The organism is Pantoea sp. nfd-35, assembly GCF_056892255.1.
In genome coordinates, this window is sequence record NZ_CP122403.1 from 3,854,851 (window position 1) to 3,970,193 (window position 115,343).

At 52.5% G+C, this 115,343-nt stretch carries 89 protein-coding genes, 1 tRNA gene and 4 pseudogenes (2 of these 94 only partly in view); 44 read left to right on the forward strand and 50 right to left on the reverse strand.

The genetic code is table 11. The features are described from left to right. Positions 1 to 1,090 carry the 5' portion of an aminotransferase-like domain-containing protein gene (locus P9J57_RS17905; RefSeq protein WP_031283447.1) on the reverse strand. Its footprint begins 347 nt before the window's first position, so only the first 1,090 of its 1,437 coding nucleotides appear in the window; the start codon lies at positions 1,088 to 1,090; the stop codon falls past the left edge of the window. 186 nt (positions 1,091 to 1,276) lie between these two features. Here P9J57_RS17905 and P9J57_RS17910 point away from each other — a divergent pair, with 186 nt between their 5' ends. From P9J57_RS17910 to P9J57_RS17945, 8 genes are all read left to right on the forward strand, one after another. Next, entirely contained in the window at positions 1,277 to 2,281 is a 1,005-nt protein-coding gene (locus tag P9J57_RS17910; RefSeq protein ID WP_210476160.1) for an SGNH/GDSL hydrolase family protein, read from the forward strand. 125 nt (positions 2,282 to 2,406) lie between these two features. Beyond that, a complete protein-coding gene (locus P9J57_RS17915) occupies positions 2,407 to 4,545 on the forward strand; it encodes an iron-containing redox enzyme family protein (protein WP_105078973.1) in 2,139 nt (712 codons plus the stop codon). A 19-nt stretch (positions 4,546 to 4,564) separates the two neighbouring features. Next, positions 4,565 to 6,397 (forward strand): carbamoyltransferase family protein, encoded by a 1,833-nt coding sequence (locus P9J57_RS17920; protein WP_105078972.1) that lies wholly within the window; start codon positions 4,565 to 4,567, stop codon positions 6,395 to 6,397. Between the two features lie 12 nt (positions 6,398 to 6,409). Beyond that, a complete protein-coding gene (locus P9J57_RS17925; RefSeq protein WP_186004771.1) occupies positions 6,410 to 6,562 on the forward strand; it encodes a hypothetical protein in 153 nt (50 codons plus the stop codon). Between the two features lie 4 nt (positions 6,563 to 6,566). After that, a complete protein-coding gene (locus tag P9J57_RS17930; RefSeq protein ID WP_022622313.1) occupies positions 6,567 to 7,889 on the forward strand; it encodes an aspartate aminotransferase family protein in 1,323 nt (440 codons plus the stop codon). 32 nt (positions 7,890 to 7,921) lie between these two features. Next, positions 7,922 to 8,524 carry a formyltransferase family protein gene (locus P9J57_RS17935; RefSeq protein ID WP_022622314.1) on the forward strand — a complete coding sequence of 201 codons (603 nt, stop codon included), beginning with the start codon at positions 7,922 to 7,924 and terminating at the stop codon, positions 8,522 to 8,524. A gap of 38 nt (positions 8,525 to 8,562) precedes the next feature. Further along, a complete protein-coding gene (locus tag P9J57_RS17940; protein WP_022622315.1) occupies positions 8,563 to 9,189 on the forward strand; it encodes a LysE family translocator in 627 nt (208 codons plus the stop codon). Between the two features lie 632 nt (positions 9,190 to 9,821). Next, the gene (locus P9J57_RS17945; protein WP_105078971.1) at positions 9,822 to 10,613 is read left to right on the forward strand and encodes a hypothetical protein; all 792 of its coding nucleotides are present in this window, start codon (positions 9,822 to 9,824) and stop codon (positions 10,611 to 10,613) included. Between the two features lie 156 nt (positions 10,614 to 10,769). On the opposite strand, the gene P9J57_RS17950 is transcribed toward P9J57_RS17945, so the two are convergent. Then, positions 10,770 to 11,636, reverse strand: coding sequence for a LysR family transcriptional regulator (locus P9J57_RS17950; protein ID WP_105078970.1), 867 nt, complete (start codon positions 11,634 to 11,636; stop codon positions 10,770 to 10,772). A 337-nt stretch (positions 11,637 to 11,973) separates the two neighbouring features. Between P9J57_RS17950 and P9J57_RS17955 the strand changes: the two genes are divergently transcribed. Further along, the gene (locus tag P9J57_RS17955) at positions 11,974 to 13,230 is read left to right on the forward strand and encodes an MFS transporter (protein ID WP_105078969.1); all 1,257 of its coding nucleotides are present in this window, start codon (positions 11,974 to 11,976) and stop codon (positions 13,228 to 13,230) included. Between the two features lie 68 nt (positions 13,231 to 13,298). On the opposite strand, the gene P9J57_RS17960 is transcribed toward P9J57_RS17955, so the two are convergent. Next, positions 13,299 to 13,682: a hypothetical protein gene (locus P9J57_RS17960; protein WP_022622319.1), complete on the reverse strand. Its 384-nt coding sequence runs from the start codon at positions 13,680 to 13,682 to the stop codon at positions 13,299 to 13,301. 22 nt (positions 13,683 to 13,704) lie between these two features. After that, entirely contained in the window at positions 13,705 to 14,157 is a 453-nt protein-coding gene (locus P9J57_RS17965; RefSeq protein WP_105078968.1) for a hypothetical protein, read from the reverse strand. Between the two features lie 352 nt (positions 14,158 to 14,509). Here P9J57_RS17965 and P9J57_RS17970 point away from each other — a divergent pair. After that, positions 14,510 to 14,641 (forward strand): annotated as a pseudogene (locus P9J57_RS17970) (transposase); the annotation flags it as partial. A gap of 555 nt (positions 14,642 to 15,196) precedes the next feature. On the opposite strand, the gene pntB reads toward P9J57_RS17970, so the two are convergent. The 19 genes from pntB to P9J57_RS18065 all read right to left on the reverse strand — a co-directional run bounded on the left by pntB (position 15,197) and on the right by P9J57_RS18065 (position 33,847). Further along, complete coding sequence (gene pntB, locus P9J57_RS17975; RefSeq protein ID WP_089517633.1) at positions 15,197 to 16,585, reverse strand: Re/Si-specific NAD(P)(+) transhydrogenase subunit beta; 1,389 nt, start codon at positions 16,583 to 16,585, stop codon at positions 15,197 to 15,199. 9 nt (positions 16,586 to 16,594) lie between these two features. After that, positions 16,595 to 18,121: a Re/Si-specific NAD(P)(+) transhydrogenase subunit alpha gene (gene pntA / locus P9J57_RS17980; RefSeq protein WP_105078967.1), complete on the reverse strand. Its 1,527-nt coding sequence runs from the start codon at positions 18,119 to 18,121 to the stop codon at positions 16,595 to 16,597. Positions 18,122 to 18,206: 85 nt separating this feature from the next. After that, positions 18,207 to 19,067: a beta-keto acid cleavage family enzyme gene (locus P9J57_RS17985; RefSeq protein ID WP_174261189.1), complete on the reverse strand. Its 861-nt coding sequence runs from the start codon at positions 19,065 to 19,067 to the stop codon at positions 18,207 to 18,209. A 17-nt stretch (positions 19,068 to 19,084) separates the two neighbouring features. Then, positions 19,085 to 20,269: an acetyl-CoA C-acetyltransferase gene (locus tag P9J57_RS17990; RefSeq protein WP_024472343.1), complete on the reverse strand. Its 1,185-nt coding sequence runs from the start codon at positions 20,267 to 20,269 to the stop codon at positions 19,085 to 19,087. A gap of 193 nt (positions 20,270 to 20,462) precedes the next feature. Continuing rightward, positions 20,463 to 21,401, reverse strand: coding sequence for a cyclase family protein (locus P9J57_RS17995; protein ID WP_024472344.1), 939 nt, complete (start codon positions 21,399 to 21,401; stop codon positions 20,463 to 20,465). A gap of 4 nt (positions 21,402 to 21,405) precedes the next feature. Next, positions 21,406 to 22,332 (reverse strand): 3-hydroxyacyl-CoA dehydrogenase family protein, encoded by a 927-nt coding sequence (locus P9J57_RS18000; protein WP_105078966.1) that lies wholly within the window; start codon positions 22,330 to 22,332, stop codon positions 21,406 to 21,408. A gap of 10 nt (positions 22,333 to 22,342) precedes the next feature. After that, positions 22,343 to 23,131 carry an SDR family NAD(P)-dependent oxidoreductase gene (locus tag P9J57_RS18005; protein ID WP_024472346.1) on the reverse strand — a complete coding sequence of 263 codons (789 nt, stop codon included), beginning with the start codon at positions 23,129 to 23,131 and terminating at the stop codon, positions 22,343 to 22,345. Between the two features lie 16 nt (positions 23,132 to 23,147). Next, positions 23,148 to 23,489: a cupin domain-containing protein gene (locus P9J57_RS18010; protein WP_064373138.1), complete on the reverse strand. Its 342-nt coding sequence runs from the start codon at positions 23,487 to 23,489 to the stop codon at positions 23,148 to 23,150. A 13-nt stretch (positions 23,490 to 23,502) separates the two neighbouring features. Continuing rightward, complete coding sequence (locus P9J57_RS18015; RefSeq protein WP_210476156.1) at positions 23,503 to 24,159, reverse strand: 3-oxoacid CoA-transferase subunit B; 657 nt, start codon at positions 24,157 to 24,159, stop codon at positions 23,503 to 23,505. Continuing rightward, positions 24,152 to 24,820, reverse strand: a complete 669-nt coding sequence (locus tag P9J57_RS18020; protein WP_064373136.1) for a 3-oxoacid CoA-transferase subunit A — start codon at positions 24,818 to 24,820, stop codon at positions 24,152 to 24,154. The genes P9J57_RS18015 and P9J57_RS18020 overlap by 8 nt, the downstream gene beginning before the upstream one ends. An 87-nt stretch (positions 24,821 to 24,907) precedes the next feature. Next, positions 24,908 to 26,218 (reverse strand): MFS transporter, encoded by a 1,311-nt coding sequence (locus P9J57_RS18025; protein WP_483279322.1) that lies wholly within the window; start codon positions 26,216 to 26,218, stop codon positions 24,908 to 24,910. Positions 26,219 to 26,426: 208 nt separating this feature from the next. Beyond that, on the reverse strand, positions 26,427 to 27,425 hold the full coding sequence (locus P9J57_RS18030) for a LysR family transcriptional regulator (RefSeq protein WP_105080460.1): 999 nt from the start codon (positions 27,423 to 27,425) through the stop codon (positions 26,427 to 26,429). A gap of 100 nt (positions 27,426 to 27,525) precedes the next feature. Beyond that, the gene (locus P9J57_RS18035) at positions 27,526 to 28,209 is read right to left on the reverse strand and encodes a Crp/Fnr family transcriptional regulator (protein ID WP_483279323.1); all 684 of its coding nucleotides are present in this window, start codon (positions 28,207 to 28,209) and stop codon (positions 27,526 to 27,528) included. A gap of 183 nt (positions 28,210 to 28,392) precedes the next feature. Beyond that, on the reverse strand, positions 28,393 to 29,349 hold the full coding sequence (locus P9J57_RS18040; RefSeq protein ID WP_024472353.1) for a SphA family protein: 957 nt from the start codon (positions 29,347 to 29,349) through the stop codon (positions 28,393 to 28,395). A 48-nt stretch (positions 29,350 to 29,397) separates the two neighbouring features. Further along, entirely contained in the window at positions 29,398 to 29,655 is a 258-nt protein-coding gene (locus P9J57_RS18045; RefSeq protein ID WP_483279324.1) for a hypothetical protein, read from the reverse strand. A gap of 11 nt (positions 29,656 to 29,666) precedes the next feature. Next, positions 29,667 to 30,470, reverse strand: coding sequence for a 2-keto-3-deoxy-L-rhamnonate aldolase (gene yfaU, locus P9J57_RS18050; protein ID WP_483279325.1), 804 nt, complete (start codon positions 30,468 to 30,470; stop codon positions 29,667 to 29,669). Positions 30,471 to 30,495: 25 nt separating this feature from the next. Beyond that, positions 30,496 to 31,785 (reverse strand): MFS transporter, encoded by a 1,290-nt coding sequence (locus P9J57_RS18055; protein WP_483279326.1) that lies wholly within the window; start codon positions 31,783 to 31,785, stop codon positions 30,496 to 30,498. A 55-nt stretch (positions 31,786 to 31,840) separates the two neighbouring features. Continuing rightward, positions 31,841 to 33,046 (reverse strand): L-rhamnonate dehydratase, encoded by a 1,206-nt coding sequence (gene rhmD, locus P9J57_RS18060; protein ID WP_483279327.1) that lies wholly within the window; start codon positions 33,044 to 33,046, stop codon positions 31,841 to 31,843. Positions 33,047 to 33,064: 18 nt separating this feature from the next. After that, positions 33,065 to 33,847: an IclR family transcriptional regulator gene (locus P9J57_RS18065; protein WP_024472358.1), complete on the reverse strand. Its 783-nt coding sequence runs from the start codon at positions 33,845 to 33,847 to the stop codon at positions 33,065 to 33,067. Between the two features lie 661 nt (positions 33,848 to 34,508). On the opposite strand from P9J57_RS18065, the gene P9J57_RS18070 reads away from it, so the two are divergent. The 3 genes from P9J57_RS18070 (at position 34,509) to P9J57_RS18080 (ending at position 36,471) form a co-directional block, all read left to right on the forward strand. Next, positions 34,509 to 34,835 carry a SymE family type I addiction module toxin gene (locus P9J57_RS18070; RefSeq protein WP_064373129.1) on the forward strand — a complete coding sequence of 109 codons (327 nt, stop codon included), beginning with the start codon at positions 34,509 to 34,511 and terminating at the stop codon, positions 34,833 to 34,835. 75 nt (positions 34,836 to 34,910) lie between these two features. Continuing rightward, positions 34,911 to 35,702, forward strand: coding sequence for a phosphotransferase family protein (locus P9J57_RS18075; RefSeq protein WP_483279328.1), 792 nt, complete (start codon positions 34,911 to 34,913; stop codon positions 35,700 to 35,702). Positions 35,703 to 36,075: 373 nt separating this feature from the next. Beyond that, positions 36,076 to 36,471 carry an Imm63 family immunity protein gene (locus tag P9J57_RS18080; protein ID WP_483279329.1) on the forward strand — a complete coding sequence of 132 codons (396 nt, stop codon included), beginning with the start codon at positions 36,076 to 36,078 and terminating at the stop codon, positions 36,469 to 36,471. A 1,010-nt stretch (positions 36,472 to 37,481) separates the two neighbouring features. Here P9J57_RS18080 and P9J57_RS18085 read toward each other — a convergent pair. Together P9J57_RS18085 and P9J57_RS18090 are read right to left on the reverse strand one after the other, a co-directional pair. After that, positions 37,482 to 38,456, reverse strand: coding sequence for a RipA family octameric membrane protein (locus P9J57_RS18085; RefSeq protein WP_483279330.1), 975 nt, complete (start codon positions 38,454 to 38,456; stop codon positions 37,482 to 37,484). Between the two features lie 17 nt (positions 38,457 to 38,473). After that, entirely contained in the window at positions 38,474 to 42,001 is a 3,528-nt protein-coding gene (locus P9J57_RS18090) for an AAA domain-containing protein (RefSeq protein WP_483279331.1), read from the reverse strand. Between the two features lie 347 nt (positions 42,002 to 42,348). On the opposite strand from P9J57_RS18090, the gene P9J57_RS18095 reads away from it, so the two are divergent. From P9J57_RS18095 to P9J57_RS18110, 4 genes and pseudogenes are all read left to right on the forward strand, one after another. After that, the gene (locus P9J57_RS18095) at positions 42,349 to 44,148 is read left to right on the forward strand and encodes a GmrSD restriction endonuclease domain-containing protein (protein ID WP_483279332.1); all 1,800 of its coding nucleotides are present in this window, start codon (positions 42,349 to 42,351) and stop codon (positions 44,146 to 44,148) included. A gap of 194 nt (positions 44,149 to 44,342) precedes the next feature. Next, positions 44,343 to 44,561: pseudogene (locus tag P9J57_RS18100) on the forward strand (transposase); the annotation flags it as partial. 80 nt (positions 44,562 to 44,641) lie between these two features. Continuing rightward, positions 44,642 to 45,753 (forward strand): IS3 family transposase gene (locus P9J57_RS18105; protein WP_483279333.1). Its coding sequence is split into 2 segments (ribosomal slippage): positions 44,642 to 44,903 and positions 44,903 to 45,753, totalling 1,113 coding nucleotides; the frame shifts between segments, so codons are not numbered across the junction. 78 nt (positions 45,754 to 45,831) lie between these two features. Further along, on the forward strand, positions 45,832 to 46,143 hold the full coding sequence (locus P9J57_RS18110; RefSeq protein WP_483279334.1) for a conjugal transfer protein TraD: 312 nt from the start codon (positions 45,832 to 45,834) through the stop codon (positions 46,141 to 46,143). Between the two features lie 617 nt (positions 46,144 to 46,760). On the opposite strand, the gene P9J57_RS18115 is transcribed toward P9J57_RS18110, so the two are convergent. The 6 genes and pseudogenes from P9J57_RS18115 to P9J57_RS18140 form a co-directional block, all read right to left on the reverse strand. After that, positions 46,761 to 49,670, reverse strand: a complete 2,910-nt coding sequence (locus P9J57_RS18115) for a type III restriction-modification system endonuclease (protein WP_483279335.1) — start codon at positions 49,668 to 49,670, stop codon at positions 46,761 to 46,763. Between the two features lie 2 nt (positions 49,671 to 49,672). Continuing rightward, the gene (locus P9J57_RS18120) at positions 49,673 to 51,607 is read right to left on the reverse strand and encodes a DNA methyltransferase (RefSeq protein WP_483279336.1); all 1,935 of its coding nucleotides are present in this window, start codon (positions 51,605 to 51,607) and stop codon (positions 49,673 to 49,675) included. Between the two features lie 17 nt (positions 51,608 to 51,624). Continuing rightward, positions 51,625 to 51,909: a hypothetical protein gene (locus P9J57_RS18125; RefSeq protein ID WP_483279337.1), complete on the reverse strand. Its 285-nt coding sequence runs from the start codon at positions 51,907 to 51,909 to the stop codon at positions 51,625 to 51,627. Positions 51,910 to 52,067: 158 nt separating this feature from the next. Continuing rightward, positions 52,068 to 53,251 (reverse strand): annotated as a pseudogene (locus tag P9J57_RS18130) (tyrosine-type recombinase/integrase); the annotation flags it as partial. Positions 53,252 to 53,268: 17 nt separating this feature from the next. After that, positions 53,269 to 54,389: pseudogene (locus tag P9J57_RS18135) on the reverse strand (IS3 family transposase). A gap of 316 nt (positions 54,390 to 54,705) precedes the next feature. Then, positions 54,706 to 54,790: transfer RNA gene (locus tag P9J57_RS18140), tRNA-Leu, on the reverse strand. A gap of 231 nt (positions 54,791 to 55,021) precedes the next feature. On the opposite strand from P9J57_RS18140, the gene P9J57_RS18145 reads away from it, so the two are divergent. The 5 genes from P9J57_RS18145 (at position 55,022) to P9J57_RS18165 (ending at position 60,319) form a co-directional block, all read left to right on the forward strand. After that, complete coding sequence (locus tag P9J57_RS18145; protein ID WP_019106731.1) at positions 55,022 to 55,513, forward strand: YjjA family protein; 492 nt, start codon at positions 55,022 to 55,024, stop codon at positions 55,511 to 55,513. A 182-nt stretch (positions 55,514 to 55,695) separates the two neighbouring features. After that, positions 55,696 to 56,331, forward strand: a complete 636-nt coding sequence (locus P9J57_RS18150) for a hypothetical protein (protein WP_006121820.1) — start codon at positions 55,696 to 55,698, stop codon at positions 56,329 to 56,331. Positions 56,332 to 56,343: 12 nt separating this feature from the next. Next, positions 56,344 to 57,012 carry a MarC family NAAT transporter gene (locus P9J57_RS18155; RefSeq protein ID WP_014595200.1) on the forward strand — a complete coding sequence of 223 codons (669 nt, stop codon included), beginning with the start codon at positions 56,344 to 56,346 and terminating at the stop codon, positions 57,010 to 57,012. A gap of 144 nt (positions 57,013 to 57,156) precedes the next feature. Further along, positions 57,157 to 58,725 (forward strand): ABC transporter substrate-binding protein, encoded by a 1,569-nt coding sequence (locus tag P9J57_RS18160; protein ID WP_064373059.1) that lies wholly within the window; start codon positions 57,157 to 57,159, stop codon positions 58,723 to 58,725. Positions 58,726 to 58,816: 91 nt separating this feature from the next. After that, positions 58,817 to 60,319, forward strand: coding sequence for a helicase HerA-like C-terminal domain-containing protein (locus tag P9J57_RS18165; protein WP_013024409.1), 1,503 nt, complete (start codon positions 58,817 to 58,819; stop codon positions 60,317 to 60,319). Positions 60,320 to 60,351: 32 nt separating this feature from the next. Here the strand turns inward: P9J57_RS18165 and P9J57_RS18170 are convergent, their stop codons facing one another. Further along, the gene (locus P9J57_RS18170) at positions 60,352 to 60,846 is read right to left on the reverse strand and encodes a hypothetical protein (protein WP_014606710.1); all 495 of its coding nucleotides are present in this window, start codon (positions 60,844 to 60,846) and stop codon (positions 60,352 to 60,354) included. Between the two features lie 604 nt (positions 60,847 to 61,450). On the opposite strand from P9J57_RS18170, the gene P9J57_RS18175 reads away from it, so the two are divergent. The 3 genes from P9J57_RS18175 (at position 61,451) to P9J57_RS18185 (ending at position 64,662) form a co-directional block, all read left to right on the forward strand. Beyond that, the gene (locus tag P9J57_RS18175) at positions 61,451 to 61,756 is read left to right on the forward strand and encodes a helix-turn-helix domain-containing protein (protein WP_014606711.1); all 306 of its coding nucleotides are present in this window, start codon (positions 61,451 to 61,453) and stop codon (positions 61,754 to 61,756) included. Then, positions 61,753 to 63,003, forward strand: a complete 1,251-nt coding sequence (locus P9J57_RS18180) for a type II toxin-antitoxin system HipA family toxin (protein WP_028715988.1) — start codon at positions 61,753 to 61,755, stop codon at positions 63,001 to 63,003. The genes P9J57_RS18175 and P9J57_RS18180 overlap by 4 nt, the downstream gene beginning before the upstream one ends. A gap of 369 nt (positions 63,004 to 63,372) precedes the next feature. Further along, on the forward strand, positions 63,373 to 64,662 hold the full coding sequence (locus P9J57_RS18185; RefSeq protein ID WP_013024407.1) for a DUF445 domain-containing protein: 1,290 nt from the start codon (positions 63,373 to 63,375) through the stop codon (positions 64,660 to 64,662). Positions 64,663 to 65,007: 345 nt separating this feature from the next. On the opposite strand, the gene P9J57_RS18190 is transcribed toward P9J57_RS18185, so the two are convergent. Beyond that, a complete protein-coding gene (locus P9J57_RS18190; protein WP_028715987.1) occupies positions 65,008 to 65,853 on the reverse strand; it encodes a BtpA/SgcQ family protein in 846 nt (281 codons plus the stop codon). A 29-nt stretch (positions 65,854 to 65,882) separates the two neighbouring features. Here P9J57_RS18190 and P9J57_RS18195 point away from each other — a divergent pair, with 29 nt between their 5' ends. Then, a complete protein-coding gene (locus tag P9J57_RS18195) occupies positions 65,883 to 66,764 on the forward strand; it encodes a ribokinase (RefSeq protein ID WP_028715986.1) in 882 nt (293 codons plus the stop codon). Here the strand turns inward: P9J57_RS18195 and P9J57_RS18200 are convergent. Beyond that, the gene (locus P9J57_RS18200; protein WP_014606714.1) at positions 66,757 to 67,707 is read right to left on the reverse strand and encodes an ABC transporter substrate-binding protein; all 951 of its coding nucleotides are present in this window, start codon (positions 67,705 to 67,707) and stop codon (positions 66,757 to 66,759) included. The genes P9J57_RS18195 and P9J57_RS18200 overlap by 8 nt on opposite strands. Positions 67,708 to 68,032: 325 nt before the next feature. On the opposite strand from P9J57_RS18200, the gene P9J57_RS18205 reads away from it, so the two are divergent. The 7 genes from P9J57_RS18205 to P9J57_RS18235 all read left to right on the forward strand — a co-directional run bounded on the left by P9J57_RS18205 (position 68,033) and on the right by P9J57_RS18235 (position 74,693). Continuing rightward, positions 68,033 to 69,055, forward strand: a complete 1,023-nt coding sequence (locus P9J57_RS18205) for a LacI family DNA-binding transcriptional regulator (RefSeq protein ID WP_028715984.1) — start codon at positions 68,033 to 68,035, stop codon at positions 69,053 to 69,055. A 376-nt stretch (positions 69,056 to 69,431) separates the two neighbouring features. Continuing rightward, the gene (locus tag P9J57_RS18210; protein WP_028715983.1) at positions 69,432 to 70,178 is read left to right on the forward strand and encodes an ATP-binding cassette domain-containing protein; all 747 of its coding nucleotides are present in this window, start codon (positions 69,432 to 69,434) and stop codon (positions 70,176 to 70,178) included. Positions 70,179 to 70,200: 22 nt separating this feature from the next. Then, a complete protein-coding gene (locus P9J57_RS18215; RefSeq protein ID WP_026021094.1) occupies positions 70,201 to 71,202 on the forward strand; it encodes an ABC transporter permease in 1,002 nt (333 codons plus the stop codon). Positions 71,203 to 71,205: 3 nt separating this feature from the next. Then, a complete protein-coding gene (locus tag P9J57_RS18220) occupies positions 71,206 to 72,285 on the forward strand; it encodes a phosphotriesterase family protein (RefSeq protein ID WP_013024400.1) in 1,080 nt (359 codons plus the stop codon). 12 nt (positions 72,286 to 72,297) lie between these two features. Then, positions 72,298 to 73,053, forward strand: coding sequence for a glutamine amidotransferase (locus P9J57_RS18225; RefSeq protein ID WP_158150548.1), 756 nt, complete (start codon positions 72,298 to 72,300; stop codon positions 73,051 to 73,053). Beyond that, a complete protein-coding gene (locus tag P9J57_RS18230; protein WP_483279338.1) occupies positions 73,053 to 74,168 on the forward strand; it encodes a M20 family metallopeptidase in 1,116 nt (371 codons plus the stop codon). The genes P9J57_RS18225 and P9J57_RS18230 overlap by 1 nt, the downstream gene beginning before the upstream one ends. A gap of 174 nt (positions 74,169 to 74,342) precedes the next feature. Next, on the forward strand, positions 74,343 to 74,693 hold the full coding sequence (locus P9J57_RS18235; RefSeq protein ID WP_275233919.1) for an SH3 domain-containing protein: 351 nt from the start codon (positions 74,343 to 74,345) through the stop codon (positions 74,691 to 74,693). 153 nt (positions 74,694 to 74,846) lie between these two features. Here the strand turns inward: P9J57_RS18235 and lptG are convergent, their stop codons facing one another. Together lptG and lptF are read right to left on the reverse strand one after the other, a co-directional pair. After that, positions 74,847 to 75,923: an LPS export ABC transporter permease LptG gene (lptG, locus tag P9J57_RS18240; RefSeq protein WP_014595186.1), complete on the reverse strand. Its 1,077-nt coding sequence runs from the start codon at positions 75,921 to 75,923 to the stop codon at positions 74,847 to 74,849. Next, the gene (gene lptF, locus P9J57_RS18245; protein ID WP_013024393.1) at positions 75,923 to 77,023 is read right to left on the reverse strand and encodes an LPS export ABC transporter permease LptF; all 1,101 of its coding nucleotides are present in this window, start codon (positions 77,021 to 77,023) and stop codon (positions 75,923 to 75,925) included. Before lptF ends, lptG begins: the two co-directional genes overlap by 1 nt. 267 nt (positions 77,024 to 77,290) lie before the next feature. On the opposite strand from lptF, the gene pepA reads away from it, so the two are divergent. The 3 genes from pepA (at position 77,291) to P9J57_RS18260 (ending at position 82,191) form a co-directional block, all read left to right on the forward strand. Continuing rightward, the gene (gene pepA / locus P9J57_RS18250; RefSeq protein WP_483279339.1) at positions 77,291 to 78,802 is read left to right on the forward strand and encodes a leucyl aminopeptidase; all 1,512 of its coding nucleotides are present in this window, start codon (positions 77,291 to 77,293) and stop codon (positions 78,800 to 78,802) included. A gap of 69 nt (positions 78,803 to 78,871) precedes the next feature. Then, positions 78,872 to 79,330, forward strand: coding sequence for a DNA polymerase III subunit chi (locus P9J57_RS18255; protein ID WP_013024391.1), 459 nt, complete (start codon positions 78,872 to 78,874; stop codon positions 79,328 to 79,330). A gap of 5 nt (positions 79,331 to 79,335) precedes the next feature. Then, complete coding sequence (locus tag P9J57_RS18260) at positions 79,336 to 82,191, forward strand: valine--tRNA ligase (protein WP_483279340.1); 2,856 nt, start codon at positions 79,336 to 79,338, stop codon at positions 82,189 to 82,191. A gap of 48 nt (positions 82,192 to 82,239) precedes the next feature. Here P9J57_RS18260 and P9J57_RS18265 read toward each other — a convergent pair whose 3' ends face one another. Next, positions 82,240 to 83,460: a hypothetical protein gene (locus P9J57_RS18265; protein WP_483279341.1), complete on the reverse strand. Its 1,221-nt coding sequence runs from the start codon at positions 83,458 to 83,460 to the stop codon at positions 82,240 to 82,242. A 50-nt stretch (positions 83,461 to 83,510) separates the two neighbouring features. On the opposite strand from P9J57_RS18265, the gene P9J57_RS18270 reads away from it, so the two are divergent. Continuing rightward, positions 83,511 to 84,047 carry a GNAT family N-acetyltransferase gene (locus P9J57_RS18270; RefSeq protein WP_105079617.1) on the forward strand — a complete coding sequence of 179 codons (537 nt, stop codon included), beginning with the start codon at positions 83,511 to 83,513 and terminating at the stop codon, positions 84,045 to 84,047. Between the two features lie 5 nt (positions 84,048 to 84,052). Here P9J57_RS18270 and miaE read toward each other — a convergent pair whose 3' ends face one another. Further along, positions 84,053 to 84,814: a tRNA isopentenyl-2-thiomethyl-A-37 hydroxylase MiaE gene (miaE, locus tag P9J57_RS18275; protein ID WP_014606725.1), complete on the reverse strand. Its 762-nt coding sequence runs from the start codon at positions 84,812 to 84,814 to the stop codon at positions 84,053 to 84,055. A gap of 56 nt (positions 84,815 to 84,870) precedes the next feature. Continuing rightward, positions 84,871 to 85,293, reverse strand: a complete 423-nt coding sequence (gene rraB / locus P9J57_RS18280; RefSeq protein ID WP_013024385.1) for a ribonuclease E inhibitor RraB — start codon at positions 85,291 to 85,293, stop codon at positions 84,871 to 84,873. Positions 85,294 to 85,456: 163 nt separating this feature from the next. Between rraB and argF the strand changes: the two genes are divergently transcribed. The 4 genes from argF (at position 85,457) to ridA (ending at position 88,590) form a co-directional block, all read left to right on the forward strand. Next, positions 85,457 to 86,464 carry an ornithine carbamoyltransferase gene (gene argF, locus P9J57_RS18285; RefSeq protein ID WP_013024384.1) on the forward strand — a complete coding sequence of 336 codons (1,008 nt, stop codon included), beginning with the start codon at positions 85,457 to 85,459 and terminating at the stop codon, positions 86,462 to 86,464. A 245-nt stretch (positions 86,465 to 86,709) separates the two neighbouring features. Then, positions 86,710 to 87,645 (forward strand): aspartate carbamoyltransferase, encoded by a 936-nt coding sequence (gene pyrB, locus P9J57_RS18290; RefSeq protein WP_013024383.1) that lies wholly within the window; start codon positions 86,710 to 86,712, stop codon positions 87,643 to 87,645. An 11-nt stretch (positions 87,646 to 87,656) separates the two neighbouring features. After that, a complete protein-coding gene (gene pyrI / locus P9J57_RS18295) occupies positions 87,657 to 88,121 on the forward strand; it encodes an aspartate carbamoyltransferase regulatory subunit (protein ID WP_013024382.1) in 465 nt (154 codons plus the stop codon). 82 nt (positions 88,122 to 88,203) lie between these two features. Continuing rightward, positions 88,204 to 88,590 carry a 2-iminobutanoate/2-iminopropanoate deaminase gene (gene ridA, locus P9J57_RS18300; RefSeq protein WP_014606727.1) on the forward strand — a complete coding sequence of 129 codons (387 nt, stop codon included), beginning with the start codon at positions 88,204 to 88,206 and terminating at the stop codon, positions 88,588 to 88,590. A gap of 88 nt (positions 88,591 to 88,678) precedes the next feature. On the opposite strand, the gene P9J57_RS18305 is transcribed toward ridA, so the two are convergent. The 9 genes from P9J57_RS18305 to P9J57_RS18345 all read right to left on the reverse strand — a co-directional run bounded on the left by P9J57_RS18305 (position 88,679) and on the right by P9J57_RS18345 (position 107,681). Then, positions 88,679 to 90,328: a methyl-accepting chemotaxis protein gene (locus P9J57_RS18305; RefSeq protein WP_457196410.1), complete on the reverse strand. Its 1,650-nt coding sequence runs from the start codon at positions 90,326 to 90,328 to the stop codon at positions 88,679 to 88,681. A 310-nt stretch (positions 90,329 to 90,638) separates the two neighbouring features. Next, complete coding sequence (gene lplT, locus P9J57_RS18310) at positions 90,639 to 91,832, reverse strand: lysophospholipid transporter LplT (protein WP_024472192.1); 1,194 nt, start codon at positions 91,830 to 91,832, stop codon at positions 90,639 to 90,641. After that, positions 91,829 to 93,979 (reverse strand): bifunctional acyl-ACP--phospholipid O-acyltransferase/long-chain-fatty-acid--ACP ligase, encoded by a 2,151-nt coding sequence (gene aas, locus P9J57_RS18315; RefSeq protein WP_029569510.1) that lies wholly within the window; start codon positions 93,977 to 93,979, stop codon positions 91,829 to 91,831. The genes lplT and aas overlap by 4 nt, the downstream gene beginning before the upstream one ends. A 96-nt stretch (positions 93,980 to 94,075) precedes the next feature. Next, complete coding sequence (locus P9J57_RS18320; RefSeq protein WP_072136348.1) at positions 94,076 to 95,461, reverse strand: efflux transporter outer membrane subunit; 1,386 nt, start codon at positions 95,459 to 95,461, stop codon at positions 94,076 to 94,078. 3 nt (positions 95,462 to 95,464) lie between these two features. Next, positions 95,465 to 98,566, reverse strand: coding sequence for an efflux RND transporter permease subunit (locus P9J57_RS18325; protein WP_483279342.1), 3,102 nt, complete (start codon positions 98,564 to 98,566; stop codon positions 95,465 to 95,467). Further along, on the reverse strand, positions 98,563 to 101,766 hold the full coding sequence (locus tag P9J57_RS18330; protein WP_483279343.1) for an efflux RND transporter permease subunit: 3,204 nt from the start codon (positions 101,764 to 101,766) through the stop codon (positions 98,563 to 98,565). The genes P9J57_RS18325 and P9J57_RS18330 overlap by 4 nt, the downstream gene beginning before the upstream one ends. Then, positions 101,763 to 102,986: an MdtA/MuxA family multidrug efflux RND transporter periplasmic adaptor subunit gene (locus tag P9J57_RS18335; RefSeq protein WP_483279344.1), complete on the reverse strand. Its 1,224-nt coding sequence runs from the start codon at positions 102,984 to 102,986 to the stop codon at positions 101,763 to 101,765. Before P9J57_RS18335 ends, P9J57_RS18330 begins: the two co-directional genes overlap by 4 nt. A 405-nt stretch (positions 102,987 to 103,391) precedes the next feature. After that, positions 103,392 to 105,131 carry a penicillin-binding transpeptidase domain-containing protein gene (locus P9J57_RS18340; protein WP_014595174.1) on the reverse strand — a complete coding sequence of 580 codons (1,740 nt, stop codon included), beginning with the start codon at positions 105,129 to 105,131 and terminating at the stop codon, positions 103,392 to 103,394. Positions 105,132 to 105,407: 276 nt separating this feature from the next. Beyond that, the gene (locus tag P9J57_RS18345; RefSeq protein WP_072136351.1) at positions 105,408 to 107,681 is read right to left on the reverse strand and encodes a molybdopterin guanine dinucleotide-containing S/N-oxide reductase; all 2,274 of its coding nucleotides are present in this window, start codon (positions 107,679 to 107,681) and stop codon (positions 105,408 to 105,410) included. 187 nt (positions 107,682 to 107,868) lie between these two features. Here P9J57_RS18345 and galR point away from each other — a divergent pair, with 187 nt between their 5' ends. Then, positions 107,869 to 108,879 carry an HTH-type transcriptional regulator GalR gene (gene galR / locus P9J57_RS18350; protein ID WP_013024371.1) on the forward strand — a complete coding sequence of 337 codons (1,011 nt, stop codon included), beginning with the start codon at positions 107,869 to 107,871 and terminating at the stop codon, positions 108,877 to 108,879. 933 nt (positions 108,880 to 109,812) lie between these two features. Here galR and P9J57_RS18355 read toward each other — a convergent pair. Beyond that, the gene (locus P9J57_RS18355; protein ID WP_483279345.1) at positions 109,813 to 112,188 is read right to left on the reverse strand and encodes a beta-N-acetylhexosaminidase; all 2,376 of its coding nucleotides are present in this window, start codon (positions 112,186 to 112,188) and stop codon (positions 109,813 to 109,815) included. 246 nt (positions 112,189 to 112,434) lie between these two features. Here P9J57_RS18355 and nrdD point away from each other — a divergent pair, with 246 nt between their 5' ends. Together nrdD and nrdG are read left to right on the forward strand one after the other, a co-directional pair. Continuing rightward, the gene (nrdD, locus tag P9J57_RS18360) at positions 112,435 to 114,573 is read left to right on the forward strand and encodes an anaerobic ribonucleoside-triphosphate reductase (protein ID WP_072136343.1); all 2,139 of its coding nucleotides are present in this window, start codon (positions 112,435 to 112,437) and stop codon (positions 114,571 to 114,573) included. Then, complete coding sequence (gene nrdG / locus P9J57_RS18365; protein ID WP_022622355.1) at positions 114,570 to 115,037, forward strand: anaerobic ribonucleoside-triphosphate reductase-activating protein; 468 nt, start codon at positions 114,570 to 114,572, stop codon at positions 115,035 to 115,037. Before nrdD ends, nrdG begins: the two co-directional genes overlap by 4 nt. Here nrdG and P9J57_RS18370 read toward each other — a convergent pair. Continuing rightward, positions 115,029 to 115,343, reverse strand: the final stretch of a protein-coding gene (locus P9J57_RS18370) for an NAD(P)H-binding protein (protein ID WP_015701089.1). The gene runs 321 nt beyond the window's last position; 315 of the gene's 636 nt are visible here — the last part of the coding sequence; its start codon lies beyond the right edge, outside the window — the gene reads right to left on this strand; it ends in the stop codon at positions 115,029 to 115,031. The genes nrdG and P9J57_RS18370 overlap by 9 nt on opposite strands.

A 115,343-nucleotide genomic window follows, 5' to 3' on the forward strand; every position in this document is an offset into this window, starting at 1 on the left:
TATGCTTAACGTAATTACCCTGCTCGATAAAATCCACAATTGCCATTTGGGGCGTGATAGCCGTCCCACCCGATGTCATCAATTTTAAATTGAGTAATTTATTTTTATGACGAGTGGCAAATACCCATCCAGTTTTCATATCCGGCGTTAGCGTTTTTGAGAAAGAACTACATAATATAACTCGGTCTTCGCTATCCCATGACTTAATAGGTTTTGGCCGGGGTAATAAATAGCTAAGCTCACTATAAATATCGTCCTCAATTAACGTTATATCATGTTTATTTGCTATATTAAGCAATTGACGTTTACGCACATCCGACATGGTGTATCCCTGCGGATTATTGCAATTTGGAGAAAGATAAACCGCCTTAATTGGCAATGTTTCCAGCGCAACAGCAAGTGCCTCAAGGCTTAACCCATGAACGGGATCTGCTGGAATTTCAACCGGCGTAACACCAGCAATTTTAAGCAACTCAAGAATACCAAAGTAGCATGGCGACTCAACTGCAACGAGGTCTCCTGGTTCACAACTGGTCTTTAGAGCAATAAACAGAGCCTCTTTGCATCCATTAGTTACTATCACATCCTCTGCTGTCGCCTTACAGCCAGCATCAAGCATCAAACGTGAAATATGTTCGCGTAAGGACAGTAAGCCCGCAGGATCACGTCGGCTCAACGAAGAATGAGCATAATTTTTTGCCTGCCGATGCATAGCGGTAAAAAGCGGAGCCATTGAAGGAGCATTCATACAGGGGTAACCCGTTCCCAGCAATAAGCCGGGATGCTCCATATAATACTCAAATGCCACGCTCTCTTGCGATTCTTCATCTCTGGTTGATAAGCAATCAATATCGCTGGCCGACAGAGACAAGGGCAGTTTAGGTATCGACTTAACGTAATAGCCAGACTGGGGTTTAGATTCGATTAGACCATCGTTTTCAAGCTGTCGATAAGCTTGCTGGGCCGTGGTTAGGCTTACGCCATGGTCGCTACTCAAAGCTCGTACCGAAGGCAAGCGCATACCGCTCGAAAAAACGCCTTTTTCGATCCGTTCACGTAGATGCTCTGCCACGATCATATAAAGTTTCATGATGAATCAGTTGAACCTGAATGTCGGTGTCTTTGACGTCACTGTACTTAAAAAAAGTACAGTTTAACACCTGTTCTACGATTTAAAATGTTAATTTTCGCAACAATGCCATGAAAAAAATTTATATTTGTATCTTATGTCTTTCAGGCTGCCATGGTTAACTAATTCACGGTCATCAAACAGTGAGTGAGTGAAACAACAATCATGGATCGTCAAAGCCTTATTCCCTACATGAGAGAATATGAAGAGAAATTTACTGATAGTGGGTTGGTAAGATGGCTGCCTTACTTGATGTATTTTCATCCAACCTCACATGTTTCTCCCGTAGTAAACACCGACAGTTTTGGCTTCAGATACACAGAAAAAGATAAAAGAAATTTTTCTGTTGCAGAACACAATAGCGCGCCGGGATATAAACTTTTGGCTGGAAGCTCGACAGTATTTGGTATAGGTGCCAGTCAGGATCGTTGGACACTCTCATCCTGTATGAGTGAACGTGACCCAGATGGCGCGCGCTGGATCAACTTTGGAGGTCGCAGCTTCAATTCCACTCAGGAACTACAGTTGCTGACGCTCTATCACCAGCATTTGCCGAAGATTGATGAAATAGTTCTGTTTTCAGGTTTTAACAATCTGGGGCTTGCCCGTCAACCTGCTGCTATGCGTGGTGACAATGGGGCATTTTTTAACTGCCATACATTTTTTGAAGCACTCGAGAGTAAGAATAGTCGGGGATTACGCTGGCCTTTTCAGAATAAACCGCAAACAGTGAGTGAATCCGTGCCAGGCATGGAACAACAAATTGCTTTTGCCAGCGAGCTTACGCTGAACCACCTTACCGTCTGGCAGGCTATGGCTAATATGCTAGGTGCAAAAATAACATACATTCTTCAGCCACTTTCCGGCTGGGTCAGAGATAAAGGCTCAGTGGAGGAGGAAATCATTTTTGCTGAACTAGATGAAATAGGCGGCTTCTCTCAGCAATATGGTGACATTCTTAAATATGAAGTTTGCGAGGAATATGCACGCCAATTACAAAAAGGCGCGGATAAATTGGACATTCCTTTTATTAATAGCTCACCATTAATTCGTAACGCGATCAAAGAAGATGAATGGATGTTTGTAGATCGTATTCATTTTACAGATTATGGTCACGATAAAGTGTCACAAATTATCCTTGATTCAATTTAAAAAGGAAAAAAGATGCGTTTTTTTAAAAGAATACTTTCTGTTTTTACGTTTAAAAAGAAGAAAAAAAAGAAAAAGAACGACTCATCGATTTATCCCATGTTTTAATAGTTTTAAGGAAAAACGACGTGTGGCGTAAAACCTTCAAAGACGCACAAGATCCAGAAATTTGGATTAGTGACGATGTATTGACTGATGCTATCAGGATAAGTAGCCATTTAGAGACTCCTGGCATTGAGTCACTAAGAGGCCAAATTGACCTCTGGTGTCGAGAAGCTAAAGATGTTTGGCAAAACTTCTTTTCACAAGCAGAAGCACGTTCACATCTCTTCCTATTTCAGGAAAAGATTGCCGCCCAGTTGCTCCCCATGATATCCGTTCAGGGAGCGTGCTTTCAAGGACTCTCCGCTCCGGGTGTCTTTGAAGACAGTCATCAACTCGCGTTAATGGCAATCCTTTCTGAGGATATCGGTGGTGGCGCAATTCATGCTACACGATTCGATGCGTTTCGAGCCTGGCTGGTAAGAAAAGAGCACCATAATCTAACCATTAGCTATGATGATATTGCAGAAACAGAATTAACTTCAGATAACACTTTTCAGTTGCCAGCTTTATTACTGTCAATGAGTCGTCGAAGTGATCGCTTTAGTGACGAACTTATTGGGGTTGACTGGGTTTTCCGTCAGGTTGATATTCTTCCTCCTCTCTTCGGATTAGGCCTTGAGCAGGACGTACTTAAAAGGCTTGCACTTAATCCCATATTTGTCTTGGGCGAGAAGAACGTTGAGCCTCTTACACTAACAAACGCCATCTTATTGGATTTTGAAAAGCATGCTCCAGAACGCTTATTACGTGTACAGCGTGGAGCAATTTGGGCGCTCGAAAACCTGCGTATTTGGGATCAATTCTTACGTAAAGAAGCTGAAAACTGCCTTGACCCTGCCCTTGCGGCAGCTGGCGTCATAAAGCGCCTGGCTCGTGCAGGCGCTGTTTATCACCAGCACTTCAGGTTGAAAGGGAAATCGCTCTCAGAGTGGCTTAAGGATGCCAGAATCGATCCTTACCCTCTTATGATAGCAATCGGAGAGAGCAAACTTGTGACGCCGGGCAAACCCGATAGCAGCCCGTTAGTAACCAGTCTAATTTCATTAAAAGGGCGAATGTTCCGCATTTTTAGTGATGACGATGTCGCCGTACTTAAGCGTTGGATCGCCGATTTGCCGTCATCATACACAGCACCTTGCCACTCGGCACTGGCTGTTTCACAAGTAGAAAGCACCCCACTTAATCAACCAAAGCCCCAGAAAACACACTATCCCTTCTCGTTACGTCATGCCTATTTTTTGTTACAAGGGCGAGCACTAAATGGAGAAACGCGACAGTTTGCTGATGATTACATCCAGTTTTGGCTAAAAAATTCAGAGCGTTCGCTGCGTACTAGCCAACGCCGTTTACCAACAAAATGGCACAACGGAGACCTGAAAAAATGGCTCATGGCAGAACACGATGCGCATGGAGAAGCATTCAGCAAAAGTGACCCAAAAGCGTTGCCAGAACGCGAGGAAGTGATTCATTCGACATTACAACTGGCTCCATTAACACTGATTGATGGCAGTTGGTTACAGGGTTTTACAGATATTCGTCTTGCAAGCTCAACCGTAGGATATTCTCTTTTTAGAACTTACTGGGATGAGTTGGGAAATGGTATCTGGGAATTAAATCATCCCAAAATTTATCGTGATGTATTAAAGCAAATGGATATTTACCTTCCACCAACCGGTAGCTGGTCATTTGCGTTTGATGACAGGCTGGAAGAATCCTCTTTCGAATTGCCGGTCTACTGGTTGTCAATTGGCAAATTCCCAGTGCGCTATCAGGCGGAAATTCTAGGCATGAATCTGGCTATGGAGCTCTCTGGTGTAGGTGGGGGCTATCTTTCTGCGCGGCGTTTTTTGAAGCACTACGGCTTTAGCACTGCTTTTGTCGATTTACACAATACGATTGATAACGTACAGACGGGTCATTCCGCATGGGCGGCAGAAGCGATTGAAGCCATGCTGCGCCGTACGCCAGAACATCAGCAAGAGGCTGTATGGCAGCGTGTGTGCATTGGATACGAGTCGCTTGCACCTCGCAGCACTCCGCTAAAACGCCTATTGAAACATGATCGCTTTTCATTCCCACGTAATAAAAGCATTAATCAGGATGCCCGTCATCACGCATATATTAGTCAGCCTGTTGCTGACCATTCTCTCTTGACAGTCTAATTTAAACAGGAAGGTATCAATGGCAAGTTATGTGCTCGGTCTGTCAGCCTATTATCATGACAGTGCTGCAACATTAATTAAAGACGGAGTAGTGGTTGCGGCAGCTCAAGAAGAACGTTTTAGTCGAATTCGTCATGATCCTGCCTTTCCTGAAAAAGCTATTCGTTATTGCCTTGATCAACAAGGTATTCAACTAAACGACCTTGAAGCAGTTGTTTATTATGAAGATCCAAAAATAAAGTTTTCACGTGTAATGTCCTCTTTTTCCAGTGGCGGATTAAAAAGTAGTCGAGTATTTCTGCGTACTCTGCCTGAGTGGCTGGACTGGAAAATGAACATTTTACTGCATATTGATGAAGCCTTACAGTCGTTAGGCTTAGGTATTGCACCAAAATCAACGCATTCGCAGCATCACCGTGCCCATGCTGCATCAGCATTTTTCCCTTCTCCTTTTGAAAGTGCAGCCGTAATTTGTATTGATGGTATAGGTGAATGGCAATCCACTACCATCTGGCATGGTAAAGGCAATAAACTTAAATTAGTCAACTCGATATCCTATCCCCATTCGCTTGGATTATTATATTCTGCCTTTACATATTACTGTGGTTTCAAAGTTGATTCGGGTGAATATAAATTAATGGGACTAGCACCCTACGGCAATCCCATTTATGCCGACCTCATTCGTCAACATCTTGTCAATATTAGACAGGACGGTTCCTATACTCTAAATATGGATTATTTCGAGTATTTATATGGCGAAAAAATGGTAGGAAAAGCATTTGAAAATTTGTTTAAGGGTAAAATACGCCAACCTGAAAGTCCGCTAACTCAGCGAGAGTGTGATTTAGCAGCATCCGTACAACAGGTCACCGAAGAAATCGTTTTAGGCCTCGCACGCTATGCAGCATCAGTGACTGGTGAGAGAAACCTCTGTATGGCTGGAGGAGTAGCACTTAATTGCGTCGCGAATGGCGTGTTAAGTCAATCGAAAATCTTTGACCGTTTATGGATTCAACCGGCAGCGGGTGATGCCGGATGTTCGCTTGGCGCGGCGTTGGATCATGCCGTAAAAAAATATGGCAGACCGCATTTGCACACAAATGCTGCAGACGCCATGCAGGGTAGCCTGCTCGGGCCAGAATGGAGTAATGATTACATTGCTAAATTCCTGGATAAAAATGGTTATAAGGCATATTACGAAGCTGATGATTGTCTCTATAATCGTGTCGCTCAGCACTTAAATAATGGTGCTGTAGTGGGCTGGTTCCAGGGACGTATGGAGTTCGGGCCAAGAGCTCTAGGTGCACGTTCAATTATTGGCGATCCGCGCAATATTGAAATGCAGCGAACCATGAATCTCAAAATAAAATATCGTGAATCTTTCCGTCCTTTTGCACCTGCAGTGCTTGAAGAAGATGCCACGCATTATTTCAATCTACGTGAATATAATCCTTACATGCTGATTGTATCAGATGTGAAAGAGAATATTAAAAATCCGCTATTAAATGGAAAAAAGCAAAATCTGGGCAGTATTAATGAAGTTCGATCTCAGCTTCCTGCTATCACCCATGTTGATTATTCAGCTCGTGTCCAGACTGTCTCAGAAAAAAGTAATGTACCGTTCACACGTTTATTACGTAGTTTCAAAAAGCTGACGGGCTGCTCAGTGCTTGTAAATACCTCTTTCAATGTACGCGGAGAGCCCATTGTTTGTAAACCAGAAGAAGCTTATGCCTGCTTTATGAGAACAGAAATGGATGTTCTGGTCCTTGGCAATTACGTGTTGTTACGAAATGAGCAACCTGTATTTAGTGAAGAAACTGACTGGCGCGAAGCTATTCCGCTCGATTAATGGATAGGATTAATGATGAAAAAAACTCTTGCTGTAGTGCTCTTTATTTTTGCGCTGTTCCCACTTTATCTGATTCGTCGTTTTTTGAATATTTCGCGTTTCAGTAAGCGCTTCCATCAAGGTGCTTCTGGCTGGGATCACACAACTACCTTCACTGGAGAGTAATGTCGTGTCATCCGTGATTTATAAAAATTTAAATCAGCATCCCATTAGCGTCGTTGGTGGGCAAGGCGTTTGGCTGCGTGACAAACAAGGCAAGCGCTGGCTGGATACCTGCGGTGGTGTTGCGGTGTCATCACTGGGTCACTGTCATCCACGTATCGTTGCAGCAATGCAACGTGAAGCCACAGCCTTAAGTTGGGCCCATGCCGGAAGTTTCACCACTGAGGCAGCAGAAACGCTAGCCGACTGGTTAGTGACGCGCTCTGGCGGTATGGCGAAAGCACAGTTCTTGTCTGGTGGTTCAGAAGCTATGGAACTTGCAATTAAAGTGGCATGGCAATACCAACACGAACGCGGCAAACCCAAGAAAAAACATATTATCGCCCGGCGGCAAAACTATCACGGGAGCACCTTTAATACTCTTGCCATCTCCGGAAATCGGCAACGCAGGGGTATTTATGAACCTCTACTTCCTGAAGTCTCATTTGTCTCTCCATGCTATGCCTTTCGTGACCAGCGGGGTGAGGAAACTGACGAAGCTTATACTGACCGACTGGCACAGGAGTTGGAACAGCAAATCTTATCTATTGGGAGCGACAACGTATGCGCCTTCATCGCTGAAACTGTGGTCGGCTCTACAGCGGGAGCGGTACCACCTGTCGAAGGTTATTTCCGAAAGATACAGCAGGTTTGTCTGAGACATGATGTGCTGCTGATTTTGGATGAAGTGATGGCAGGAATGGGACGAACTGGTGCTTACTTCGCCTATCAGGATGATGGCATCGTGCCAGATATGGTAGCAGTAGGAAAAGGACTGGCTGCCGGTTATCAACCCATATCAGCATTGCTGATTAAAGCGCATATTCATCAAGCTATCGCCAGCGGCACCGGGGTTTTAGCAAACGGTCAGACGCATGTTAACCATCCTTTTGCCTGTGCAATTGCGCTGGAAGTACAGCGAACAATTGAAGAGGAACAGCTACTTAAGCGCGTTAGTCGGTCTGGAGAATTTTTCCGTGCAATGTTGAAAGAATGCCTCCAGGGACTTGATTACATCGGTGATATTCGTGGACGAGGTTTGTTTTGCGGCATTGAATTTGTCACTGACCGCTACAGCATGAATCCTTTAACACCACCTCAACAATTCGCGTCACGTTTAAAAACGTCAGGATTAGAACAAGGTCTTCTGCTTTATCCTGGCACCGGAACAGTTGACGGAATTAATGGGCAGCACATGTTATTCGCACCACCTTTTATTGCCAGTGATGACGAACTAGCACTAATGGTAGAACGGTTTACCACCGTGCTTTCAAAATTATATCTGAAGTAAAAAGACGAAATTTAACAGGAAGAGGATTAATAATGTCTGAAGATTTACGTTGTAAAGATAAAGTATTACTTTCAGTCTGTACTATGGACTGGTGCGACCTTGGCGTTGAGTTTGCGAAAACAATTTTTTCAGACGTTGAAGTATTCTGCTGGGATCCGGGTGATGCGTGGCCAGAGCATTTAGAAAACTGGGAAGGTGATTGGATTATTTCTTACCGTGGCGATTTTATTTTCCCAGAGCGTATTTATAAGAAAGCACGTAAAGGGGCAATTAATCTTCATCCGGCTCCTCCTCGCTACAGGGGCTTGGGTAGCCAGCATTATGCAATCTATTATGGCGATGAGACATATGGTTCAACCTGCCACCACATGGCTCCTTCTGTGGACAGTGGCCAAATTATTGATGTTGCCAATTTTACTGTTGCACCGGGAGCAACTGCCTCTTCTCTTCGCATGCATGTCGGAATTTCTTGTCTTCAACAATTCGCGCGTTTGATGAGCGATTATATTGTGCAGGGTAAACCTCTACCGATTTCAGAATATCGGTGGGGAGACCGACTTTACAAGCAGTCGGAACTTAAAGACTGGATGTTAAACGTGCGGGAAAACGAACCGGATCACCGCTGTTTCAAGTGATATGTTTATAACATCGTGCCATATAGTCAGGTGAACGTATGTGGGATATGACTTCATTCTTCGCAGCACTGCTGGTTTACAGCATCGGTACAGCTTCCCCTGGACCGGGAAATTTGTCTATCGCTAATGCGGCGATGAACTATGGCCGCAAAGCTGGTTTAGTGCTGGCGACAGGTGTAATTTCAGGGTCCATTTGTTGGGGCATGCTAACAGCTCTGGGTGTATCAGCTATTTTGATCTCATCACAGAGTTTTATGATTTGGCTGAAGTTGCTGGGAGCTGCTTACTTGCTTTGGCTGGCTTTTAAAGCCGTGCGAAGCGCGCTGCGTCCTGGCAATATTTCTGCACGCGCAGCGCATCAGCATAAGCATTTGCGTGGCTATTATCTGCAGGGATTGGGGCTGCATTTAAGTAATCCTAAAGCCGCACTAACCTGGTTTACCGTCACCAGCGTAGGACTGTCAGGAAGCGCTACGCAATGGGAGAGCTGCTTCTTGGTAGCAACTTGTGCTCTGTTGGGGGTAATAATATTTTGTCTTTATGCACTAATCTTCGCCTCACGCACAGCAGAGAAGTATCTTAATCGCGCAAAGCGCAGTTTCGATCTTGTCTGTGCGGGGTTCTATGCATTAGTGGCAATTGGTTTTTTAGTTTCACTGACGTAAAAGAAGCCCCCTGCCAGGGGGCTTCAAATTTTTACCAGTATAATAAAAGCGCAATATAAATCATTCTTATATTAGGGCAAAAAAATCTCAATTAAATTAATATGGCAAGGGAAGCTTCAAGAGCATTTAAATCCCCTTCACTAAACCACATAGGTTACATCAACATCATTCAGTACATTCGTGTTTATTATCTTATCCATTTGCCTTCCTAATCTCTTTGTTTGATGATTTTAACTTACCACATCACGTAATTCTAATAAAATCTCATCCTAACTTTTACGATTGCGCAATCTATGTCTTTTTCGGTTAGCTTCTCAATTAATATTTATAGTTAACTATTTGAATCTTTGGGCATTATAAAAATCTTTTTCAAAAAACCGGATTCCAGCACATGACAAGCTCTTTAAAAGTATTAACTCGGTAACCACTTCTTTGCTAACTGTAACTGGTTGGATATCTTTCTACCAACAGGTTTTTAATAAACTGAGCCTCTCCTTTACGGCGCAGATGATATTTCCACTTATACTATCAGTTAAGTATTTTTGTTTTTAAAATTATGAGATATGATTATCACCCTTAACTATCGAAAGGTTATAGCAAGCCTGAACCCTGTTACTTACATCGAGAAACGAATGAAAAATACAGAAGCCTTGGAGATCTATAAGTATATAGCTTGCTTTGTTGCTTTAATTTTGTCAACGATTAGAGTAGGTGGAATACATTTTATCTTCCTATTTTTTATTAAAATGCTGCGCCTTGATTTTATTGAAAGAAAAATAAGAACAGTAAGTAATGAGTTCTATGACATCAAGCTATTTAAATTTTTGACAGGAATCAGAGCAAGAAGTATTAAAGATGTTATATTTATACAAGAATGCATTAACTCCGGAAAGATACTTGCAATCAACTTTTTATTTTCAGGCTTTTTTGGCTATGCTGGAAGCAAACGCTCAAATAAATTTGAACTTATTTTTCTGCTACTCATTTCAATATCAAGCTTGTTGCTGGCCATAGTTACAACTCAACAAGCCAACGTTTACATGAAGGACTATGCCATTTACATTTTTGATGACGGAACAAAATATTACATTAATAGCGAGAGAATATTAAAATCAAAGAACGGCAGCGAGTTAAATTGCCGAAAAACAACCAATCTTAATCCAGTTGAGAAAAAACATGCAGACGATCTTTGCCCATACTTAGATAATAAAAAACCAATAATGAGAAGAGCAGTATTAGATGGCATCGAAAAAAACAATAGCGGCAGGGCTACTTTCATTACTCTTTCCTTGGTGTTTTTTGCAATATCCTTGATAATCCCAATAGGATTTGTCAACTTTAACTTTTCATCAGCACAACTCCGAAAACTTAAACTTGCTCACATTATAAAGTCGCGCCAATGCCGTAAAAAACCGTCTACGTAAATCGTAAAATATAGCATTGAATACTTATTCTAAAATTATTTACGGGGAGATTTAATATCTTCCCCATTATCTATTTCGAATAAATATTGCCTAATATTGCCAATGGAGTGGATTATTTTTTACTTACCACATCAAATACAGCTATGAATCTTAACCTCAGTTCATTGCAAAGCTTTGCTCCAGCGCCATGATGACCGCCCTGATGCGCGCGACCTTTTGCAAATCCGGATGGAGCACCAGCCAGATATCAACCGGGTCGCGTTTGTCGGGAAAGAGCGGGATTAATTGCGGATCGCGCTCAGCCAAAAACGTCGAAAGCAAACCAATACCAATCCCGCGTTTAATGGCGGCTTCCATCAGCAGTTGCGTATTGCATTCCAGCACTACCTGTTGGCTGTTTACGGCAAATCCACACAGGTTTTGTCGATGACGCGGCACAAGCTCTGCTGGAAACATCACCAGTTGATGGCCGGTTAATCCGCTATCCTCTTTCGGTTCACCGAGCCTGTCGAAATAACGCTGGCTGGCGTAAAGCCCCATTTCAATGGTCGCCAGGCGTTTGACGATCAACTCCTCAGAATCTGGCCGAGCCCCACGAATGGCGATATCTGCGCTGCGGTAGGAGATATCGGCGAATTCCAGTCCGGTCAGCAAGGTTACGGTAATATCCGGATAGTGTTCACGCAGGCGTTCAATGGCAGGCATGACAAACGCCGAGGCGAGCGTGTCGGTGGTGGCAATGCGCACGTTACCTGCAGGGAGGTTATCGCCGCAGGCCGCTTTGCGACGCATTACCTGCATGGCGCTTTCCATGGCACTGGCTTCTGCCATCACCTGTTCGCCACACTCACTTAGCGTAAAGGCACGGGGCGTGCGGATAAACAACCGGGAACCGAGCGCGCTTTCAAACGCAGCGATACGACGTCCTACCGTCGCCTGATCAACATTTAACGATTTCGAAGCCCCGCGCAACGTTTTATGCCTTGCCAGTGCAAGGAAAAAACGGACATCATCCCAGTTCATCTCATCCTCTTTTCCTTCACACGAACGCTTTCTTACTGCGGCAAGTGTCAACGTTACCAAATTGAATATCAATCATTCAACGGCACAATGGCCTGCCTGCGCAGTGAGGATGGCTGACCAGTCGCCGCCGTCAGGCAGCACATGCGTAACAGGCGGATTTGCTCTGCAACTTATGCATACTTCGTCCAGCGCAACAAGCTGCATTAGTGAAGCCCTGTGATGCAGTAATGTCGATGTACCTGTACTCTGCCAGACCCTATGATGCCCGCATCTCATTACGATTAAACAGCCTTATGGCGCAGGCCTGCTCGTGAAGCACGTGCTCAGGATAATAACCATGTCAGAAATTAACCTTACGGCAGAAAGCGTAAATCAGGCTACGGCAAAGACGCGCGTCTTATGCTTTATTGCACTGGCGCTGGTCGCCGCCTTATTAAACAGCAGTGCGCCAACGCCGCTTTATCCTCTCTATCAACAGCAGTTGGGCTTAACCGCCGTCAGCCTGACGGTTATCTATGGCGCCTATGCGGCAGGCGTTTTGATTGCGTTATTTAGCGTGGGAAATCTTGCCGGGAAGGTCGCCGATCTGCGCAGCCTGATGATGCCTGCACTGCTGGCTGTCTTTGCCGGTGCCCTGCTGTTTTCACTCGCCGATTCATTTGCCTGTCTGTTTATGGCACGCCTGCTGGCGGGTGTGGGAACGGGGGCATTAACCGGCGCAGCGAATATCGCCCTGGTGCGGTTTGGTCCCAAAGATGGCGGTAAAGTGGCGGCCCTGCTCGCTACGCTCTCTTTCACCACCGGTCTGGCGCTGGGCCCGGTTTTCAGTGGCGTGGCGATTCAGACAGGTTTCCACAGTCAGACGTTACCGTTTCTGCTGATCATGCTGACGGCCGCAATCGCCCTTATCGGGTTACGTTTCAGTTGGCCAGTTGGTCGTCACGACCAACCCTCGGTCGCCACCTCTTCACCTGCCAGCTCAGTGGAGGCGACACTGAAAGCCGGACTGAAAGCGACAGGCGTGCGGTTTTTCCTCTTTGCCGGCGCGCTGTTTATGAGCTGGGCGTTTGCCGCCAGTATCTTGTCGATTGGTCCGGCGGTGTCGGAGCATCTGCTTGGCATTCATAGCCAGGGCATTTATGGCTATGTGATTGCGGTTTATTTAGTGGTGGCTGGTATCAGTCAGATTCTGAGCCGCCGGATTCGCGCCCGCACTTCTCTTGCTGCTGGCTGCCTTACGCAGGCTATTTCCATCGTGCTTTTTACCTGGGCAATTGGCCACCACTCTCTGGTCTGGGCATGTACAGGATTGATCGTCGCCGGCTATTCCTATGGCGCGATCTTTGTAGGAAGTGCAACCCTGGTGAATATGATCTCCCCTGCCGCCAGTCACGCAAAACTGATTTCATTGTTTTATGTGATTGCCTATATCGCTAACTGGGTGCCCGTGCTGTTAGGCGCGGTGGTGGATCATGCCAGCCTGAACCTGGCCGTTAATTTGCTGTTCGGCGTTGGTGCGGTTGTCTGTTTGCTACTGAGTATCGCGGTGTTTGGGATAAAGATGGAAAAAGCACGACGAAACGACGTGACGTGATGAGGTTTACTGACTGGTTCTGACCGCGCTTAGGAAACACTTATCCATGCCCAGTGTGACACATGGCTTCAGATGTCACGATTGTCATCTCGCGAATTTTTGCTGCGTAGCTTCACCAGAACCTGGTGAAGCTGTCCAACAGACAGATCTTTAACAACAGAATGCGGTTTCCCCCGCAGCCATTCAAAAAAGTAGCCAATGCCCAATAAATCGAGTCCTTCACTGCTGAACAGATATTCGTTCTCTTTCAAATCAAACAGTGTACGAAAATCGTCATCTTCGGTATCGAAGCTGACGGCAAAAAACGTTTCGGCTGCCGCTAAAAAATCGACGCCATCCATACCGGCAAGATGAAGGTCTCGTTCCAACAATGTCTTTTCATTGACGACTTTAGACTTCCATCCCGCATAGTCACGAACAAATGCGATAACTTCCCCCAGTTCAGGACTCATTTCAGCACCGGCCTCCAAAGGTTTATATACGCCAGATTGTCATTTTTTTTACCTCTGCCTCGGGATTAGCTGCCCGAACGGCTGAAAGAAAACCGGCAAAATCCTGATTAAATAGCGAGTAGTTATTCAGAATACTGACTGTTTTTTCTGTCCGCGAGGCCCCCATGAGGTAACGAACCTGCCAGACGCAGCGATTGCCGATCTTCGTTCCGGTCGATCTGACCTGAATGATTTGGCCCAGCGCGATTTTATTAAGCATGTCTTCCTTACGCTTTTGGTAGAGAAAATCTGCGTCGTAGTAGTAATCCTCCGTGTTCATCCCAAGACGGTTAAGCAGCGGTGTATCAATAGAAATTTTCTTCAACTCGCCCTTAGCAGCAAAGAAATCGTCTCGTTTGAACATCGGCAGAAAAAAATACTTTATCAGCAAAATGATAGGCGCCAGCGGTAAGACAAGTGATAGAAAAGTATGCATCTGGTTTTCTGTGCCTTAGCAGTTTGAATAGTGGCTCACGCTGCACGTTAGGGTGATGATTAGGGTTTCTGAGCCACTTAAAGCCTGATTATTTCGCTAAATGGAAAATCGACGAAATTGCCCGGCCCTTCGCGAAATCCATGAAAAGGTATAACGGCCTCACACGTTCACGCCCTTACTTCATGGCAGTGCTATTTCACGCGCCAGCGCCGTTTTTTTGACTTGAACGTAGCTTTTTGTTCGCGGGCACGTGCTTTGAGGATAGCGCTCAAATGACCTCCCCCCTGAAAAAAGTACCAGAATAAACTGAAGTCTCCGGTCTTTCTTCCATCTCAAAAAGGGGCACATCGCCATGAAAAAGACCCGTTATACCGAAGAACAGATTGCCTTTGCCCTAAAGCAGGCCGAACCGGCTAAGTCCGTGCCGGATGTCTGCCGCAGGCTGGGTATTTTCGATTCTACCTTTTACGCCTGGCGTAAGAAATTACGGTTGAGTCCTTCGACGGCAGTTTGCGGCAGGAATGACTGAACGAGTACGGGTTCATGTCTCTGAAGGATGCGCGGAGCAAAATCAAGGCCTGGCGCGTACACGATCATCCGCGTCCCCCATTCTGCACTGAGCTGGATGACGCCTTCCGAATTTGCTGAAAAATCTGCCGGTTGTCAGAATATGCAGCCAGAACGAAGCCGGTTATTCCTGATCATGAATAGATCACATACCGAGAGCAGGTCACTAAAACAATTCACGCGCTATTTTTTATTAGGCTTAATTTAATCTCGGCGCTCTCAGCTCATAATCTGAAAAGCAGAAGCCCACCCTATCCGTTATTATATTGAACGGCTGCCACATTGACGTTTATTACTGCGCGATGAGATTCTTATTTTTACGATTTTTTACGAGGCGTCAGATCACTGTCTGCGCCGGACGTACAGTGTTGAGACTCAATGTCATCCCCTGATTCTGATTCGAACAAAATTCAGGAGGCGATGGACTTTTCCATCACCCTCTGCAATGCATCCAGTACGGCTAATCAATTAATTAGAGCTGAGCAAGTATCGCCTCTACGCTCGCTTTTGCATCACCAAACAGCATGGCGGTGTTTTCTTTGAAGAACAGCGGGTTCTGTACCCCTGCGTAACCCGTATTCATCGAACGTTTGAACACCACCACCTGCTGTGCTTTCCATACCTCCAGTACCGGCATACCCGCGATGGGGCTGCCGGGATCTTCCTGCGCCGCCGGGTTGACGGTGTCGTTGGCGCCGATGACAAGCACCACGTCGGTATCACTGAAGTCGTCATTAATCTCTTCCATCTCCAGCACGATATCGTAGGAGACTTTTGCTTCCGCCAGCAGCACGTTCATATGTCCCGGTAAACGCCCGGCTACTGGATGGATACCGAATCGTACCTGTACGCCTAGCGCAATCAGCCGGCTGGTCAATTCCTGTACCGGATACTGCGCCTGGGCTACCGCCAGGCCGTAGCCGGGAGTAATAATGACTGAACGGGCGTATTTCAGCGCTTCCGCTACCTCCGCAGCGCTGCATTCGCGATGTTCGCCCTGCGGGGCGCTGGCGTCAGATGCCGTACCCTCGCTGCCAAAGCCGCCGGCGATGACGCTGATAAACGCGCGATTCATGGCCTTACACATAATATAAGAAAGGATGGCCCCGGAAGAGCCAACCAGCGCGCCGGTCACGATTAGCAGGTCGTTACTGAGCATAAAACCTGCCGCCGCCGCTGCCCAGCCGGAATAGGAGTTGAGCATTGAGACCACCACCGGCATATCTGCACCGCCGATTGAAGCAACAAGATGCCAGCCAAACGCCAGCGCAATTAGCGTCATCACACTTAATGCCAGACTCTGCCACAACAGGCTATCGCTGCGCACGAATACCATCATTAAGGCCAATGAAGCCAGCAGAGCCGCAAGGTTCATAACGTGGCGGCCAGGCAACATCAGCGGTTTTGATGCGAAAATTCCGCGTAGCTTACCGAACGCCACCACTGAACCGGTAAAGGTGATGGCTCCGATGAAGATCCCCAGAAAGACCTCTACAAGGTGGATAGCCGTCATGGCCGTATCGTCGAGCGGCGCGTGGCCAAGGTAGCTATTGATCCCAACCAGTACCGCAGCCAGGCCGACAAAGCTGTGCAGAATCGCCACCAGCTCCGGCATTTCGGTCATTTCAACCCGCTGCGCGAGAAAGATACCGATGCCGCCGCCAGCCATCATCGCGACCAGTATCCATGCAAGATTGGCCGCCTGGGGGCCGAGGATGGTCGCCGCCAGCGCAATCGTCATCCCGGCGATGCCGAAAACGATCCCTGCTCGCGACGTTTCGTGCTTCGATAAGCCAGCCAGGCTAAAAATAAACAACAGCGCGGCAATAATGTAAGCCGCAGTAACAAGACCTTCAGACATAACGACTCCTTAGTTTCTGCGGAACATTTTCAGCATGCGGCGGGTGACGTAAAAACCGCCGAAAATATTAATACTGGCGATAAAAACGGCGACGATCGCCAGGGCAAAGATCCAGCCTCCCTGGCTGATTTGCAGGACCGCACCGACAATGATGATCCCTGAAACCGCATTGGTGACCGACATCAACGGCGTGTGCAGGGCGTGATTGACGTTCCACACCACGTAATAGCCCACCACGCAGGAGAGAGCGAAGACGGTAAAATGGGCAAGAAAGTCCGCCGGTGCGCAATGCGCAAGCCAGCCAAAGAGCACAATAACCAGCGCCAGAAAAAGGTATGGACGCCACGGTGAAGCGGGCGCGCTTTTCACCTGCTCGGTTGGTACGGGCTTAGGCTGCTGCGGCTGGGCCGAAACCTGAATCGGCGGCGCGGGCCAGGTGATTTCACCCTCGCGAACCACGGTAACGCCACGGATAACGACATCATCAAAATCGATGACGATATTGCCGTCTTTTTCTTTACACAAAAGCTTCAGCAGATTGACCAGATTGGTGCCGTAAAGCTGGGATGACTGGGCCGCCAGCCGGGCTGGCAGGTCGGTATAGCCGATGATCTTTACGCCATCATCGCTGGTGATGCATTTGCCCTGTACCGTCAGCTCACAGTTGCCGCCGGTCTGGGCCGCCAGGTCGACGATAACGCTGCCGGGTTTCATGCTGGCGACCATCTCGCGGGTAATGAGCCGCGGCGCAGGCTTCCCGGGAATGAGCGCGGTAGTGATAATAATATCGACTTCTCTGGCCTGAGCGGCGAACAGCGCCATTTCCGCCTCAATAAACTCGGCAGACATCTGGCGGGCATAGCCATCTCCGCTGCCGCTCTGTTCATCAACATTGAGTTCCAGAAACTCCGCGCCCATGCTTTGGATCTGCTCTTTGACTTCCGGGCGGGTGTCGAAGGCGCGCACGATGGCGCCGAGGCTGCTGGCAGCGCCAATTGCCGCCAGCCCGGCAACACCTGCGCCAATCACCAGCACTTTCGCCGGGGGAACTTTACCGGCCGCGGTGATCTGTCCGGTAAAGAAACGACCAAAATGGTGGGCGGCTTCCACCACCGCCCTGTATCCGGCGATATTAGCCATTGAGCTTAAGGCGTCCAGCGACTGGGCGCGAGAAATGCGCGGCACAGCATCCATTGCCATGACCGTCACGCCGCGGGCGGCGAGTTTCGTCATTAGCTCGGGGTTCTGTGCAGGCCAGATGAAGCTGATTAACGTGCTGCCCGGCTGCAAAAGAGGAATTTCATCCTCAAGAGGCGCATTCACTTTCAGGATAACATCGCTCTGCCAGACCTCATCCTGCGAACAAAGCGTTGCACCTGCGGTCTGCCATGCATCATCAGTAATATTTGCCGCTGCACCCGCGCCGTGGGCGATGGAGACCGTAAAGCCCAGCTTCAGCAGCTGTTCAACGGTAGCGGGCGTGGCGGCGACCCGCGTCTCACCCGCCAGCTGTTCCTGGGGAATCGAAATGTTCATATAAGGGTTCTCGTTTAGATAGAGATCGAAAGCGATCGCCTGCACGTCAAGAGAGGCGATCGGCCTTTGGTAAGCAGGATCGCAATCAGGCGCTAACCGGCTGCTGGCGTATCAGGCCAAGCATGGCGCGGGTTTCATCCGGCGTGGCGATGGTTTTATCCACTTCTGCAGCCAGCCGCTTAACGCGCTCAACGAACCAGGTATTGGACTGCGCCAGTTCACCTTTGCGATAGAGAATGTTGTCTTCCATGCCAACCCGAACGTTGCCCCCCAGCGCCAGCGCGGCGAGAACAACCGGCAGATGACCGCGACCAATGCCCAGAGCCGACCAGGTGAAATTATCGCCCAGATGCTGTTTGCAGGTATCGAGCAAGAACATCAGGTTACGCACTTCCGCCGTCATTCCACCCGGCGCACCGAGGACAAACTGAAAGTGTGGATTCCCCTCGATCAGTCCTTTCTTCATGTAGTACAGGACGTTGTAAATCATCCCGGCGTCGAAGATTTCAAACTCCGGCTTCACCTGGCACTCGTTCATGCTGACGGCGAGTTTCTCCAGAAAGCGCGGGCTATTTTCGAATATGGTTGAGTGGGCCCAGTTCATGGTTCCGGCATCGAAAGAGGCCATTTCGGGCCGCAATAACTGGAATGGCTTCATGCGAATGTCGTCACTTAGTCCAAGTCCGCCGGAGGTCGTCAGATTAATGACGATATCGCAGCGCGCCCTTACCAGGCGCACGGTCTCGGCGAATTGATCGAAATCCATCGACGCCTGACTTTCCTCATCACGCACATGAATGTGGGCAATGGAGGCTCCAGCCTCGCAGCAGCGGACAATTTCATCAGCCTGGTCCTTCGGGGTAAGCGGAATATACGGGGTATCGCTTTTCTGCGGCCAGGCCCCGGTACAGGCGACGGTCAGGATAACGCGGTTTTCTACGGACATAATTAACTCCTTGATCCTTATTCTTTTTCAACCACCATGGCTAATCCCATGCCGCCGCCAATGCACAGCGTAGCGAGACCGTAACGAGCGTGGCGACGCTGCATTTCATGAACCAGCGAGACCAGAATGCGTGCGCCGGAAGCGCCGATCGGGTGACCGAGGGCAATTGCGCCGCCGTTGACGTTGGTTTTTTGTGGGTCCAACCCCAGCCCTTTCATGACGCTCAGGCACTGGGAGGCGAAAGCCTCGTTGGCCTCGATGACGTCGAGGTCACTCACCTGTAAACCCGCGCGGGATAGGGCCCTGCGCGTTGCGGGTACTGGACCGTAGCCCATAATGTTGGGATCGACGCCGCCGCTGCCCCAGGCGCGGATCGTTGCCAGCGGCTGAAGCTGGAGGGCGGCGGCTTTTTCACGGCTCATCAGTACTAGCGCGGCGGCGCCGTCATTAATGCCAGAAGCGTTCCCTGCTGTGACCACACCGTCAGGCCGGAAAGCGGGACGTAGCCGGGCGAGGGTTTCACGCGTGGTGCCGTGGCGGGGGAATTCATCGGCTTTGACGTAACGCTCTTCTTTACGCGTGACGATTTTTATCGGCACAATTTCATTGTCGAAACGACCGTTTTTCTGCGCCCATTCAGTGCGCTGCTGGCTTTCCGCCGCATAGGCGTCCAGCGCTTCCCGGGTGAGCTGATATTTTTGTGCCAGGTTTTCAGCGGTGATCCCCATATGCTCGCCGGAGAAAGCGTCGGTCAGACCGTCGCTAATCAGGCTGTCAATCAGCGCGCTGTCGCCCATGCGCTTTCCCCAGCGGGCCGCGGCGGATAAGTACATGGCGTTGCTCATGCTTTCCGTCCCGCCGGCCACCACGATGTCCGCATCGCCCAGCGCGATGGCCTGCGCACCGAGAATGGTCGCCTTGAGCCCGGAACCGCATACTTTGCTGACGTTAAAGGCGCTTTTTTCTACCGGGATCCCGGCGGCGATAGCGACCTGACGAGCGACGTTCTGACCCAGCCCGGCCCCCAGTACGTTGCCCATGATGACTTCGTCAACATCGTCCGGTTTGATAGCGGCACGGGCGATAGCGGCGGTGATTGCATATTCACCAAGCTGGATAGCTGAGAGATCCTTGAGCGCGCCGCCAAAGCAGCCGATGGGCGTACGGGCGGCGCTGACAATGACAACATCTTTTGTACTCATGTGGTTGCTCCTCCGATGCAGAGCGGCATTGATATTTAATAATGTAAAAATATCGCTATAAGATTATTATGGCGTAAAAGTGTTATGCGCCCGGAATGAATTAAACTATTATTTCGGGCACAGATTACCTTTCGCTAAATAGCAAATGAGTCAGCTACGTTACTTATTAAAAATTAATTAAGGAGGAATTTTATTAAATGCAACCTCCGTAGCTATAGGTTCTTTCCGGCACATTATTCATATCATCTTCATCAATTTCCGCCACGCAGCGCACCATCGAGCCATCGCCTAAATACCAGCGCAGCGGGAAACAGAAGAAACGAAAACGCTTGCCGGAAACTTTATCCAGATTGCCGCCGAGGTTTTCAACGCCGACAATACCGTGGCCGAGCATCTGCTTATGGCAGGGTTCCCAGGTGCCCCAGCAGCCAATAGCCTCCAGATCGCCGAACTTTTCATCATAGGCGGCCTGGCCGTGAAGTTTGATATACAGCTCTTTATCAAATTCGGCATAGGCTTCTTCACCGAACTGTTGAATATATTCTTCGGTCAGTGGGCGTCCGGATGCGCCGAGTAAATTCATACGTGTGGCACCGTTATTCCCCATCGCAGTATGTAGCGGGTGATCTAATGCCTGCATATCCATGGCGACGCATTTAACTTTATTTTTGACAAACCATTTTCCGGCTTCCACGCCAGTCCCGCAGGAGTAGTGATAATACTCTTTTGAGTCATCAAATTTACGGTGCATCCCGGTATTCAAGCATACCACCATTCCGGCTAACGCTTCCGGTTTGATATTCGCACGGAGACAGGCATCTTCCAGATGATGTGGCTGAATTAATTCCCAGCGTCCGACGTTAATTTCCAGGCATATCGCCTCGCCGGTATAAGCATCGACCGGCATTTCATGCGTATAGCGCGCTCTTTTACCGTCGAACTCTGTTTCCATCACATGACGCGGGGCATCGCAGTGGGTGCCGGTGTGCATGGTGCAGGAAATACGCTGGGTTAACACGCCGCCTTTTGCCATGGTATGCGCGCTGTCGATCAGCGGCTTATCGAAGTAGGGCCAGCGCGGAGTGTCGGCGCTAAATGGATGCGTTAAATCGACAAAAACTTTCTTACCCATAGTGTTACTCCTCAGATTGCTGAGTGACGCGCTGCAGATAGTTCAGGAGGCGCTCACGGCTTTCGTTAATTGATGCGTCGTTCCAGGTCTGAAATCCGCTACCGGATTTGAAGCCCAGCTTGCCTTCGCTCACCAGCTGGCGCAGCAGCGGCGAGGGAGTTGTCGCGTTATTCAGATGCGGGAAAATATATTCATGAATCGCCAGGGTCAGGTCCGTCCCCACCATATCGGCGTTTTCCAGCGGGCCGAGGGTCGGCAGCCGGATACCAAAGCCGTAGCGGATGCCTTCGTCCACGGTGCGCGCGTCAGCGATGCCCTGCTCCACAAGGTAAATCGCTTCGCGCCACAGGGCGTGCTGGAGGCGGTTTACCAGGAAACCTGGCACATCTTTGTTGACCCGTACCGGGCGTTTCCCAACCCAGGCGAGGATGTCGAACGTGCGTTCGAATAGCACATCGTCGGTCCAGCGCGTGCGAATAACCTCCACCAGCGGGATCAGAAAGGCCGGATTCCAGAAATGGGTGCCCAGTACGCGCTGTTTGTGGGTCACATCGCGGGCGATCTCGCTGATGCTGATGACCGACGTATTGGAGGCGAGAATAGTTTCTGGTGGACAAAGCGCGTCCAGCTCGCAAAACAGCCGCTGCTTAAGGGCCAGCTGTTCAGGTACGCATTCAAAGACGATTTGCGCCCCCTTAACGCTCTCCGCCAGCCGGTCGCAAAAAACGACGCGGCTGACAACTTCTTCGATGGTGGCCTCGTCCGCCTGCATACGCTGCAGATTGCTGCGAATGGTGTCCGGTGCGGTCCAGGCACCCGCGTCGATATCATAAATCGTGACTTCCACACCGCGGGCGGCAAAGATCTGCGCGATACCGCTGCCCATCAGGCCGCCGCCGAGAACCGTGATGCGTGTGACCGGATTGTTCATCACCCTCTCCTTAGCCCGCCGTACAGCCGCCGTCGATGTAAATGACCTGGCCGGTGATAAAATTTGCGGCAGGTGAGCAGAGGTATACGACAGTGCCGACCATATCTTCCACAACGGCAGCCCGGCCCATCGGGATGCGATCGAGGAAGATCTTTTTCAGCTTTTCGTCTTCCAGTACTTCCTGGGTCAGCGGCGTCCAGAAAATGGTCGGTGCGACGGCGTTAACGTTGATGCTGTATTTCGCCCATTCGGTAGCCAGCTGTTTGGTTAACAGATTGATTGCCCCTTTTGATGTGCCGTAAGCCGCGTAGCCGCCGGGGTGTCCGGCAAAGGCGCGCACCGATGAGGTATTGACGATTTTCCCGAATCCCTGCTGGATAAACAGTTGGCCAAATACTTTGCAGGGAATAAAGGTACCAGTGATGTTGACGTCCATTACTTTGCGGAAATCATTAACGTCAAAGGCCTCCGCTGGATGCCGGATAGCAATGCCGGCAATATTGATCAGAAAGTCGACTTTTCCCCAGACTGCGACCACTTGATCGGCCAGGGCTTTAACCGCCACTTCGTCGGTCATGTCGCCAGCGATAGCGAGGGCCTCGCCGCCCGCTTCCTGCACCTGCTGAACGGTTTTTTCCAGGGTGGCGATGGTACGGCCGGTTACCGCGACTTTAACGCCGTAGTTCGCCAGGCCGCGGGCGACACCTTCACCGAGCGCGCCTGCACCGCCGGTGATAACCGCAACTTTGCCTTCAAGGTTGAACAGCGCTTTGACTTTGTTATCCCATGTTGTGTCCATAATGATCCCTTACAGGTTACGTATTGCTGGCGATGACCAGCATACTGGTCGGATAATTGGTGTGGTTAACCACTTCACGCCCCTCAAACGGCGCGAGGAAAACGGCTTCCCCTTTGCTGACAACACGCGTTTCTTCTTTGGTTCGGATGGTGATGGCTCCCTCCAGCACGACGTAGAGCTTCTCCGTGGGCGAGTCGTCATAGGCCCACTCGGCACCGCCGCCGGGTAAGAAGTGTGAAAGTCCACACCAGAATTGTTTTGCCTCACAGAGCGCAGCGTCGCACAACTTCAGCGCCACCATGGCGTGATGCAGTGGTGGGTTGTAAGGGCTGGCTTCACTAATCGGTATCACTTTCATTGATGGTGTCCTTTTAGGAAAACTGGGTTAATGTTTCAGAGATGCGTAGCGGTGCGGCGGTTTGCGCAACCACTTCCTCCACGCTGGTATCGGCAGCGATTTCGCGCAAAACCAGGCCGTTATTGACTTCAATGACCGCTTTTTCCGTCACGATCATATTGACCTGGCCGACGGCGGTCAGCGGAAGCTGGCAGCGAGGCAAAATTTTTGACTGGCCTCTTTTATCGCAATGTTCCATGGCGATGATGACGCGGCGGGCACCGTTCACCAGGTCCATAGCGCCCCCCATTCCGGGAACCATTTTGCCGGGGATGATCCAGTTGGCGAGATTGCCCTCCTGATCGACCTCCAGCGCCCCCAGAACGGTCACATCGACGTGACCACCGCGTATAATGGCGAACGACAGGGCGCTGTCGAAGAACGCAGCACCGGGTACGGCGGTGACCGGTTGACCGCCAGCGTTAGTTAAATCGGCGTCAATACTGTCGCTATCCGGCATGGGGCCGAGCCCCACCAGGCCATTTTCAGACTGGAAGATGACGCCAAGATCGTCGGCGACGTAGTTGGCGACCTGCGTCGGCAGGCCAATCCCCAGATTCACCAGGTCCCCTTTGTGAAGCTCTTTTGCGACCCGGCGCGCAATGCGTTCTCTCATGGCGTTTTTATCCATGGTGATCTTCCCCCTTAACCAGGTAGTCGATAAAAATGCCGGGCGTGTTGTAACGGTCGGCGGCGGTACAGTTCATCGGCACAATGGATTCGCACTCGGCGATCACCAGACGTGCGGCGGTGGCCATCACCGGGTTAAAGTTTTTGGTGGTTTTATTGAACATTGCGTTACCGGCCGTATCGGCAACGGAGCAGTGGATCAGGGCGATGTCAGCCTGCAGCGGCCGTTCCAGCAGCCAGGGCAGGCCGTCAATGATGACCTGCTGCTTGCCATCCTCCACCACCGTGCCCAGCCCGGTGCGGGTCAGTACGCCGCCCAATCCGGCTCCGCCTGCGCGAATACGCTCAACCAGCGTGCCCTGGGGGACCAGCTCCGCTTCCAGCTCGCCGCTGGACATCTGGCGTCCGGTTTCCGGGTTCAGGCCAATATGGGAAGCGATGATCTTGCGAACCTGCTTATTGACGATCAGCTTGCCGATCCCCCGATCGATAAACCCGGTGTCATTCGCGATAATCGTTAAATTACCCACGCCTTTTTCCACCAGCGCATCAATAATTTTTTCTGGCGTCCCAACCGCCATAAATCCGCCAATCATGATAGTCATGCCCTCTTCCACCATGTCGGCTGCGCGTTGCGGCGAAATATTTTCTTTTTTTAGCATGGTATGACTTCCTGAATAAGTGACGTTACTGTTTGCAAACCGATAGTTAACGAAAACAGTTTTCCCTGGTGAGGAACTGTAAAATTGTTATCCGGCTACGACGGAATCTGTTTTGCCTTTGCATTTGTCGTTAATCATGAAAATTAATACGGCGGCAATAATATCCAGCACGATAAATGAAATATAAGCTGCGTCGTAATCGCCGGTATATTTCAGGCTAATAGCCGCCACCGCAAAACAACTGACCCGGAATAAACACGCAATGGTTGAAACCAGACGGTTAGCGGCGGAGAAGTCATAGCGGCCATAAACGGTGCCGACCATCGATGTGCAGAGCTCTTTGATACCGGCGATACTGGCCCCCACCATTAATAGCGTGAAATAGGTAAAGTAATCGCTACCGCGAACCAGCAGGCAGGCGTGAGTGACAGCAAAGAAAAAGGCGTAAGCGATGCTGGCTTTTCGGGTACCGACTTTGACATCCACCCATCCCCAAAAGTAGCTGAACACGGCGCAAATCAACGCGGCGGAGGTAAACATCCAGACGGCGGTTTCTTTCGCATAACCCACTGAAATCAGCCGGGGGATCAGCTGACTGACAACGCCGATATCCACCAACCACAGCAGGCCGAAACCGACGGAAATCAACCACATTTCCCGGTCGCGGAACAGCACGCGGTAGGTAAAGGGGCTTTGGTAATCGGTCTGCACCGCCAGATTAGCCGCCTGCTGCTCGCGAGAAATCGGCTCGTTATCGGGGTACAAACCCAGCTCTTCCGGCGTATTGCGGATCCAGAATATCGAGATGATACCGAGGGTAATTAACGTTCCTCCGACGACGGCATAAGCACCGGGGACGCCGAAACGATCAAAGAGGAAGAACATGATAGGAATAAGCGTTGCGGTACAGAATGACATCCCCATGGTTGCCCAACCCAGCGCCAGGCCTTTTTTCTTTGGAAACCAGCTATTCAGCAGGGTGGCGGGAACGTTGAAACAGCAGCCGGTGGCCAACAAATTCATCAGCGCCAGACCAATAGCATATTGGGTGTAAGAGGTGACACGGCCAAACCAGATCATCGTTAATCCCAACGCCAGCAGGCCAAAAATGGCGACGATTTTTGCCCCTCTGCGCTTGATCATTTCGGCGATGACCAGCGCACCGATAACGCCAATCCAGCCCGCGGGCGTTGAGAAAGAGAGAAGCGTGGCGAAATCCCAGCCGTGAAGATCGACAAAGCTCTGGACGATAACGTTCAGGCCGTCTGCGGTCCAGGCGGCGAAGTTGTAATACATCAGCATACTGAAGCCGACCATGCTCCAGCCCCAGCCGCCGAAGTTACTTCGGGTGCTGGAATGGTTTGCCGTTTTGTCGGCAATGTTATTTGTATTTTTCATAATTCTCACCCAGTTAATAAATTTAACCCTCCCCTTAACAACTGGCTCTGAATAATAAGGGGCGATGCGGCGCAAAACATTTTCGAGGGGCAATGTTATTATCGAGAAAACCAACTTACTAAGATCAGATTAACAACAGGTTTTTTGGGTTTGAAGACTATAAATAAAAAGTGCATTTGCAAATATGAAAAGAGGCACCGGCGATTTTTCAGGATTTTTTCTCGCGCATTTTCTGAAAGGTATCGGTGTGTTGTTCAATCAAAAAATGTTTAAAAGAAGATACGCATTCGGTTATTTGGCTGCGGGCCGGATAATAGAGGTTTAATAACCACTTCGATGTTTGCATCTCTTTAAAAAGGCAGGTGAGTTTTTCACTGCGAATATCACGCTGGACAACATACTCCGGCAGGTAGGCAATGCCAGCTCCTGAAAGCACCGATTTTCGTAACAGCGTGCTGTCACAGACCTCAAGCGATTTGGGAATTTTGAAAAAGTGACGTTCGTTATTGATCTCGTAAGCCCAGTCGTTGCTGCCGGTCAGCGAGCTGGCGAACAGACAGCGATGATGCACCAGCTCCGACGGATGCTGCGGCGTGCCGTTCATCAGTAAGTATTGCGGTGAGGCGACGGTCACGAACGGCTCGGCGATCAGATTACGCTTCACCAGCGGAAGCTCCTGATCCTGGGGATGGCTATAGGCGTTGACGGCGCCGATGATGATATCGTGATCTTTCCAGTTCTGAATACCGAAGGCTGAGACATGAACGGCGATATTCACCTGACGGTTACCGGCCAGATAGTTAGCGACGATGGGCATCAGATATTGTTCGGCATAGACCGGCGTACAGCAGATACGAATCGTTCCCCGACGCTGGGTGGAAAAATGCGTCAGCTCATTTTTGAGCTGACTGACTTTCTCACCGATTAAACAGAAATTGCGATACAGATAATCACCTGCATCGGTCAGCGGCATGGCTTTGTTGTTGCGCCGATAAAGCGGGCAGCCAATTTCTTTTTCCAGATCGGACAGCCAGCGCGATCCAGAGGAAATGGAGATTCCCATTCGCTCTGCCGCCGATGAAATGGAACCGGTAGTAACCAGATTCACGAAGAACATCATTCTGGTCATGATATGCGGATCTGAAAGGGTGACATCCTGCGGCAGGACGGGGGCGGACGCCTCGCTACGATAGTCTTCACTGTACATAGTCGGTTTCTCGCTTCAGATTGGCCTGGATTTATCCTGGCAGCTAACCTGATGAGCAAATGGAAAGCATTCACATTTGCCGCGCGCCACGGTTCACAATTTACACAATCTCTCGGTTGGCAACCTTCCTAAGCCCATCCAGACCCAGCACTTCGATATTGCCGTAGTGAAGCGCCACCATCTGGCGCTGCGCGAAATGTCTGAGTGTTTTGGCAACAAAAGGACGTGACAGGCGCAGGCATTCGGCCATGAACTGCATCGTGAAAGGAATGTGGCGTTCGCGACAGGGGCCGCTTTGTCCCTCTTCACAATCCACCAGAAAAGCCGCTACACAGGCTTCCCTGGAGGCCACTTTATGTGTGTAAAGCACCCGATCCAGATCGTGAAGTCGCTCGGTAAGTGAATCAACCACCTGCATTTTGAATTCATCAAACTGGGCCAGCAGCTGCGTGGCGCAGGCGCGCGGAAGAAGCAGTAATTCAACATCGGTCATGGCGATGAAGTTACGATCTAACGGCGTGTGCTTCCAGACGAAGTCAAACAGGATCATGCGGCCGACCGGAACGTGGGTGAGCAGCGTCTGGTTGCCGTTAGCGTGGTGAACATTCGCGAACAGATGGCCTTTTAACGTCCAGGCTATCGCCTCAACGTCGGCGCCCTGATGAAACACGATGCTGCCGGCTTTTTCGCTACGAATACGCGACTGGCGCAGTAAAGCCTGCTGAAGCGCCGGAGGAAAGGCGTTCCAGCCGGGGATCATCATGATGGCTTCTTCGGCGAGCATAAACGCTCCTGTCTGAGGGGGAGAGGAACTATTGTCAGCAAACGGAACGGGGTTTTTAAGCCGGGAATAGACAAGATGTGATAGCTATCAAAGAGAGCCGTCAGGAGCAGGAAGCACTTTATCTTTCTGCTCCTGACGCGCTGAGGTATCACGCCGGGTGATGACGTGAGGGAGTAACCCCGGCTAAAGCGGCATCGACATCCCGATATGGAAAAAGGTCATTCCGGCATCGTTTTCGCTATGCAAATTAAACAACAGTCGGCTGGTAACAGTTACGCCGCTGAAGTCATAACTTATCATTGGACCGGCTTTGATGTGCTCGACGCGCTTACCGGTGGAGTAGATCCCCTCCACGGCCTGTACCGTTCTGCCGTTTACCTTGTCGTCAGTCACCTGCTTCGTCCAGTTGCCGATAAGCCCCGCCGTGAGGTTGTTGCTGATGCGATGGGTGGCGGTAACGTCCATGTACCAGGTACTGCCGGAGCGGTAGTCGGTTTCGCTGTTTCTCGTGTTGAAGTCAAAAATATTATTGAGCGTAATGCCCCAGTCATCGGTCAGATAGCTGATGGCGATATTGGGTTCAAACGACCAGTAATCCCAGGCGACATTATCGCCGGAGGTCTCTTTTTGACCGGTTACCGCATTGCGGGTATAGGCCGTTTTGCCATCCGGTAAATAGATGGCTAACCCGGCGCCGATGTGGAAATTGTTATGGAGATCCCAGGAAAGCGCGAGGGGCGTAATGCTGGTTCCCATCAGGCCATTGGTGTGGTCAGTAGTGTGCTGGCCTGTATTTTTCACCTGAATAAATTTATAGGGCTGTACCACCATCGCCGCATAGCGCGCGCCGAAAAGTTCCCAGCCAGGAACCCATGTGGCAGACATTACCAGCCCGACGTTGGAGAGCTTATTTTTCCCTCCGGCGATTTTCGCCGTATCACCGCTGCCGTTTCGCACAACGCCGGTTTCATAGGTGGATGTCATTGACAGATACAGCCCGTCGGGCGGAAGCGCGCCTGTATGGGTACCGGTGGTGGCGCCGGGCTGTAACGGCGTTAATCCTTCGGCAGCAAAGAGTGGGCAAGGAACAACCAGAGAAGCGGTAAGGGCCAGGGTAAGAGGTAGCGTTCTGATTTTCATTTTAATCGTCCATTTTATGACCAGTGCCGGAACGATTAAAAGCAAAAATCACGCGACCTGGAATAGCATAAATAAGAACGTCTTTTCGGAATTTGCAAAAGCAGTTGGAAATGTTAATCCGTGCTGCTTTTCAGCCTTGATGCCGGCAACGCTGCTGCAAAACCTGTAGGGGCCACGACTGTTTTCACCGCAGGATGTGAGAGGATTTTGGGGGCGAGGTTTGGTGACGCTGAGCTCATCGGACCATGTCATACGGCTTAATCGCACACAAAGCCGCAGCACGCAGGTCAGATAAGCCAGCGCCATTCGTCATCGCCTTAATAACTGCTTTTAACAACTTTTTCGGTCACGTTTGCTTTAAACATCGCCAACCGGCGATCCAGCGCTTCGGTGTAAAGCATGGTGTCGACACCAACAGCAACGAAATTTGCCCCCCAGTGCAGGCATTTCTTCGCCATCTCCGGGTCAACGGCCAGGAACCCCGCCGCTTTCCCGGCCGCACGAATGCGCTGGATGCTCTCCTGAATGATCTGCTGTACCGCAGGATGTCCGGCATTGTCAGGATAGCCCAGCGACGCTGACAGATCCGCGGGTCCGATAAAGACGCCGTCAATCCCCTCCACGTTCAGAATGGCATCGAGGTTTTCCAGTGCCGTTTTGCTTTCCACCTGCACCAGCAGGCAAAGGGAGGCATTGGCCTGAGCCATGTAGTTTTCGATACGTCCCCAGCGCGCAGCGCGCGCAACGCTTGCCCCAACGCCACGCTCGCCCAGTGGCGGATAACGCGTGGCGGCGACCACCTGGCGCGCCTGTTCAGCAGTATCAACCATTGGGATGAGTAGCGTCTTCGCCCCGATATCCAGTACCTGCTTAATCAGCGCCTTGGTGCCCTCTACAGGACGGATCACTGGCTGGCTGGCATAGGGGGCGATGGCCTGCAGTTGATGATAGAGATCCTGCACCGTATTGGGTGCATGTTCACCATCAATAAGCAGCCAGTCGTAACCCGAGGTCGCGGCAATTTCCGCCATGTAAGACGTGGTTGAACTCAGCCACAATCCGATTTGCACTTCTTCTTTCTTCAATCCTTCCTTAAAAGGATTGGCTAGCAATGCGTTCATAATGATCCTTACTACGTGGATAAACTTATTGATGCGCGGCATCCGGCTGTGACCGGATGCGGTTCACGCTCAGGGTAAAAATAATGAATGAGCCGATGATGGCAATGCCGGCCAGCGTCAGCAGACCGGCTGCATCGCTGGCAAACAGGGTTTCGGCTTTCACGCGCAGAATGGGCGCAATAAATCCGCCCACCGCGCCGAACAGGTTTACGAAACCGATGCCCGCCGCCAGCGCCGTGCCGGAAAGTAACTGCGTTGGCATGGTCCAGAACACAGGCTGTACGGCAATAAAACCAACTGCCGCGACGCAAAGCGCCAGAATCGCCAGCACCGGAGAGGCAAGGCCAGAAAGACCGATGCCAATTCCTGCCGCCAGCAACGTCAGGGCTGCTACGTTACGGCGATCGCCAGTGCGGTCGGAATAACGTGGGATTAGCCAGGTGCCAAAGAGCGCAGCGACCCATGGAATGGCGGTGACAACCGACGCAGTGAACCCCACTTTGGTGCCCAGCAGCGCGGCAACCTGAGTCGGCAGAAAGAAAAGAAGGCCATAAACCGCGACCTGAATCGTCATATAAATGATCGCCAGTTGCCAGACGCGCCCGTTGCGCAGGGCATCGGTGAGTTTCGACGTCGACTTTTTCTCTTCTTCGTTCGCCAGCTGGCTTATGAGCGCGGCCTTCTCTTCTGCATTCAGGAACCGCGCCTGCTGTGGCGAGTCATCCAGCCAGAAGAAGGTAAATACACCTGCCCCAACCGCCAGTAAGCCTTCGATAACGAACATCCAGAACCATCCCGGATGCCCCATAAAGCCGTGCATCTCCAGCAGCGCCCCGGACAGCGGCGAGCCCAGTGTCAGCGCCAGGGGAGCGCCCATGTAAAATAACCCCATGATGCTGGCGCGGGTGCGCTGCGGGAACCACTGAGAGGTGAGGTAGATCATACCGGGAAAGAAACCGGCTTCTGCCGCCCCCAGCAGCGTGCGAACAATCAGGAATTTCGCCTCTGTATCTGCCCACGCCATCGCGGCGGAGAGAAATCCCCATAACAGCGTCGTGGTGCCGATCCAGGTTCTCGCCCCCAGTTTGCGCATCAGCAGGTTGGCAGGCACGCCAAGAAAGGCGTAAACCACAAAGAATATCCCGGCACCCAGCGCATAGGCTTCATTGCTCAGTCCGGTATCGATCTGATAGGTCTCTTTGGCGAAGCCGATATTAGAACGGTCAAGAAACGCCAGCACGTACAGTGTCAGCATGAACGGGATTAAGCGGGCACGGTTTTTCTTCACCACGCCGTCAAGTAAAGTGGTACTCATAGCAGACTCCTCAATAAAATGAGGGCGTTGCACGCAAAGCGCAACGCACGGGTGATTAGTGGCTATAAGGGCGTTGGAGGTTACAGTCGCGGTTAAGCTCGACGCCAAATCCCGGTTTATCCAGTACGGATTTATGAATGCGCCCTTTCACCGGCACGGGCTCATCCAACAGGATCGGGTCAAACTGTGGGCGCATTGATGAACAGTCAGGACTGGTCATCAGGAACTCACTAAACGGCGTGTTGGTGAAGGTAATAACGGCATGATGCGAATAAACAGAGGATCCATGCGGCACCACCAGCTGCCCGCGCGATTTCGCGATGGCCGCAATTTCTGTCAGCGTGGTTAGCCCACCGCACCAGCCCACATCCGGTTGCATAATATCGATGCCTGTTTCCGACAGGGTGCGGAAAGACTGCAGCGTACCGTGATGCTCACCGCTGGTGACCATCATTCCCGCCGGGGCATGACGTTTCAGTTCGCGATAGCCTTCGTACTGTTGTGGCGGCAGGCACTCTTCGATCCATTTGAGATTGTAAGGCGCACAGGCATGGGCCAGTTTAGTCGCGTAGTTCACGTCCTGACTCATCCAGCAGTCGAGCATCAGCCAGAAATCCGGGCCGCATTTCTCCCGCATGTCTGCGACCATGGCAGCATCTATGCGGATCCCGGCATCTCCGTCGTGCGGGCCCCAGTGAGTCGGCATCTTGCCGCCGATAAAGCCCATCTCTTTCGCCAGATCGGGACGCGCACCGGTAGCATAAAACTGGATCTCATCTCGTACCGCGCCACCCAGTAATTTGTAAACCGGCAAACCGACCACCTTACCGAACAGATCCCACAGAGCCAGATCCACACAGGAAATGGTGTTCATAACCAGCCCACCCGAACCGGAGTAGTACAGGGTTGCACCCAGCATTTGATCGTGAATGAGCTTAATATCGCTGACGCATTTTCCTTCGATAAAGCGGTTGAGATGCTTTTCAACAATAAAGCAGCCCATTTCTCCCGCCGTGGAGACGGCAAAACCGATCTGGCCGTTATCTGCCTCGACTTCTACTATCAGCGTTCCCAGCACGTTAATACCGAAAGACTGGCGGGACTGCTCATACTCGCGATATTTGCTCATCGGTGTGGCAATGTGATCGTCGATCCAGTGGTTTTTACCCTGATCGTGGTAGTCACCGCCGCCAGCGCCCTTTTCCGCTGTAGCTCCACCGATAAACCAGGCAAGAACATGTTTAATTTTAGGTAGGGTCATAACACTCTCCATTTATGATTAAGATGCGATTGAATCGAATGGACTTTTCCAACCCAGAAGACGTGATATCTCCTTCGCACAGGCAATGGCTTTCCCGGCCAGGTAGTCACGGTTCTCATCGTTGATTTGCAGGCGGGTACCCACCACAGAGATAGCGGCGGCGGGTTCCTTGCTGGCATTGAAAACAGGTGCAGCGATGCAGCGTACATCCGGGTAATCTTCCCCGTTGTCAAAGCTCCATCCACGCTGGCGGATGCGTTCCAGCTCATCGCTTAACTGCAGAGGATCGGTAATGGTCGTTGGCGTCGCTTTTTCCCATACCAGTTGCGCAATAATGGCTTTTCTTACCGGTGCAGGTTGCCAGGCCAGCAGGCATTTGCCGATGCCAGAACGATAAAGCGAGAGTCTTTTGCCTTCGTGTGAGCGGACACTGATCGTGGACGAGGACTCCACTTTGAGGATGTAGTAAGCGCTTTCGTGATCGATAATGCCCAGATGACACAGTAACCCGGTCTCATCCATCAACTGCGTCAGACGCGGGCGCGCCAGTTCGCGTAAATCCATTTTGCTGAGCGCGTGTTCAGAAAGCTCGACCAGTTTCGTCCACAGGCAAAAATTATCCTGATGATCGACGCTAATAAAGCGCTGCCGCTTTAACTCATTCAACAGCAGATACGCGGTGCTTTTTGGGATCCCCAGCGTTTCGATGATCGTCGCCGCGCTGCATGGCCCTTTTCGCGCAATCAAATTAAGAATATCAATCGCCCTAGTGAGCGCCGGGACTTTGCTTGATTCCAACATAATGGACTCCAGTCTGAGCTAGTGGAATCAGTGTGAATGCCAGGCTGGGCGAAATGTTTGAAGTGCGTCATAGCTCGCCTCTCTTCCAACTGAGTGGAAAATTAATGCGAAAAAACGTGAATTTGCGCACAGACTTTTTCCGAGGCGGTGCAACAGGTTGGACGAGAGTGAGAGATATTTGCCAGGAGACCAGTATTTAGAAGCCACCCAAGGCAATGGGAAGCCTGAAAAGAGCACCAGCGATTTCCGTGGAATAAGAAAAGGCGCCGGCGTCTTTACTCTGTGTTGAAGCTGATTTTTCGTCGTCAGGACAAACAACGGCTGTCGATGTCGCCTGTTGGCACTGGGTACGTCGGAAGGATGGCACTGGAGGCGGTTTAGGCAAGATCAACAGAATAGCGGGTAATGAATAAGAGGGCGTAGATGGTCGGGTATTAACCCTTCATTTCGCCATTATCAGAATTTAGATCTGCGACGAAAACTGATGGATTTCGTTGAGATTTGCGTGGAATTTCTGCGTACGCTTTCGCAGTTTGCTTTTTTCACTCTCGCTGCGTTTTTGCCTGGCTGATTAAATGTTCCGGTCATTTAGCGCGATACGAATGTGTTGCCCCACATCCGCATCGCTGATCACAATCACTATTTACGAGGAATAGTCATCATGACTGCTTTCGATTGTATTTCAGGCCACAACGAAGCTAAAGAGCCAAACTACACCCAGCGCTATGCGACCGTGGGTTATGTGACCCGCACTCCAGATTACCGCCGCATTCCGGCTATTACCCTGAAAGGCTGTTGGTTGAGAGAAGCCGGTTTTCCCATTGGGGTGCAACTGGATGTGAAAGTGACCTGGGGGCGGATCATCATCAGCTTTAAGCCCAGGGATGTGATCAACGGGACGCGGGTGAGAACGATAGAGGAACTGGCGTCACTGCCTGTGCATATGAGAAAACGGGTGATGAAGGCGATTGGGTTGACTGAGTGGTAAGGGTTGATGGGGCTTGCCCCTACGGAGGTGGGGGCGAGCTGGGTCTTTAACGTTAAGAGTAAATGCAGAGTTACTATGACCGACGCCGATATAGCGAAAATGGGTAGTGCCCGCGTAAAACGACTTGCGGATGAAGATGGTAAGCACTGTGCCATTGAGAAAGAGCCGGTAAGTGAGGTGGAATATGCTTTCTATCACAATGCCGCTCCCCTTCTGGCTCAGCTTGGCATTCTGACGCCCGTGGTGAAATCAGCCTGCTACGAACAACGAAAGCTCGTACTCGAATACATTCCTGAACCCATCCAACAAGACGCTGTTACAGGCGATGCATTCCTTTCCGTTATTGCACGATTACATTCTGTACCGCCTGATCCCTCATGGACGTTCAGCACACATCAGTGGGATGAGGCAGAACTTGAAGGCTGCCTCGCTCTGCTTCGCCTGCCTGCTCAGGCGGAACGGCAGTTTCGGGCAATGCGGAAGCACAGCAATGTTCTTTTTGAACCGCATTGCGTGATCTCCGGTGATACCAATGCAGGTAATTGGGGAAAGAGAGAGAATGGCGAACTGGTGCTGTTCGACTGGGAACGCTTTGGCCTGGGTAACCCAGCGATAGATTTAGCGCCTTTGGTCAAAGGGATGGGCGGAGAAGAAGACTTTCGAGTGTTAGCAAGACGCTATTGTCAGTTGAATAGCAGGTTTAATGCGGATGTGCTGGCGAAAGAGATCATCATTGCTAAAGCGTGGATTGTGAATGAGGTGGTGCTGATATTGAGTGAGCGGGGAAAGCCGGAACTGGCGCAATATTTGGGATGGTATAGAGAGGCGCTGCCTGAGTGGTTGGCATCATCGAGATTAGACAGTTAGCCATATCTTAAGCAAGCTGAAGAACGCAGGGTTGGCACTGTACGTGTTAGCTGATGTCACAAAGGACTTTGCATTAATTCTGTTTCACCCGTAAGAGATTCAACGTATAACATATTGAATCAGCGATATTGAGATGAAAATAAAATGGCTATCGTATTCATTCCGGCATTAGTAATGCTTACTCGTATCGAAAGAGAAAGAAAAAGGGCTGGCATTGACGAGAAATGAACTTGAAGCCATTCGTGATAACGCCACTGCCATCGCATTGCCTGAAGATATCGCGTTCAGTATGGCGGAAAGTCGGGGGGTACCCTGACATCAAGCCAGAAGATGTCTGGAATGCCTGGCAAGCGTTTAAAAGTAATATGGAACAATGAAAACTATCGAGGAGCTGAGGGCAAGCCTTCTTAAGATTGGTGAGCAACTTGGCGGCGGCATCAGGCCAAATTATTACTTCACTATCCCAGACCAACCCGATGGTGTAGGCATGCCCTATCTGGAGATTAGCGGGGAAGCATACCATTTTGTGGCTTGTGAAAGAGGCATCGAGCTTATCCGTAAATCGACTCTCGATTATGAAGACGTTCTTTACTGGTTCACTGATGATGGCGTTAGGGCTTTTGCTTCTGAGTATGCTGCTTCAAACGAAAGCTCGCACGAAGAATTCAGAAACTTATATTTTCGAAAGCAATTTTATCTGATGCTTTCAGTCAAGACAGAGTGGGCAACAAGAAAAAAGAATGAAATAAAGCAGATTCTCATTAGTTAATCACCCCTGCTCAACCCTGCATACGGTTCCACAAAAACACTTAACAGACGATAAGAAAAAATTTTCTTTAAGATCAATCTGTTAAATTATCGATTAAGATCAGTACACCGCCAAAAGAAATCAGGAACAAGACACACCCAAAACTCAATACAAAAACATTAAAGAAAGGAATCATCCACCGCATCAATTCGACATTATTCGACATTATTCGACATTATTCGACATTATTCGAATCAACAAACTGATATGCCTCGCTGTTTTTACCCAGGAAAAATATACTTTTATTTCTTTTAAGTCTGATAAAGAAATAAGCCATCGTGGCAGCACCAAAGAAGCCGATCATACTGCTGTAAAGATACGGTGCAGGAAGCATATGCTTTTTCTGAAAAAGCTCAATAAGCTCATAATATTTCCTTCTGTTTAATGCGTACAGGAGGACTGTCAGGATTAAGCCCATATTAGCAAGCAGTATAATAACAAAAATAAATATTTTCATTTCAATATAAAGTTAAATATTCAAACAAGGCATCCGTCTCCTATTCAAACAGCATACTGAAAAACCAGCGATGCCATAAAGATAACATCAGTTAGTTGCCCGAAAATTAAGTTACGGCCAGAGCCTTTGCCCTTATTATTCATAAGAAATTGATTTACCGAACGAGTAAACGCGACCAATCTGATGGATTCGTTCTCAATGCTTACTTTATAACCACTAGCAGCAGCAACAAGAAACTAAACCTGTTTCGCCATTTTAGCACTAATGTTACTCTGTATTTTACCATTTAAGTAATCTCGATAGCTGTAAGAGACGATTTCCCTATCGCACTTATAACCCGAGATAAAAAATTATGTATGCGCTTCAAGCTGTCGCGAACAGATAACCGGATTGTTTGAATCATCACTCTCACTCGAATTGAATAAAAGATCAACAGCAATCATAAGTAGCCCCACTGTCAGCGCCCGATGAAGCAATTGAATAATCGTTTTTAATGGTATGCTTAACTCCCTCTCTAAACACTCAAGATACCTGAATCAAAAAAATAACCTAGCAGTGAAAACTTACCGAATAAGAAATACTCAATAGCACAGATAGATAAAATATAAACAACAACTCCAACAAATATTATTCTCAATATATTAGCCAGCCTTAAAAAAAAGAGCCTCGATAGTTTTAGCTTATCCACTGCACTTGCTTTATAACCAGTGATATAAACTTCAACATTTCTATTTTTAGAAGAGGTTATACAAGTTAAAAAAACAATCACTACAGTAACACCCAAAAAAAGCACAACCAGTACTCTCATTAACTTTTCTGAATCACCCTTGAAAATAGTCAATAATGAAAAAGACAAGACTAAAATCCAAAAAAAATATATCAAATAAAATAACGCCGTAATTACTTTAACAATCGACGATCTGTGAGATGAGTTGACCAAGTGAGTGGAATACAACCTTCCACTAAACAAAGGCTCAAGCATAACCACATGCATCTCCCAGTTTCTTTTCCAGTATTCCCCCCCTATTACCACCAGATTAGATAAGTATGTAAAAAAACCACCAAATAAAGATATTGTCACTATAGTCCACAATGTAGTCAAATCACCACTTTCAGAAGGGTTTCTGAAATAAGAAGTTGATACCACGCCTGCCAACGTTATAAAACCTGCAATTAGAGTAAGGCAAAATACAGCCCTCTTCCAAAATAGATCGAGTTCGATCTCTCTAATCCGGTGAGCTTTATCATATGCTTCCTTTAGAACTTGAAGATACTCATTATTTAACTTAAAACTTTCCCCTATCATGTCGCCTAGTAGCTCAGAAAAATATTTTCGATTGGATAAAATATAATCATTTAAAAAACTCATTCTAACAACCTCACTGTCTACTTTGTTTTTATTTCGTAGTTCAAAAATCCTTTCCTTAAAGCCCATAAATACCTCACGACATTTAGTTCTTTTAAAAACAACCCCATGAAAAATGCTCATCAGGAATCATCCATAAATCAGGAACTATACAATACTTGGCGTTGCTGCAAGTTTTTATAAATGGAATCAATTTCATTTTTTAGGTTATTTCCGTGATATACCATGGATGTATCATAACGTTGATATTTCTCATCACGAGATGCACTGAACCAGTTGAATGAACCGACACACAAGAGCTCTTCATCACCAATGACCACTTTACTGTGTATGCGGTCAACAAGTCTGGTTGATATACCGAACTCTTCTAGCTTTCCAAGAGCTTCATCAAGGCGCTGCCGTTTTTCTATCCGCTGTTCATAACTGGAAGCCTGGGTATTGAAACTCTTGTCCGTCACGACTGTGATATCAATTCCGCGAGAAAGAGCACGTTTCATTGATGCCAGAAATCCGGTTTCTTCCAGCTTATGCCAGATTAACCAAGGAGAGACAATCGTGATGCTCTTCCCGATTGAGTCAAACGTCTGGTTGAGAAAGGCATCATGCTCTTCTGCCCCGTGTAGGGTAGATATCTGTGTTTGAGCAGTGCTCAAATCTGGGCGTTTATTGAACTCAAACTGCAGCGCATTATTTGCGGACGCAAACAGGTATTTCGCCAGTAATCCTCTGGGCGAAGAGCCCGGCTGGATCTCGAAGAGGTCCATATCCCCAAAGACCAGAAAACTGTCCTTAGCCCGAGAAACGGCAACGTTCAGCATGCTGCTGTCACTATCAATAAATCCGCCATCTTCGTGCTTAGAATATACGGGTGAGAAAAGTACGATGGAGCGTTCTGCCCCTTGCAAAGCGTGCACAGTTCCAACCGTCAGGGAATTTTCATCACCACTACAATTAATATCCTGGTCACGTAATGATGACTTTATGGCATAAACCTGTGCAGAAAATGGTGTAACTACGCCCACCACTTTATGTAACGGTTCTCCATAATGCGCCTCGATATCCTCTTTGTGAGCAGCAAGCCAGGCCGCTATAGTTTCAGCCTCAAAGGCGTTATAGCGGCTTCCGCCGTTTGCTTTAACACCCTTGCCATCAATGTGGAGATAGCCCATCGCAGGAAAAATTGTCTCTTTTTCCTCGCCTCGTTTTGGCTGCAACTTACCGTGATAACAAAGAGCGTTACAGTAACCAATAATATTGTCGAAGCAACGGCGATGCTCATACAGGTACATTCCGCGGGCAAAGTCAGGATCGTACTTATAGCGTGAGTTAAACTGAGCCACTTTCATAACACTGCCTGATGCAGCACTTTTTCCTGACTCACTCATCAAGATATAGGCTTCAGTAAGCTCCTCTTGCGTACTGCCGTGAAGGATATTCTCCTCCATCATATTGCCTATATCGATACCTGGCAGGCTGTTCCAGATAGGGGCTATTTGTTCTGTATCACCAATTACCAAGGCTTTCTTCGCCAGAGCAAAAGACGCTGCGGCAACCTCAGGAAGTACCTGCCCGGCTTCATCAACAATGAGCAAATCGGCAAAATTGTATAAATAACTATACTCAAATTGGTCTCCACCGATAGGTTCTTTGACGCGCATATGTAAAGGAAGCATAAAGCAGGTCATAACTATGCAAGGGGTGAGCTTCATTCTGCGCTGCCAGCAAGCTTTAATTACCTTCGCCTCTCGAAGATCTTTCTCATTTTGGAGATTATCTATCTTGGCCATATCAATCAGCCAGCGGCCTTCCCAGTAATGGGTTGACAGCAAGAACGCAGGGAAACGGATCCCAGTATCCGCAAGCTCATCCGCTCTGGACAAGGTCACTTCATCTGAATCTGTGTGCCCCAATGAATATGTCAGCTCGCTCCAGCGCTGAGATGCTTCGTTTTCGCGTCTGAAGACGTCCAGAGCTAATTCGATTTCTTTTTGGAAACCCGCTTGTTCTTTTGATGATTGTGATATTAAACCCTCTATAAATGCGTCAATATCTACTGGCAGCGATCCCTTAAATGCCGTCATTTTTGCGCCAAACGCCTCATCTAAAAAGAGGTTCATTTGATAGTGACGTTTAGTACGAACGACAGGCAGCCAAGAGAAAAGCGCATATATGACAGACTCATTCGCACGATATTGCTGCCACCGCTTTTTACCTTGGTTCAAAAGCGCGACTTCATTCGTGCTGTTAAGCAGTAAGGCATTTTTATCTTGAATGTACTGGCCGAGATCTTCGCTGATGGCATCCCGCTCACGGCGAACCGCATTCAGCCTGTTCCATGCGAGTTCGATTTGCTTAAGCTGAGCAGTCATCTCAGTTAAATGCTTGTGCAAAATATCCACAACCAGCTCTGGCGAGCTACAGTCTTCGTTTGGAAACGCCGCTTTTGCCTTCTCCAGATAGAAAACTCGTGCGTCTTCAACATATTCGAGGGATTCGATACGATTAAAAAAATCTTCCGTCTGGTATTTTTTTTCTGCGTCGGCTCTTTGAGTTGAAGACGGATAAAACGCGCCAAAGCTGATCACATCGGGCAACCAACGCCCCTCCATTGCCCCGGTACCAGAACCAAAATCTTTACCGAACGCTTCAATGATGTTGGTCACAGCCTGGTTATTGGTTGACGTAGCAATGACTACAGGCGGTTCACTCTTATTAAGCGCAGCCCTGGCCCATTCGGTAGCAATAATGGAAAGCATCAGCGTAGTCTTACCGGTTCCGGGAGGGCCGTTCACAGCGAGCATATCACCTGGTTGCTGAGTCAGATAATGGCTAAGAGCATCACGTTGTGCCACCGCCAGCGGAAATGTATCTCCGGAATGCCCAAGTCGTTCACAGAACATGGCGTTGTCAGGCAGAAGTGATTCTAAGGGAGGCATGTCATGAGACGCAAAGCGCGATAGCAACGGTACTTCTTTTTTGCTCACCAGCAGATGATCGTACATAGGCAGTATATGTATGCTTGCCCCACCAACTCGTTTGGCTTTGATTACATAACCATATTCTGCAAGTTCATATTGCTCGTGGGATTCAATCCATTCTTTAGCGACGTTTTTAAGAAGATCTTCTGACTCTTTAAGATATGTTTCCCAGCGTTTTTTGTATCTTTCATATCGTTTTTCACGCTGCTCATCCGTTTCCACGTGGCGCTCATGCTCATCATCCACACCAAATGAAGTTGAGTCATGTGTCGTTCTGTATTTGTCATAATGAGTTATCTCACCAATCGAAAAAATGCCTTTGGGAAGTGGCTCAAGCAAGTCTCGCGGTATAGTCGTAGGCGCGTTGGGAAACAAAAAACCTTCGCGGTTCATAAGAGCGGATGTTACCAATGGCGTGACGAACACTGGTGCGCCTGCAGTCCGCTTTTTGCCATGCTTCAAAAGACGGATGTAGACACGAGGCCGTAAAAGCACCTCTACAATTTTAATATTTTCACCTTCACTTTTAAAAAATGAGCGGACTATCTCGTCTTTAAGCCTCCCTGAGGCTATGTCCGTCCATTTTGTGAATGAACCTACATCTTTACTGGAAAACGCCCCTTTACCCGACTCTGCATCAGCCAGTGAGTTACGCCAGTATGAAGTGAATCCCTTAGTGTTACTGTCCATCCCGCATCCCGCAACTTAAGTCAAATTATTGATTTGGAAGATATAAACCCAGCTTATGATTAAGTATTGTCCACGATACGGGAGAGAGTGCAATGGTTTGCTTGCCTTAAAGAGCTACTGAATGTAATAAGCGTAATTATTGCATCCTAAATGCAAAAACTTATTTAAAGTTCTGGTGGTTTCAGTTACACGTGCGAGGTTATAAAATTTATAATTAATAAAAACAGTATTTAATTCAAATTATTAACATATTTAGCTGCAGAACCTCATTCTGAAGCAAGAACGGTGCAAACAGTCTTTCACCACTGTATAGTTAATAAAAATAATCACTGCGCAAGGATGTGAAAATGTCAACATTTGATAGTACTAAGCTTCCGCTTAAGGATCTTCTAAAAGATATCGTTGAGGGGAAAATCCAGTTACCGGATTTTCAACGGGGTTGGGTTTGGGATGATGAGCATGTTCGTAGCTTACTCGTCAGCCTTGGTCGTTCATTCCCTGTAGGCGCAGTGATGCTTTTAGAAACAGGAGGTGAAGTACGTTTTCAGGTTAGACCGATAGAAAATGTTCCCTCCTTAGGTTTGCCTTCGCCAGAAAAACTCATTCTTGATGGACAACAAAGACTAACAACATTAACTCAAGTACTGAAACTACAGGGGCCGGTGAAAACAACGACGGACAAAGGGAAACCAATCAATCGGTATTACTATATTCACATACCCACAGCTCTTGCAGGCCCGGATAGGCTGGATGACGCAATCATAGCCACTGATGCTAATCGTCAAATACGTAGCGATTTTGGTCGAAAAGTGGATCTTGATCTTTCCAATCGAGAACTTGAGTGTCAAGAGCTCTATTTTCCATGCTCGGAAATTCTTGAAGCAATGACTTGGTTACAAGATCTTTACACTTACAATATTGAAGCTGTTCCTCAGTTCTTCAAATTCAAAACGCAGGTACTGGATGCTTACAATGATTATCAGATTCCCTTAATTGTTTTGAAAAAAGATACCACCAAAGAAGCCGTGTGCCTCGTATTTGAAAAGGTTAACACTGGAGGCGTCCCTCTTTCTGTATTCGAACTTGTCACCGCCAGCTATGCAGCTGATAGCTACAATCTTCGTGATGACTGGTATGGCAGTGAGTACAGAGGCGTTACTTCACGCAAACAGCGTCTTTCACAAGAAAATGTTTTAAGTGGTTTAGAAAGTACAGATTTTCTTCAAGCCATCACCATGCTGCACACATTGGGAAAACGCAAAGCTGATATAGCTGTGGGTAAAGCGGGTAAACAGTTATCCCCAGTAAGTGCGAAACGAGCTTCTGTTCTTGAGCTTCCTTTAGAGGCTTATAAAAACTGGGCCGACATTGTAGAAAATGGATTTAATTGTGCAGCTAAATTCCTTCGCCAGGAATGTTTTAGTTCCCAACGTGAATTGCCTTACCGCACCCAGATTGCTCCTCTGGCAGCTGTAATGACTATTATTTGCAGCAAAGACGAAGAACGTTGGAGAGAGCCGCAAATTCATCAGAAAATTGCAAAATGGTTCTGGTGCGGCGTGCTTGGTGAACTTTATGGTGGTGCGGTAGAAACGCGTATTGCTAACGATGTTGAAGAACTGCTTGGCTGGATTGATGGAAATGGAGATATTCCACGCACCATTAACGATGCCAATTTCCAGATTGATCGTCTGGAATCATTAACATCAAGACTAAGCGCTGCTTATAAAGGCATTAATGTACTCGTACTTCGCGATGGTGCACACGACCTCTTCTGGAAATCCCGCATTCGAGACTTGGAAAGTGACGAGGTTTCATTAGATATTCATCATATTTTCCCGAAAGATTGGTGCGAAAAAAATGGAATACCAAGACGTCGGTACGATTCAATTATTAACAAAACACCTATTTCTTATAAAGCAAACAGGATGATTGGGGGTTCTGCTCCATCAGTTTATCTAAATTCATTGCAGTCACATCCTCAAGTACAGCTTGAGGACGTTTCAATGAATGCTATTTTAAGAAGTCATCATATTCCTGTAGAACCCCTGCGCGCTGACGATTTTGAAGCATTTTACGAGCAGAGACAAAAAGAATTACTTGAATTGATTGAGAGAGCGATGGGTAAGACTTTAAATCCGATTTAACTAATAGCAGCACCTCTCAAGGTGACATTTCATATTATTCAACTTGATACGTTGAAGGTGCTGCTGAAAAATTCTGCTACCGCCAATTTTATGATCTATTCATGATATTAGATACAACGATCAGTGACCTGCTCCTCCTCGATTAATACACCACGATGTCAGTAGTGTCTTCATCAGCCATATGAGGACATCCCATGAAGAAGCGTTTTTCTGACGAACAGATTATCAGTATTCTCCGCGAGGCCGGGGCTGGCATTTCCGCCCATAAGCACGCCATTTCAGACGCTACCTTCTACACCTGACGTAAGAATTTTGGTGGCATGGAAATCACTGAGGGAAAACGGCTTAAGTCACCTGAAGAGGAGAACGTCCGAATCAGGAAGCGGCTTGCCGAAGCCATGCTGGATAAGGAGGTGTAAGTATCCCGCTTAAACGAACCATTCACTTTTAGAGATCTTCCGACATACTGATTATGTCCTGTGAGGAGATCACCATGCGTAAAGCCCGATTCACCGAACACCAGATCATTGCCGTTCTGAAGTCCGTCGAAGCCGGACGTACCGTTAAGGATGTCTGCCGTAAAGCCGGTATCTCTGAAGCCAGCTATTACAACTGGAAAGCGAAGTTTGGCGGTATGGAAGCCTCTGATATAAAAAAGATGAAAGACCTGGAGGATGAAAACCGTCGCCTCAAACAGATGTTTGCTGATCTCAGCCTTGAATGCCGGGCACTTAAAGAAGTCATCGAAAAAAAGCTTTAAAACCAGCGATAAAGCGTGAGCTCGTCGGTTACCTGACTGCGCAATTTACCATGAGCATTCGCCAGGCCTGCAGGACGTTATCGCTGAGCAGGACGGTCTGTTTTTACCAGCCCGATACCCGGCGTGATGAACCGGTGATCCAGGTGCTGACTGAGCTGGCAGAGCGCTACCCGCGATACGGCTTCAAAAAGCTGTTCCAGCTGCTGCGCAGGCAGGGTAACACCTGGAACCATAAACGCGTTCACCGGATTTACTGCCTGCTGAAACTGAATTTTCGTCGCAAGGGAAAACAGCGTTTACCCGCGCGTAACCCGGCGCGACTGGCTACGCCGGAAGCGCTTAACCAGAGCTGGTCCATCGATTTTATGCATGATGCGCTGGTCTGCGGCAGACGCTTCCGGACCTTTAATGTGGTTGATGACTTTAACCGCGAGGCCCTCGCCATAGAAATTGATCTGAATATCCTGGCACAGCGGGTGGTCAGGGTGCTGGACAGAATCGTGGCAAACCGGGGTTATCCACTGAAACTGCGGATGGACAACGGACCAGAACTGGTCTCACTGACGCTGGCACAGTGGGCTGAAGAGCATAGAGTGATGCTGGAATTTACCAAGCCGGGAAAACCAACGCAGAACGCCTTTATCGAACGGTTTAACCGGACGTACCGAACAGAAATCCTGGATTTTTACCTGTTCAGAACGCTGAATGAAGCTCGGGAAATCACAAGTCGCTGGCTGATGGAATACAACAGCGAGCGGCCTCATGAATCCCTGAATAACCTGACGCCGGAGGAGTACCGGCTGATGGCCGAAAAACCGGAAACCTCAAAAAGTGCGTGGAACTAAAACGGGTGTGCTTACAGTTTGACCTTTTCCTTTTTTAATTGTATTTCATGTTTTTTAAAACTAAAAGGAAAAGTAATTATGGATACGGGTGATAAAAACAGAAAACAAAGAACAGAAAAAAACATTAAGCAAAAAATAGCATCAGCGCAGATGCATTTGAATCGTCTCAAGACCAAAGAGAAATCTTTATTCAAGAGTGCTGAGACACGCTTGAAGAGCATCCTTGGTGCTGAAGTAGCTAAAGCTGTGGGCTGTAAAGTAGAAGAGGTGGATAAAGAGTTAATATTAGGACTGATATTACAACTATCGAATATTAGCATTGAAGATAAAGCAAGATTAAAATTACGAGGAAAAAGGTTTCTTAAAGATATGATTGGGAGGCAGAAGTGAAGTATCTATAGCCGTGAGAAACTTCTATATAACTTAATGTTTTATCTTGACACCTATAACCTTATAATATATTTAAATGGTAGATGTTTTATCCTGTGTTGATGTTCCGAGTGCCCTAATAAGCTGTGATCCGAACGATCCAGAGTGAATAGGATAGAAAATAAAAATGCAATTATCTATCTCTAGCTCTTTTATAGGAAACAGCAACGGGGAAAGGAGTGTCAGCTAATAGCAGCCTATAAAAATGCTCTCTGGTTGTTATATACCATATTTTGACATTAAGAAATATACCATGAGATATAAAAAGATAAGATATCAGGAACTTGGTTTGATCCCATAATTATTTACGGAGGATTAAATTTATTTTTGATTGATGGATGTGAATATATTCTTAAAATATATTTGACAATCTGCATTTAACATTATATTTAATAAGGGTTCCTTGAGAATATTCACTTCATGAAGTGTCTGATTGCCCCATATATGGGGAGTAGTGTACAGCCCAATGGGCTGATTGATTTACCCCAAGTGTGGGGATGTGTATTCTCTCTAATGAAGAGTTCCCTTTAGGGGAAAACGAAAGGGCCGTAAGGCCCTTTTCCATTTATAAAATGTTATCATCCAACTTTTTTTATCAGTTCAGCTATTCTGTCTGCAGAAAATTGTGTTCTAAACTCGACTTTGACAGATTTACTTATTTGACTGAATAGTGCTTGTGCATGTTTTATCTTACGTTCTTCTTCAAGTCTTAAACTATCCTTCCCATCTACATTTTTTGTTTCGATAATAAAGTTTAAATAATCACCTTTTTTTGTTTTGACAACATATGCAAAGTCAGGGGAGTACGTATATCCACCTGCTACCGGGATCTTAATGGAATTCTTCGGTATCTTTGTAAAAACAGCTACAGACTGAATCTCTCCATCTGTTATGTTGAGCTTTTCAAGCTCTGAGTCATAAAAGACTTCTTCAAAAAGATAAGAATCCAACGGTGGTTTTGTGTTGTCATTCAATATACCAAGATCACTTGATAATACCTCACTCACAGGCTCACCGTCTGCATTAGTGAACTTTGTAGGATGAATTGAACCTGAAATCACATTATATCCAAGACTGAATTTGTTAAATGAATTGTTCAACAAATACTTGCTAAAACCAGACTTAATCTTTCTGATTGTTTGAATGTTAAGGTATTCAGTGATATTGATAGTGTTTTTTATATCACAAAAAACCTTATGTAAGGTATCGTGTTTGGCAAAAATAGTTTGTGATAAGTTATCAAGAAATTCCCGATAGCTCATTGTGTTTAGTTTAGCAAAGTTATCATCATCACTAAAAATGCTTTTCGACATTGCCGTATCATTATAGATGTAAATTTTATCAATGCGAGTATGAACGCCTGATTTAGTAAATCTTTCTGTTTCTTCGAGCATGAATGACTTGAAAATAGATAAGAATTCATTTTCGCTGTTTATTTTATACTCAATCACTGCTTTTTGATTGATCAAATCCCATAGTTCTTTTAGCTCACTGAACTTACCAACACGCATTTTAGTGCGTCTTTTTCCATCAGTGGCTTTTTTGATTTTGCTTGGTTTCACTCCTGTAGGGAACGCTGCCGGATATTTGGCTTTTAAGCGGCTATATGCATCTGAATCTTTGAAGTTGTCATTATCATCAATGATCTCATCATCAAAAATTTCATTCATGAGTGTTCTGGATGAAAGCTCAGGATACTGAGATAGGATTTTATCCTTAAGTTCTTGAGTAAACTTACTTGGAACAGTTTCTTTGAAAGAACTATCGTTAACCTCTTTGACAAGAGAATCGACAAAATCTTTTTCTGTAAAATCAACATAATAGTTGAGAGTAAAATTGCGGTCTTTCACACGACACATGTATTCATTCACCGGAAGACGTAATCCACGACCTACCTCTTGGAGTTTAGATGTGGTGCTACCGCTCGAACGGAGCTTACAAATCTGAAAGACATTTGGGTTATCCCACCCCTCACGCAACGTCCATTTAGAAAAAATGAAACGGCGAGGATTTTCTAAAGATAATAGAAGCTCTTTGTCATGAAGGATTTCGTTGATTTCCTGCTCAATTTTATCATCTTTATCACTGTTATCTTTTGAAAAATAACCACCATGAACAGAAGATATACCCTTAACAGTTTTTTCAAGGTAGTTTCTATAAAACTCATCTTTCTCTGTTTTTAACAGCTCATTAGCTTCTGCCAAAACGTATTCTTCGAACTTAGTTTTCAGGCTTCCGGCAATATCATTACCATCTCGATAGCCTTCAATTTCATCAATGAAGAAAAGAGTAAGAGGCTTTATGCGTGGCCTTTGTGTCAGATACTCTTTTTCTAACTTAAAGTGTTCTTTGACAGCTTTACGCATCATGTTATCAGCAAGTGTCTGATCGTAAGAATAGGGGTTTATCGAGCTACCAATTTTTAACTCAATACCATTACTCAACACTGCTGTATTCTTGTTTAAAGCATCAAGAGTTAAATCATGGATCGCACTATGCGTCTTAGATAGTGATTCACCTTTGGCTAACTTAAACGTTTTTTTATTGCTATTTTCATTCAGTTCAAATGTAGCTTCTTTTCCGTCAGATTTGATGAACTTGAGATTGGCATTACCATCACCAACAATATCCTCAATGTATGCATCAATACCTTTAACAAGATCTTCATTGAATGCATCCACGGCTGTAAGACGATAAACTAAGTTCTTGTAGCCCTCACTAAAGGTTGCACCATAACGAACAATATATTGAGCGTTAAATTTCTCAATATTTTCCCATGTTTTTTTACCTGTAGAGAATTTATGAGGTTCATCAATGATAATGAATGGTTTAACCGCACTAAGAGCAGAAAATGGCGTATCAAATTGATTATCAAGCAAACCAACATCATAAGTGTCAGTTAAAGACTTTGAGTTAATCATCCCTGAGTTGATCACAAGAACGTGTATATATTTCTTATTGAAATTACTTGCTTCTACAAAATCATGGATAGCTTGAGGCATGTATGATTTTGTATTTTTACCAGAACTTTTCTGACTTTCAACAACGTAAGTTTTTAGTTCACGCTCGTAATCATCTCGAAAGTGTTCTTTTAAAGCATCACTTTTTAAAAAGTTAACGGTTCCGGCTTTGATCGATAGAGTCGGAACAATGATGATAAACTTGTTAATGCCAAATGATTTGTTCAGGTCAAAAATTGTTTTGGTGTAAGTATAAGTTTTACCTGTACCTGTCTCCATTGAAACATCAATTACGTTACTTTTAGCATCGTAATTATCTTTTGAGTGCTCAATACCATTGAACTCCTGAACATTTTTTATGTTGTTGTAGTATTGTTGTTCAGATAGATTCAGTTCTGGATTAGCTAACAGGCGAATAGCAACATGATCCGTCTGATGAGGTATGGCGGATACAAAGACATTCATCACCGAATCAACGCCAGCCTTTTGATGAGGTAAATTTTTTTCGAATGTGAACCCTTTAGACATGATTAGTTCCTTACCACCAAATCTAAATCAATAGATTTTTTATTAGCATAACTTTTAAGTGCTTCATTGAGTTCCATCTGTTTCGCACTTTCGAAGTTGCTGCCATAAAATACAACTTTGTTAGGGGCAAAGTCTTTGTCTGCATCCAACTTTTGAAGTAAAGCTTTCAGTGCTTCGCTAGTGAAATTAGGCGCAATCAGATACAGACAACCATCGCACAAGTGCGCTTTGTAGCCATTAAGATTAATATCTTCAATTGGCGTTGTTAAAAAGCTACCATCATATACACACCATGTAGTCAATAGGGTATCATACTGTTCAGGTGTCAATACAGCATCGTCAAAGAAGCTAAGATTAGACAGCGTAAGTTCAGACTCATTTTTTGCTCGAAAATCAGTCATTAGTTGATATACCTTAAAACCTTGATTTCCGTTATTTTTAGAAGCTCTAATTAACCGTTCTTTTGTTAAGTCAAAAATTGTTTTATAGCCATGCTTCAAAGCATCAGATTTGTCTTTTGTTGGCTCATCTAGTTGAACTGTAATAAACTGATACGATGTTTTATTTTTATGATTTAAATTAAATACTGTATGTGCTGTAGTTCCTGAACCAGCAAAGAAATCTAAAACAACACCTTCTCCATCACATGCAAAAGAGATTAAATCTTCTACTAGTTTTATTGTTTTAGCATTTGTAAATGGTTGAGTCATTTCAGGAAATAACTCTTTGAGTTCATTCGTTGCTGTACGCCCATCAAGATTAATAACAGAGCTTAATTTTTGTTTATAATCTTTGGCATAAACCTTTAACTCTATAATTTTGTTTTCATCATCACCGAAGATAATTTTTTCTTCTGATAGAAGCCGATCCATTGTCTCTGATGGAAAACGATATCCCATAAGAGGTTGTTTACATGGTTTTTTAGTTTCTGGATGTAACACATCATACCTGTACCCCTCTTTTCCGGGGTTGTGTACACTCTGGCTACCAGTATAGACACCATCTTTATCTATATATTTGTATCGGTCAAGAGGCCATAATTCAGATTTATGTTCACGATACCATTGGGTATATTTTTCCTTAAGTTCATTACCCGAATATTTTGATGTAAATTCTTCACCTATGTTGATAAGTAAATTCTTAACATCTGAAATGTTAGACTTCCACTCACTTTCAAGCTGCTCTTTGTTTTTTGCGTAAACAATAATATATTCATGCTCTACAGCTATGTTTGACGGATTATTATCAGTTGCATTTTTCCACACAATATCTCCAACATAATTTTGCTCACCAAAAATCTCATCACAAACAAGTTTTAATTGACCGAACTCATTATGATCGATAGAGATAAAAATAGTCCCATCTTCTTTCATTAGTTCACGAGCAATATAAAGACGAGGATAAATGAATGTTAGCCATGCACTATGGCTACTTGAACCTTTGACAGTAAAATCGAGGATACGGGCAGCTTCATCAAGATCGATACCTGCAAGTGCAGAAAGCTGTTCAGGTGTAAACTTGCGATCATCGTTATAGGCGAATCCATCCTTACCAGTATTGTATGGAGGATCAATGTAAATCATCTTCACCTTTTCAGCATAAGCATTAACCATATGCTTCAATACTTCGAGGTTATCCCCTTTGATCAACAGATTCTGACTGTTCTTGTTCTCTTCAAGTTGGTTATGGTCTTTATCTTCAGTGAGCAACGTCTTCGGTGGTAGGTTAGCCAACAGCCGGGCATAGGACTTACCCAGCCAGTTTAAGCTGTATGATTCTTTAGAGATTTCAACATCTGATGATTTGACGATCTCAAGCAGCTTTTCTTGAATAAACGCCCCATTTTTATCAAAACACTGTGGGAAGTTAGCTTTTAAAACAGAAAGTTGTTTACTATTTGCGGTTTCAACTTCTGAAAAAATCGTTTCTCTTTGCATATCTATTTTAAACCTGATTATTTAGCGTTCGATTTGGTGGTATTTTTGATTGAAGCTTCACTTAGGCCTATGCGTAGTAGTTCTGCCGCCGCGCCATCTATGCTTTTGAAGACTCGTGCTTCATAAGGCTGTCTGGAGCTACATAAGACTAATGGCTTACCCTTCCACTCTGAACCATTAAAAATCACGGTATACTCGCCTTTAGAACCTTCTATTGTTGCTCTATCAAGTAGACCTGATTTGACTCTTTCCTTAGCCATCGAGCTAAGGATGAAATTTCCACCATCAAGACCTGATATCATGGTTATTCCTCGGTATTTAATACTGCTACGATATCAAATATTGCTAAAAAAATCATAATAGAATGATGTAGTAGCCATCAACCAGTGATAGCTATTCAAACATCTTCAAAACAAAGGGTTACAAGATATTATGTGATGGTTAATCAAACTCAAAACGATCACCTGTGGGCAAACTCAAACGGCCTGACCGCTCTTTCTCGATTGGCATCAAGATAGTCAGCCCACCACTGAAGCATTAGCCTCCGCTCATCGAGATGTTCAGCAAGATGGATGTAAGCAGCGCGAACGTTATTACGCTCCTGATGGCTCATCTGACGCTCAACAGCATCTTTTGACCATAAGCCGGATTCGATCAAGGCACTACAGGCCATCGCCCTAAACCAGTGTCCGCAAACTTCCGTTTTAGTGTCATAGCCCATTGAGCGAAGAGCCTTGTTAACAGTATTCTCGCTCATCGGCCTATCCTGCTGATGATCGCCGATGAAGACCAACTCGTAATTCCCACTGATTTGTTTTATATCTTTCAACACTTCCAGTGCCTGACGGCTTAGAGGAACGAGGTGAGGGCTACGCATCTTAGAACCATGATGTGAGTGCTTTACGCCCTTCAGAGGTTCTCATTCTGCAGGTATCGTCCAAAGCGCATTTTTAAAATCGATTATTCCCATCTTGCAAAACGCAGTTCACTTGAACGTATGAATACCAGCAGTGTTAGTTTCACTGAAAATTGAGTCAACTTTCGACCTTTAAAGCATTCGATACGATCAAGCAATTCGGGAAGACGTTCGAAATCAAGCGCTGGGCGGTGCACTCGTTTAGCTACAGCTATTGCGCCAGCCATATCTTGGGCTGGATTATAATCAAGTAGACCATTTTGTACGGCAAAACGTAGGATTGCGGTCGTTCGCTGTTGAAGACGCGAAGCTACTTCATATCGCCCACTCGCCTCTACTACCTTAATTGGAGCGAGTAGATCCCGAGTCTTCAGCTCCGAAATCTTACGTTTACCTAACGCAGAGAAAAGATTATCCACTAAGCTTTTAAGCACCCGCTCACTATGGGACTTAGACCATTTTTTGCTACAGGAAGCATGCCAATCTCTTGCTACAGCCTCAAAGGTTAATGCTCCGCTTTCTTCAATCTTGTCCTCTTTTTTCTTTTGAGAGGGATCGATACCATCAGATACCAGTTTCTTCGCGGCATCGCGCCTCTTACGAGCCTCTGCCAATGAAACCATTGGATAAACCCCTAACGCCAGCATCTTCTGTTTGCCACTAAAACGATATTGAAGACGCCAGTATTTTGAGCCATTGGGGTTAACCAACAGGTGTGACCAGCCCCCAGTATTAGATACAACCTTCAGTTAGTAATGTCGGTGGGTTTTTCTTCATGTTTCCCGTTTCGCCAGCCTGCTGCAAATTCAGATGGCGTCTGATAATTCAGCGATGAATGAGGTCTGGACTCGTTATAGTCCTGCCGCCAGTCATTAATGATTTTCCGGGCATGAAGAACATCGCTGAACCAGTGCTCATTCAGGCATTCATCCCGAAAGCGACCGTTAAAACTCTCAATAAATCCGTTTTTAGTTGGTTTGCCTGGCTGAATTAAGCGCAGCTAAACACTATGTTCAAAGGCCCATTGATCCAGCGCGCGGCAGATAAATTCCGGGCCCTGATCGGTTCTTATCGTCGCAGGATATCCACGAAACAGCGCAATGCTGTCCAGAATACGCGCGACCTGAACACCTGAAATCCCGAAAGCGGCGGTGATCGTCAGAAACTCTTTCGTGAAATCATCCACAAAGGTCAGGCACTTAATCCGGCGGCCGCTGGCAAATGCATCCATGACAAAATCCATTGACCATTTCATGTTCGGCGCATCCGGGCGAAGAAGCGGAAGCCGTTCAGTCGCCAGACCCTTACGGCGGCGCCTGCGTTTTACACACAGACCGTTAAGGTGATAGATGCGGTAAACCCGCTTGTGGTTGACGTGAAGGCCCTCCCGGCGCAATAACTGCCAGATCCGCCGGTAACCAAATCGCCGGCGTTCAAATGCCAGCTCTGTGATCCGTAGAGACAGTTGCGCGTCAGCAGCCGGACGCTGGGCCGAATAACGGCAGGTTGAAAGTGACAGATCAGCCAGACTGCAGGCACGGCGTTGCGACAGACCCATTGCCTCACACATGACCTCCACGGCTTCCCGCTTCTGGTCTGTCGTCAGTACTTTCGTCCCAGAGCCACCTGAAGTGCCTCCTTATTCAGCATGGCTTCGGTAATTAGCTTCTTGAGGCGGGCGTTCTCCTCTTCAAGCGACTTGAGCCGCTTCACTTCGGGAACTTCCATGCCACCGAACTTCTTGCGCCAGGAGTAAAAGGTGGCATCTGAAATGGCATGCTTGCGGCAGAGTTCCCGGGCCGAAACCCCGGCTTCTGCCTCGCGGAGAATACTGATGATCTGTTCGTCGGAAAATCGCTTCTTCATGGGGATGTCCTCATGTGGCTTATGAAGACATTACTAACATCACGGTGTATTAATCAACGGGGAGCAGGTCAGCTTAGCCGAACGAACCTTAACATCACTCAGAGCCATGATAAGTATTCTTTCAAGGGCCTTGTGTGGGAAAAAACATTATCGAACCGCGATACACCCACAGTCATACCCACATAAGTAAGTTGATGTGAATTAAATCAGGTTGGCCCAGGGTAAGGAAAAACTTGAAAAATCTTGCGGATACTGGATTTCAGATACAAAAAAAGCCGCCCTCAGGCAGCTTCTTAGTCCAACAACTCACTTCACTTGGTGCCGAAGGCCGGACTCGAACCGGCACATCTTTCGATGGTTGATTTTGAATCAACTGCGTCTACCGATTTCGCCACTTCGGCACTGAAGAGGATGCGGAAAACGTTGAGGATTATACCGTTACGTGCCCAGCAAGCAACCCAATTCCGCTGTGATGTGCGCTAAGCGGCGAAAAAACACACGGAACCCAGTAAACCCGCGCTGTCCCGCTGCCAGAATCCTCCCAAACCGCCTCCCGCTCGCCATTTCATCGGAACTTTCTCATCCCCACCGCCTCTTAACAGCACGAAGCATAAAACCCAACCGAGGTCGAAATGAAAAAGCGCCATATCGCCTGCGCCCTGGCAGCACTGCTGCTGGCGGGCAATGCGTCAGCCGCAAGCTGGCAGGATCAACTCAGCAGTGCCGCCAACCAGCTGAGCCAGCAGAACAACGGTGCAACAGGTCAGCAGAACGGCGGGCTGTCGATGTCCTCCATTACCAGCTTGCTGAACAGCAACGACAAAGCCATGAGCGCCAATAGCATGACCAATGCCGCAGGAGTGATGCAGTACTGCGTGGAGCACAACGTGGTGAAAAACAACGTGCAGTCGGTAAAAGATCAGGTGCTGAGCAAGCTGGGCCTGAATACCACCGCCGCGCAGGAGCAAAAACCGGATTACACCCAGGGCGTGGCCGGGCTGCTGAACACCGGCAATGGCCAGCAACTGAACCTGCAAAGCCTCAGCAACTCGCCGATGGGCGAGAAGCTCAAAACCAAAGCCTGTGACGTGGTGCTGAAACAGGGTAAAAACTTTATCTCCTGACAGCCGCCTGCCAGCCCCGCGCTGGCAGGTTTATCGCCCCTTCTTACCCGCTTTTTTACCGCCAGTCAGTCCCCCGCCCGCTGTCTGCATCACCTTGTATCGCAACATGTTAAGTCATAAGTTTTCCTTCCTAATGCGTTGGGCGCTATAGTGATGTTTTGGATTTGAACAGGACAGCACGCATGAAAGGTATCAACATCGCAATTTACTTCGATCCAGACCTGATCACAGCCTGCGTAAATGCGTCAGAAGGGAGCTATGTAAACAAAAAGTTCGAGTACGACGATGGGGTGATCGAAGAGATCTACCAGTGGCTCGAAGAGTACGATCCCAACCGCACGCATATCTGTCTGATTGAAAACGAAAGCGCCGAGCTGCTGGCCGACGAGCTGGTGGATAACGGTTATCACGTCCATCAGGTGACCATCCACCAGCTGCTGACCTGGTTCGCCGCCGAACCGCCCAAGTCACCGGATGGCACGCCGATGCGCCTGATGCTGCGCTATATGGCAGAAGAACATCCGCGCGAATATGAATCCCGCACGCCGCAGACCGAAGCGTTGATGGAGATGTTCGACGAGCTGGACGCGCTGGAGATGGTGGAAGATAACGAAGACGAAGATAACCTGCCCGCCGACCTGCTGCGCAGCATGAAAAAGCACAAAATCAGCGCCAGCGATGCGGCACAGCGCCTGATCCCGGACGTGAACGAACGTATCCGCGAGCACCTGATGCAGTACCCGGAGCTGATGACGCCGGAGATCCTGCAAGACTTCTTCCCGGAGCTGCTGGAAGCGCTGGAACGTCCTAAACACTAAACGGGATAAGGCATGCTGGAGTTAATCAAAGCAATTGGGTTAGGGCTGGTGGTGATCCTGCCGCTCGCCAACCCGCTCACCACCGTGGCGCTGTTTTTGGGCCTGGCCGGTGAGATGAATTTTCAGGAGCGCAACCGCCAGGCGCTGCAGGCGAGCATCTATGTGTTCGCCATCATGATGGTGGCCTGGTACGCAGGCAGCGCGGTGCTGCACACTTTCGGTATCTCCATTCCGGGGCTGCGCATCGCAGGCGGGCTGATCGTGGCGTTTATTGGTTTTCGGATGCTGTTTCCGGCGAAGCCGGTGGGCCATTCGGTCGAAGCCAAACACAAGCACGATGAGCTGGAAACCGCGCAGGAACCGGTGAACATCGCCTTTGTGCCGCTGGCGATGCCGAGCACGGCGGGACCAGGGACGATCGCGATGATCATCTCCTCGGCCTCTACCGTGCGCAGCGGGGTGGATTTCCCTGCCTGGGTACTGAACGTCGCGCCGGTGCTGACATTCCTGGTAGTGAGCGTGATTTTATGGATTTCCCTGCGCAGTTCAGGGGCGATCATGCGCCTGGTGGGTAAAGGCGGCATCGAGGCGATCTCGCGTCTGATGGGCTTTCTGCTGGTCTGCATGGGCGTCCAGTTCATTATCAACGGCGTGCTGGAAGTCATTCACGATTTTCACTGACTGCCTGAGCCGCCCGCCTCAGGGCGGCCTGTCACCTAAGGCAAATCGGCTAAGACGAAACTGGCATAGCTCAGAACAAACCGGCATTTTGACCTGCTCTGGCGCGGGTTACAGTAGGGTTATCAATCATTAAGGATAACCGCTATGCGCAAACCGCTGCTCCTGCTTACCGCCCTTGCTCTCTCCTCTGCCGCCCACGCGGCAACGCCGAAAGATACGTTTGTGGTCGCCGTGCCGCTGGATGGCATTATCAGTTTCGATCCGGCAGAAAGCTTTGAAACCGTCAGCAACAGCAGCCTGCGTAATATCTATCAGACGTTACTGGAGCCGGATCATAACGATCCGCAGAAGCTGGCCCCGCTGGCAGCCCTACGCTGGCAGGCGGGCAAAACCCCGCACAGCCTGGTATTTGACCTGAATCCGCAGGCGCGTTTTGCCAGCGGCAATCCGTTAACGGCGCAGGACGTGGTGTTCTCCTTTACCCGCGCGGTGAAGCTGAACAAAGCGCCCTCGTTTATCCTCGGGGAATTTGGCTGGACGCCGGAGAACATCGATCAGCAGTTCAGCGTCATCAACGATCATCAGCTGGAGCTGCGCTGGCCGGCAGAGATCGGGCAGGATCTGGCCCTGCGCCTGTTGACCGCGCCGGTCTCCTCCATCGTTGACAGCAAGCTGGCGCAGTCACATGCCGCCAATAACGACTTCGGCAATGGCTGGCTGAAAACCCACTCGGCGGGCAGCGCGGCCTACGCAATCAAGCAGTTCGTGCCCCTGCAGGCGCTGGTGCTGGAGGCCAATCCCAACAGCACCCAGAAAGCGCACCTGAAACGGGTGCTGCTGAAAGGCGTGGCCGATCCGGGCACCCGTCGGCTGCTGATCCAGCAGGGTGATGTGGATGCGGCGTACCAGCTGGGGCCGGATCAGCTTGCCTCGCTGAAAAGCGATCCCAACGTGCACATTGCCGCCTTTCCCTCCAGCCTGATCTACTATCTCGGCTTTAACACAAAAAGTACGCAGCAGCCTGCGCTGGGCAACCCGGCCTTATGGCAGGCCGCGCGCTGGCTGGTGGACTACGACAGCCTGGCGAATCAGCTGCTGAAGGGGCAATATCGCGTACACCAGAGCTTCCTGCCCCAGGGCTTTGACGGCGCGCTGGAGACCAAACCGTTCCACTATGATGTCGAGAAGGCCAAAGCGATTTTAGCCAAAGGCGGTATTAAGCCCGGCGCGCATATCGCGCTGTCGGTGGTGAATCAGCCGCCTTATATCGATATTGCCCAGGCGCTGCAGTCGAGCTTTGCGAAGGCGGATGTAAATCTGGATATTCAGCCGGTGGCGGAATCCGAGCTGTGGAGCAAGATGCGCAGCCGCAACTTTGAATCCATCTTTACCTACTGGGGCGCGGACTACATCGATCCCAATACCAACGCCAGCACCTTCGCTTATAACGTGCCAAACGGCAGCAAAACCTTGGCCTGGCGCGTAGGCTGGGATATTCCGGAGCTGAGCGCCCTGACGCGCAAAGCCGCCGGAGAAAGCGATGCCGCCAAACGCCGGGCCGATTACGTCTCGCTGCAACAGCAGCTTCAGCAGAACTCGCCTTACGTGGTGATGCTGCAGGGCGAGGTGCAGGTGGCGCTGCGCAAGAACGTGACGCACGCGCAACAGGGGATTGGCGTCACGCTGCTGAATTTTGAAGAGGTGGAGAAGTAAATTTCAGGGCGGCAGCACGCAATATTCACTCACGTCTGCCGCCCCGCTGGCTATGCTTAACGCATGACTGACTGTTTATGAGTGCCGCGCTATGACCGCTCCCCTGCTTATCGCCCAAACCCCTGACGTTCAACTGCACCTGCTGCCGCAGATGGCAAACCGACACGGCTTGATCACCGGTGCCACCGGCACGGGCAAAACCGTGACGCTGCAAAAGCTGGCGGAATCCTTCTCTGCCATCGGCGTGCCGGTGTTTATGGCGGATGTGAAAGGCGATTTAACCGGCGTGGCGATGGCAGGCCAGAGCAGCGAAAAGCTGCAGGCGCGGCTGGCCAACATCGGTGTGACCGACTGGCAGCCAACCAGCAGCCCGGTGGTGCTGTGGGATATTTTCGGTGAGAAAGGCCATCCGGTGCGTGCGACGGTGTCGGATCTGGGGCCGCTGATGCTGGCGCGGCTGCTGAACCTGAACGAGGTGCAGAGCGGCGTGCTGCAAATCATCTTCCGCATTGCCGACGATCAGGGCCTGCTGCTGCTGGATTTTAAAGATCTGCGCGCCATGACGCAGTACATCGGCGATAACGCGAAAAGCTTTCAGACGCAGTACGGCAACATTAACAGCGCCTCAGTAGGCGCGATCCAGCGCGGACTGCTGGCGCTGGAGGAGCAAGGCGCAGAGCACTTCTTTGGCGAGCCGATGCTGGAGATTAGCGACTGGATGCGCGTTGACAGTAACGGCAAAGGCGTTATTAACATCCTGTCGGCCGAGAAGCTGTATCAGATGCCCAAACTTTACGCGACCAGCCTGCTGTGGATGCTGTCAGAGCTGTATGAACACCTGCCGGAAGCGGGCGATCTGGATAAACCGAAGCTGGTGTTCTTCTTTGATGAGGCGCACCTGCTGTTTAACGAGGCGCCGCCGGTGCTGCTGGAGAAGATTGAGCAGGTAATCCGCCTGATCCGCTCCAAAGGCGTAGGGATTTGGTTTGTGACGCAGAATCCGGCGGACATTCCCGACAGCGTGCTGGGCCAGCTGGGCAACCGGGTGCAACATGCGCTACGCGCCTTTACCCCGCGCGATCAGAAAGCCGTGAAAACCGCCGCCGAAACCCTGCGCGCCAATCCGGCGTTTACGACCGTGGAGGCGATACAGGCGCTGGGCACCGGCGAAGCTCTGATCTCCTTTCTGGATGCCAAAGGCAGCCCGTCGGTAGTGGAGCGGGCGATGGTGATTGCACCCGGCTCGCGCATGGGGCCGGTGAACACGGACGAGCGCAACGGGCTGATCAACCATTCTCCGCTGTCGGGCAAGTACGACACAGAAGTTGATCGGGAATCGGCTTACGAACGTCTGCAACAGGGCGTGCAGGCCGCCAGTGACAAGGCCAATGCGCCCGAAGCCAAAGGCAATGCGGTGGCAGTGGATGACGGCATTCTGGGGGGATTAAAAGACATTCTGTTTGGCAGCACCGGTCCGCGCGGCGGCAAGCGGGATGGCGTGGTGCAAACCATGGCAAAAAGCGCGGGGCGTCAGATTACTAACCAGATCGTTCGCGGCGTGCTGGGCAGCCTGTTTGGCGGACGTCGTCGGTAAAATACGGTGGCAGCCGGGCTGCCACCTCAACGCTACTTGTGTTTCCAGCTGGTGGACACCGGATTGGTGACGGTGTTCTTTTCCTGGGTGTAGGTGCCGTTTTGCTGGGCAATCGCCTCGCCGGTATCAACAATCGCGTTCTGAATAAACACGTTCTGCTTGTCGCCGCGCACAAAGGTCAGCTGATGGAAGGCGGTTTTGTTGCCCCAGTCGGTGGAAGGCAGCGAGATAAAGCGCACCGTGAAGGTCTCATCATCAAACTTACCCTGCATCACGTAAACGCCGTAGTGGTTTTCGCCCTGCGAGATGATTTTATAGGTGCCGTTGTCGTAGTAATAAATTTCGGCATCGGGGAAGGGTTTTTTGTCGTACATTTTACGGTAATGCAGCACCTGCTTAATGGTGGGCTGCCCGAAGCTGACGGTCAGGTTTTTACCATCTTGCGAGGTGGTCAGCCCTTCCGCCTGCGCGGATACGCCACTCATTAACATCAACAGACTTGCGGTTGCCGTTGCGATTGCTTTCACGTGAATTCTCCTGGTCTGGTTCCATGGATAGGGTGCGTCAACAAATTGAGATACCGCACAGTGCATTGCGGTTGAGCCCAGAGTAAATTGAACAATTAATGCAAATAAGCCACTCAAGAACATCCACTTTCTTAACAAATTTTCCACGACATGCGCCAGTCGTGCGCTAAATCTGAGTGACAAGCGCCGGATAAAGCGTGCTATGGGTGCGCTGCTGCGAGGATAACCAATAGCAATTTTGCAGGGCGTTAACGATCAGAAATGTCGCATACTTTCACCATGTCTGACATGCATCCCCGTGGCTATCGCCATCATGAAACGGTAATGGCCAGGCTATCCACTGCCACGCTCGCTTTTTCCCCCTGCGCTCCGCATTGATAATGAGCTTAACGATATACGCTGAACTGACATTTCTATGACAGTTCTGCGCTTTTACGTACAGAAATCAGGTTGGGGTGATGTTCTCGCTACCCGCTCAGAGGCATAAATTATGCGAATTCGCGTTGAAAGGGTCAAAACGAAGATTGATTGTACAACTTCAAAAAAGGGACTATATTCCCATCATTGAACCAAAATTGGGAATTTAGTCCCGGATGATAGGTTGATGGCAAAACGAGATTTGCACAATGTGTTGTTTCCCAGGCAACGCAAAATCCTCATGCACTTTGGTGAGGATTTGCTATTGGCGATGAAACGCCGTGGCTTCACTAAAAAATTGCTATGCGAGCGAACCGGTTTTGATCATAAGACGATAAACAAGGCCTTCGCAGGCGATCCGGGCGTTGCCATTGGCACCTATTTAAAAATCATGGCCGTGCTGGGAATGGAAAACAATTTTGCAGAAATGGCGGCTCACGATGAGGTCGGTATTAAGCTGCAAAACATTAAACTGCTGGAAGGTTCAAAATGAGTCGTGAAAGCATTGAGGTCTATGCAGACTGGCAACCCATAGAGAAACCTTTATTGCTGGGCCACCTTTCTTACAGTGATTCCAGTCGTGGCGGTGTATTCAGCTTTTCATATGACAACACATTTTTAACCTCTCCCCACCGTTTGCAAATCGATCCTATGCTGACGCTTCACTCAGGGGAACTCTACAACGACGAAGCAAATAAAAACTTCCGCGCTTTTCTCGATTCGTCACCCGATCGCTGGGGGCGTATTTTGATGCAGCGTCGCGCAGCGATTGAAGCGCGTAAGGGCATGCGGGCGAATAGTCGACTGACTGAGCTGGATTATCTTCTGGGCGTACATGATGCTTATCGAATGGGCGGTATTCGATTCAGGAAATCAGGATGCGATGATTTTCTGGATAACAACAGTGATTTTGCCGCCCCGCCAATCGCGGCGCTGCGAGAATTAGAGTATGCCGCCCTACAGATTGAAAAAGATGAAAATATTGATAGTGATGAATATTACGCCTGGTTGAAAATGCTGATTTCACCGGGGTCATCATTAGGCGGAGCAAGGCCAAAGGCCTGTGTGGCCGATGAGAATAACCAGCTGTGGATCGCCAAGTTTCCCAATACCACAGACACCTGTGACATCGGTGCATGGGAGATGGTGTGCCATCAGTTGGCCATCGCGGCTGGCGTTAATATGTCTCCTGCCGAAATCAGGCGGTTTTCATCAACACACCATACCTTTTTAACTCGCCGCTTCGATCGCGAGGGTGAAAAGCGGATTCATTTTTCATCGGCAATGACACAGCTTCACTACTATGATGGTGAGCAGTCGCAGGGGGCCAGTTATTTAGAAATCGCCGAATTTCTCTCCACTCAGGGCGCGCAAACAAAAGCCGATTTAGCCCAGCTATGGCGCAGAATCGTGTTGAATATTGCCGTATCGAATACTGACGACCATCTGCGCAATCACGGTTTTTTGCTCACACGGCAGGGTTGGACGTTATCACCGGCTTATGACGTAAACCCGATTGTCGGCAAGCAAGGGCTTCATCTCAATATTAATGATTCAGACAACGCGCTCGATTACCGACTCGCTTTTGAGGTAAAAGATTTCTTCAGGCTGTCACAGAGTGACGCAACGAAAATCTACGATGAGGTGCTGAGCGCGGTGAAGTCGTGGCGACATGTTGCTAAGGGCTTAGGCATTGGCCGGGCCGAGCAAGCCCTACAGGAATCGGCATTCAACGTCTGACATCATAATGGGAATTTATTCCTATTAGGTAGCGATAAATGGGATTATAGTCCTTTTTTTTGTCGACAATGTACCTCACTTCCCAGCGTCAGTGCGCTGCTGGAGACCTGATTCGTTTCGGCTGCCCGCCGCCGGTTAACCCGTGATTTAACCCTGATCCGTTTCGTGCATTGAATCCTGTTTCTAATGCCGGGCACCTGATTCACGAAAGCCGTTATCCTGGGGATAAACTTTGGTGTGATTCATCTCACTACTCATCTACTTTGTCGCAAATTTACTGCGTTAAACAAGCCCCATTCTGATCGGGGTAACACGGGCGCAAACCGGCATTTTATACTTAATCATCAGGCAAGCTGCTAAGATCAGGACATGGATAAACAACGTGAACTAAAACGGACCAAACGTCTGGCGCTGTCGCTGCTGCTGCTGGCTGCCGCTACCTTTGTGGTTACCCTGTTTCTGCCGCCCAACTTTTACGTCAGCGGCATCAAAGCCATCGCCGAAGCCGCGATGGTCGGCGCGCTGGCTGACTGGTTTGCGGTGGTGGCGCTGTTTCGCCGCGTACCGGTGCCGTTTATTGCCCGTCATACGGCGATCATCCCGCGCAATAAAGATCGCATCGGGGAGAATCTGGGCCGCTTTGTGCAGGAAAAGTTTCTGGATACCGATTCGATGCTGAATCTGATCCGCCGTCACGATCCCTCGCAGATGCTGGCCACCTGGCTGAGCGCGCCCGGCAATGCCGATCGGATCGGTCGCCACCTGCTACAGGTCATGCGCGGCTTTCTCGATCTGACCGATGACGCGCGCATCCAGCACTTCATGCGCCGCGCGGTGCATAAGGCGATCGACAAGGTGGATCTCAGCCAGAGCGGCGCGCTGATGCTGGAAAGCCTGACCAAAAATAACCGACATCAGGAACTGCTGGATGCGGCGGTCGAGCAGTTGCTGCGGCTGCTGCATAAGCCCAGCACCCGGGAATTTATCGCCAGCCAGCTGGTGCGCTGGCTGAAGCGCGAGCACCCCATCAAGGCCAAAATGTTGCCGACAGAATGGCTGGGAGAGCACAGCGCAGAGCTGGTTGCCAACGCGGTGGATTCCCTGCTGGATGACGTGGCGCTGGATCAGGGCCACGAGCTGCGGCTGGGCTTTAATCGCGCGGTGGATCGCCTGATCGAAAAGCTGAAAAACGATCCCGAGATGGCCGAGCGCGCCGAGGTGATCAAAGGCTGGCTGAAAGACGATCCCACGCTGAACCGCTATATTGGCGAGCTGTGGGGCGATCTGCGCGACTGGCTGAAAGCGGATCTCAACAGCGAGGCGTCAAAAGTGCAGGACAAGGTCCGTCAGGCGGCCCTGTGGCTGGGCGAAACCCTGGCCGCCGATGAAGGACTGCGTAGCTCCATGAATCAGCATCTGGAAGACGCCGCCCGCAGCGTCGCGCCAGAATTCGCGGCGTTCCTGACGCGCCATATCAGCGACACGGTGAAAAGCTGGGATGCGCGCGATATGTCGCAGCAGATCGAGCTGAATATCGGTAAGGACCTGCAGTTTATCCGCATCAACGGCACGCTGGTGGGCGGCACCATCGGCCTGATTCTCTACCTGCTGTCGCAGATTCCGGCGGTGCTGCCGGTGGTGAAAGGCTGGCTGGCCTGACGTAACCGTTCTGCTTTTTCGAACCCTGTGATTAAAGGGAGGTGAATATCACCTCCCTCAGGTGCGGCCTGAACGTGATTTACCTGAAGGAGTTCACGATAATTTCAAGCAGTTGCAGTAGTGCAACCATGAGCTTAAGAAATACGCGAGCGATTTCTATCCATCTCATACGCTGGCTCCTGTGGTCAGGAGCACTTACAGCCTGCGACCCTTTCCGCTGCCTGTAACAGGCTGATTAGGTTGATAATGCAGGATGTGCACCGCACGTAACCGTGCTTACGTAAACAAAAAACCTCGCCTCACCCGCGGGGTTTTTTGTTGCCTGTGGCTGACGCTAAACAGCGGCTAGGCCTTATCCAGCGCCGCCTGCGCCACGGCCATAAAGTGTTTAACCCTTTCCAGATCCACATCGTTCCACCAGACGCCGTCCACCTTGAGCGCGCTGGCGACAATCACGCCCTGGGTGCGGCCCAGGATCTGGCAGACATTGGTAGGCGTGACGCCCGACCCCACCAGCAGCGGTAAGGCGGTGGCGGCGCGGATCTCGTCGATTTCGTCCAGGGTGGCGCTGTCGCCGGTACGCTGCCCGGTGGCGATCACGGCGTCCGCGTCAAAGAAGTCAACGTCGCGCGTCAGTTCCTGAATGGAGCGGTCGGCCACTATCGCATGGCTGCCGTGTTTAACATGGCTGTCGGCAAACACCCGAATATGTTCGGCACGCAGCTGGCTGCGGTAGCGCAACGCTTTGGCGGCGGCCCCTTCAATAAAGCCTTCATTGGCGATGTAAGCATTCGCCCACTGGTTGACGCGGATAAAATCCGCCCCGCCCGCCAGCGCGGTGGCAAAGGCCGGCAGCGCCGCGTTCGCCAGCACGTTAATGCCCAGCGGCACGCCAAACCGTTCGCGCACTTTTTCCGTGATAACCGCCATCAGGGCCGACGTTTCCGGGCCAATATCCTCGGGTTTTGAAAACGGAATATCGCCGTGGTTTTCAATAATCAGGCCATGAACGCCGCCGCAAATATAATTTTCCGCATCGCGCAGGGCACGCTCTGTTATCGCCTTGACTGATTTCCCCCGGTATTTAGGCGAGCCGGGAAACGGGTCACAGTGAATCACGCCAATGACCGCTTTGGGGCGGGAAAATATCGCTTGTATTGCATCATTTTTTTCTGCTGATATAGCAACCATCTTGTCTTTATCCTGTTCAGGGAAACACTATGCGTGTTTATGTGGCCGGAAATATCACTGTCGATGAAACCTGGAGCATTGCCGATATTCCTTTAAAAGGCGCATCGGTTCATGGAAATAAAGTTTCGCAGGATATCGGCGGTAAAGGCGCGAATCAGGCGATTCTGTTATCCCGCTGCGGCATAGAAACCCATTTAATTGCCGCGACGGGCAAAGACAGCAATGGAATAACTCTTCGCCAGCAGCTCACTCTGGAGCCGCTTTATTTTATGCCCGCTGAACCGGTTCATCCCTTTAGCGATACCTCGCTTATTCTCAACAGCGCCGACGGCGACAACGCCATTATTACCAGCACCGGGGCAGCCGATGCGTTGAGCATTGATATCATCAGTGCACATCTGGCCGCGGCACGCGCTGGCGATGTCCTGGTGCAGCAGGGCAACTTCTCGCCGGAGAAAACCCATGCGCTGTTCCAGCTGGCGAAGTCGCGTGGCCTGATCACCGTCTTTAACCCTTCGCCGGTCCATGCCGGGTTCAGTGCCTGCTGGCCGCTGGTGGATATTGCCGTGGTGAATCAGCACGAAGCCCGGCAGTTGCATCCTGAAGCGGTTAAAACGTTAGTGGTTACTCACGGTAGCGCGGGTGCCTGGCTGATTCAGGGCGACCGCCGCGAGTTTTGCCCTGCCACGCCCGTCGAGGCGCTGGATACCACCGGCGCGGGCGATACCTTTCTTGCCGTCATGCTGGCGTCGGCACTCAGGCGCCAGGTTCAGATTGATAAGTTAGCACTTACTCACGCCAGTCAGGCCGCCGCCATCACGGTGAGCCGTCGCGGCACGCTGAGTGCCTTCCCCTCCGTCAACGAACTCGCCGCACTGCTGAGTGCAGGCGGCGAGTCAGGCGTTACTTAAACATCGCGCGGTAGCTGTCCACGTTGGCTTTGGTGACGACCGTCGCCGGTACCAGAATGGTTTTCGACACGGTTTTGCCGGACGTCACCGCGTTCAGGGCTTTGACCGCCTCTTCACCCATTTTTTTCGGATCCTGCTGCAGGACGGCGGTGACATAACCGTTATCGATACCGGTGATCGCCTTTGACGTCAGATCCCAGCCGAACACCTTGATGTCTTTCTGCCGCCCCTGGTTCTCTACGGCCGCAATCGCGCCCAGTAACGCCGGTTCACCAGTGGCATAGATGGCCGTCAGGTCCGGGTTGCCGGTGATCAGGTTCTCTGCTGCCGTCATCGCGGTGTCCTGCACGTTCTGGCCATCCACCACGTCCGCGACGGTAATGCCAGGATTGCTCTTAATGGTGTCTTCAAAGCCTTTCTGACGCTGGTTTTGCACGGCTGAGTTCAGCGCGCCCACAATGCCCAGCCGCGCTTTGCCGCCCATATTTTTCGCCACGTAATCGACAAAATATTTGCCGATAATCTTACCGCCTTCCAGGTTATCCACGCCCACCTGCGCCGCCTGTGGGCCCGCCGGTAATACCGCATCAATCGCAATCACCGGTATTTTGGCGGCGGCCGCTTCTTTAATCGCAGGCATAATGCCGTTGACGTCAATCGCGTCCACCATAATGCCCTTCACGCCCTGCTGAATATAATTTTCGATCGCGTCGTTTTGCGATACGGGATTATCGTTGGCGTTGAAGATCACTAAATTTTTACCGCTGGCTTTCGCTGCCTCCTGCGCACCCTGATTCATCTGATTAAAGAACAGGGCCTGCTGGTTGATCTGTACCAGCGCATAAGTTGGTGCTGCATGAGCCAAAGTAAAAAACGAACCCGCTGCCAGTAAGCCCGTTGCCAGCGCAACAGAACGCAGTTTTCTGGTGTTAAATGCCATCATCTTAAAATTCCTCGTCGGGAATGTGCGATAACCAGTCGATCTCCGCATCGAAATGCAGAGGGATTATTGTTGGCGGGCAAATATCGTGTGAATGGCTTATTCAGCCTGAACCTGAATAACCGCGTTTCTGCTCACTGTCCATTATGGTGAACACCTGAAACGGGCTAAGCCGGTGTGGGAGTGACTCCCGGGTAATGCGGTAAACTGTCTCTACCATTCTCTTCCGCTCAGATTTTGTCAAGCGATTATTTTATCGCCAGGGGCAGCGCAAAAATACTGTATCCGGCGCGCGTAACTGTGTTACAGATAGCCGATTCTGGGCAAGATGGCTGTGGATATGATTAAAAAACGGGTGCTGTTATCCGACGTAGCGACGCTGGCCGGGCTGTCAAAAGCGACCGTATCCCGCTATATGAATCAAAGCATTATGCTGCCGCAGGACACCATCGACCGCATTGAAGCCGCCATTCGCCAGCTGGATTATCGCGGCAACAGCCTGGCGCGCCGCCTGAGCAAAGGCGGCAGTGAAACCTTAGGACTGGTCCTGCCCGATATTACTAACCCTTTCTTCGCCGAACTGGCGGACGCGGCGGAAGAAGCCGCTTCGGCCTGTGGCTACAGCCTTGTGCTCTGCATCACCCGCAACCATCCCGGCAAAGAAAGCCAGTTTATCCGCTGGCTGGATACCTGCCAGGTGGATGGTTTGCTGTTTACCACCAACCACCCGGATAACGGGCTGCTGCGTAAGGAAATTAACCGTCACCAGCGTATTGTGCTGCTGGATGAAGATATTCCCGGCAGCAGAGTGCCAAAGGTGTTCGCCGATAACGTGCAGGGCGGGCGCATTGCTACCGAAAAGCTGATCGCCGCCGGTCATCGTCATATCGCGTTTGTTGGCGGGCCGGATGAGCTGATGAGCGTGCGCGAACGCTATCAGGGCTTCTGCACCGCCATGGCGCAGGCGGGCCTGACCGTGCCGCCTGAATGGGTGATGTACGGCGAATACCAGCGTGAGTTTGGCGAACAGGCGCTTCAACACCTGTTCAGCCGGCCGCACCGCCCAACCGCCGTGTTTGCCGCCAGTGACTATCTGGTGCTGGGCTTGCTGGATGGCCTGCGCGCACGCGGGTTACAGGCTCCCGAGGCGCTGTCGCTGGTGGGATTTGACGACGCCACCTATGCCGATTTTACCCAACCCCGCATTTCCACCATCCGCCAGCCCGCCCGGGAACTGGGCCGCACGGCGGTTCACATTATGCTGCGCATCCTGAATAACGAGCCCGATATTCCCCCTGAAACCCGCCTTGCGGTGGAATGGGTGGCGCGCGATTCGATACGAATGTGTTAACAGCGTCCCAAAATGGCGCAAAAGTGCACAACTTTAGCGCAAATAACGCGCTTTTTAATTTCTTCGCGTTATAGTTAGTAAACCGGTTTACCAAAAATTAACATTTAAACGTGTTTAAAAACAACGTGTTAAACCGGATGTGTACTGCCTGTGTTGCAGGCTGGCACGGATGCTGCAATGACGTATCTGGCAAGAAAATATCGTTACAGCGGTTGTTCAGAGATTATGTATGAGGGCTTTATCTGGCAGGTAAACCGGTTTACAAGGGCGTAAACCGTGCACGATAAAGTTTTTTTATCTCTGTTCAGCTTTTCCCGTTAGTGGTGATGGGAGTTATCGAATGCAGCAATCACAAACTGCCCCGGCACGGGTAGAGATGGTGAATATAACCAAAACCTACGGCGCGATACGTTCCCTGCGCGGCGTGAACTTACAGCTGGCGCCCGGCGAAGTGCTGGGCCTGGTGGGCGATAACGGCGCGGGCAAGTCCACGCTGACCAAAGTGCTGTCTGGCGCGGTGGTGCCCACCAGCGGCACGATCCGCATTGACGGTGAAGAGCAGCAGTTCAACAATCCGGCGGATTCTCGCCGCTGCCATATCGAAATGGTTTATCAGGACCTGTCGCTGTGCGACACCGTGGATGTGGCGGGCAACCTGTTTATGGGGCGCGAGCCGATGAAATCGATCCTCGGCATTCCGTTTCTTGATGAAGAGAAAATGCACGCTGATGCGCGCGAAATGCTGAAAGGCCTGGGCATTTCCATTCCTGATACGCGTTTGCTGGTGCGCAATCTGTCCGGTGGACAGCGTCAGGCGATTGCCATTGCACGCGCGGCCGCCTTCGATCCCAAAGTGCTGATCATGGATGAGCCCACCGCCGCGCTGGCCGTGGCCGAGGTGGAAGCGGTGCTGGAGCTGATTCGTCGGGTATCGGCGCGCGGCGTCAGCGTGATCCTGATTACCCATCGCCTGCAGGATCTGTTCCTGGTCTGCGATCGCATCATGGTGATGTACGAAGGCACCAACGTGGCAGACCGCCGGGTGGCGGACACCGATCTGGGCGAAATTGTGAATTTGATCGTGGGCGAAAAATTTGTCGCCCGCTCTGCGGCGACGCACTGAGCGAGGTAACAGGATGACTATTATGAATCTGAGCGGTTCCCGTATGGCCCAACACTCGTTGCCGCGTCGCCTGCTGCACAATCACTCTGGCGTGGTCAGCATCGCGCTGTTCTTTGTGTTCTGTTGCGTGGTGTTTTCGTTGATCACCGGCAACTTTCTCAGCAGTGCTAACTGGCTCAATATCATTCGCCAGAGCGCGCCTCTGCTGATCGTCGCCACGGCGATGACCCTGGTGATCACCACGGGCGGGATCGATCTTTCGGTGGGATCGACGCTGGCGCTGGTCGGTGCGCTGTCGGCTATTGCGCTGAACAACTGGGGGCTGCCCTGGCCGGTGGTGTTGCTGGGCGGCCTGCTGCTGGGCGCGCTGGTGGGCGCGATCAACGGCTTCTTTATCGCCTATGAGGGCATTCCGGCCTTTATCGTCACGCTTGCCACCTTAGCCGTGGTGCGCGGGGTCGCGCTGCTGATTACCCAGGGCTATTCCATTCCCATTCCTGCCGACAGCCTGTTTGCCTTTATGGGGCGCGCGAAAGTGCTGGGCGTGCCGATGCCGGCGCTGATCGGCATTGTGGTGCTGATTGTCGGCCATATCGTGCTTAATCATATGCGTTTTGGCCGCTATGTCACCGCGATTGGCGCGAATGCCGAAGGTGCGCGCCGCAGCGGGATTAACACCAAAGCCGTGACCATGAAGGTCTATATCATCAGCGGCATGGCTGCCGCGCTGGCGGGCATGATTATCACCGCCCGTCTGGGCAGCGGCTCCTCTAACCAGGGCGAAGGCTTTGAGTTACAGGTGATTGCGGCGGTGGTGCTGGGCAGTACCAGCCTGTTTGGCGGCTTCGGCACCATCATCGGTACATTGCTGGGCGCGCTGTCGATTGCCATTATTCAGAACGGCCTGATTTTGTCGCATATCTCTCCTTTTTACACGCAGATCGCGACAGGTACGATTATTTTGCTGGCGATCTGGCTGAATACCCGCATTCTCAACCCGACCCGCGCGGCGGCAAAAGGATAGCCAATGAAACACTCTATTTTTCGGCATCCGGATCCCCTACCGCTCGGCATTAACAGCGGCTATGTCATGACGGTGCTGGGGCCGCTGCCGGTCAGTGAGATGGGCGTGACGCTGATGCATGAACACATTCTGCTGGATGCGTCCGGCAAGTGGGTGCCGCCCTGCTGCTGTGGCGATCGCCATTTAGCGGAAATGCCGGTGAGTATGGAAAACCTGGGCGAACTGTCGCTTAACCCGTTAATCAGCCGCGATAATTGTCAGCTGTTCGATGTGGATCTGGCGATTGAGGAGCTGATGAAGTTCCGTGCTCTCGGCGGTGACACGGTTGTCGATCCTACCAATATCGGCATCGGGCGGGATCCCAAGGCATTGCAGCGCATCGCCCGCCTGACCGGGCTGAACATCATCATGAGCACCGGCCTGTACCTGGAGCCTTCGCATCCGGAATGGGTGAAAACGATTAGCGTCGAGGCGTTAGCTGACAAGCTGATTTACGACCTGGGCGGCCGGGAAGAAAAACCCGAGGTACTAGCCGGGTTGATCGGTGAGATCGGCGTGTCCAGCCGCTTTACCGCCAGCGAGGAAAAATCCCTGCGGGCGGCGGGCCGGGCCAGTGCAGCAACCCGGGTGCCGATTGAGGTGCATCTGCCCGGCTGGGAGCGGCTGGGGCACAAGGTGCTGGATATTCTTGAACACGAAGGGGCCGATCTGCGCCACGTGGTGCTGTGCCACATGAACCCCAGCTTTGCCGACAAGCGCTATCAGCGTGAACTGGCCCAGCGCGGTGCATTTCTGGAATACGACATGATCGGCATGAGCTATTACTACGCCGACGAGTCCGCGCAGTCACCGTCCGACGAAGAGAACGCCCGCGCCATCCGCGAACTGATCGATGACGGCTTTATTGAGCAGATTTTGCTGTCCCAGGACGTGTTCCTGAAAACCATGCTGACCCGCTACGGCGGCCACGGCTATGGCTACATCCTTAAACATTTTGTTCCGCGCCTGAAACGCCACGGCGTCAGCGGCGAACAACTTGAAACCTTACTGATTGCTAACCCACAGCGCGTTTTTGGTGGGTAAGGGAGAACCGTAATGCAGAAGAAAATTTTACTGGTCGGGGAATCCTGGACCAGCACGTCCGTTCACGTTAAAGGCTTCGATCAGTTTGCCACCGCCACCTGGCACAATGGGGCAACCGACTTTATGGCGGCGCTGGCTGACAGCGACTATGCCATCACCTATATGCCCGCGCACGCGGCGGCGACCGAATTTCCGCTGACGCTGGCCGGGCTGCAAGCGTGGGACGCGATCATTCTGTCGGATATCGGCGCGAACACGTTACTGCTGCATCCGGATACCTGGCTGAAGAGCCAGCGCACAGCGAACCGTCTGATGCTGATCCACGACTATGTGGCGGCGGGCGGTGCCTTGATGATGATCGGCGGCTACTTCAGTTTTCAGGGCATCAACGGCGGCGCGCGCTATCGCAACACGGCGGTCGAGAAAGTGCTGCCGGTACGCTGCCTGGCCTGGGACGACCGCATCGAAACGCCCGAAGGCTCTTATCCGAGCGTCACCGAATCCCACGCGCTGTTTACCGACATGCCCGACGAATGGCCGTGGTTACTGGGCTATAACGAAGTGGAAATGCACCCTGAAGGCAAACTGCTGGCAACCATTGCCGGCACCGCGCATCCGTTGCTGGCGGTGCGCGAATATCAGCAGGGCCGCTCGCTGGTGTGGACCAGCGATATGTCTGCCCACTGGTTGCCGCAGGAATTTGCCCAGTGGCAGGGTTATCGCCAGCTGTGGATCAACTGTCTTGACTGGTTAACGGTTCGTCACTGATGGCCCTTACCCGCACGGCGGATCTGGCGTTACAGCTGATCCGCTTTGATACCCTCAATCCACCAGGTAACGAAGCCGCCTGCATGATATTTTTTGCCGGCTGGCTGGAGGAAAACGGCTTCGAGGTCACGCTGTCATCCTTCGGCGAAGGACGCCATAACCTGATAGCCCGCCTTAGCGGCGAGCAGGCCGGACCTGCGCTGGCCTTTACCGGCCATCTGGATACGGTGCCGCTCGGTAACGCCGACTGGCAGCACAGTCCCTTTGGCGAGATCGTCGACGATCGGCTCTATGGCCGGGGATCGAGCGATATGAAAGCGGCCGTTGCCGCCTTTGCCGTGGCCTGCGTTACGCACCAGCAGGCCATTCGCCAGGGGCCGGGCGTGGTGCTGCTGATTACCGGCGGTGAGGAAACCGGCTGCGACGGCGCGCGGGCGCTGATCGATACCGCTGAACTGCCCGAGGTGGGCGCGCTGATCGTTGGCGAACCCACCGCGAACTATCCGGTTATCGGCCACAAAGGCGCACTGTGGCTGCGCTGTGAAACACGCGGTAAAACCGCGCACGGCGCGATGCCGGAGCTGGGCATCAATGCGATCTACCTGGCGGCCGATGCGCTGGGTAAAATTCAGCATTTTTCCCCCGGCGCGCCGCACCCGCTGATGAAACAGCCCACGATCAACGTCGGGCGCATCACAGGCGGCCTGAACATTAACTCCGTGCCTGACCGCACGCAGTTTGACGTGGATATTCGTAGCGCGCCCAATCTTCAGCACGCCACCATCCGTCAGCAGCTCAGCACCTTACTGGGCGAAAGTGTGACGATATCTACGCTGGTGGACCTGCCCGCAGTGCTCAGTGAAGGCGATCACGCATGGATTCAGGCGGTTTATCAACGATGCCAGCCATTGCATGATGCGCCGCTGGTGCCGCGCATTGTGCCCTACTTCACCGATGCGTCGCTGCTGTTGCCTGCGCTGGGCAATCCGCCCTGCATTATTCTGGGCCCCGGCGAGCCATCGATGGCGCACCAGACCGATGAATATTGCCTGCTGAGTAGGTTAGCCGAGGCGGAGACGCTTTATGGTGCGTTGATTTGTGACGGGGTGCGATGACCTGTGAAGCGGTATTCTCCTGAAAGGACGGCCGGGTGAAGGCGATCTGCCCTACAAGGTCGGCAACAATGCGGGGATGGTGTCGGTGATGTAGACGCGCTGCTGGCACGCCGCCCGGTAAACCCGATTTAGCTGTCTGTTAAAGCTGTTCGTAAGATGGCAGGAGAAAAAATCATGAGAACCCAGGCCGTGGTCACCGATGAATACAGGTCGGCATTCCCCGAACCGATTACGATTAAGGCTGACGAGATCGCCGTGGTGAGCCACTGCGATCTTGAATGGCGAGGATGGATATGGATCACGCTGCCCGATGGCAAAGCGGGCTGGGCGCCAGAGCAATACTTTTTGCCACTGAGCCCAAATGAGGTTGTCTGTCTGGAAGACTATAGGGCACAGGAGTTAACCGTCCTTCCCGGTGAGTCGGTGGTAGTGACGCACGCGCTTAACGGCTGGTACTGGGCTGAGAAGCCTTCTGGGGAAAATGGATGGGTTCCTCAGGAATGCCTTACCTTTCTAGATCGATAATCCAGTCTGTAAAACATCAGGGCAACCGGATGCACCTTTACTGGCACGTGACGATCGCCACCGCATCAGGCGGTGAAATTCAGGCGTTCGATTCGTCACCGACACCAGCCATAAAAAAAGGCCGCATCGCGCGGCCTTTCTGACTGTCAGCATCTATCGCCGTTTTATCAGCATAAACAGACTGATGGCAAAGAAGGCAAAGCTTGGCAGTATCGCGCCGAAAATCGGCGGCAGACCATAAACCAGGCTGAGCGGGCCAAAAATCTGATCCAGTACGTAGAACAGGAAGCCGAAGCTGATCCCGGTGACCACGCGCACGCCCATGGATACGCTACGCAGCGGACCAAAGATAAACGACAGCGCCATCAGCATCATGACCGCTACGGACAGCGGCTGGAAGATTTTGCTCCACATGTTCAGCCGGTAACGGCCAGACTCCTGACCACTCTGCTTCAGGTATTTGCTGTAATCGTAGAGGCCGGTAATCGACAACGCATCCGGATCCAGCGCCACAACGCCCAGTTTGTCTGGGGTCAGGCTGGTTTTCCACTCGCCAGTCAGGCTTTGTGAGCCGGTGATTTGTTTCGGATCGGTCAGATTCGATTCGTCCACCTGAGACAGCACCCACAACTTCTTGTCTTTATTCCATTTCGCCGTTGCAGCATAGCGGACGCTCTGTAAACGGCGATCGTCAGTGAAGTTGTAAATGCTGACGCCGTCAATTTCATCGTCGCCTTTAACACGTTCAATGTAGATGAAATTGTTGCCGTCTTTGGCCCACAAACCGCTCTGCGTCGACACCAGCGCGCCACCATAGAGCTGCTGCGCACGGAAGTTACGCGCCATCTGCTCGCCCTGAGGGGCGACAAACTCGCCGATAGCCATGGTCAGCAGCACCAGCGGAATCGCCGTTTTCATCACCGACAGGGCCACCTGCATGCGGGTAAAGCCCGCCGCCTGCATGACCACCAGTTCACTACGCTGCGCCAGCGTTCCCAGCCCCAGCAATGCACCTAACAGGGCCGCCATTGGGAAGAAGATTTCGATGTCTTTTGGCACACTCAGCAAGGTGTAATAACCTGCATCCAGCGCGCTGTAGGCACCCTGTCCGGTTTTACGCAGCTGATCGACGAACTTGATAATGCCGGACAGCGAGACCAGCATAAACAGCGTCATCAGGATGGTATTAAATATCGTTTTACCGATATAACGATCGAGAACGCGAAACATCAGACCGATCCTCCGCGTGTAAAGCGCGCACGAATTCGACGCATCGGCACGGTATCCCACAGGTTAAGCACGATCGCTAACGCCAGATAACTAATATTCACCACCCACATCCAGATAGCCGGATCGAGGCGGCCTTTCGCCCCGCTTGAGCGCAGCGAACTCTGCAGCAGGAAGAAAATCAGGTACAGCAGCATCGCGGGCAGCATCGAGAGCACGCGTCCCTGACGCGGGTTGACCACGCTGAGCGGCACCACCATCAAGGCCATGACCAGCACGGCAAAGACCAGCGTAATACGCCAGTGAAGCTCAGCCCTGAATTCAGGCGTTTTGTTCGATAACAGCGTAGCAAACGTGGCCTGGTCTACATCGTTAGGATCCAGCGTAGCCTGCTTATAACCTACGTAAGCCTGGTAGTTAGTGAAGTCGGTGATGCGGAAATCGCGCAGCAACGCCGTTCCCTCAAATCGGGTCCCTTTATCCAGGGTCACAATCTGTGAGCCGTCTTTCTTCTGTTCCATGTGCCCGCTGTCGGCCAGCACCACGGAAGGCCGCGCATTCCCTTTTGGCCGCAGTTGGGCCAGGAAGACGTGACCAAACTGATTGCCTTTGACGTTCTCAAGGAACAGCACGGCGCTACCGTCGCTGGAGGTCTGGAACTGTCCCGCAGCCAGAGCAGCCGCACCAGGGTTCGCTTTAGCGTTTTGAGTGACCTGTTCCTGATAGCGCGACGACCAGGGGCCAAGCCAGATGACGTTAACCGCAGCCACCACCGAGGTGAACAGCATCAGCACCATCGCCGCTTTGACCAGCACCGCCTTACTCAGGCCGCAGGCATGCATAACGGTAATTTCACTTTCCGTATACAGCCGCCCGAGCGTCATTAAAATCGCCAGAAACAGGCTTAGGGGCAAAATAAGTTGTGCCATTTCAGGCACGCCGAGTCCTAACAGCGTCAGAACAAGGTTTGTCGGCACTTCGCCATCCACCGCAGCCCCTAAAATCCTCACCAACTTCTGACAGAAGAAGATCAACAGCAGGATAAACAGGATAGCCAGCTGGCTTTTGAGCGTTTCCCGAACCAGATATCTAATAATGATCACGCTTAATACGCCTGTGAAAACTTGTCTTTTTGCAGGAAAATCGCTAATTTCAACGCTTATTAGCCATTTTTCTTCATAAATGGCCGTCGTCGACGCTAGAAATGTATGGTAATCGCGTTTGGGTGATGAAAAAACAACATCTTGTCACCCTGATCCATTATGACCTCCAGCAGCATGTGTCTTAATGCTTCGCTTAATAAATGGGTCACGAATGCGCTACATTCTAGCGGCAGCAGCGGCCGTTGTCTTTAAGATTCAGGAGAGTGCATGGAGTTCAGTGTAAAAAGCGGTAGTCCGGAAAAACAGCGCAGTGCATGCATTGTAGTTGGTGTTTTCGAACCGCGTCGTCTGTCACCGATTGCCGAGCAACTGGATAAGATCAGCGACGGCTATATCAGCGCCCTGCTGCGCCGCGGTGAACTGGAAGGCAAAGTGGGCCAGACGCTGCTGCTGCATCATGTGCCGAATATCCTGTCAGAGCGTATTCTGCTGATTGGCTGCGGTAAAGAGCGTGAGCTGGACGAGCGCCAGTATAAGCAGGTGATCCAGAAAACCATCAACACGCTGAATGACACTGGCTCGATGGAGGCCGTGTGCTTCCTGACAGAGCTGCACGTCAAAGGGCGTAATACCTACTGGAAAGTACGTCAGGCCGTCGAAACCTCGAAAGAGGCGCTGTATAACTTCGACCAGTTGAAGAGCAACAAAGCGGAGCCACGTCGTCCCCTGCGTAAGCTGGTGTTTAACGTGCCGACGCGCCGTGAGCTTACCAGCGGTGAGCGCGCCATTCAGCACGGGCTGGCGGTGGCCGCCGGTGTGAAAGCGGCAAAAGATTTGGGCAACATGCCGCCTAACATTTGTAATCCTGCTTACCTGGCATCTCAGGCGCGCCAGCTGGCGGATGCCTACAGCAAAAACATCACGACCCGCGTGATTGGCGAGCAGCAGATGAAAGAGCTGGGCATGAACGCCTACCTCTCGGTGGGCGCGGGATCGCATAATGAATCCCTGATGTCGGTCATTGAGTACAAAGGCAACCCGGATACCGACGCGCGTCCGATTGTGCTGGTTGGCAAAGGGCTGACGTTTGACTCCGGCGGTATCTCCATCAAGCCTGCGGACAGCATGGATGAGATGAAGTACGACATGTGCGGCGCGGCCTCGGTTTATGGCGTGATGCGCATGGTCGCCGAACTGAATCTGCCGCTGAACGTGGTGGGCGTGCTGGTCGGCTGCGAGAACATGCCGGACGGCAAATCCATGCGTCCAGGCGACGTGCTGACCACCATGTCCGGTCAGACGGTTGAAGTGTTAAATACCGATGCTGAAGGCCGCCTGGTGCTGTGTGATGCGCTGACCTACGTGGAGCGGTTCGATCCGGAAGTGGTGATTGACGTTGCCACACTGACCGGCGCCTGCGTCATTGCCCTGGGTCATCACGTCAGCGGACTCTTGTCGAACCACAATCCGCTGGCGCATGAACTGATTGGTGCCTCGGAGCAGTCTGGCGACCGCGCCTGGCGTTTACCGATGGCCGATGAGTATCAGGAACAGCTGGAATCCAATTTTGCCGATATGGCGAACATTGGCGGCCGTCCGGGTGGGGCGATTACCGCCGCTTGCTTCCTGGCCCGTTTTGCGCGCAAATATAACTGGGCGCATCTGGACATCGCCGGTACAGCCTGGCGTTCAGGCAAGGCCAAAGGCGCCACCGGTCGTCCGGTGCCGATGCTGTCGCAGTTCCTGTTGAATCGTGCTGGCCTGAACGGCGACGATTGATCGTACGGACCACCGAACCCATCGGGGCGGAGCTTACTCCGCCCTTCTTTTCTTTAAACAGGCAATTCGATGAAAAACGCAACCTTCTACGTGTTGGAAACCGATGCATCCAGCGATGGCTTAAGCGCCGTTGAAGCGCTGGTGTGCGATCTGGCGGAAACACGCTGGCGGGCCGGTAAGCGGGTGCTCATCGCCTGTGAAGATGAGCAGCAAGCCATTCGGCTTGATGAGGCGCTGTGGCAGCGCCCCGCCAACGCCTTTGTGCCGCACAATCTCGCCGGGGAAGGTCCGCGCTACGGCGCACCGGTTGAGCTGGCATGGCCGCAGCGTCGGGGCAATTCGCCACGCGACCTGCTGATCAGCCTGCTGCCGCAGTTCGCAGATTTTGCTACTGCTTTCCATGAAGTGATAGACTTCGTTCCTTACGAAGACGCTCTCAAACAGCTGGCGCGCGATCGCTACAAAGCGTATCGCAGCGTTGGCTTCCAATTGAATACGGCAACGCCGCCACAGCCGCAAACGACATAGCAGAAATGGATAAGACATATAACCCGCAAGATATCGAGCAGCCGCTTTACGAGCATTGGGAAAAGCAGGGCTACTTCAAACCGAATGGCGACACCAGCCAGGAAAGCTTTTGCATCATGATCCCGCCGCCGAACGTCACCGGTAGCTTGCACATGGGTCACGCCTTCCAGCAAACCATCATGGACACCATGATCCGCTACCAGCGCATGCAGGGCAAAAATACCCTGTGGCAGGCCGGTACCGATCACGCAGGCATCGCCACCCAGATGGTGGTTGAGCGCAAGATCGCCGCAGAAGAAGGCAAAACCCGTCAGGATTACGGTCGCGATGCGTTCATCGACAAAATCTGGCAGTGGAAAGCTGAATCGGGCGGCACCATCACCCGCCAGATGCGCCGCCTGGGCAACTCGGTTGACTGGGAGCGCGAGCGTTTCACCATGGACGATGGCCTGTCTAATGCGGTGAAAGAAGTGTTTGTGCGCCTGTACAAAGAAAACCTGATTTACCGTGGCAAGCGCCTGGTGAACTGGGATCCGAAGCTGCGTACGGCAATCTCTGACCTGGAAGTGGAAAACCGCGAGAGCAAAGGCTCAATGTGGCACATCCGCTATCCGCTGGCCGATGGCGCGAAAACCGCCGACGGTAAAGATTATCTGGTCGTCGCGACCACCCGTCCGGAAACCCTGTTGGGTGATACCGGCGTGGCGGTAAACCCGGAAGATCCGCGTTACAAAGATCTGATCGGTAAATTTATCATGCTGCCGCTGGTTAACCGCCTGATTCCTGTGGTGGGCGATGAGCACGCCGACATGGAAAAAGGCACCGGCTGCGTGAAAATCACCCCGGCGCATGACTTTAACGACTACGAAGTGGGCCGTCGTCATAAGCTGCCGATGATCAACATCCTGACCTTCGACGGCGATATCCGTGAAAGCGCCCAGGTTTATGACACCAACGGCGAAGCCAGCACTGCTTACAGCGACGCGATTCCTGCTGATTTCCAGAAGATGGAGCGTTTTGCCGCCCGTAAGGCCATCGTGGCTGCGGTAGACGAGCTGGGCCTGCTGGAAGAGATCAAACCGCATGATCTCACCGTGCCTTATGGCGACCGTGGCGGCGTGGTCATCGAGCCGATGCTGACCGATCAGTGGTACGTGCGTACGGCACCGCTGGCAAAAGTCGCGGTTGAAGCGGTTGAGAATGGCGATATTCAGTTTGTACCGAAGCAGTACGAGAACATGTACTTCTCCTGGATGCGTGATATTCAGGACTGGTGTATTTCCCGTCAGCTCTGGTGGGGCCACCGTATTCCGGCCTGGTATGACAACGACGGCAACGTTTATGTGGGTCGTACCGAAGACGAGGTTCGCGCCGAGAACAACCTGGCCGCCGATGTGGCGCTGCGTCAGGACGATGACGTGCTGGACACCTGGTTCTCATCAGGCCTGTGGACCTTCTCGACGCTGGGCTGGCCGGAGAATACCGAAGCCCTGCGCACCTTCCACCCCACCAGCGTGCTGGTGAGTGGCTTCGACATCATCTTCTTCTGGATTGCCCGCATGATCATGCTGACCATGCACTTCATCAAAGATGAAAACGGTAAGCCGCAGGTGCCGTTTAAAACCGTCTACATGACCGGTTTGATTCGCGACGAAGAAGGCCAGAAAATGTCGAAATCCAAGGGCAACGTGATTGATCCGCTGGATATGGTTGACGGCATTTCGCTGGAAGATCTGCTGGAAAAACGCACCGGCAACATGATGCAGCCGCAGCTGGCGGAAAAAATCCGCAAGCGTACCGAGAAGCAGTTCCCGAACGGCATTGAGCCATCAGGTACCGATGCCCTGCGCTTTACGCTGGCGGCGCTGGCCTCAACCGGCCGTGATATCAACTGGGACATGAAGCGCCTGGAAGGTTATCGCAACTTCTGTAACAAGCTGTGGAACGCCAGCCGTTTTGTGCTGATGAACACCGAAGACCAGGACTGCGGTCAGAACGGCGGCGAGATGACGCTGTCGCTGGCGGATCGCTGGATTCTGACCGAGTTCAACCACACGGTAAAAGCCTACCGTGAGGCGCTGGACAGCTATCGTTTCGATATCGCTGCCAACATCCTGTATGACTTCACCTGGAACCAGTTCTGCGACTGGTACCTGGAGCTGACTAAGCCGGTCATGAACAGCGGCAGTGAATCCGAGCTGCGCGGCACGCGCCATACGCTGGTTCACGTACTGGAAGCGCTGCTGCGCCTGGCGCACCCGATCATTCCGTTTATCACGGAAACTATCTGGCAGCGCGTGAAGGGCCTGAAAAACATCAGCGATGACACCATCATGCTGCAGCCGTTCCCGCAGTTTGATACGGCGAAAGAAGATGCCGAAGCCAAAGCCGACATCGAGTGGATGAAGCAGGCGATCATCGCGGTCCGTAATATCCGTGCGGAGATGAACATCGCGCCCAGCAAGCTGCTGGATGTGCTGCTGCGCGACTGCTCCCAGGCGGCCCAGCGCCGCGTTGAGGCCAACCGTAACTTCCTGTCACGCCTGGCGCGACTCGAAAGCCTGACCATTCTGCCTGCGGGCGAGAAAGGCCCGGTGTCGGTGACCAAAATCGTGGAAGGCGCCGAGCTGCTGATCCCGATGGCGAATCTGGTGGATAAAACCGCCGAGCTGGAGCGCCTGGCCAAAGAGCTGCTGAAGCTGGATGTGGAAATCGAGAAGATCCAGACCAAGCTGGCTAACGAAGGCTTTGTGTCCCGTGCCCCGGAAGCGGTCGTCGCCAAAGAGCGCGAGCGCGTCGCCGAGATGGAACAGTCAAAAACCAAACTGATCGAACAGCAGGCCGTCATCGCCGCGCTGTAATCGTACAGCTTCGTGTTTGCTACAGCCCACGCTTTGGCGTGGGCTTTTTTATGGCTTCACATTGACCTCATCGGGCAGGAGCGTTTTCAGTACCGCCGCCGTCGTCACCTTATCGCCCTTAATCAAGAGACAGTTCTGGCTCATGCCAACCAGGTCCGTTTTGGCTTTCTCATCAGCCTGCCACAGTAAGGCATTCCTTTTCAGCGCCCTTTGCCTGAGCGCCTTTAAGCGTGCCGGGCAGATCAGGTGGGTTTCGCCGTTGGTAAATGCCTCGATGCCTGTAATCAAACGTGCATCGCCCGTCGCTTTACTGGGCCCCCAGACCGACGCGGGAAAGTAATAGGCCGGGAAGTCTTTCGAGGGCACGGAAAACACCTTTTCGTGCCAGGACGCCATGCCGACGATTTCAATCGCACGCTGATTAATCTGCACCAGCTGAACAGAAAACAGCGTAAACACGCCGATGACCAGACCAGGTGAAAACGCCAAAATGGGTTTGAAGCCATGATGCGCTTTTATTTTATTGGTCAACAGTGAGAACAGCGCCGGCATAAAGAGCAGCAGATATAAGCCGGTAATAATAAAATACTGCGGCAGGGTATTTTTCGCTGAGAAATAGATATCACCTGGCAATAGAAACAACAGAGGAAAAAAAGAGAGAACAGAGACAGCAACAGAGAAAAGCGTGTAAGAGAGATTGATGCTAATGACATTCAGGCTTATTTCTGCCAGCAAAAAACGCCTTTTACATTTTGCAGTTAGTCCGTTCTCAGCCGACCGAATGCGCTTGAGCCTGGCAAGCACCTGGCGCTGGCGCTGTTGCCGGTGGCGATTAATCCGGTGATTCACCAGGCTGTGTACGCACAAAGCCACAACGAATGCCGCGGGGAGAATCAGCCAGGCGCGTGTAGTGCTGCCAAAATAAAGCCATGTGAAAATAGTCAGGAAGGCGCTAAAGGTGGTGATCGCGCAGCAGCCTTCGTTATAGCGCCGCGTCGGGCGAGCTTTTTTGCCCTTTTGCGCGGAGGATATTGAACAGAACCCGGAGGGAATAAGTAACGTGACCGAAAATACGCTGAAAAACAGTATCGAGGTGATAAGAATAGCAATAACGCCAGTCACATTATTTATTATCAACGGAAAAACATCCGGCCTGCCAATCCATTGAAAATATGCCCAGACGTTGATAAAGCCGACAATAATAAAGAAAGGGAAAAGGTCTTTAATGGTTTTAAAACTGAAACGGGAAAACACGTTATACGCCTCCATGCACGGTGAACATTATTGCTTTTGCCCGACGATAATGCTATTTCTGACGCATGTCTAACCTGATTCCGTCACTCTACCCCGTTATGATCCCTGATACTCAGCCGCAACCCTTGCTGCGTCCTATCGTCGCCGACGACAATCCTCATATCGCCCGGGTGATCCGTGACGTTTCTGCGGAATTTGGCCTGACGGCGGACAAAGGCTATACCGTGGCCGATCCCAACCTGGACCAGCTTTATGAACTTTACAGCGCCGGGCACAGCGCCTACTGGATTGTGGAACATCAGGGAAAAGTGATGGGCGGCGGCGGCATTGCCCCCCTCGCCTGCAGTGCGCCGGATATCTGTGAGCTGCAAAAGATGTATTTCCTGCCGGGCATCCGTGGCCTCGGCGTGGCGCGTGAACTGGCGCTTTTAGCCATGGCGCACGCGCGTCAGCGGGGCTTTCGCCGCTGCTATCTGGAAACCACCGGCAGCTTAACCCGCGCCATTAAGCTCTATGAATCGCTGGGTTTTGCCCGCATCGACCATGCGCTGGGCTGTACCGGACATGGTGACTGCGAGTTCAGGATGCTGAAAACGCTGTAATGCGTTTAAAACGCCGGAACACCGCTGTGAAAGCGCAGCTCCGTGTCCGGTTCACTGATTAGCCTGGCCTCCGCTTCCCCAATCGCCCGCACGCGCGCCGAAATGTCTTTCGGTGAGATCTGCGCGGCCAGTGCCAGGTAATCCTGGTAATGCCGGGCTTCTGAACGCAGTAGCGAGATATAAAACTTCTCTAATTCGCTATCCAGATAAGGCGACAGGCTGGCAAAGCGTTCGCAGGAACGCGCTTCAATATAGGCACCGCAAATCAGCTTATCCACCAGCGTATCGGGTTCGTGGGTGGTCACTTCACGCAGCAGGCCTTTGGCGTAACGGCTTGAGGTGATTTTCTGATAGACCAGCCCGCGCGCCTGCATAATTTCCCATACCTGATAAAAGTGATGCAGCTCTTCTTTAATCAGCAGCACCATTTTCTCAACCAGATCGTCCGCCCAGGGAAGCTCGTTACGCACAATAATGGCTTTGGTCAGATTTTTATGGGCGTTGATAAAATCGCTGTCGCCGTCCTCGCGGAAGATAAAATTCTCGTAAGGCTTCAGCCACGCCAGAATCCGGTCACCGCTGGGTTTGTCGGCAACGTATTTGCGGATCAGCCACACGGCGGTCTGGGCCGCTTTCAGTTCGCATACCAGATGGTCAGTGAGCAGCAGGGTCAGGTTTTCCGGTTTACGCGCCTCAAGGATCCAGGACTGAGGCGTGCGGCAGAGCAAAAACTGATGTATCGGTTCAAGTAAAGGTGCGTAATTCATGGATGTCAGACAGGGCCGGAGAACAGGAAAGGCGGAGCAGGCTCCGCCGGTGTTGATTAGTGGCGAATGCCGTTGTCGTCTTCGTCGATAGCCTCGCCGTCGTCTTCGTCGTCATCCTGGGCGTTCGGGTCTTCGAAGTAGGTACCCCAGCCGTCATAGTCGACGTTGTATTTGGCTACCAGGTTCACCAACTGCTCCACTTGGGCATCAATCAGCTCCGCTTTCAGCGCGCCTTCGCTGAGGATGTCCACACACATCACGGTAGTGCCGTCTTCCAGCTCCAGCTCTTCTGGCTCGGTGACTTCATAGCCCAGTTTAAAGGCGTCCACCGCCGCTTTTTCCAGCGAGTCGAAGTTGTTACAGGAGAGATGGTGCTCAATGGTATAGAGCGCATCGGGATCGCTGCCATCCTCTAACAGTTCTTCGATGATCAGCCGCGTCTCTTCACGCTGCTCTTCCAACAATGCTTCAAATGCCATGGCGATATCCTCTCTGAGTTCGGCAATAAGTGATTATTTTCCCATACTGCCTGTCGCGCCACTACACAAAACAGAAAAGATTATTCTCGTCAGGGTTGAAAATGCATATTCATACGGTTAAATTGAATTTTAATTCATTATAAACCCCGTACCGGAGTGCTGTATGAGTCAGTTGTATCAACGTCATTTCCTCAGGCTGCTGGATTTTACCCCGGCTGAGATTGACTACTTGCTTACCCTGTCCGCCGAATTAAAACGCGCAAAAAAAACCGCCAGTGAAACCCAGTACCTGAAAGGCAAAAACATCGCGCTCATCTTCGAAAAAGACTCGACCCGTACCCGATGCTCTTTCGAAGTTGCCGCTTACGATCAGGGGGCAAACGTCACTTACCTCGGCCCAAGCGGCAGCCAGATCGGCCATAAAGAGTCGATGAAAGACACCGCGCGCGTGTTAGGCCGCATGTATGACGGTATTCAGTATCGGGGTTACGGTCAGGCACTGGTCGAAACCCTGGCGGAACATGCTGGCGTGCCGGTGTGGAATGGCCTGACCACCGAGTTCCACCCAACGCAGCTGCTGGCCGATCTGCTGACCATGCAGGAGCATCTGCCAGGCAAGCCGCTCAGTGAGATGACCCTGGTGTACGTGGGCGATGCTCGCAACAATATGGGTAACAGCATGCTGGAAGCGGCGGCACAGGTTGGCTTAGATCTGCGTATGGTCGCGCCGCAAAGCTGCTGGCCGGAAGCCGACCTGGTGGCTCAGTGCCGTCAGGTTGCCGAACAGACCGGCGGCAAAATCACCCTGACGGCAGATATTGCCGAGGGCGTGAAAGGCGCCGATTTCATCTATACCGATGTCTGGGTTTCCATGGGTGAAGCCAAAGCAGTGTGGGAAGAACGTATTGCCCTGCTGCGCGACTATCAGGTCAATCACGCGATGCTCGCGCTGACCGGCAATCCGCAGGTGAAATTCCTGCACTGCTTACCGGCCTTCCATGACGATCAGACCACGCTGGGCCGTCAGATGGCGGAACAGTACGGCCTGCAGGATGGCATGGAGGTCAGCAATGACGTCTTTGAGTCGGCGCACAGCATCGTATTCGATCAGGCGGAAAACCGGATGCACACCATTAAAGCGGTGATGGTGGCCACGCTGGGACAGCGCTAATCGGGCTGCCGCAAACGTTTACCTGTGGCGCGATTTTTCCTTGATGCGCATGCCTGATGGCGTATAATGCGCCACAATTTGCCGGAGGAAACATGCAACAGCATCGTGCACAATGTGACGCGCTACCTCGCCTCAACGCAGGCGGCACCGCTGTTTCTTTCCGTCATCGAAACGATCTTAAAAAAGCCCCTTTCTAAGGGGCTTTTTTTTGTCCGCAATCCGGCCGCGCCGCAGAGGAGAGAGCTATGGCTAACCCGCTATATCGCAAGCATATCATTTCAATTAACGATCTCAGCCGCGACGAGCTGGAGCTGGTCCTGCACACCGCTGCGCAGCTTAAAGCACATCCCCAGCCGGAACTGCTGAAACATAATGTGATCGCCAGCTGCTTCTTTGAGGCCTCGACCCGCACCCGGCTGTCGTTTGAAACCGCCATCCATCGCCTGGGCGCCTCTGCGGTGGGCTTCGCCGATGGCAGCAATACGTCACTGGGTAAAAAAGGGGAAACCCTGGCCGATACCATTTCGGTTATCAGCACCTACGTGGATGCCATCGTGATGCGTCATCCGCAGGAGGGCGCCGCGCGGCTGGCCACTGAGTTTTCCAACGGCATCCCGATTCTGAATGCCGGAGACGGCGCAAATCAGCACCCAACGCAAACGCTGCTGGACCTGTTCACCATTCGTGAAACCCAGGGGCGCCTCAGCAACCTGAACGTGGCGATGGTGGGTGACCTGAAATATGGGCGCACCGTGCACTCTCTGACCCAGGCGCTGGCGAAGTTTGACGGCAACCGCTTCTTCTTTATCGCCCCGGACGCGCTGGCGATGCCGGCGTATATTACCGATATGCTGGACGAGCAGAATATCACCTGGTCACGTCACGACAGCTTTGAAGAGGTGATGCCGGATCTGGATATTCTCTACATGACCCGGGTGCAAAAAGAGCGACTTGACCCTTCAGAATATGCCAACGTCAAAGCGCAGTTTATTTTACGCGCCGCAGACCTGAACGGTGCGCGCGACAACATGAAGGTGCTGCACCCGCTGCCGCGCATCGATGAAATCACCACCGACGTGGACAGCACGCCGTACGCCTGGTACTTCCAGCAGGCCGGTAACGGCATCTACGCACGCCAGGCTTTACTGGCACTGGTTTTAAACAGCGACACCGCCCTGTAAGGAGTGACAGTATGAGCCAGGATAACAAACTGCAGGTCGAAGCCATCAAAAACGGCACGGTTATCGATCACATCCCTGCGCAGGTAGGCTTTAAGCTCCTGTCGCTGTTTCGCCTGACCGAAACCGACCAGCGCATCACCATCGGCCTGAATCTGCCGTCGGGGGAGATGGGCCGCAAAGATTTGATTAAGATCGAGAACACCTATCTCACGGAAGATCAGATCAATCAGCTGGCGTTTTATGCGCCGCACGCCACCGTCAACCGCATTGATGACTATGAAGTGGTGGCCAAGATCGCCCCTGCGCTACCGGATCGCATCGATCGGGTGCTGACCTGCCCGAACAGCAACTGCATCAGCCGCAGCGAACCGGTGTTCTCCAGCTTCGCCGTGAAGCACCGCGCCGATGAGGTACACCTCAAGTGTAAATACTGTGAGAAAGAGTTCGCCCGTCATGTGGTATTGGGTCACTTTTAATCGGCCCTGCCGCGCTTATAATGAACCGCGTTTTATGGCGGGCAGCGCCTTTGCTGCCCCGGCCTTACTCTAAGGAGAAATGATGTCTCGTGAAATCAGTACGGAAAAAGCCCCAGCGGCTATCGGCCCTTACGTGCAGGGCGTTGATCTCGGCAGCATGATCATCACCTCGGGTCAGATTCCGGTGAACCCGGCCACGGGCGACGTTGCTGAAGACGTATCGGCACAGGCGCGCCAGTCGCTGGAAAACGTGAAGGCGATCGTCGAAGCGGCGGGCCTGAAGGTTGCCGATATCGTGAAAACCACGGTATTCGTGAAAGATTTGAATGACTTTGCGACCGTAAACGCCACCTACGAAGCCTTCTTTACCGAGCACAATGCGCCCTTCCCGGCGCGCTCCTGCGTGGAAGTGGCCCGTCTGCCCAAAGATGTGAAGATTGAGATTGAAGCGATCGCGCTGCGTCGCTGATAAAAAAGCGTGCGCACTGCGTGCGCACGCGGCTTTCAGTCTGGCGTAACTGACCGCCGACCTTTCGTTATATTTTCAAACCGTCCGCTTAAAAACGCTGCCAGTTATCCTGCCCACTTGTCGCCAGTGCCAGCACCGGTTTAGGTGCCCTGACGGCTGCAGGGTTGCGCTGTGGCGTCTCCCCTGAGGCCGACGGACCGGCAAGCGTAAACTTCCGCACCAGCGCAGCAAGCGTATCGGCCTGTTCCTGTAGAGAGAGCGACGCGGCTGAGGCTTCTTCGACCAGGGCCGCATTCTGCTGAGTCACATCGTCCATCTGATTGACCGCCTGATGGACCTGCGAAATTCCCTGACTCTGCTCGGTGGCCGCCGCAGCGATTTCGTTAACCAGATCGGTGACCTGACTGACCGCACCGCGCATCGTCTCCATATTGTGGTTCACGTTATCCGCCTGGGAGGTTCCCGATTCGATCAACTCGTTCGACGACTGAATCAGCCCTTTGATTTCACGGGCAGCGGTGGTGGAACGCTGCGACAGGTTGCGCACTTCGCCTGCTACGACGGCAAAGCCGCGCCCATGTTCGCCGGCACGTGCCGCTTCAACCGCCGCATTGAGCGCCAGAATGTTGGTCTGAAACGCAATGCCTTCAATCAGGGTGATGATGTCGCCCACCTTGCCCGAACTGTCGCGAATCGAGGCCATGGTATTCAGCATGGTATTGAGTGCCGCAGAACTGGTGTCAGAGAGATTGCGCGTGTTTTCTGCAAGGTGACTTGCCTGGCGCGTGTTGTCTGCGGTCTGCCTGACGGTTTCGCTGATTTGGGTCATGCTGGCCGCGGTTTGCTCCAGCGAGGCCGCCTGCTCTTCCGTGCGGGCCGACAAATCTTCATTGCCTGCCGCAATCTGTGCCGATGCACTGCTGACCGACTGTGAGGCGCTGCTGACCGCGTGCAGGGCAGAAGAGATGCTTTCCATCAGGCGATTATACGACCGCGCCATGATGCCGACTTCATCGCGGCGACTGTCATCCGCCTTTAGGGAGAGATCAAGACGGGTGCTGGCGCGCTCCATCACATCACCGATGGCCTTCAGGCTGCGGCGGACGCGCAGGATGGTGAAGATCGTCAGCATGCCCAGCCCGATAATCGTCAGGGCAATACCGGCGGCCATGCCCCATTTGGTCTGCAGGTAGATATGTTGGTTTTGCAGGCGCAACGCTTCGCCAATTTTGCTGTTAAAGTCAAACTGATTGCGATAACTGCTTTTGAGTTGGGTGATGGCGCCGCCGATGCCTTCATCATCACTTAACAGCGCCAGGCTGAGTGCGTTCTGATGCGATCGGGAGGCGTTAAGAAACGCCGGAAGGTTTTGTTTTACCGCCGCGATCAGCTGGAGTGACTTATCCGTCATCGCCCGATCCTCGTCATTAGTAATATCATTATCGACATAATATTTTGTTAATGTCGAAATATCCTCAATGCGTTTTTGGATCACAGCTTCAAGGCTGGCCAGTTTACCGATCTCGTCTTCGGTCTGATGACGATATAACGCCACGGAGAGGCGATTACTTTCGTCCACCAACCGGTTCAGCACCTTGAGCGAATCAATCGTGTTGACCTGCACATATTCAAATCGCGCCTGAAAACCCGCGAGAAGTGAAATAGTTACGATCCCTAGAATAATTAACGAACCTGCTAAAAGCGAAAAAGCCAGAGAGAGTCTTTGCGTCATATTCATTAAACCGAGCTCCTTTCTTTCCTCCGAGCTAATTCCCGAAGGAAGCCAGAAATTAATCGGCAATATTAAATAAATATTTATTTCAAAATTTTTAACGTTGAATTCGATTTCAAGTTTAAATTAATTATGCATCGTAAAAAATTATCGTGAATAAAATAAAATAACAAACAAAAACAATCACCAAACAAACTATATTATTTTGAATATACTGCATCGGTAATTAAAGGATTGTGACAGAGGGAGAGACGTTGATTTCGAGGCAGGAAGGAAAAGCCAAACGGCGGGGCCAGCGCGCCCCGCCGTGGTGACATCAAGGGCGGGAGGACGGCCGCCACAGCCACAGCACGGCAATCGCCAGTGCAAACAGTGCGCCGAAGCCCATGCCGGTCGCCACCGCGGGCGCGCCAGCCCGAATGGCTAAGGTATACAGCCCAAGCATCACCAGCATGGCGGTGTTTTCAACGAGGTTCTGTACCGCGATGGCATTACCGGATCCCACGCTCTGTTTGCCCCGCTCCTGCAGCAGCGCGTTAAGCGGAACCACGAAGAAACCGCCGAGTACGCCAATCACTAACAGCAGCAGGTAAGCATTCAGCAGCGTATGTTGCAGCGAGAAAATCACCACCACGATCCCAATCAGCACACCGGCAGGCATACAGCGGCGCACGGTCTCCAGCGTAACCAGCCTTGCCGCCAGCGCCGCGCCCACGACGATACCGACCGCCACCATGGCATTCAGCGTGGTCGGGGTTTTGTTATCCTGGATCTCCAACGCCACCGGCACCCATAATACCAGCAGAAAACGCAGCGTGACGCCTGCGCCCCAGAACATGCTGGTCCCGAGCAGGGAGAAACGCGTTTCAGCGTTGTTCCACAGTACGCGCGTTGCGGCAATAAAGCTGCGCAGCATGGCCGCGAAGTTCCAGCTCTGGCCGGGACGCGCGGCGTGCAGTTTAGGGATAAACAGGTTCGCCGTTACCGCCACGGCATAGGTCAAGGCACAGACCGCCAGCGCGGCAACCAGGTTCCAGTCCGCCAGGATGCCGCCCGCCACCGAGCCCAGTAAGATCGCCGCAATGGTGGAAGCTTCCATCAGCCCGTTGGCTTTGACCAGCTTCTCGTCATGGGCGATTTCCACAAGGATGCCGTATTTGGCGGGCGAATACGCCGCCGCGCCGATCCCCACCAGGGTGTAACCCAGGAAGGGATTAAAGCCAAAGCAGATGATCATCGCACCCAGTAGCTTCAGGCTGTTGGCAAACATCATGACCCGCCCTTTGGCAAAGCTGTCCGCCATCTGCCCCACAAACGGGGCCAGCAGGATATAGGTTGCCACAAACAGCATCTGCAGGATCGGCTGGCTCCAGTCGGGATAGAACTGGTTTTTTAATAATGCCAGGGTGGCAAACAGCAGGGCATTATCGCCGAACGCGGAGAAAAACTGCGCCACCATTACCGCTATCATGCCGCGCGACAATAACGGCGCATCACGTTCTACGATCATGCCTGTTCCTCTTCCGCCATGTTTTTCAGCGTGACATAGTCAGGTTTACCACTGCCCAGGAGGGGCAACGTTTTTACCACGCGAATGTCGCGAGGTACGGCCAGCTCGGCAGCCCCCAGCTCACGCGCGGCTTTTTGCAGGCTCTCGCGTGCCAGTTCGCTGTCGGTAGTAAACAGCACCAATGCTTCACCCCGATTACCGTCAGGCCGCAGCGAGGCCGCATGCTGTTTATCCGGTGAGGCCTTCAGGGCGATTTGCTCGACCACCTCCAGTGACACCATCTCGCCGGCTATTTTGGCAAAGCGTTTGGCGCGCCCCTGAATCTGGCAGAAGCCGCCCTCATCAAAGCTGACGATATCGCCGGTATCGTACCAGCCCGCTTCACTCTGGCCTTCGCCGTTATCAGCTGCCGGGGTTTCCAGCACGCCGGGGTTCTCGACCCGCAGATAGCCCTTCATGATGTTAGGGCCACGCAGCTGTAGCTGCCCGCCGTTTTCGATGCCCGGCACCGACATCAGGCGAGAATCCATTCCCGGCAGGATACGGCCCACGGTATGCGCTTTCGCGGCCATCGGCACGTTGATCGCCACCACCGGCGCGCATTCGGTGACGCCATAGCCTTCCAGAATACGAATGCCGTACTTGTCCATATACAGCTGGCGCGTGGTTTCCTGCAACTTCTCTGCCCCGGCCACCACGTAGCGCAGTCGCGCAAAGTCATAGGGCTGGGCAAAGCGGGCATAGTTACCCAGGAAGGTGGAGGTCCCAAACAGAACGGTGCAGTTACGGTCGTAAACCAGCTCCGGCACGATCCGGTAGTGCAGCGGGCTGGGATAGAGAAAGACCTGCGCTCCGGTCATCAGCGGTGTAAACAGCCCCACGGTCAGGCCAAAAGCATGAAACAGCGGCAGGGCCGACATAAAACGGTCGCGCGGCGTAAAGTCTGCCACGGTACGGATCTGTTCAACGTTGGCCAGCAGGCTTTTGTGCGAGTGCACCACGCCTTTGGGATGGCCTTCCGATCCCGACGTAAACAGCACCATCGCCGCCTCTTCCGGCTGCTGCGCCACCTGGGCCTGGCGCGGCGCGATCAGATGCGCCAGTATCCAGAGCTTGTCTTTGAGCGTGACGGTATCCTTCAGATCTTCCAGGTAGATCCACTGTACCTCTGTCAGGCCCTGCGGCAGGTGCCACAGGTTGCCCTTGTCCAGAAACTGGCGGGACGTAAACACGGTTTTCACTTTTGATGCGGTCAGCGCCGCGCGCATGCCGCTTACGCCAGCGGTATAGTTCAGCATCGCAGGCACGCGCCCACGCAGGGAAGCGCCCAGGATAGCCGCCGCGGTGACCGTGGCGTTAGGCAGCAGCAGCCCTACGTACTCGTTGGGCTGACTGTAACGCTCCAGAATCCGTCCGACGCCCAACGCTTTTTTCAGTAAACCGGTATAGCTGTCCGGTTTGAAATTCACGTCTTCAATGCAGCGTTTAAACGCGCCGTAGCGCTGGCGGGCATTGAGAAATGCCTCAAACAGGGTTTCCCGTGGGCGCACGGCCATGCGTGCTTCCATCATAATGTGATGCAGGTGTTCACCGGCCAGCACGCGACGATCACGGGCGCGTTTCGCTTCAGGCATCGGAATATGGGTGCCGGGTAAAATGCTGAGTGTGATGCGCGGAAACAAACGACGCTTAAAGACGCCCGCCAGGCGACCAAACGGCGTAAACTCCGCGCCTTCAATGCGCATCGGCACCACGGTGGCACCAGATTTTGCCGCGACAAATCCGGCCCCGCTGTAAATTTTCATCAGCGATCCGGTGACGGTAATACGGCCTTCCGGGAAAATGACCACCGGACGCCCGCTGTCGATCAGCCGCACCAGCTGCTTCAGCCCCAAGGGTTTAGTGGGATCGAGCGGAACAAAATCCACGTACGGCTTGATGAGACGTAAAAACCAGTGCTCGCTGATCGATGAATAAATCGCAAAAACCGGTTTGATGGGCAGAAACAGCGCCAGCAGCGCCCCATCCAGAAACGAGGTGTGATTCGGGGTAATCAGCACCTTCTGCTTATGCAGTTCAGCGAGATCACCCCGGAGTTCAACCCGCCACAGCAGGCGGAATACCAGGCGGAAAAAGGTGAATAACATGCCGGCTCCTTAGCATCTTAAAAATAGCCACTCACGATGCAGGATTTAGCCGTAATCGACAACTGATTATTGGCAGATTTCAGCGCTATGCCGCCTTCATGGTGCGGTATGCCAGCCGCCGCCCAGCGCCGCGATCAGCGCCACGCTACTGACCCACTGGGTGCTTTTCAGCGTCAGTAAACTTTGTTGCGCGCTCAGGCTGCTGTTTTCGGTTGTCGCCACATCCAGATAGTCAATCATCCCGGCCTCATACTGATTGCGCGTGACCTGGGCCGAAGTCTGCGCGGCGGCGGTGGCGCGCTGCTGTGCGGCGATTTCGCCCTGCAGCGTGTTCAGTTCCACCAGGCGGTCTTCGACATCCTGCATCGCCGTCAGCACCGTCTGTCGATAGTTCGCCACGCTGGCATCGTAGGCAGCGCGGGCCTGATCCACACTGGCCGAGGTGGCGCCAAAGTCCAGCAGCGAGCCGCTCAGCTCGGGTCCCAGCGACCAGACACGGTTAGGTAACGCGAACAGGTTATGCAGCGCAGAGGCGCTCACGCCGCCGCTGGCGCTGAGGGTGAGATCGGGATAGTACCCGGCGGTGGCAACCCCGATCGCCGCGTTGGCTGCCGCCATTTTACGCTCGGCCATGGCGATATCGGGACGGCGCTGCAGCAGTTCGGCCGGTAAGCCGCCGGGAATCGCCGGTAAGGTTGCCGTCAGGGTTGCGGCAGGCAGGCTGAAATCCGCAGGCGCTTTGCCCACCAGCAGGGCGATCGCATGTTCCATCTGGGCGCGCTGCCACTGATAATCCTGGGCCGAGGCGCTGGCGCTCTCCAGCTGTTGCTGCGCCTGAGCCACCGTGGCGCGGGATTCCGTTCCCGCCTGATACTGGTTCTGTATCACGCTCAGATAGCGCTGATAGGCGGCGATGCTCTGCTGATACAAACCAATTTTTTCGTCCATGATGCGCAACTGGAAGTAGTCTTCCGCCAGCTCGGTCTGGGCGCTCAGGGTGATATTGGCGAGTTCCGCTGCGCTTGCCTGCGCGCTGGCCTGATCCTCTTCCCTTGTCCGACGCAGTTTGCCCCATAAATCCAGCTCCCAACTGGCATTCAGCGCCGCCTGATGGCTGCTGCTGGTGGTGCGCGTGCTGTCAGTGTGGCTGCCGCTCCGCGTCGCACTGGCGTCATAATCCAGGGTGGGAAACAGCGCCGCCCGGGACTGCGCCACCAGCGCCTGCGCCTGGCGATACTGCGCCGCGTATTCAGCCACATTCTGGTTAGAGAGGCTGACCTGACTGAGCAGGCTGTTTAGCGTGGCATCCTGGTACACCGACCACCATTCGCCCTTGTGCCGATCGTCCTGGGGCGTCGCCTGCTGCCAGCCTCTGGCCTCTTTGTAGTGAACCGGCATCGCCATCAAAGGGCGTTGGTAATCGGGGCCAACAGTACAGCCGCTCAACAGCAGCACCAGCACGGCCGGAAGACGTGATTTCATGATTCAGGTTCCCGCATGGCGCAGACGACGCCATTGACGTTGGGTGGCACGGCTCAGGCGATCGAGCCACAGATAAATAACCGGTGTGGTAAACAGCGTCAGCAGCTGGCTCAGCGCTAACCCCCCGGCGATGGCAATACCGAGCGGGCTGCGTAAGTCGGCATCACCGCCGCTGCCCAGCGCCAGCGGCAGCGCCCCGAAGAACGCGGCCAGCGTGGTCATCATAATGGGACGAAAACGCATCAGGCAGGCCTGGGTAATCGCCTGCTGCGGTGACAGGCCAAGCCGCCGCTCGGCATCAATGGCAAAGTCGATCATCATAATCGCGTTCTTTTTTACGATACCGATCAACAGGATAATGCCGATCAGCGCGATCACCGTGAGCTGCGTATTAGTCAGTAACAGCAGCAGCAGCGCGCCCACGCCCGCCGAGGGCAATGTCGACAGAATCGTCAGCGGATGAATATAGCTCTCATACAGCACGCCAAGAACGATATAGACCGCCACCAGCGCCGCCACAATCAGCCACGGCATCGTGGCGGTCAGTTGATTAAATTCGGCCGCTGTGCCGGCATAGCCCGCCTGAATGGTTGAGGGCAAGCCAATCTGGGCCATCGCCTGTTTGATCAGCGCCTCCGCCTGCTCCAGCGAGACGCCGTCATTCAGGTTAAAGGCCACGGTGCTGGTAGCTGACTGCCCCTGATGCGTCACCGTCAGCGGGGCATTGCCGCCCGTGAAGCTGACAAAGGCCGACAGCGGAATGCGGTCGCCGCTGTCGTTAATGACGTACAGCTGCTGCAACATCGCCGGATCGCGGGTATCGCTGTCCTGCAGCGACATCACCACGTGATACTGATTGAGCGTATGGTACAGCGTGGCAATCTGGCGCTGGCTGAACGCGTTATTCAGCATCGTGTCCAGCATCTTCACATTCACCCCCAGCCGGGTGGCCTGGTCGCGGTTGATCGTCAGCATCACTTCCTGACCGCCGGTTTGCGCATCGGAATCAACGCTGTTGAGCTGCGGAATCGCCGCCAGTGCCGCCTGGACTTTAGGCGTCCACTCGCGCAGCAGGGCCAGATCGTCCGCCTGCAGGCTGTACTGATAGGTGGCATTGGCACTGCGCCCGCCGATGTGCAGATCCTGCGCCGCCATCAGAAACAGCTGCGCGCCGGGGATCTTACTGGTTTTCTGGCTTAAGCGGTTAGCCACCTGGCTGGCCGTGGCATCACGCTTGTCAAAAGCTTTAAGCCGGACAAAAAAGTCGGCGTTATTGCGCGAGCCAAACATCCCGCTGCCCATGGATGACATCACGCTTTCAACGGCAGGATCGGACCGAATGATGTTGGTGAACTGCAGCATCTTCGGCTTCATCGCCTGAAACGAAATATTCTGATCCGCCCGTAAGGCCCCCATCAGCAGGCCCGTATCCTGTTCGGGGAAAAAGCCTTTCTGCACCACCGTATAGAGAAACAGGTTAAGCAGCACGGTGAGCAGCAGGCTGAACAGGGTCAGTTTCTGATGGCGCATGACCCAGTTGAGACCGCGCGAGTAGGCCGCAAGCGCGTGGTTTAACTGATTTTCAATCCACTGATAGAGCGGATGCGGGCGCTTGCTCACGTTGGGTTTCGGTTTCAGCAGCCGCGCGCAGAGCATCGGCGTCAGGCTCAGCGAGACAAACATCGAAATCACCAGGGAAACGGTTAGCGTGATCGCAAACTCGCGAAACAGCCGCCCCAGCAGGCTGCCCATCAGCAGGATGGGAATAAACACGGCAATCAGCGAGACGGTCATCGACAGCACGGTAAAGCTGACCTCCCGCGCACCGCGGATGGCCGCACGCAGCGGGCGCTGGCCGGCTTCAATATGGCGGGTGATATTTTCCAGCACCACGATGGCGTCATCGACCACGAATCCCGTGGCGATGATCAGCGCCATCAGCGACAGGTTATCCAGGCTGTAACCCAGCAGGTACATCACCGCACAGGTTCCGATCAGCGAGACCGGTAGCGCCAGGGCCGGAATAATCACCGCCTGCAGGTTGCGTAAAAAGACAAACACCACCGCAATCACCAGCAGCACCGCAATCAGCAGCGTTTCTTCGGTATCGTATAGCGAGGCGCGCACGCCGGGCGAACGGTCCACCACCACCTTAAGCTGAGTATCGGCAGGCAGATCTTTTTCCAGGGCAGGCAGGCGGGCTTTGATGGCATCGATCGTGTTCAGCATGTTGGCGCCCGCCTGGCGCTTGATGCCCACCATGACCGCCGGTTGGGCATTGAGGAAGCCGGCCTGATAGCGATCCTCCACTGAATCGTACACGCTGGCGACGTCGCCCAGCCGCACGACATTGCCGTCTTTGTTGCTGATAATCAGGTTGCGATAGCTGGCGGCTTTGTCCAGTTGGCCATTGCCGTCCACCATCCACGACTGGCTGCTGCCCTGCAGCGAGCCTTTAGGCAGCGTGGTGGTGCTGTTGGCCACCGCGCTGCGCACCGTATCCAGCGAAATACCCGCATGGATGAGCTTAAGCGGCTGCAGATCGATGCGGACAGCAGGCAGCGCGCTTCCCATTAATGACACGTCGCCCACGCCCTTGATCTGCCCCATCGCCTGTTCGATTTTACTTTCGGCCAGATCGTAGAGCTCACCCGGCGAGCGGGTGGCGGAGGTCAGCGCCAGCATGACAATCGGCGCATCCGAGGGGTTGGCTTTGTGGTAGGTCGGCAGCGATGCCATCGCGCTTGGCAGCAGGCTGCGTGCCGCGTTGATCGCCGCCTGCACGTCGCGTGCCGCGCCGTTGATATCACGGTTAAGTTCGAATTGTAAAATGATGGTGCTGGAGCCCTGCGAGCTGTTTGAGGTCATCTCGGTGATACCGGCAATCTGCCCCAGCGAGCGTTCCAGCGGCGTGGCAACCGTTGCCGCCATGGTTTCCGGGCTGGCACCGGCCAGGCTGGCATTAACCATAATAGTCGGGAAATCCACCTGCGGCAGCGGGGCCACCGGCAACAGGCGGTAGCCCAGCACGCCAAGCAGCAGAATCGCCATCGTCAGCAGCAGCGTGGCGACCGGGCGGAAGATAAACAGCCGGGTCAGGTTCATTGCCCGCTCCGCGCCTGTTGCTGACGGCGTTTCACCCAGGCATTGCCGCGCTGGGCAATCCCATCAAACCACAGATAGATCACCGGCGTGGAGAACAGCGTCAGTACCTGGCTGACGATCAATCCGCCGACAATCACCAGCCCCAGCGGCTGCCGCAACTCGGCGCCCGATCCGGACGCGAGCATCAGCGGCAGTGCGCCCAGCAGCGCCGCCATGGTGGTCATCAGTATCGGGCGGAAACGCAGCAGACAGGCCTGATGAATGGCTTCCCGGGGGGAGAGATGCTGCTTGTTTTCGGCCTCCAGCGCAAAATCGATCATCATGATGGCGTTCTTCTTCACGATGCCGATGAGCAGAATCACTCCGATCAGCGCAATCAGGCTGAACGCCGTATTCGCCAGCAACAGGGTTAACAACGCCCCGACCGCCGCGGAGGGCAGCGTCGAGAGGATCGTCACCGGATGGATAAAGCTTTCATACAGAATGCCCAATACCACATACATCGTCAGCAGGGCCGCCAGTATCAGCCACAGCGTGTTACCTGTGGCGCTCTGAAACGCCGAGGTTTCTCCCTGATAGCGCAGCGTAATCGCCGAGGGCAGCTGCAGCTGCGCAGTCACTTTGGTAATGGCGTTCTGCGCATCTTCCAGCGAATAGCCGTCATTGAGATTGAAGGAGATCATCACCGCCGGAAACTGATTCAGCCGCATGTGCATCAGCGACCCGGTCCGCTGGTGGATCGTGGCGATGGCGGTCAGCCTGACCATGCCGCTGCTGGTGGTTGTGGCCGTGCTGGTGGCGATTGAGGCTGATGAGGTATCCGGGCTGCTGCTGGCAGACGTGCTGTCTGATGCGGTGCTGGACGTGCTGGCAGAGGGTTTCAGATACACATCGTCGAAAGCGGCCGGGCTTTGCTGGTATTGCGGAGCGACTTCCAGCACCACGCGATACTGATTCGACTGGGTAAAGATCGTCGAGACCAGCCGCTGTCCAAACGCGCTGTAGAGCGCGGTATCAACGTCCGCTGCGGTCACGCCCAACCGCGCGGCTTTGTCCCGGTTCAGCTCGACATAAGCCACCTGGCCCTGATCCTGTAGGTTACTTACCACGCCGTTGAACTCTGGCCGTTTCTGCAAGGCCGCCACCAGTTTCGGCGACCAGGTCACCAGGTCTTCGCTGTTGGCATCGTCAAGGGTGAACTGATACTGGCTCGGCGTGACCTGATCGTTAACCGTCAGATCCTGTGCTGGTTGCAGATAAAGCTGAATGCCGACCACGCGCGTTGCCGCCTGCTGCAGCTGTTTGATGATTGCACCGGCTTTGTCGTCGCGTTGACCAAAGGGCTTCAGGTTGATCTGCAACCGACCGCTGTTCAGGCTGGTGTTGTTGCCGTCAATACCGATGGTCGAAGAGACGCTCTCAACCGCCGGATTCTGCATGATCACCGCAGACAGCGCCTGCTGGCGCTTCGCCATCTCGGTAGAAGAGACGTCCTGCGTGGCCACGGTCACGCCCTGAATCAACCCGGTATCCTGAGTTGGGAAGAAGCCTTTGGGGACAAGGATATACAGCAGCGCGGTGAGAGCAAAGGTTGCCAGCGCCGCCAGCAGCGTCAGTTTCTGATGATCCAGCACCCGGGTCAGCAGGCGATCGTATCCGCGAATCAGCCAATCAAAAACCTCGCCGCCTTTGCGCGCGAAACGGGACTGCTTCTCGGGCGGAACAAAGTGCAGCAGGTAAGCACATAGCATCGGCGTTAAGGTCAGCGAGACCAGCATTGAAACCAGAATGGATACCGCCAGCGTGATGGCAAACTCGCGAAACAGGCGCCCCACCACATCGCCCATAAACAACAGCGGAATCAGCACCGCAATCAGGGAAAAGGTCAGAGAGATGATGGTAAAGCCAATCTGCTGCGATCCCTTTAACGCCGCCTCCAGCGGTGGCTCCCCTGCTTCCAGCCGCCGGGAAATATTCTCGACCACCACGATCGCGTCGTCGATCACAAAACCGGTGGCAATCGTCAGCGCCATCAGCGACAGGTTATTGAGGCTGAAGCCAGCGAGATACATCACGCCAAAGGTTCCCACCAGCGAAAGCGGTACCGCCACGCTGGGGATCAGCGTGGCCGCCACGTTACGCAGGAACAGAAAGGTCACCATCACCACCAGCGCAATGGAAAGCATCAGCTCAAACTGGACATCGCTGATGGAGGCGCGAATGGTTTGGGTACGATCGGACAGGATGGTCATTTTCACGCCGTCGGGCAGCGCGGCCTGCAGCGTGGGCAACTGCGCCTTGATGCTGTCCACCACCTGGATGACATTCGCCCCCGGCTGGCGCTGCACGCCGATCACGATGGCCGGGTGGTTGTTGGCCCAGGCAGACTGAAAGCTGTTCTCCGGTCCCTGCTCAATATGGGCGATGTCCTTCAGCCTCAGGGCGGCGCCGTTCTGGTAGGTCAGAATCAGGTTGCCGTATTCGGCGGCGGTGCGCAGCTGGTCGTTGGCGTCAATGGTGACGGAGTGATAGCGGCCATCAAATCCGCCCTTGGAGCCTTTGACGTTGCTGTTGCCGATAAGCGTATTCACGTCTTCCAGCGTCAGGCCATGGGCCGCCAGCGCCTGAGGGTTCATCTGCACGCGAATTGCCGGTTGGTGACCGCCCGCGAGCGTTACCATGCCCACGCCGGAAATTTGCGAGAGCTTGAGCGCAACGCGGGTATTCACCAGGTCCTGAACCTGCGTCAGCGGCAGAGTATCCGAGCTGGCAGCTAAGGTGATGACCGCACTGTCGGCCGGATTGACCTTTTTATAGGTGGGCGGCGTGGGCAGATCGGTCGGCAGCAAATTATTGGCGGCGTTGATGGCGGCCTGCACCTCCTGCTCGGCCACATCCAGCGACAGATCCAGGCTGAACGTCAGGGTGATGATCGACGATCCGCCTGAGCTGGTCGAGCTCATCTGGCTCAGGCCTGACATCTGTCCCAGCTGGCGCTCCAGCGGTGAAGTGATCGTCGATGCCATTACGTCCGGGCTGGCACCGGGATAGAGCGTTGTCACCTGAATAGTTGGGTAATCGACCTGCGGCAGCGCCGACGTTGAAAGAAACCGGTAAGCAAACAGGCCAGCGATCAGCACGCCCGCCATCAGCAGGATGGTGGCGACCGGACGCAGAATAAAGAGGCGTGACGGGTTCATTGTGCCTCAGCCGGTGGGGTCGGTTGGGTGCTGTCCGCGACCGAAACTTTACTGCCGTTGGTCAGGCGATCGATCCCTTCCGTGACCAGACGGTCGCCAGGCTTCACGCCCTGCAGAATAGCCTGCCACGTCTCACCGTAAGCCGGACCTGCCGTAACCGGCTGGAGCGTCACGGTGTTGTCTTTATTGATGATAAAAACAAAGCTGCCGTCGCTGCTCAACTGTAACGCCTGCGCCGGAATAATGGTGGCGCCTTTCAGCACGCTGGTTTGCAGGCGTAGGTTCACAAACTGGTTGGCGTACAGCGCCTCGTCGTCGTTAGCGAACATGGCTTTCAGCGTAATGGTGCCGGTCGCCGTGTCGATCTCGTTGCTGATAAATTTCACCTGCCCCTGACTCAGGGCATGCTGGTTATCCTGATCGAAGGCGGTGGCGGGCAATGTCCGATCGTGATGAAGGGCTTTTACCAGCGTCGGGATATGACTTTGGGGCACGCTAAAGGTAACGGCGGCAGGCTGCATCTGGGTAATGGTCACCAGCCCGGTCGTGGAGGCACTCTGAATCATATTGCCCGGATCGACCTGACGCAGCCCTACCCGACCACTGACGGGTGCGGTGATGCGCGCATAGCCAATATTCAGCCTGGCGCTGGCAATCTGGGCCTGATCGGCAGCCACTGCGCCGCGATACTGTCCCACGGTCGCGATTTGCGTATCTAAATCCTGGCGGGACAGCGAGTCCTGGGCCGCCAGTTTACGGTAGCGTGCCAGCGTCAGTTCGGCACTTTTCAGCAACGCCATATTTTCGCTGAGCTCCCCCTGATACTGATTCAGCGTGGCCTCGTAGCTGCGGGGATCGATCTGCGCCAGCAGCTGGCCCGCTTCAACCTTCTGCCCTTCGGTGAAGTAAACCTTCTCCAGTTGACCGTCTACCCGGCTGGTGACCGTTACGCTGGCATTGGGGATCACCGTACCCAGCGCGTAGAGATAGACCGGCACATCGGCGGTGCTGGCGGTGCCGCTGTGAACCAGCGTCGTGCCGCCTTTCAGCATACCAGGGCCGCCATGGCGTCCGGCATGACCGCGCGCGGGCAGGGTGCCGCCTGCGCCTTTATGGCCCATCAGTCGCCATGCCACGGCGGCAACGATTAACAGCGCAATGAGCAGAAGCAGCCATTTCAGCCAGCGGGAACCACGGGTACGGGGAGCGTGAGTAGTCATCGAACTCTTCAGGTAAACAGGGATAAAAGAAATCCTCCGGATGGGAGGCATCGTCGAAACGGCATCTGCAAAGATTATCGGCTACTTGTGTTACGACTTTCCATCGCCAAACCGTAAGGGTTGCGTTAAGAAACCTTACCAGTCCCCTGCCCACGGGGTGGACCTGCACGAATAACAGGGGCTGGCGGCCGGAATAGTGGGCAAAAAAAACCCACGCATCTGCGTGGGTTGGTGTAATAACGATTGGCCTTGCCGGAGCAGTGCCCGTTTTCACACCCATCAATACCTCTGGGAGGTCCATACTCTCACCCTGCAGGAGTCAGTGACAGGTGAAAAAGGAAAATGAATTCGGCGAAATGAAACGAGGTGTAAAAACATCCACACCTCACTTACAGTTTGATTTGGTTAGGATTTATCTGAACCGCTATCCACAGGCTTGCTGTAGATGGCATCCGGGGCAATATTCATGTGCTTGAGCACCGGCCCCATGATGTTACCGAACACCGGCGCGGCTACGGAGCCACCGAAGTGATCGCCCGCGGTAGGATGGTTAATCATTACCACCAGCGCCACCTCAGGATGGCTGGCCGGGGCAATACCTGCGGTGTAGTTCACATAACCGCCATCATACTTCCCGCTGCTGCCCATCTTTTCAGCCGTACCGGTTTTGGTGGCCAGTCGATAGCCCGGTACCGCCGCTTTCAGTCCGGTACCGCCCGGCAGGACGTCACTTTCCAGCATGTGCACCACTTCCTTGACCGTTTCCGGATTAGCGACCTGCTTGCCCAGCACCGGCGGCGTCACTTTGGTGATCGACAGCGGACGATAAACGCCATAGGAACCCAGCGTGGCGTATTCACGGGCAATTTGCAGCGGCGTGACGCGCAAACCGTAGCCGAAGGAAAAGGTCGCGCGTTCGATATCAGCCCAGCGCGTGCGGTGCAGCGGGAAATACCCTACGCTTTCGCCGGTCAGCCCCAGCCCGGTGGGTTTACCCAGGCCAAACGCGTAGTAGGTGTTCACCAGGGCTTCCGCCGGCATCGCCAGGGCGATATGAGAAACGCCGATGTCGCTCGATTTTTGCAGAATGCCGGTCATGGTCAGGCGCGGCCAGTGACCGACGTCGCGGATCAGGTGGCCGTTAACCCGGTAAGGCGTGGTATCCAGCACGGAATCCGGCCGGACGAGGTGACGTTCCAGGCCTTCCATCACCACAAGGGGTTTTACCGTTGAACCCGGCTCGTAGCTGTCATTAATGGCGGTATTGCGCATCTGCGCTGGGGTTGCCCCCTGATAGTTGTTGGGGTTGAACGAGGGATAAGAGGCCATCGCCAGAATCTCGCCCGTATCAATTTTGACCAGCACCGCCGCGCCCGAATCCGCCTTGTTTAACAGTACGCCATCGCGCAGCTTACTGTAGAGCGTGTACTGGCTGAATTTATCAATGCTGAGCTGCACCGTTGGCGGCTGAGTGGGCGGCTGGTAGCTAATCATCGCGATAATATTCCCCGCCGCATCCTGCCGGTAGACTTCTTTGCCCGGCTGGCCCTGCAGGACTTTATCAAAGCCCTTTTCCAGTCCGTTGAGGCCGGTGTTATCGGCCCCCACAATACCAATCAGCGGCGCGGAGGCTTCGCTCATCGGATAAAAGCGACTGTCGTCGTAGACTTCACTGATGCCTTTAAGCTTCAGATCTTTAATATCTTTGGCGATCCCCAGTTCGACTTTGCGCCCGAGATAGAGAAAACGACGTTTGGGGTTAGCGGTGATCTGCGCCGCGACCTCTTCTGGTCGCATACTTAATGCCGCCGCCAGATAGGCCCACTTGGCGCTGGTAAAATCAGGGTTGCTCTCCAGCACGCGCTGCGGATCGGCGATGACATCCCGCGACGGTACGCTGAGCGCCAGCGCTTCGCCGTTGCGATCCAGTAAGGTGCCACGGCTGGTCGGAAGCGTAACGGTACGCAGCGAGCGCTGATCGGCCTCGTGTTCCAGCATGGGCTGATTAAGAAACTGCAAATCGGCGACGCGCACCAGCAGAACAGCCATGCAGGTAAATACGCCCAGGCAGATCAGGCGAAAACGGAAAGGGTTAAACGGGGCTTTTATCTGGTCTTTACCCAGTAATTTTTTAATCCGGGGCATGGCAATCCGCTGCGCTTAAAAAAAAGAGGTCAATCCCGCAGTTATAATCAAAGCACGGGTAAAAACACAGGAAAACTGTGTATCAGTTCGTTATCGTTCAGTTTATTTCGGGCAAAAAAAACCTGCGTATCTGCGCAGGTCGGTGTAATCAAGAAAAAATCAGTTGATGTTCACCCATCAATACCTCTGGGATCCTGAATGTAGCAAGCGAAACGGCTTTTTCGCCACGACTGAAACGCAACAGATGCCTGCAAAATGTAACCAGCCGTGTGAACCTTAGGCTTTTGTGCAAACGGCATGTTTTTTAATGTCAACCAGGCAACTCATGGCGTTGGGTCCCTGCGTCAGGGATGACGTGCCGATATCCAGGGTTAACACATTGGGGTTGCCCGCCCGGTCAAACGGCTGCCACGCTTTGCCAAAACCGGGATCAAACCAGGCGCCGGTGGAAATGATCACCACGCCCTGCTTCAGCCCCTCGGTCAGACGCACGCCGGCCAGTATTCTGCCGCGCGCATTGCTGACCTCAATTTCGTCACCGTCTCCGATATCCCGCACCGCCGCATCCTGCGGATGCATATACAGGGTTTCATGCCCGGCGGTTTTGTTACCCTGAACGGTAGCCGTCGCATCTAACTGGCTGTGTAACCGGTCCGATGGCTGAATGGAGATCATGTGTAGCGGATAATCACGGCTGGCTGCCGCGCCCAGCCATTCCTGAGGCTCACGCCATTCCGGATGCCCGGCCATATCCTCCAGGTGGTAGTCGGCGATGGTCTGGCAGAACAGCTCAATCTTACCGCTGGCAGTCTGTATCGGGTTGGCCTCGGGATCGGCGCGGAAGTCTTCCATAAAGATATAAGGCTTACCGCCTTCGGGGATCTCCACAAAGCCACGCTGCCAGAACTCACCGAACTCAGGGAAAGGAATGCCACGACGGCCATGCGCCACCGCACATTGCTGGTAGAGATGTTCTATCCACTGCATCTCGTTGCGCCCTTCGGTGAAGGTATCGCGATAGCCTAAGCGCTCGGCGAGATCGGCAAAAATATCAAAATCGTTCCGTGCCTGATGTTGCGGCTTAATCGCCTGGTGCATTGCCAGTACAAAACGGTCACGTGATGAACCGCCGATGTCATTACGCTCCAGCGTGGTGGTGGCGGGCAGCACGATATCGGCCATCTGCGCCGCAGGTGTCCAGACGATATCCTGGACCACCACGGTATCCGGCTTCTGCCAGCCTTCCACCAGCCGGTTAAGCTGCTGGTGATGGTGAAACGGATTGCCGCCCGCCCAGTGCACCATATGAATGTCCGGATAGTGCAGAGTTTCGCCCTGGAAACCATAAGGCTGGCCGGGATTGAGCAGCATGTCACTGATGCGGGCAACCGGAATGGACAGGCCTGAAGGGTTCGGTCCGGTGCTCATCATCGGCGCGGGGCCTTCCTGACGCGGATTGCCCACGCTGTTCATCGAGCCGTGTCCAAACGAGAAGCCCGCACCCGGCAAGCCCGGCTGCCCGAGCATGGAAGAGAGCGCGATCATCATCCAGTAAGGCTGTTCGCCACGGTGGGCGCGCTGGACCGAATAGGAGCAGGTGATAAAACTGCGTTTGCCGATCAGCTGTCGGGCCAGATGTACAATGCGATCCGCCGGGATATCGGTGATCTTGCTGGCCCAGCCGGGCGTTTTGGCGATGCCGTCGCTTTCACCCAGCAGATAGGCACGTAGCTGTGGCCAACCGGTGCAGTGACGGGCCAGAAACGCCTCGTCGGTCGCACCACGCTGACAAATTTCGTAACCGAGTGCCAGCATCAGCGCCACGTCGGTATTCGGCCGGATCGGGATCCACTCCGCGTTAACAAACTCTGGGCAGTCATCACGCATCGGGCTGATGTTAATCACCGGCGTGCCTTTTGCCGCCAGCTGCTCCAGCGCCGGTTTCAGGCTGTGCTGGCCTGCGCCGCCGGATGCCACCTGAGCATTTTTTAACGCCAGCCCACCGAAGGCGACAAACACCTCCGCATGTTCCACCACCTGCGGCCAGTCGGTGACGCGCCCGGTCAGCGGCATGTAGGTGCCCATCACGTAAGGCAGGAAAAACTGCGCGGCGCCCCAGCTGTAGTTGCCTTGCTGATCGACGCCACCGCCACCCTGGAAATAGAAGCGGCGCACCAGCGTACGCGCATGGTTGACGCGCCCTGCCGATGACCAGCCGTAAGAGCCATTAAAAATGCCGGATGCACCGTAGCGTTCGCGAATACGGCGATTTTCCTCGGCCACCAGATCCAGCGCCGTCTCCCAGTCAACGGCAACAAAATCTTCGCGTCCGCGCAGCGTGCGGTCACTGTTTTCGCGCGATTTCAGCCATGAGCGGCGCACCATGGGCTGGCGAATACGTTTGTCTGAGTAAACCAGTTCCGGGATGGTGTTGAGCATCGGCGAGGGATCGGCGTCGGCAAAAAAAGGTTCGCAGCCGATAAGACGATCGTTTTCGCTTACCGCGGTAAAGGCGCCCCAGTGCGCCAGATGTGGCACTTTAATTTTCATGGTCATCGCTATGGCAGGTGTTGGGATCAGCAGCATAGCATGGGCCGCAACCTGAACAGAAGGCATCACCAACCGTCTGATTTTACCCTGTTTGCGACAGCGCTGGCATTCTGTTGTCTTGATGTGCGCCCGCTTTTCCGTAACACTGGTGCGATGTGTAAACGTTTCCCCAAAATCAGGTAATCGCATGGCCACCATTAAGGATGTTGCCCGGTTGGCGGGAGTTTCCGTCGCCACGGTTTCCCGCGTCATCAACAATTCGCCTAAAGCCAGTGACAGTTCACGCCAGGCGGTCAGCCAGGCGATGGAGTCGCTGCAGTATCATCCAAACGCCAATGCACGGGCGCTGGCGCAGCAGTCCACTGAAACGCTGGGGCTGGTGGTCGGGGATGTTTCCGATCCGTTTTTTGGCGCGATGGTGAAGGCCGTTGACGAGGTGGCGGGCCAGACAGGCAACTTTCTGCTGATTGGTAACGGTTACCATAATGAGCAAAAAGAGCGGCAGGCTATTGAGCAGCTGATGCGCCATCGCTGCGCGGCACTGGTGGTGCACGCCAAGAAAATCCCCGACAGCGAGCTGGAAGTGTTGATGAAGCAGATGCCGGGCATGGTCTTACTGAACCGTCTGCTGAAGGGCTTTGAAAAGCGCTGCATCGCGCTGGACGACCGCTACGGCGCCTGGCTGGCGACGCGCCATCTGATTCAACTGGGCCATCAGAATATTGCGTTTATCTGCTCCACTCACACGATTTCCGATGCGGAGGATCGCCTGCAGGGTTATTACGACGCGCTGCAGGAGCACGGCCTGCCCTGCAACGATCGGCTGGTCGCCTGGGGCGAGCCGGACGAAGTCGGCGGCGAGCAGGCGATGACGGAGTTGCTGGGACGCGGTAAAAACTTCAGCGCCGTGGCCTGCTACAACGACTCCATGGCCGCTGGTGCCCTGGCGGTGCTGAGCGACAACGGCGTGCAGGTGCCGGAAGAGATGTCACTCATCGGCTTCGATGACGTGCTGGTTTCCCGCTACGTTCGCCCTCGTTTAACCACGGTGCGTTACCCGATTGTCACCATGGCGCAGCAGGCCGCTGAACTGGCTCTGGCGCTGGCACATCAACAGCCGCTGCCGGAAGTGACCAATATGTTCAGTCCCACGCTGGTCCGCCGTCATTCAGTCGGCGGCCCGGCGACCTCATCCTGAGTTGATCCTTGTCTTGCCGCGACGCTCAGCGCGGCATAATCTCCCCCTGGAAACCCATCCGCCGAATCAGCTTCAGGCCATTGTTCCGTATATCTTTTCCATCCCTCATCTTCTGCGGAATAAGCTGGTGGCATTCGTGTTGCAGGAAGGCGGCAAGGTGAGTCATCCCCGGGAGCTTACTGCAGTAAGTGACCACTATGTTCAGTCCCACGCTGGTCCGCCGTCATTCAGTCGGCGGCCCGGCGACCTCATCCTGAGTTCATCTTTACCTTGCCGCGACGCTCAGCGCGGCATAACCTCATCCTGGAAACCCATCCGCCAAATCATCCCCAAACCATTGTTCAAAATGTCTTTTCCATTCCTAACCTTCAAGGGAATAAGCCGGTGGCATTCGTGTTGCGGGAAGGCGGCAAGGTGAGTCATCCCCGGGAGCTTACTGCAGTAAGTGACCAATATGTTCAGTCCCACGCTGGTCCGCCGTCATTCAGTCGGCGGACCAGCGACCTCATCCTGAGTTCATCTTTACCTTGCCGCGACGCTCAGCGCGGCATAACCGCCCCCTGGAAACCCATCCGCCAAATCATCCCCAAGCCATTGTTCCGTATGTCTTTTCCATCACTCATCTTCTGCGGAATAAGCCGGTGGCATTCGTGTTGCAGGAAGGCGGCAAGGTGAGTCATCCCCGGGAGCTTACTGCAGTAAGTGACCGGGGTGATGAGCCGCGGCCAACGCACCTGCGGCGCGAAGGACGCCAGCTTATTGGCTGGGGTGATGAGCTGCGGCCAAGGACACCTGCGGCGCGAAGGACACCCGCTTATTGGCTGGGGTGATGAGCTGCGGCCAACGCACCTGCGGCGCGAAGGACGCCCGCTTATTGGCTGGGGTGATGAGCCGCGGCCAAGGACACCTGCGGCGCGAAGGACACCCGCTTATTCATTTGAAGGCGCGGAGGAGGGCCTCAAGAGGCCTGACAAGGGCGATGACGGTTTCGTCCTGCACCTGCGCCGCCGCATCCAGCTTCGCATGCATTTGCGCCATTTCGCTGGCCCCAAACGCCTGGTTACGGACATAGGCATTCACCATGTTGATGCCCATGACGCTCAGCTCATCCACCTGTTTCGCGCTGCTTTCCAGCGCCTTAAGTGGCGCGCTGCCGTTGAGTAATGGCGCAACCTGAGCAGCGTTATCGTGCCAGCGTTGGAGTTGAGAGCGAATAGCTGCGGCAGCCGCCACGTTGCTTCTGTCTTCAACCAGCGCGACCACCTGCTTATCCAGTGTTCTGACGGCGTCGCTTTCTGCCGGTAAAACATCGGCCAGCCGGTTCAGCGGCTCAAAGTAGTTGTAATGCCCGGCCTGAAACTTGAGATGCTGTCGAGTGTAATACTGGGCCGGTTCCAGCGCCTGAGCCAGCACGCGCAGCGGCTGAATATCCGTGCTGTTTGCAAGCCGCGTCATCTGTCGGTCTGCCTGATAATGCTGCTGCAGCCCCACCGATACGGTCGTCCAGCGGTCCATTGCCGCCAGCCGCTGGTACATGCTGTCGGGATCGGTGACATCCTGGGCTGACCATAACCGCTCCGCCACCACAAACGCACGCGGCCAGAGTTTGGTATCAATAATCGCGCTGTTGACGTTTTCGGCCCACAGCGCGGCCTCACCGCCCAGCAGGTTTTGCTGCATCTGGCGCGCATCCGGCAGCACAGGCTGAATCCCCCTGGGCACCGCGTCGAGCCGCTGCCCTTCGGCCGCGTAACGGACGTTACCCACCAGCATGTATCCGCTCAGTTGATTGTTCGCCAGGGTGACGACCGGTTTGAACGGTCCCATCCAGGTATCCACCGTGAACGTCAGCCGGTTCGCCGAAAGCCAGTCGATGGCGTTCACCAGACGACGCGATTTTCCGGCAAAGTCGATAAAACCGCGCCAGCCGTCGCGGCCTTTAATCAGGGTGAAACTCCCCGTTACCGGGCTGCCTTTTAACCGTGGCATGGTAAAGGACCAGCTCTGAGCCTGTTCGCCCGACTGCACCACATCCTGGCCGTTAAGGCCCTGAGGATAGATTTCGTTGCGATAGTGATAGCTGGCCGGCTGAGGCTGATCGAGATAAAAACCCGTGGACAGAATGCCGCGATAGCCGTTTTTCGCTACCGTGCCCAGTGCATCCTGTCCCTGCCAGGACTGAATCAGAATGCTGTGCGGCAGATCGGGATGGGCAATTTCATCCCAGCCCACCATGCGCCGCTGGTGTTTTTCGAGGATTTTCTCAACGCGCTGATTGAACCAGGCCTGCAGCGCATGGGGATCGGCTAATCCACGATCGCGCATAAACTGCTGAACAGCGGCGGATGTCTGCCACTGGCTGGGGTCCACCTCATCGCCGCCGATATGCAGGTAGGGATCGGGGAAGATCGCCGCCATCTCCCCCACCAGCGCGTCAATAACCTGATAAACCTGTTCGTTGCTGGGATCCAGCAAGGGTTTGAAAACGCCCCACCCGCGCTCCATCTGATACGGCCCCGGCGCGCTGATCAGTTCCGGCATCGCCACCGCCAGCGCGGAGGCATGGCCGGGTATATCCAGCTCCGGCACCACGCGCACGCCACGCTCAGCCGCATACTGCACCACCTCACGCATCTCCACCTGAGTATAGAAAAGCCCGTCGCTGGCTTTCTGCTGCAGTTGCGGATAGCGGAGGGAGGCAAAGCGCCAGCCCTGATCGTCGGTGAGATGCCAGTGCAGCACGTTCATTCGCGCCGCCGCGATCCCATCGATCTGGCGTTTCAGCGTTCTGACCGGCATAAAATGGCGGGCGCTGTCGATAAGGATGCCGCGCCAGGCAAAGCGCGGTTTATCGTGAATCGTTATCCAGGGAATACGGGTGCCTTCGGCACTGTTTTCTATCAGCTGCAGTAACGTTTCCATCCCGCGCATCGCGCCAAAGCGGCTGTTGGCTTTCAGCAGCACGCCGTCGCGGTTGACGTCCAGTTGGTAACTTTCATCGCTGTCAGGCTGAGGGACAGGGTTGACCGCCTGCGCGATGGCAATACGAATTGTGGGATGCTCAACCGGCTGATCGGCGGGTAACAGCGGCCAACCGGTTTGGCGAGCGATGCGCGACAGCCAGCGTGTTTCGGCGCCGGGCAGCGTGTCCCCGACAATCTGTAGCGTCAGCTGTGGGGTGAGCGTCAGCCAGCCTGCGTGGGCAGGTTGCTCAACCTGCTGTGGCCACGGCATGAGCGGCAGCGTATCTGCGGCGGCGGAAAAGGTCAGCGCACAACAACAGATCAGCACATTTCGACGTAACGGCATTGGCACGGCTCCCTGCGGGTCAATGGCTAAAAAGAACGATAAACAGAGTTAAGTCATTTTGCTCCGCTAAGCAAATTCGCCCGCCGGAAAAGGCGATCTCGGGTCTGTTTTTTTCAGTGTCGATTTTATCTTCTTGTTCAAGGCTTCTTTGCTTCAGGTCAAAAACAAGCCGATTAATTCACTGCAATTACTACATGTTGAGTCTAGAATCCAAAAACACACCCATATGTAGTTAACGGAGAAAAAATGGCAACGGTGGTGGTGAAGCGCGACGGATGCCGCGTAGGCTTTGACTCACAGCGTATCGCCGCAGCAGTGAAGGCTGCGGCACGGGCGGCAAACGTGGAAGATGCACGGTGGTGCGACACGGTGGCCGATCGGGTCAGCACTCAACTGGCCCATCGTCAGGAAGTGGATATCGGTGACATCCAGTATGCGGTGGAAGAAACGCTCATGGCCGGGCCTTATCCGCAGCTGGCACGCACCTATATTGAGTATCGTCACGATCGCGACGTGGAGCGCGAGCGCCGCAGCCATCTGCATCACGCCATTCGTGGTCTGGTGGATCAGACCAACGCCGCCCTGCTGCATGAAAATGCCAATAAAGACAGCAAAGTGATCCCCACCCAGCGCGATCTGCTGGCCGGGATCGTCGCGAAGCACTATGCGCAGCAGCAGATCCTCCCCCGGGACGTCGTTCAGGCGCATGAACGCGGCGAGATCCACTATCACGATCTCGATTATTCCCCCTTCTTCCCCATGTTCAACTGCATGCTGATCGACCTGAAAGGGATGCTGACCAACGGCTTCAAGATGGGTAATGCCGAGATCGAGCCGCCAAAATCCATCGCCACCGCAACGGCCGTCACGGCGCAGATCATTGCGCAGGTCGCCAGCCATATTTACGGTGGAACCACGCTGAACCGCATTGATGAAGTGCTGGCACCCTATGTGGAAAAGAGCTTCGCAAAACACCTTGCCGTGGCGCAGGACTGGCACATTCCTCAGGCGGACGCCTATGCTCGCGAACGTACCGAAAAAGAGTGCTATGACGCCTTCCAGTCGCTGGAATACGAGGTAAATACGTTACACACGGCAAACGGGCAAACCCCGTTCGTGACCTTTGGTTTTGGCCTGGGCACGAGTTGGGCGGCACGGCTGGTTCAGACCTCCATTTTGCGTAACCGCCTGGCGGGGCTGGGTAAAAATCACAAAACCGCCGTGTTCCCAAAGCTGGTCTTTACGATTCGGGAAGGCGTGAACCGCCGTGCGGGAGAGGTTAACTACGACATTAAGCAACTGGCGCTGACCTGTGCCAGTAAGCGGATGTATCCCGACATTCTGAATTATGATCAGGTGGTCCAGGTCACTGGCTCCTTTAAAACCCCTATGGGCTGCCGCAGTTTTCTGGGCGTTTACGAGGAAAACGGTGAGCAGATTCATGAAGGCCGGAATAATATCGGCGTCATCAGCCTTAATTTACCGCGCATTGCGCTGGAAGCAGACGGAGACGAAACCCGTTTCTGGACCTTGCTGGATGCGCGGCTGGCGCTGGCGAAGCGGGCACTCATGACGCGCGTTGCCCGACTCGAAAAAACCAAAGCCCGCGTTGCGCCTATCCTGTACATGGAAGGCGCCTGCGGCGTGCGGCTTAATGCCGATGATGAGATTGGCCCCATTTTCCGCAATGGCCGCGCCTCGCTGTCACTGGGCTATATCGGTCTGCATGAAACCCTGAATGCCCTGAGTGGCGCGCAACACCATCCTTTCGATGATGCGGCGCTGCGCGCTAAAGGCGTTGCCATCGTGGCCCATATGCGTGCGGCTACCGATGCCTGGAAAGACGAAACCGGCTACGGCTTTAGTCTCTACAGCACGCCCAGTGAGAACCTGTGCGACCGCTTCTGTCGTCTGGATGCCGCGCAGTTTGGCGTGGTAAAGGGGGTAACCGATAAAGGCTACTACACCAACAGCTTCCATCTGGACGTTGAGAAGAAGGTGAATCCCTACGATAAGATTGATTTTGAAGCGCCCTATCCGTCGTTGGCTAACGGCGGGTTTATCTGTTACGGCGAATATCCCAACGTGCAGCACAACCTCAAGGCGCTGGAAGACGTGTGGGATTACAGCTATGACCGCGTGCCCTACTACGGCACCAACACGCCGATTGACGAGTGCTACGACTGCGGGTTCAACGGAGAATTCACCTGCACCAGTCGCGGCTTTACCTGCCCCAACTGCGGCAATCACGATCCTGCCCGGGTTTCCGTTACGCGCCGCGTATGTGGCTATCTCGGCAGCCCGGATGCGCGCCCGTTTAACGCCGGTAAACAGCAGGAAGTGCAGCGTCGGGTGAAGCACCTGGATAGCGGACAGCTGGGATGATGCGCATCCATCGTTACTACGATGTGGATATCGTGAACGGGCCCGGCACGCGCTGTACGCTGTTTGTCTCAGGCTGCGAGCACCAGTGTCGCGGCTGTTACAACCAGAGCACCTGGCGGCTGGATTCCGGCGTGCCGTTTACGCTGGAAATGGAGGAGCAGCTGTTAGCGGATTTACAGGATACGCGTATCCCGCGTCAGGGTTTATCGCTGAGCGGCGGCGATCCGCTGCATCCTCATAACGTGCCGCATGTTCGTCGGTTAGTGAAACGGGTAAAACAGGCGTGCGCAGGCAAAGATATCTGGTTGTGGACCGGCTATGACATGCAGGCACTCAGCCCGGCACAGCGCGCGATCCTGCCCTGGATAGACGTGGTGATTGACGGGCGGTTTGAAGAGTCAGAACGCGATGCCACGCTCCTGTGGCGCGGCAGCCGAAATCAGAAAATCTGGTATCTACGCTGAAACACGGGGGATCGCGCCGGACTCGATCAGCGTGAACCCCGTATTTTCTTCGGCAAACGCCTGGTGATGCAGGCAGCGAGCCACGTCCTGAGCCGACACGGCACGCCAGTTGCCTGGCAACCAGGCGAACAGCGGAGCCATCAGGCTTTCTCCCCGACGTTTATCTTTTCGTTCACCCAGCAACAGCGAAGGCCGGACCACCGTCAGGCTCGGCCACGCCTGATGGCGCAGCGCATTTTCCATCTCACCTTTCACGCGATTGTATAAAAAGGGGGAGTGACGGTTAGCACCGTGCGCACTGACCAC

What these genes read in the sequence shown, in the direction of transcription:
- P9J57_RS17920 (WP_105078972.1), top strand. Translation starts at nt 4,565, where the DNA reads ATGGCAAGTTATGTGCTCGGTCTGTCAGCCTATTATCATGACAGTGCT.
- P9J57_RS17925 (WP_186004771.1), top strand. Translation starts at nt 6,410, where the DNA reads ATGATGAAAAAAACTCTTGCTGTAGTGCTCTTTATTTTTGCGCTGTTC.
- P9J57_RS17935 (WP_022622314.1), top strand. Translation starts at nt 7,922, where the DNA reads ATGTCTGAAGATTTACGTTGTAAAGATAAAGTATTACTTTCAGTCTGT.
- P9J57_RS17940 (WP_022622315.1), top strand. Translation starts at nt 8,563, where the DNA reads ATGTGGGATATGACTTCATTCTTCGCAGCACTGCTGGTTTACAGCATC.
- P9J57_RS17945 (WP_105078971.1), top strand. Translation starts at nt 9,822, where the DNA reads ATGAAAAATACAGAAGCCTTGGAGATCTATAAGTATATAGCTTGCTTT.
- P9J57_RS17950 (WP_105078970.1), bottom strand. Translation starts at nt 11,636, where the DNA reads ATGAACTGGGATGATGTCCGTTTTTTCCTTGCACTGGCAAGGCATAAA.
- P9J57_RS17955 (WP_105078969.1), top strand. Translation starts at nt 11,974, where the DNA reads ATGTCAGAAATTAACCTTACGGCAGAAAGCGTAAATCAGGCTACGGCA.
- P9J57_RS17960 (WP_022622319.1), bottom strand. Translation starts at nt 13,682, where the DNA reads ATGAGTCCTGAACTGGGGGAAGTTATCGCATTTGTTCGTGACTATGCG.
- P9J57_RS17965 (WP_105078968.1), bottom strand. Translation starts at nt 14,157, where the DNA reads ATGCATACTTTTCTATCACTTGTCTTACCGCTGGCGCCTATCATTTTG.
- pntB (WP_089517633.1), bottom strand. Translation starts at nt 16,585, where the DNA reads ATGTCTGAAGGTCTTGTTACTGCGGCTTACATTATTGCCGCGCTGTTG.
- pntA (WP_105078967.1), bottom strand. Translation starts at nt 18,121, where the DNA reads ATGAACATTTCGATTCCCCAGGAACAGCTGGCGGGTGAGACGCGGGTC.
- P9J57_RS17985 (WP_174261189.1), bottom strand. Translation starts at nt 19,067, where the DNA reads ATGTCCGTAGAAAACCGCGTTATCCTGACCGTCGCCTGTACCGGGGCC.
- P9J57_RS17990 (WP_024472343.1), bottom strand. Translation starts at nt 20,269, where the DNA reads ATGAGTACAAAAGATGTTGTCATTGTCAGCGCCGCCCGTACGCCCATC.
- P9J57_RS17995 (WP_024472344.1), bottom strand. Translation starts at nt 21,401, where the DNA reads ATGGGTAAGAAAGTTTTTGTCGATTTAACGCATCCATTTAGCGCCGAC.
- P9J57_RS18000 (WP_105078966.1), bottom strand. Translation starts at nt 22,332, where the DNA reads ATGAACAATCCGGTCACACGCATCACGGTTCTCGGCGGCGGCCTGATG.
- P9J57_RS18005 (WP_024472346.1), bottom strand. Translation starts at nt 23,131, where the DNA reads ATGGACACAACATGGGATAACAAAGTCAAAGCGCTGTTCAACCTTGAA.
- P9J57_RS18010 (WP_064373138.1), bottom strand. Translation starts at nt 23,489, where the DNA reads ATGAAAGTGATACCGATTAGTGAAGCCAGCCCTTACAACCCACCACTG.
- P9J57_RS18015 (WP_210476156.1), bottom strand. Translation starts at nt 24,159, where the DNA reads ATGGATAAAAACGCCATGAGAGAACGCATTGCGCGCCGGGTCGCAAAA.
- P9J57_RS18020 (WP_064373136.1), bottom strand. Translation starts at nt 24,820, where the DNA reads ATGCTAAAAAAAGAAAATATTTCGCCGCAACGCGCAGCCGACATGGTG.
- P9J57_RS18025 (WP_483279322.1), bottom strand. Translation starts at nt 26,218, where the DNA reads ATGAAAAATACAAATAACATTGCCGACAAAACGGCAAACCATTCCAGC.
- P9J57_RS18030 (WP_105080460.1), bottom strand. Translation starts at nt 27,425, where the DNA reads ATGTACAGTGAAGACTATCGTAGCGAGGCGTCCGCCCCCGTCCTGCCG.
- P9J57_RS18035 (WP_483279323.1), bottom strand. Translation starts at nt 28,209, where the DNA reads ATGCTCGCCGAAGAAGCCATCATGATGATCCCCGGCTGGAACGCCTTT.
- P9J57_RS18040 (WP_024472353.1), bottom strand. Translation starts at nt 29,349, where the DNA reads ATGAAAATCAGAACGCTACCTCTTACCCTGGCCCTTACCGCTTCTCTG.
- P9J57_RS18045 (WP_483279324.1), bottom strand. Translation starts at nt 29,655, where the DNA reads ATGGCGCTGGCTTATCTGACCTGCGTGCTGCGGCTTTGTGTGCGATTA.
- yfaU (WP_483279325.1), bottom strand. Translation starts at nt 30,470, where the DNA reads ATGAACGCATTGCTAGCCAATCCTTTTAAGGAAGGATTGAAGAAAGAA.
- P9J57_RS18055 (WP_483279326.1), bottom strand. Translation starts at nt 31,785, where the DNA reads ATGAGTACCACTTTACTTGACGGCGTGGTGAAGAAAAACCGTGCCCGC.
- rhmD (WP_483279327.1), bottom strand. Translation starts at nt 33,046, where the DNA reads ATGACCCTACCTAAAATTAAACATGTTCTTGCCTGGTTTATCGGTGGA.
- P9J57_RS18065 (WP_024472358.1), bottom strand. Translation starts at nt 33,847, where the DNA reads ATGTTGGAATCAAGCAAAGTCCCGGCGCTCACTAGGGCGATTGATATT.
- P9J57_RS18070 (WP_064373129.1), top strand. Translation starts at nt 34,509, where the DNA reads ATGACTGCTTTCGATTGTATTTCAGGCCACAACGAAGCTAAAGAGCCA.
- P9J57_RS18075 (WP_483279328.1), top strand. Translation starts at nt 34,911, where the DNA reads ATGACCGACGCCGATATAGCGAAAATGGGTAGTGCCCGCGTAAAACGA.
- P9J57_RS18080 (WP_483279329.1), top strand. Translation starts at nt 36,076, where the DNA reads ATGAAAACTATCGAGGAGCTGAGGGCAAGCCTTCTTAAGATTGGTGAG.
- P9J57_RS18085 (WP_483279330.1), bottom strand. Translation starts at nt 38,456, where the DNA reads ATGAGCATTTTTCATGGGGTTGTTTTTAAAAGAACTAAATGTCGTGAG.
- P9J57_RS18090 (WP_483279331.1), bottom strand. Translation starts at nt 42,001, where the DNA reads ATGGACAGTAACACTAAGGGATTCACTTCATACTGGCGTAACTCACTG.
- P9J57_RS18095 (WP_483279332.1), top strand. Translation starts at nt 42,349, where the DNA reads ATGTCAACATTTGATAGTACTAAGCTTCCGCTTAAGGATCTTCTAAAA.
- P9J57_RS18110 (WP_483279334.1), top strand. Translation starts at nt 45,832, where the DNA reads ATGGATACGGGTGATAAAAACAGAAAACAAAGAACAGAAAAAAACATT.
- P9J57_RS18115 (WP_483279335.1), bottom strand. Translation starts at nt 49,670, where the DNA reads ATGTCTAAAGGGTTCACATTCGAAAAAAATTTACCTCATCAAAAGGCT.
- P9J57_RS18120 (WP_483279336.1), bottom strand. Translation starts at nt 51,607, where the DNA reads ATGCAAAGAGAAACGATTTTTTCAGAAGTTGAAACCGCAAATAGTAAA.
- P9J57_RS18125 (WP_483279337.1), bottom strand. Translation starts at nt 51,909, where the DNA reads ATGATATCAGGTCTTGATGGTGGAAATTTCATCCTTAGCTCGATGGCT.
- P9J57_RS18145 (WP_019106731.1), top strand. Translation starts at nt 55,022, where the DNA reads ATGAAAAAGCGCCATATCGCCTGCGCCCTGGCAGCACTGCTGCTGGCG.
- P9J57_RS18150 (WP_006121820.1), top strand. Translation starts at nt 55,696, where the DNA reads ATGAAAGGTATCAACATCGCAATTTACTTCGATCCAGACCTGATCACA.
- P9J57_RS18155 (WP_014595200.1), top strand. Translation starts at nt 56,344, where the DNA reads ATGCTGGAGTTAATCAAAGCAATTGGGTTAGGGCTGGTGGTGATCCTG.
- P9J57_RS18160 (WP_064373059.1), top strand. Translation starts at nt 57,157, where the DNA reads ATGCGCAAACCGCTGCTCCTGCTTACCGCCCTTGCTCTCTCCTCTGCC.
- P9J57_RS18165 (WP_013024409.1), top strand. Translation starts at nt 58,817, where the DNA reads ATGACCGCTCCCCTGCTTATCGCCCAAACCCCTGACGTTCAACTGCAC.
- P9J57_RS18175 (WP_014606711.1), top strand. Translation starts at nt 61,451, where the DNA reads ATGGCAAAACGAGATTTGCACAATGTGTTGTTTCCCAGGCAACGCAAA.
- P9J57_RS18180 (WP_028715988.1), top strand. Translation starts at nt 61,753, where the DNA reads ATGAGTCGTGAAAGCATTGAGGTCTATGCAGACTGGCAACCCATAGAG.
- P9J57_RS18185 (WP_013024407.1), top strand. Translation starts at nt 63,373, where the DNA reads ATGGATAAACAACGTGAACTAAAACGGACCAAACGTCTGGCGCTGTCG.
- P9J57_RS18190 (WP_028715987.1), bottom strand. Translation starts at nt 65,853, where the DNA reads ATGGTTGCTATATCAGCAGAAAAAAATGATGCAATACAAGCGATATTT.
- P9J57_RS18195 (WP_028715986.1), top strand. Translation starts at nt 65,883, where the DNA reads ATGCGTGTTTATGTGGCCGGAAATATCACTGTCGATGAAACCTGGAGC.
- P9J57_RS18200 (WP_014606714.1), bottom strand. Translation starts at nt 67,707, where the DNA reads ATGATGGCATTTAACACCAGAAAACTGCGTTCTGTTGCGCTGGCAACG.
- P9J57_RS18205 (WP_028715984.1), top strand. Translation starts at nt 68,033, where the DNA reads ATGGCTGTGGATATGATTAAAAAACGGGTGCTGTTATCCGACGTAGCG.
- P9J57_RS18210 (WP_028715983.1), top strand. Translation starts at nt 69,432, where the DNA reads ATGGTGAATATAACCAAAACCTACGGCGCGATACGTTCCCTGCGCGGC.
- P9J57_RS18215 (WP_026021094.1), top strand. Translation starts at nt 70,201, where the DNA reads ATGAATCTGAGCGGTTCCCGTATGGCCCAACACTCGTTGCCGCGTCGC.
- P9J57_RS18220 (WP_013024400.1), top strand. Translation starts at nt 71,206, where the DNA reads ATGAAACACTCTATTTTTCGGCATCCGGATCCCCTACCGCTCGGCATT.
- P9J57_RS18225 (WP_158150548.1), top strand. Translation starts at nt 72,298, where the DNA reads ATGCAGAAGAAAATTTTACTGGTCGGGGAATCCTGGACCAGCACGTCC.
- P9J57_RS18230 (WP_483279338.1), top strand. Translation starts at nt 73,053, where the DNA reads ATGGCCCTTACCCGCACGGCGGATCTGGCGTTACAGCTGATCCGCTTT.
- P9J57_RS18235 (WP_275233919.1), top strand. Translation starts at nt 74,343, where the DNA reads ATGAGAACCCAGGCCGTGGTCACCGATGAATACAGGTCGGCATTCCCC.
- lptG (WP_014595186.1), bottom strand. Translation starts at nt 75,923, where the DNA reads ATGTTTCGCGTTCTCGATCGTTATATCGGTAAAACGATATTTAATACC.
- pepA (WP_483279339.1), top strand. Translation starts at nt 77,291, where the DNA reads ATGGAGTTCAGTGTAAAAAGCGGTAGTCCGGAAAAACAGCGCAGTGCA.
- P9J57_RS18255 (WP_013024391.1), top strand. Translation starts at nt 78,872, where the DNA reads ATGAAAAACGCAACCTTCTACGTGTTGGAAACCGATGCATCCAGCGAT.
- P9J57_RS18260 (WP_483279340.1), top strand. Translation starts at nt 79,336, where the DNA reads ATGGATAAGACATATAACCCGCAAGATATCGAGCAGCCGCTTTACGAG.
- P9J57_RS18265 (WP_483279341.1), bottom strand. Translation starts at nt 83,460, where the DNA reads ATGGAGGCGTATAACGTGTTTTCCCGTTTCAGTTTTAAAACCATTAAA.
- P9J57_RS18270 (WP_105079617.1), top strand. Translation starts at nt 83,511, where the DNA reads ATGTCTAACCTGATTCCGTCACTCTACCCCGTTATGATCCCTGATACT.
- miaE (WP_014606725.1), bottom strand. Translation starts at nt 84,814, where the DNA reads ATGAATTACGCACCTTTACTTGAACCGATACATCAGTTTTTGCTCTGC.
- rraB (WP_013024385.1), bottom strand. Translation starts at nt 85,293, where the DNA reads ATGGCATTTGAAGCATTGTTGGAAGAGCAGCGTGAAGAGACGCGGCTG.
- argF (WP_013024384.1), top strand. Translation starts at nt 85,457, where the DNA reads ATGAGTCAGTTGTATCAACGTCATTTCCTCAGGCTGCTGGATTTTACC.
- pyrB (WP_013024383.1), top strand. Translation starts at nt 86,710, where the DNA reads ATGGCTAACCCGCTATATCGCAAGCATATCATTTCAATTAACGATCTC.
- pyrI (WP_013024382.1), top strand. Translation starts at nt 87,657, where the DNA reads ATGAGCCAGGATAACAAACTGCAGGTCGAAGCCATCAAAAACGGCACG.
- ridA (WP_014606727.1), top strand. Translation starts at nt 88,204, where the DNA reads ATGTCTCGTGAAATCAGTACGGAAAAAGCCCCAGCGGCTATCGGCCCT.
- P9J57_RS18305 (WP_457196410.1), bottom strand. Translation starts at nt 90,328, where the DNA reads ATGAATATGACGCAAAGACTCTCTCTGGCTTTTTCGCTTTTAGCAGGT.
- lplT (WP_024472192.1), bottom strand. Translation starts at nt 91,832, where the DNA reads ATGATCGTAGAACGTGATGCGCCGTTATTGTCGCGCGGCATGATAGCG.
- aas (WP_029569510.1), bottom strand. Translation starts at nt 93,979, where the DNA reads ATGTTATTCACCTTTTTCCGCCTGGTATTCCGCCTGCTGTGGCGGGTT.
- P9J57_RS18320 (WP_072136348.1), bottom strand. Translation starts at nt 95,461, where the DNA reads ATGAAATCACGTCTTCCGGCCGTGCTGGTGCTGCTGTTGAGCGGCTGT.
- P9J57_RS18325 (WP_483279342.1), bottom strand. Translation starts at nt 98,566, where the DNA reads ATGAACCTGACCCGGCTGTTTATCTTCCGCCCGGTCGCCACGCTGCTG.
- P9J57_RS18330 (WP_483279343.1), bottom strand. Translation starts at nt 101,766, where the DNA reads ATGAACCCGTCACGCCTCTTTATTCTGCGTCCGGTCGCCACCATCCTG.
- P9J57_RS18335 (WP_483279344.1), bottom strand. Translation starts at nt 102,986, where the DNA reads ATGACTACTCACGCTCCCCGTACCCGTGGTTCCCGCTGGCTGAAATGG.
- P9J57_RS18340 (WP_014595174.1), bottom strand. Translation starts at nt 105,131, where the DNA reads ATGCCCCGGATTAAAAAATTACTGGGTAAAGACCAGATAAAAGCCCCG.
- P9J57_RS18345 (WP_072136351.1), bottom strand. Translation starts at nt 107,681, where the DNA reads ATGAAAATTAAAGTGCCACATCTGGCGCACTGGGGCGCCTTTACCGCG.
- galR (WP_013024371.1), top strand. Translation starts at nt 107,869, where the DNA reads ATGGCCACCATTAAGGATGTTGCCCGGTTGGCGGGAGTTTCCGTCGCC.
- P9J57_RS18355 (WP_483279345.1), bottom strand. Translation starts at nt 112,188, where the DNA reads ATGCCGTTACGTCGAAATGTGCTGATCTGTTGTTGTGCGCTGACCTTT.
- nrdD (WP_072136343.1), top strand. Translation starts at nt 112,435, where the DNA reads ATGGCAACGGTGGTGGTGAAGCGCGACGGATGCCGCGTAGGCTTTGAC.
- nrdG (WP_022622355.1), top strand. Translation starts at nt 114,570, where the DNA reads ATGATGCGCATCCATCGTTACTACGATGTGGATATCGTGAACGGGCCC.